This is a genomic window from Streptomyces sp. NPDC029836 (genome assembly GCF_055574495.1).
The window spans coordinates 287,339-395,774 of record NZ_JBVHZI010000001.1 but is presented as its reverse complement, the minus strand read 5'-3'; the positions used below and the strand labels follow the sequence as shown (position 1 = coordinate 395,774).

The following is a 108,436-nucleotide window of genomic DNA, read 5'->3' as shown; positions in this document are numbered from 1 at the left end:
GGGGATCCTCGGCGAGCGCCAGCCGCTCGGGGGTGTCCTGCGACAGCCATGCCGCGCAGTCCGCGACGGACAGCCCGGGACGGGTGAGCAGTCGACCCGCGGCGATCCGCAGCGCCAGCGGGAAGTACCCGCAGACGGAAGCCAGTTCGCGGGCGCCGTGTTCCTCGGCGGCGATCCGTTCGGGCCCGACCAGGCCGGCGAGCAGTCCGTGCGCCTCGGACGGGCCGAGGACGTCGAGCCGGTGGACGGCGCCGCCGTGCGTGGCGACGACCGCCGCGAGCCCGCGCCTGCTGGTCACGAGCACGGACGCGTCACCGGAAGCGGGCAACAGGGGCAACACCTGCCCCGCGCCGGTGGCGTTGTCGAGGATCAGCAGCCGGCGCCCGTCACCGGGCTCGGGCAGCAGCCCCCGGGCCTCCTCCGCCGAGACGCCGTTTCCCTCGGGCCCGCCCAGGTCGACGCTGAACACCCCGCCGGGGAAGGCGTCCTGGACCTGGTGCGCGCACTGGTGGGCCAGCGCCGACTTGCCGATCCCGGGAGCGCCGGAGACCACGAGCAGCCGGGGTCCGTCGGCGTCGGTCAGACGCAGCGCCATCGTCCGCAGGTCCGTCGCCCGTCCGGCGAAGCCGGGGACCGGCGGGAGGCCGCCGTGCCCGGGGCTGCGTACGGGGGGCGGCGCGGGCGGCGTCGCCGCCGGCGCCTGCTCCTCGGGGCGCGGTGGCCCCAGTTCCTCGGAGCGCAGGATCGCCAGCTCCAGGCGCCGCAGGCCGGGCCCGGGGTCGACCCCGAGCTCGTCGCGGAGCCGGTCGCGCACCGCGCGGTACTCGGCCAGCGCCTCCGCCTGCCGGCCGGTGCGGTACAGGGCCTCGATGAGCTGCTCGGTGAACCGTTCCCGTACGGGGTGCCGGCGACCGCTCTCGTAGAGGTCGACCAGGACCTGGTGGCAGTTCCCGGCGGCCAGTTCGAGGTCACCTATCCGCTCCAGGACGCGCAAGCGTTCCTGTTCCAGCGCGGGCACCGCGTCCCGCTGGAGCATGCGCGAGGCCACGTTGGCCAAGGGCTGACCCTGCCAGAGCGAGAGGGATTCCCTGAGCCGGTACAGCTCCTCGTCGGTGCCGGCGGCGGCCCGGGCCTTCGCGGCCAGTAAGCGGAAGAGCACGAGGTCGAGGGTCCCGGTGTCGTTGTGCATGCGGTAACCACCGGGCACGGCCTCGATGGTGGTCGCGGATATGCCGTATTTCGCGAATAGCCTCCGCAACCGCAGCACACAGGTCTGCAGGGCAGCTCGCGCCGTGGCGGGCGGTTCCTCGTCCCATACCGCGCGGAGCAGATAGTCGGTGGAAACGACCGTACCGGGATGAAGGAGGAGCGCGGCCAGCAAACTGGTCGGCTTGGACGGTTTGAGGACTACAGTCTCGGGGCCGTGCGCGATGCTCAGGGGCCCCAATAGCTGGAACCGCATGATGGTCCCCCGTGTCGGGTCACGTAAGTGTCTGTGGAGCGTGGCGGGGGGTGGTGGTCGCCGAGCCCCGCCCCCGACACGCTCCGGAAATAGTCCGGACCAGCGCATGGGACTGCCCGCCGCCCCCCGTTGGACGGTGAATGACTGGAACACTACATAACGGATCTTGTGAAAGTCGAGTCGGGGGCCGGCTCAATTCGGACGCCGTATACGGACTTCCCCCCTCGGTAACCTCGACGCCTCACCGGGTTACTGTCGATGCACCAAGACTGTTCATGCATAAACGAGTTCCGATGGCCGGATCGCTTGAGTTCCAATGGAGCGAATTTGCCCCGGCCATAGGTCCGGGCAACCGGATTGAGGTACTCCGGTCGGCGGATTCCGGTCCCGGAACCGGAATCCGCCCTGATGGGGACGGGAGGCGCCGGCTACTCGAATCGCGCCGTGTCGCCCGCGCCGTGGCGCACGATCTCGGCCTCGCCGCTCGAAAAGTCGATCACGGTGGTGGGGCGGGTACCGCAGTCGCCCGAGTCGAGGACCGCGTCCACTTCGTGGTCGAGCCGCTCCTTGATCTCCCATCCCTGCGTCATCGGCTCCTCCTCGTCCGGCAGCAGCAGCGTGCTGGAAACCAGCGGCTCGTCGAGTTCCGCGAGCAGCGTCTGCGTCACGAGGTGATCGGGGATGCGGACCCCGACGGTCTTCTTCTTCGGGTGCAGCAGCTGGCGCGGCACCTCGGAGGTCGCCCGGAGGATGAAGGTGTAGGGGCCGGGCGTGGCCGCCTTGATGGCGCGGAAGACGTCGTTGTCCATCTGCGCGAACTGACCCAACTGCGCGAAGTTCTGGCACATGAGGGTGAAGTGGTGTCGGTCGTCGAGATCACGGATGGACCGGATCCGGCCGAGGGCCTCCCGGTTGCCCAGCCGGCATCCGAGAGCGAAACAGGAGTCGGTCGGGTACGCGATGAGCGCCCCGGAACGGATGCTGTCGGCCACGCTGCTGATGGTGCGCCGCTGAGGATTCTCGGGGTGCACGTCGAAGTACTTCGCCATCCGCCGAGCCTACGGGACCGGAACCTTGCGTTCGGCCGCCTGCGTTCGGGGGCCGGAGGGCGCTCCCGGCGGGCGGGTAACGGAACTCCGCCGGGCCTCGAAACGGACCTCTGCCGGGCCCTGTCGGCAACCCCCGGCAGGGCCCTGCCGGCGACCCCGATGGGGCCCGACCCGTGCCCCCGGCCGACCGGACGCCGCCCCGGCCGCTCCCGGGAGGGGGCCGCGCCGGCACGCATCCGCCGCTCCGCAAGCGGAAGTGCTCCGTCCGGGTTCACTTCGGGAACCCGTTCGGCCCCAGGACCGAGTTTGTGATCATCGTTTTGGCTCCCGATCGTTTTGATGCTGCCATCCGGCGTACGAGATCTGGGAGGCCTGCGTGGCGATGCCGCGGACGAAGCGGACGAGGGCCTGGAGCGTCGTGGCCGCCGTGACGGGCGCCGTGCTGGTCGTGGCGGCGGCACCCGACCGGGGCCCCGGGGCGGGCAGCCCGCAACGGGGGGCCGGCGCGCCCCCGGAGGCGGCCGTGACCCTGTTGGTCTCCCGCGCGCTCGACGTGGGCCGCCGGACCGGGACCGGCGGGCCGCGGTGCGCCGCCGGGACGTTCCGGGCGGGCCTGTGCGGTGCCTGGCGAGAACAGCGGGTGCTGGCGACCGCCCGGGGCGCGGGGGCCGTCCTGCGCGGCCCGTACGCGGTCGCGGGGGACGTCCTGCCGACCGACGCCGACGGCCCGCTGGAGATCGCCGCCGAGTCCTCGGGGCGCCTCACCGACGTCACCGTCCACGACGCCCACGGCCGCCACCTGGCCGGCGCACTGGAACCCGGCGCCGGACGCTGGCGCAACACCGAACCGCTGCGGGCGGGCGAGCGCTACACCGTGCGCGTCGGCGCCCAGGACGGATCCGGCGCACCGGTCGCCGCGACCATGGCGTTCCGGACCGCGCCGCCCGCCCCCGCCGCCGACGGCCCCCTGACCGCGGACCTCGGACCCCGGGCCGGCACGTACGGCGCGGGCGAGATCGTCACGGCCGAACTCAGCCGACCGGTGCCCGCCGAGGACGCCCGGGCGCGCACCCGGGTGGAGCAGTCCCTCCAGGTGACGTCGAGGCCGCACGTCGAGGGCGCCTGGCACTGGGTCGACGACTCGACGCTCCACTTCCGCCCCCGCGCCTACTGGCCCGCCCACACCGTGGTCCGCGTCCGCAGCGGACTCGACGGGGTCGAACTCGGCGACCAGGGGTACGGCGGACCGTCGGACCCCGTCGAGTTCACCGTCGGCGACCGCATCGAGGCGGTCACCGACTCCGCCGCACACGAGATGACCGTACGCCGCAACGGACGGGTCATCAGGACGATCCCCGTCACCACCGGCAAGGCCGGCTTCCTGACGCGCAGCGGCATCAAGGTCGTCCTGGGCAAGGAACGCAAGGTCCGCATGCGCGGGGACTCCGTCGGGATCGGACGCGGCACCAAGGAGTTCTACGACCTGCCCGTCCACTACGCGACCCGGGTGACCTGGAGCGGCGAGTACGTCCACGCCGCGCCCTGGTCCGTCGAGGCGCAGGGGGAGGAGAACGTCAGCCACGGCTGTACGGGCATGAGCACCGAGGACGCCGCCTGGTTCTTCGACACCGTGCGCGAGGGCGACATCGTCGAGGTCGTCAACAGCGGCGGTGACGCCATGCCCCCCTTCAGCAACGGCGTCGGCGACTGGAACCTGGACTGGCGCACGTGGCTGTCGGGCAGCGCCCTCGCCGCCGGCCCGGCCGGGTCACCCGCCGAGGCCGGTGATCCGCTCGGCGCCTCCCGGCTCCACCCGATGACGTAGGCCGTTCCCCTTCGCCGGCCGGGGGCCGATGTGCTGAACCGGACGGCGCCGGCCGGGGCCGATGTGCTGAACCGGACGGCGCCGGCCGGGGCCGATGTGCTGAACCACACGGCCCCCAGGCATCCCCGCCCCGCACACCGGGCACCCACCACCGATGACCCCCCTCCACCTGCGCGGCCCCGCGCCGCTGGCCGTCACCCACCCGCGCCGCGCCCTGCTCGCGGGCTCGGCGGGCAACTTCGTCGAGTGGTACGAGTTCGGCGTCTACGGCTGCTTCGCCACGGTCATCGCCGCCCGGTTCTTCACCCCGGACACCGCGACGGGTCCGGCCGGGGCCGGACCCCTGCTGGCCACCTACGCCTCCTTCGCGGTGGCCTTCTTCTTCCGGCCCGTCGGAGCCCTGCTGTTCGGCCGGCTCGGGGACCGCGTCGGCCGCCGCCCGACCCTCATCCTCGTCGTCTGCCTCATGACCGCCGCCACCACCCTGATCGGCCTGCTGCCCACCCGGGCCACCGCCGGCGAACTGGCGCCCTGGCTGCTCACGCTGCTGCGCGCCCTGCAAGGCCTCTCCGCCGGCGGGGAGTTCGGCGGCGCGGTCGCCCTGATGACCGAGAGCGCACCCCCAGGACGACGCGGCCGCCACGGCGCGTGGCAGTCCTTCACGGTCGCCCTCGGCCTGCTCGCCGGCGCCGGCACGGCCGCCGCGATCGCCGGCGTGCTGACCCAACAGGCCCTCTACGACTGGGGCTGGCGGATCCCGTTCCTGCTGGCCCTGCCGCTCGGCGCGGTCGCGCTGTGGCTGCGCACCGGCCTGACGGAACCCGCCGGCGCGCACCGGCTCGAAGGACTCCCCGGCACAACCCCCGAAACCCCGCCGGCCCGGCCGGCGCCGGACCCCGGGACGGTCGGCGCGGGCCCGGTCGCACCGACCCCGCCCGCCACGGCCCGTACCGTCGTGCTCGGCATCGGGCGGATCATGGGGTGGTCGGCGGCCGGGTACACCTTCCTCGTGGTGCTCCCCTCCTACCTCCAGGCCACCCTCGGCGCGTCCTTCCAGGAGGCCCTGATCGCCACCACCGTCGCCAACCTCGGCTTCGCCGCCGCCATCCTCCCCGCCGGCATCCTGAGCGACCGCGTCGGCCGCCGGCCCGTCATGCTCTGCGGCGCCCTGTGCGTCACGCTGCTCGCCCTGCCGCTCCTGCACCTGCTCCAGGACCCCGCCGCCTCGGCCCCGGCCAAGGCGGCGGGGCTGCTCGGGGCGGGCGCCGCGGTAGGACTGCTCGCCGGACCCGGGCCGGCGATGCTCGCGGAGATGTTCCCCGCCTCGGTGCGCTGCACGGGGCTCGGACTCGCCTACGCCCTCGCCAACGCCGTGTTCTCCGGCTGCGCCGGCCTCGTCGTCACGGCCCTGATCGCGGCGACGGGCAACACCGACGTCCCCGCCCACTACGCCGCCGGTGCCTGCGCCCTCAGCGCCGTCGCCCTGGCGAGCCTGCGCCCCGACGACCACCTGCGACCCCTGCGATGAGGGTCGTCGGCCTGATGTCGGGCACCTCCCACGACGCGATCGACGCCGCGGCCGCGGACCTCACGTTCGCCGACGGCGGCGAGACCCTGAGCCTGGTGCCGCTCGGCATGATCAGCGCGCCGTACGAGGACTCCCTGCGCGCCGCGCTCACCGCGGCCCTGCCGCCCGCGCCCACCACCCTCGCCGACGTGTGCGTGCTCGACACCCGCATCGGACAGGCCTTCGCGGAGCTCGCCGTCCGGGCCGACCGTGAACTGTGCGCAGATCGGGCTGAGTTGATTGCCTCGCACGGGCAGACCGTCTACCACTGGGCATCCGGCGGCGTCGTCCACGGCACGCTCCAGCTCGGCCGGCCCGCCTGGATCGCCGAGGCCACCGGCTGCCCCGTCGTCGCCGACTTCCGCCCCGGCGACGTCGCGGCGGGCGGCCAGGGCGCGCCCCTGGTCAGCCTCGTCGACCTGATGCTGTTGCGCGGCCGTCCCGGCGTGCCGGCGGCCCTGAACGTCGGCGGGATCGCCAACGTCACCGCCCTGCCGACCGCCGGCCCGCCCCTGGCCTTCGACATCGGCCCGGGCAACGCGCTGTTGGACGCCGCCGTACGCCGACTCCGGCCGGACGGACCGGGATACGACGAGGGCGGCGCCCTGGCCGCCGCCGGACGGGTCCACGAACCGCTCCTGAGCCGGCTGCTGGCGGAGCCGTACTACGGGCTGCCCGCGCCCCGGACGACCGGCAAGGAGCTGTTCCACCCCGGGTACCTGGACGCGGCCCTGGCCGGGTTCGACGGACTCGCCCCGCAGGACGTCCTCGCCACCCTCACCCGGCTCACCGCGCGGACCGTCGCGGACGCGTTGGGCCCCCTCGGCGTCACCGAGGTCTTCGCCTCCGGCGGCGGTACGTGCAACCCGACCCTGATGTCCGCACTGCGGGAGGAACTGCCGTCCCGTACCGCCCTGTTGGATTCGGAGCTGCTGGGTCTGCCCGCCGGGGCCAAGGAGGCGTACGCGTTCGCCGTCCTCGGCTTCATGGCCTTCCACGGGCTGCCCGGCAACGCCCCCGCCTGCACCGGCGCCCGTGGCCCGCGGATCCTCGGCTCGCTCACCCCGGGCAGGCGCCCGCTGCACCTGCCGGCGCGGCCGTCCCGTGCGCCGCTCTCCCTCGTGGTCGCCCCGACGACCGGCCCCGCAGGGCGGGCCGACCGCGGGTGATGCTCCGTCATGTCACACGATTGGCATGATCCTTGGGGGGAGCGCGACATGCCGGTGGACGACGATCCACCCGTGGGCCCGGGGCCCGTCAGTGCGCCGGCGTCGCCGTCCCCCTCCCCGACGGCCCGACCGGGACGCAGGTGAACCAGGTCCCCTGCCGGTCGTCAACGGCAACAGCGGCCGGCGCCCGGCGGTCCGGGAGGCGAGCACCGGGGCCGCGGCCGCCACCCTCCGGCTCCCGTGCGACGGTCGCGCGGATCGGGAGCGGCGCGTCGCCCGCTGCACGATGCCGCGCCGCTTTCGAACGTACGTGCGTATCTCCGGGCGGCCCCGCCTCGCCGGAACCGGCGGCCGTCCGCATAGTGAGTGGAGGAACCGGCAGGTGGAAGGGGACGTCTCGTGCCAGCGGTACGGCCGGAGGGCGAGCAGGCGCAGGGCCCCTTCCCGTCCGAGCCCGGAACCCTGCTCGAACACGTGTCCGTCGCCGTCTTCGGCATCGACGAGGACGGACACGTCTGCCACTGGGGACCCGGGGCCCGCGACCTCTTCGGCCACGAGGCCGCCGAGGTCCTCACCCGCCCCGCCGGCCTGCTCCTGGCCGCGGGCCCCGAGGAGGCCGCCCGCCTGACCGAGCGGGCCAGGCACGAGGGCTACTGGCGGGGACGGCTCACCGCCCGGCACCGCGACGGTACGGACTTCGCGTGCGGCTTCCGGGTGTTCCCGCTCACCGGCGCCACCGGCCGCTCGGAGGTCCTCGCCCTCGCGAGCCGCAGCGAGGAGCTCGACCGGGTCAAAACGAACCTGGCCTTCCTCGACGCCCTCTTCATGACCTGCCCCGTCGGCCTGGTCATGCTCGACGAGAACCTCCGCTACGCCCACCTGAACCAGGCGCTCGCCGACATGGACGGCCTGCCCGTCGCGGAACACCTCGGGCGCGGCATCGAGGAGGTCATGCTCGTGTCCGACGCCGCCGAGTTCCGGCGGATGCTCCACGGGGTGGCCGACGACGGCGTGCCCGTCATCGGGGCGCTCACGGCCCTGCGGCCCCTGGGCCGACCGGACCAGGACCAGGTCCGGTCGGTGAGCTTCTTCCCCCTGACCGGGGCGGTCGGCACCCGCCCCGGCCTCGGCGGCCTGATCATGGACGTCACCGACCGGGAGCGGGCCATCCTGGAAGCCGCCGCCGGCCGCCGCAGACTCGCCCTGCTGGACCGCGCCTCCACCCGCATCGGCACCACCCTGGACGTCGGGCGCACCGCCGCGGAACTGGTCGAGGTGGCGATGCCCGAATTCTGCGACGGCGCCGTCGTCGAGATCGTGGAATGGATGGACGACAACGAACTCTTCGATCCCGCCCTTCCGCTGCTCACCCGGCGCATCGCCTTCGGCACGGTCCTGCCACCGCCCGCCGACGAACTCGTGGGCGGCGTGGAGCGGGTGCGGTACCCGCCCGGCTCCGCCGTCCACGACATGCTGCGCACCGGCCGACCCGTCTCCTCCGTCGTGGACGAGGCGTTCCTGGCCCGCACCGTCGTCATCGAGGAACGCGCCCGCCTCATCGCCGACAGCGGCATCGCCTGCGTCCTCGTCGCCCCCCTCATCGCCCGGGGCACCGTCCAGGGCATCGCCCTGTTCGGGCGCTCCGCCCACCGGCCCGCCTTCACCGAGGACGACCTCGCTCTGGCCGGGGAACTCGCGTCGCGCGCCGCGATCTGCCTGGACAACGCCCGCCTCTACAGCAGGGTCCAGGACATCTCCCTCACCCTCCAGCGCGCCCTGCTGCCCAGCGCGCAGGCCACCAGCCCCTACGCGGACGTCGCGCACCGTTACCTGCCCGGGGGCCGCATGACGGAGGTCGGCGGCGACTGGTACGACGTGATCGAGCTGCCCGACCACCGGATCGCCCTCGTGGTCGGCGACGTGATGGGCCACGGGATCCCGGCGGCCGCGGCCATGGGTCGGCTCCGGATCACCACGAAGGCCCTCGCCCGGCACGAGGTCGAACCGGCGGCGATGCTCGGCGAACTCGACGCGCTCGCGCGGGAGGCGGGCATCGAGTTGGCGACCTGCCTCTACCTCGTCTACGACGCCACGACCGGCCGGGCCCGGATCGCCGGGGCCGGCCACCCGCCGCTCCTGATCCGCCACCCCGACGGCACGGTGCGCACCTTCGGGGAGGGGCTCGGCGTGCCGCTCGGCGTCGGTGGGTTCCCGTTCCGCACGGCGGAGATCGAACTGCCCGAGCACGCCGTCCTCGCCCTGTACACCGACGGGCTCATCGAGTCGCGCGGACGCGACATCGAGGCCGGGCTCGACGCGCTGCGCGCCGAACTGGGCCGCCCGGCCGGTCCGGCGGACCCGCTGGAGGCGATGGCCGACCGCGTCCTGGCGAGCCTCCTGCCGGACCCGCCCGCCGACGACACGGTCCTCGTCCTGGCCCGCGTCCACCGCGTCCCCCGAACGTCCCCGCAAGCCTTCCCGTGACGTGCGCTCGCGCGGCGCCTCCAGCGGGTCCAGGGTGGAAGGGGGACGTATCGCACGCACGACCCAGGTGAGCGAGGGAAGACCCATGACGGCGACCACGCGCGAGAGCACACCGGTGGAGATCGAGGGCGGCGGCGTCGAGCTGCGGACCCGGGAGATCGGGGGCGGTCTGTCCGTCGCCTTCGTCCGGTTCCCCGAGGGAACCGACATGACTCCCGCCCTCAAGGGCATGCCGGACGGGATGTGCCCCTGCCCGCACTGGGGATACCTGCTCAAGGGCCGGCTGAAGATGGTGACGCGGGACGGCGACGAGGTCTACGAGGCGGGGCAGGCCTTCTACTGGCCCGCCGGTCACGTCCCCGTCGCCCTCGAGGACTGCGAGTACGTCGACTTCTCCCCGACGCGGGAGTTCACCGAGGTCGTGGACCACATCAAGGGCCAGGGCTGACAGGACCCCGGACGCCGACAGCACGAGGCCCCGGGGCTTCGCGGCCCCGGGGCCTCGTACGGTCACTTCGCTTGACCGCTCCTTCAACGATCCGCAGGCCGGGACGTCACGGCCCGGAGCGCGGCGCCGCACGCTTTAGGGTGGGCGCGTGACGATCGAACCGAACGCGCGAACGAGTGAGTACCGGGTGCTGTACGGGTGCATGGGGCTGGGCGGGAGCTGGGGCCCGGAGCCGTACGGTCCGTCGGACATCTACACCGCCGAGGCGGCGATATCGGCGGCGCTCGACAGCGGTATCACCGTCTTCGACCACGCCGACATCTACCGGCACGGCAAGGCCGAGGCCGTGTTCGGCGAGGTCCTCGCCCGGACCCCGGGGCTCCGCGAGCGCGTCACCCTGCAGACCAAGTGCGGGATCCGTCTCGCGGACGACAACGGCCCGGGCCGCTACGACCTGCGCGCCGCGAGCATCACCCGCCGGGTGGAGGAGAGCCTTACCCGGCTGCGGACCGACGTCATCGACGTCCTGCTCCTGCACCGCCCCGACCCGCTCGCCGACCCCGACGAGATCGCCGGGGCGCTGACGTCCCTGCACCGGCAGGGCCTCGTACGGGCCTTCGGCGTGTCCAACATGGCGGCGCCGCAGATCGCACGGCTCCAGGCCCGGCTCGACGTACCGCTCGTGGCCAACCAGTTGGAGATGAGCCTGCACCGGCGCGACTGGGTCGAGGCCGGCGTCCTGCTCAACACCGACGGGGCCACCGCCAACGGCTTCCCGTTCGGCACCCTGGAACACTGCCTCGAGCACGGCATCCGCCTCCAGGCCTGGGGCGCCCTCGCCCAGGGCCGCTACACCGGCCGCCAGGAGACCCCCGCCGACCGGGCCACCGCCGACCTCCTGGCCGACCTCGCCCGGCGCAAGGGCACCACCCCCGAAACCGTCCTGCTGTGGTGGCTGGCGCGCCACCCCGCCGGCATCGCACCCGTCGTCGGCAGCGCCCGCCCCGAGCGCATCCGCGCCTGCCGCGACGCGGCCCTGCGCGCACCCGACCTCACCCACGAGGAGTGGTACGCGCTGTGGACCACCGCCCGCGGCGTACCGCTGCCGTAGGGGCCACCGCCCGTGTCGTAACACCCCCGCGCGGTCGCTCCGGGCCGATAGTGGGCCTGTGAGCGAGAGCGCGGAGGGACCCGGCCCGGCCGGTGAAACGGGCGGCGCGGCCTGGTCCGGGAGCGAGGGCGCGCAGGCCTACGCGGCGATGGAGGCGGCCACGAACCGGCTGCTCGGCTACCCGTTCGTCTTCGGGACGCTGTCCCGCCGGATCGGCGCCGGCTCCGTCCTCGTGGACTACGGCTGCGGCCCCGGCAAGGTCGCCGACAGCGCCGCCCGCAGGCTCGGCGCCTACGTCATCGGCGTGGACATCTCCCCGCAGATGCTGGAACTGGCCCGCGACGGCGCCCGCGCCGTCGCGGAGTTCCACCTCGTCGAGGACGGACGGGTCACCACGCTGGCGGACGGCTGCGCCGACGCCGTCATGTGCAACCACGTCCTGGCCTCACTGCCCACCCGGGAGGCGGTGCTCGACGTCCTCACGGAGATCCGCCGCCTCCTGCGCCCCGGCGGCCTCTTCGTCCTGCTGAGCACCGACCCCGCGCACAGCGGTACCCCGTACGCCTCCCTGCGCATCGGCGAACCGGGGGAGGAGTACGGGCCCGGGGACCGGCTCACCGTACGGCTGCTGCGCACCGACGGCTCCTGGGAGGAGCGCGACAACCACGCGTGGCCCGTGGACCTGCTCCCCGGCCTGCTGGAGCGCGCCGGGTTCGGTGACATCGCCCAACTCCGGCCCACCGTCGCCGAAGCCCTGACCGTCGCGGACCCCGACCTCGTCCGCAGCCGCCCCTGGCAGGCCGAACGCGTCTCACCCCCGCTCGTCATCACCACCGGCCGCGCCGTCTGACCCCCCGGCCGCCGGGGCGTCCCGGCTCGGTGGGGGCGCCGGGTGGCCGGCGTCGTCCGTCAGGTCGAGTTGCGTGGAGAACCTGCTCAGGAAGACGTCGTACCACCCGTCCGGGCGACGGGTGAGGGTGGCGCCGTCCTGCCAGGTGCCGTTGTCGTCCCACCACCGGCTGCCGTACGGATCGCCCTGGTTCTGGTGGATGTTGTGCATGCCCGGGCCGTGGTGGGTGAAGGGTTCGCCGAAGACGAGGATCGGCCTTCCGGGCACCAGCATGGGTTCCAGCGCGTCGGCGGCATCGAGGTTGGAGCCCGAGACCCACGGCCGCGGCGGGCTCCACCGGTCCGCGAGCGCCCGCAGCCAACCCGCGCGCGGCAGCAGACGGCCGCGCCGGTCGGCGAGCGCCGGATGCCGCAGGTAGTCCAGGGCGCCCGAACCGGAACTCATGGAGAGGTCGTGGTACCCGGGAGCCAACGAGGGCACCGGGTCGAGCACGGACGGCGCCAGGACGAGCGTCCGCCACCGCACACCGGTGGCGGACCGTTCGCTGTCCACGTCGACGGCGCACCGGTGGCGCCCGCCGGGCGCGTCGACCTCCAGGTTGACGTGGAACCAGGCGCCCCGGTCGTCGGGCCGGTCGCGGAAGTGCCGGTGCAGGGTCCCTGACAGCACGCCGTAGGCGTCGAATGGCATGCCGACCAGTCAACCACCGGCCCCGCCCGCCCCCGCGCCCGGACGCGCGGTCCGCCCGGGCGCGCGGGGACGACCACCGCCGTCAGGACGGGCGGCGGCGCAGACGCGTCGTCAGGTGGTGCTGGAGCGGCAGGCCCACGGCCGCCATGTCGTGGAGCACGGTCAGCTCCCCGTCGCCGAGGGTGTAGCGGCGTCGGGTGGCGGTGACCTCCTTGGCCTTCGGGGTCAGCGCCACCTCGTCCGTGCGGATCTCGAACTCGGACCCGTTCACCTGCCCGACGTACGTCTCGACGATCCCCGTGGGGTGGGCCAGGACGACCTCCAGGGACGCGTCGGGCAACACCCGCCACCACCCGGCCTCACGGCCGGCCGGCCGCACCGGGGCGCCGGACCCGTCGATGAGCCAGGCGCGCGCCTCGTACCGCAGGAAGGGGCGCCCGTCGTGGCTGAAGGTGACCTCCTGCTCGTAGCGGAAGTCCGCGTCGAGGGTCGGGTACTGGCCTTCGCCCCGGCCGTGCCAGCGTCCCAACAGGCCAAGAACCGGGTCCAGTTGCGGATGCGGGGTGGGCCCCTCGCCGAGGACGTGGCTGTCGGGGTACGGATTGTCCTGCACCGGCTCGAACATGTTCACCTTCGTCTTTATGGAGGTCGCGCGCGCCGCAGCCTAGCGCGGCGTACGCCCGGACCCGCCCGCACCCCGGGCGGTGGAGCCGCGTCCCGTCCAGCGGGCGAGCTCCCCGTCCAGCGCGCCCGGGGGAAGATACTCCGCCGGGCCGGCCCACGCGTCGCGGCCCTCGTACACGGGGAAGTCGGGGAAACCCGGCTGCTGCGCCGGCTCGCCCAGGCGGACGCCGAGGCGCACCGCGACGTCCTTGCGCAGGCGGGGGAGGAGCGCGTACAGGCGATCGCCGGGGCAGGCGGTGTCGTTGAAGTCCCGGTGGCCGTGGATCTCCGTCGGCGCGATCCCGTACCGGTCGCAGATGTGCGTGCACAAGGAGACGAGGGCCTCGAACTGCTGGGCGGGGGGCTCCTCGCTGGTGTAGGTGCCCTCGTTCTCGATGCCGACGGACACGTCGTTGCGTCCGACGCAGTGCGCCGAACGCACCTGCCGCCGGCCCGACTCCAGCTCGGCGAGACTGTGGTGGCGGCCCTCGGTGACGAAGGCGCCGCGACTGATGGTGAAGTGCTGGCCGGTGTCGATCCAGCCCTGGATGTCCATGTGGTAGTTCTGGATCGCCCGCGCGAGGGCGAACGCCCGTTGCTGCGAGTAGTCCTCGACGTTCCGGGTCGCCGTGTGGTGCACCACGATCTGTTTCGGCGGCGCGGCCAGGATCACCACGGACTCGGACGGCGGCCGGGCTCCCCACGCCGCGCAGCCGAAGACCGCCGGCCCCGCGGCGGCCGCCGCGTGGGCACGTCCGGCCGCGGGCCACCCGGCCGCCGCTCCCAGCCCGAGCGCACCGGCCAGGACCATCCGACGGCTGGGGCCGGGCGAAGCGAGGGCGCGAGCGCGCATGGGGAGCTCCTTGAGACGAGGACGAGGACGGCGCCACGGGCCGTGGCGCCGACCGCCCAACGACCGGGTGATCACCCGGCAACGACCTGACGACCGGACGGGGGAGGCACTGCCCCCGTTCGGACGTGCGCGCGAACGTATGATCGTTCCCGTCGGACCCGGCCCGGGCCGCCCGCCCGGAATCCGCCCAGGAGAACCGCACATGATCCCCGCCGCAGACCCGCCCGCCCAGCCGGACCGCTCGGCGGGTTCCACCGGGCGCCCGCCCTCCCCGGCGGGGCCGTCGGCGGCGCCGTCACCCGAGGTCGGTTCCGCCGGGCACGCGCCCTCCCCGGTCGAGCCGTCCCCGTCCGACCGGATGCGCAGCCGGCTCGCCGGGTACGAACGGCATTTCGCGCGGCTCTTCGCCGACTGGTTCGACGGCCTCGAACGCACCCTGGACGCACCCCCGCACAGCGCGTTCGCCCCCGAATGCCTGACCCTGCTGCGGGAGCTGTCCCTGCGCGGCGGCAAGCGCCTGCGCGTCGCCCTGATCCACGAGGCGGCCCGCCTGGTGACGACCGAGCCCGTCCCGGGACTGGACGACGCCGCCCTGAGCATCGAACTCCTGCAAACCCACGGTCTGATCCACGACGACATCATCGACAACAGCCCCACCCGCCGCTCCGGCCCCTCCACCCACCACGCCTACCGCGCCCGCTTCCCCGAACACCCCCAGGTGGCCCTCGGCCTGGCCGTCCTCGCCGGCGACCTCGCCGCGTTCCTCTCCCAGCAGGTCCTCCTCGACTCCACCGCGCCCCTCCCGCTGCGCCACGCCATGCTGGAGGTCCAGACCCGGGCGGCCACGGCCACCCTCCTCGGCCAGATCGCCGATCTGGAAAGGGACTTCACCGCGCTCCCCGACGAGGAGACCCTGCACGAGGTCGCCGAATACAAGTCGGCCCGCTACTCGATCCTCGCCCCGCTCCAACTGGGCCTGCTGGCCGCCGGCGCCGACCCCCGGCCGTTCGACGCGGAGCTGCGCCGCTACGCACGTCTGGTCGGGATCTGCGGACAGATGCGCGACGACCACCTGGACCTGTTCGGCGACGCCCCCACCCTGGGCAAGCCCCCGGGCAACGACCTGCGCGAGGGTCGGCGCAGCTACGCCGTCACCGCCGTCCTCGCCGCCGCCGGCGGCCGGGACCTGGCCGTGGTCGAGGCGGCGCTCGGCGACCCGCACTGCTCCGCCGACACCGTGGCTGCGGTGCGCGACATCGGGCGCCGTTGCGGCGCCGAGGAGCGCCTGCGCGCGGGCGTCGAGCGGCACGCCGTACGGGCCGCCGCCGAGGCGGCGCGCTGGCGGCCCCGCTGGCGCGAGGAGGCGGTGGCCTTCTTCGAGGCGCTGCCGCTCCAGGTGCTGGCCGGGGTGGGGTGACCCGCAGGGCTCGGCGCACCAGCGCCGAGCCCCCTCGCGTCGCTTCCGCGCCGGCTCAGGGCGCCAGGTTGCGGGCCAACAGCTCGGTGGAGCGGGCCACACCGATGGAGTCGGGGGTCGGCTCCGGCAACAGGCCGTCGCGGGACATCAGTTCACCGAGGGCCGCGTCCATCGCCCGGTGCGCGGCGAACAGGCAGGGAGTGCTGTAGACGGCGGCGGCCACACCGAGTCCGGCCAGCTCGGTGAGGGAGAGCCGGGGGGAGCGGCCGCCCTCGATCTGGTTGAAGAGCAGCGGCGTGTCCCCGACCGCCTCGTGGATCAACTTCAGCTGTGCGGTGCTCCGTACGCCGTCCACGAGCACCATGTCGGCGCCGGCGGCGGCCAGTTGGCGGGCCCGAAGCAGCATCTCGGCCTCCTCCGTGGCGTCGGTGCGGGCCACCACGAACAGGTCACCGCGCGCGTCCAGGACCCGGCGGAGCTTGGCCAGGTACTGCGGCAGGGGCAGGATCTGCTTGCCGTCCGCGTGCCCGCAGCGGCGCGGGCGCTGTTGGTCCTCCAGCACGACGCCCGAGGCGCCCGCCCGCTCCAGGCGCCGTACGACGTGGGCGGCGACCTCCGGGTCGCCGTACCCGTCGTCGATGTCCACCAACAGGTGGTGGCGGGGGAAGGCGGACCGCAGCCGTTCCGTGAACGCCACCATGTCCGGCCAGGCGATGAAGCCCACGTCCGGCAGCCCGTAGTGGGACGCCGCGAAGCCGAAGCCGGAAACGAACAGGGCGTCGTGGTGGCCGGCCGCCACGGAGGCCGAGTACATGTCGTACACCCCCAGGAGCGGGGTCGTACCCGGCCCCGCGAGGGACTCCCTCAGCGCGCTTGCGTAGTGCCGGACCACTGTGCCTCCTCGGTGTGCGGGACCGCGAACCGGACCCGGTCCGGGGATCCTCGCGGGGCGGCCCCGCGCAGGAACGATCCGGCCGCGCGTGTCCGCGCGCCGTTCACCCCTACGGGAGCGCGCCGACCGCCGGCGCCGGGTCCCGGAACTCCGCCGACGCGCCGTCGAGGCGGGCCGGCAGCGCCTGACCGCCCCGCTCAGCCCGCGCCCGCCGCGCCTGATGAACCGAGCCGGGAGCGCCCGACGATCACGGGGCGATGTTCTGGTTCAGGTGGAAGAGGTTCCCCGGGTCGTACCGGCGCTTGACCTCGACCAACCTGTCGTAGTTGCCCTTGTAGTTGACCCGGATCCGGTCCTGGTCGTCGTCCGCCATGAAGTTGATGTAACCGCCCTCCTGCGAATGCGGGGCCGTGGCCGCGTAGTAGTCGCGCACCCACGCGGTGTTCGCCTCGTTGTCGGCGGCGTCGGGCCACATCCCCGCGATGACCGTCGCGAAGGAGGCGTCCCGGTAGGCGAAGGCGGTGGCATCGGGCGCCACCCGGTGACAGGCACCGTTGATGGGATAGATGTGCACGGTCGAGTTCACCGCCGGCACGAGCGGCCCGTACCGCAGGTGGGCCTCGATCGCCTCGTCGGTCAGCTCGGTGACGAAGTTCGCCTTCCAGTAGTGCTGGAGCCCGGGCGGCACGAGCGCGTCGAAGGCGGAGTTGAGCGCCGGGTACGGCATCGGGCCGACGTGCTCGGCGACCACCGGGGCCATCTCGTGGAAGGGGCGCAGGGCCGCCTCGCCCGCCTCGATGGGCCCCGCCCAGCAGGCCACGATCAGCAGGAACGGATCACCGTGGCGGTCCTGCGGGATGAACGGCAACGGCGGGGCGATCTGGAAGGCCGGGAACGCCCCCAACTGCTCCGGCGCGTCGGCGATCAGCTCGCGGAACCCCCGCAGGACGGCGCCTGCGTCCTTCAGCTCGAACAGCATCGGCCCGCCGTAGACGTCCCGGACGGGAGCGAGCCGGAACTCGAAGGACGTCACCGCCCCGAAGTTCCCGCTGCCGCCGCGCAGCGCCCAGAACAGGTCCGGGTGCTGCTCCTCGTCGGCGACGAGGAGCTCGCCGTCCGCGGTCACCACGTCCGCCGACACCAGGTTGTCGCAGCTCAGACCGAGTCCGCGGGCGAGGTGGCCGATTCCGCCGCCCAGGGTCAGCCCGCCGACGCCGGTGGTGGAGATGATCCCGCCGGTCGTGGCCAGGCCGAAGGCGTGCGTCGCCGCGTTGAAGTCGCCCCAGGTCGCGCCGCCCTCCGCCCGAGCGGTACCGCGTACGGGGTCCACCCGGACCCCGCGCATCCCGGACAGGTCGGCGACCACGCCGTCGTCGCAGGTGCCGAAGCCGGGCACGCTGTGCGCGCCGCCGCGGACCGCCAGGTCCAGGTCGTTCTCGCGGGCGAATCCGACCGCGGCCATGACGTCACCGGCGTTGACGCAGCGCGCGACGGCGGCCGGTCGCCGGTCGATCATGGCGTTGTGGACCTTGCGCGCCTCGTCGTAGGCCTCGTCCTGCGGCGTGAGCACCCCACCGCGGACCCGTTCACGCAGGTGGTCGATCGAGAGCTTGCCCATGGCTGCTGCTCCTCGTGGCCTGCCCCCGCGCGGTGCGCGGGGGGAAACCGCCCCGGTGGCAGCGCGGCGGCACAGTGGGACCGCCCCCTGGAGGACACCGCTGCCGCCTGCCACCGCAGCGGGGCCCTATTTCACGCTACGCCGATGGGCCGCAGCATCAACCGGAACCCTCGGGGGCCGGGCCCTCCGGCGCGGCGCGGGCTCAGTGGCGCAGCAGGGCGCACACGAAGTCCTCCTGGACCTCCCGGACGCGCTCGATCAGCTCGGGCTTGTGGGTGAGCGAGGCCTGCGTGGTCATCGAGAAGGTGAGCGAGCGACGGCCGTCCGCCGTGGCCGCCGCGAGCTGTGTGTAGCCCGGGGTGTTCCCGGTGTGGCCGTACACCGCCCCGCAGCGGGTCGTGTACCGGTAGATCGCCAGCCCCGCGTCGGTGCGTCCGGGGCCGGGCGGCTGGGAGAGGCCGGCGGGCAGGAACGTGAACTGCCGGCGCCGGGTCCGCTCCGACACCAGCTCACCGCCCGCGTACGCCCGGATGAACTCCGTCAGGTCCCGCGGGGTCGAGACGATGCCGCCCGAAGCCCAGGCCCCGGAGGCGCCGACCGCCTCGCTGACGTCCTCGGGCTCCTCCGGCGGCTCGACCGCGTAGCCGTGCAGGAACGGTACGGGCAGCCGGTAGCCGCCGGGCAGGCTCGTCCGCTCCAGGCCGAGCGGCTCGTACACCAGGTCCCGCAGCAGGTCCTCGTAGCGGCGCCCGGTCACGGCCTCGGCCATGAGGGCGACGGCGATGTTGTCCGAGTTCGAGTACTGGTAGCGGCTCCCGGGACGGAAGGCGAGGTCCTCCCCGGCGACGAACCCCAGCAACCGGCGCGACTCGAACCGGTGCCGGGGGTCCGCGGTGACGATCTCGCGGAACTCCGGGGAGGCCGAGTAATCGGGAAGTCCGCTGGTGTGCTGCAGGAGCTGAGCCAGCGTCACCGCGTGCCAGGCCCTCGGCTGCCGGGGCAGCACCTCGCCGATCGTGTCGTCCAGCCGAAGCCGGCCGCGGTCGACGAGCCGGAGGGCCACCGCCCCGCTGAAGGCCTTGGCGACGCTGGCGATCCGCATGTGGTCCGACGGCGCGGGCCGCCGCCCGGTCTCCAGGTCGGCCACCCCCGCCCGGTACACCTCGCTACGGTCACCGTCCTTGAGGACGGCGATGACCCCGGGCGGCCCACCGGGGGCGTTCACCAGCTCCTGGAGCCCCTCGCGCAGGGCCGCCGACCCCCGGCCCCCGGGATCGCGGTCGGTGCCGGCGTACGCGGGCGGTACGAGGAGGCCGGCGGCGGCCGCGCACAGCAGGGCGGTCGCGAGCAGCCGCCGCCCGGGGCGGACCCGGTTGCCGTCGGGGTTCGACCGTGGGGACATGGAGGTACCTCCGGATTGGGGACGGGTGCCCGGTCACGATGGCAGGGACCCGCCGCGGGCGGGCGGTGACACGGCCGCGCGCCCGGGCCCGCTGCTCCATCCGGACCCGTGACCGCCGGCGGGCCCGGATGGCGGATCCGCGCCCCGATCCGGGGGAGACGGCGCCCGGAGGGATACGCATGTCCGGCACGGCTTCGTGATCGGCACTCACCCGGAGGTTCCCCATGACCTGCATCAACCGACGAGACCTGGCCCTGCTGGCGCTGCGGACGGGCACCGGCGCGGTACTGATGGCGCACGGGACGCAGAAGCTGTTCGGCTGGTTCGGCGGCGCCGGACTGGACGGCACGGCCGCCGGCATGGAACGCATGGGCTTCACGCCCGGCCGACGCAGTGCCGTCGCCGCCGCCTTGGGCGAGGCCGGCGGCGGCGCCCTGCTGGTGCTGGGCCTGGCCACCCCGGCGGCGGGAGCGGCCGCCGCGGGCGCCATGGCGGGCGCGGTGGCCGTGCACGCGCCCGCCGGGTTCTTCGCCCAGGAGGGCGGCTACGAGTACCCCGCCTTCCTGGGGTTCACGGCGGCCGCCGTGGGCCTCGCGGGAGCGGGCCGCTACTCCGTCGACCACGCCACCGGCCACACCTTCGACCGGCCCTGGACGTTGGCCCTCGCCTTCGGGGGCAGCGCCCTCGCGGCCGCCGCGGTGCTCACGAAGCGGGCCCGGGAACGGCAGGACGCCGCGTAGCGGGACCCGCGGACGGGGCGCGGTGCGGAGCGCCGCGGGTCGGCCGGGAGCACGGGCACCGGACGGCGCGACCGTGGCCGCGGGGCACATCGGAGCCCCCGGGCTCTTCGACGGTCCGAGCCGAGCCCGGACGTGGGAGGCGGCTTAGGTCGTCGTCCTCGGAGGGTGATCCGCCGGAAAGGGCCCGGGCCTGCCTCCAACTTGGACTCATGTGATCGTGTGACAGGATCGCGGGATGCTACGACTCACCGACTTCATCATCGACTGTCCGGACACGATGAAGCTGGCAGCCTTCTACTCCGACGTGACGGGGCTCCCGGTCAAGGACGGCAGTAACGAGAACTGGGCCGGTATCGCGTTCGGCGAGATCGAACTGGCCTTCGTCCAGGTGGAGGACTACCGCGCCCCGCGGTGGCCCGACAGCGAACACCCCAAGCAGTTCCACCTCGACTTCGAGGTCGATGACATCGAGACCGAACAACGCCGCGTCCTGGCCCTCGGCGCGACCCTGCGGCGGGACTGCGTCGAACCCGACGGCTACGGCTTCCGCATCTACGCCGACCCCGTCGGCCACCCCTTCTGCCTCTGCCGCAACAAGGGTGTCATCTGGACCGATCAGGGCCTCACCTGGCCCACGCGCGACCAATAGGTCGGCCGGCGCAGCACGCGCCCGGTGCACCGGAAGGTGCGCCGGGCGCGTGCCGCGGGTCGGGGCGGGCTACTTGCAGACCGTTCCGTCCGCCGGAGCGGTGCCGTCCACCAGGAAGGTGTCGATCGCCTTGGTGGCGCAGGTGTTGGTGCCGTACGTGCCGTGGCCCTCGCCCTCCACCGTCACGTTCACGCCGACGCCCTTGCCGAGCGCGTCGGCCATCCGCTTCGCGCCCTCGACCGGGGTGGCCGGGTCACCGGCGTTGCCGATGACCAGGATCGGCGCCGCGCCGGCCGCGTCGACCACCGGCTTGTCCGTCGTACCGCGCACCGGCCACTGGGAGCAGGCGAGCAGGCCCTCGACCATGTCCGGCCCGAAGACGGGCGACGCCGCGAGGAAGGTCGGCTCCTGGGCCTTCGCCTCCTCGGCCGTGTGCCGGCGGTTCGTGTCGACGCAGTTGATGGCCATGTTCGCGGCGTGCATGTTGCTGTAACGGCCGTCGTCGCCGCGCCCGTTGTAGCCGTCCGCGATGGCCAGCAGGAGGTTGCCCGTACCGTTCTGCATGGCTTCGCCGAGACCCTGGACGAGGTAGTCCCAGCCCTCCTTGTCGTAGAGGGTGGCGACGATGCCGGTCAGGGCGTGTTCCGAAGTCAGCTTGCGGCCGCCCTCGGTCGGGGCGGGCTTCGTCTTCAGCTTCTCCAGCAGGGCGATGATCCGCTTGTTGCCCTCGGCGTCGCTCGGCCCGGTCGGGCAGTTGGCCGTGTACTTGTCCCGGCAGTACTTCATGGCGTGGTTCAGCGCCAACTGGAAGCCCTTGGCCTGACCCAGGGCCCCCTGCACCTCGTCGGCGGTGGGGTCGACCACGGCGTCCAGCACCGTGCGACCGACGTTGCCCGGGAACAGGTGGGCGTAGACGCCGCCCAACTGGGTGCCGTAGGAGATCCCGAAGTAGTTGAGCTTCTGGTCGCCGAGCACCTGCCGCAGCAGGTCCATGTCGCGGGCCGCGTTGACCGTGCCCACGTGGGGGAGGACCTTCGCGGAGTTCTGCTTGCAGGCTTCCGTGAACTTCCGGACGTCCTCCAGCGGGTCCGCGCTCTCCACCGCCTGGTCCAGCGTCCTGTCGTCCAGGCAGGTGACTCCGGCGCTGTTGCCCACCCCGCGCGGGTCGAAGCTGACGAGGTCGTACACCGCGTTGAGCTTCTTGTAATCGGTGGCGGCGTCCGGCAGCGTTTGCACGCCCGAACCTCCTGGCCCGCCGAAGTTGTAGACCAGCGAACCGACGCGCTTGCCCGTGTCCGTGGCCTTCTTGCGGATCAGCGCGACATCGAGGGTCTCGCCGTCCGGCTTGGCGTAGTCGAGGGGTGCCTTCATCGTGGCGCACTCCCAGCCGCTGCCGGGGGCCTTGCCGCCACCCTGGGCGGCGGACGGCGCCGGGCACTTCTGCCAGTCGGGCTTCTGCCCGGTCAGTGACGCGGGCAGAACGGCCGGCTTGGCCTCGGCGCCGGCCGAGGGCGAGGCCGACGCCTTCGGGTCGGCCTTGTCCTTCGCCTCCCCACCGCAACCCGCTAGCGCGGGCACGGCCAGCAGGGCGGCGGCGGCGAGGGCCGCCACCCGGGCGGGGCGACGTATGAGGTGGGCCATGGTGGTGCTCCTGCGCGAAAGGTCCTGGTGAGGTATCCAGACGATAAACGCTGCGAGCCGGCCCCCGGACCACCGAACGGCCCAGTCCGTTGCGCGGGGGACCGAGCGGCCGGTCGAAGGGAGTGATGACGTACGCGGTGACGTCCCGTTGACAGTGCGCCCGGCCGCGTGCGACAAAGACATTCAGGCCGTGTTCGGCCGAAGTGCCCCCCATCGCCCTGACCGTCTTCGCCCTGATGTGACGTTCACCTCGCGACCCACCCGCCCCGCGCTGCGCTCCGTAGCGAGGCCGCTCGGCGCGAACCCGCCGTCCCCGGTCGCGAAGACGTCAAAAACCCGGCACACCACCGCATACGTGAACGGACGGCCCTCCCTTGACGATGATTCCCGGATCCCGTGTACCCGGTCGGACCTGGACTGTCCGGCTGATCGGCCACGGCGACCACAGCGTCTCCGTCACCTGCAGCGTCGACGCCTGCCGGATGCCGCCCCGGTCGAAGGACACCGTGGCCATGCGCCGCTTCGCCGCCGAACACGCCCGCGCGCACGCCCGCCTGGCGACGGTGCGTCCCAACGCCGCGTGTGCCTGCGGCGCCGCCGAATGCGCCTTCCACGAGGGCAGCCGGGCCTCCTGCGCGGGCATGCCGCTGCTCGTCCTCGTCCACAACCCGGCCGTGGGGCAGGTCTGGACGCTCGCGGAGGTCTGCCAGTCCTGCGCGCCCCTGATCGGCAACCTCTCCGTCCTCGGCCGCGCCCAACGCCCTGCCGCCGCAGGGGCTCCCGCCGCCGTCCCCGCCGTCGCACAGCAGACCCGTACGGCGGTTCCCGGCGGCTTCTCCTCGCCGCAGGCCGCCCCCGAAGCCTCGCCCGCCCGTCGGCGCCCCCAACGCGGCGGCCCCCGACGCGCCCGCTGACGACCCCGCAGCACCCGCAGGCGCCCGTACCGCACCCGAGGGCCGCCGCGACCGGCCAGGATGACCGGCTGTTATCGTGCGGGACATGCCCGAACTGATCGCACCCACGGCCGGGCTGCACTCCTCCTGGCTCGCCGCACGCGCCGAATGGGGCGCCGACGCCCCCATGGACGGAGCCGGCCTCGGCTCCGACGACGACGTCGAGACCCCCGAGGGATTCGCCGCCTGGGTGGAGCGGTTGCGCGGCTACTCGGACCGCACGCTTCCGGTCGAACAGGGCCGCGTCCACGCCACGTACTGGTGGATCGTCGAGGACGACACCTACCTCGGTGCCATCGACCTGCGGCACTACCTGAACGCCTTCCTCCTCGACGCGGGCGGCCACATCGGCTACAGCGTGCGCCCCTCGGCGCGCGGCCGCGGCGTGGCCGGCCGGGCACTGACCGCCGTACTGCACGAGGCTCGGGTGCTCGGCATGGACCGCGTCCTGCTCACCTGCGACCCCGACAACACCGCCTCGATCCGGACCATCGAGCGGGCGGGCGGCGAACTGGAGGACGTGCGCGAGACCCTCATCGGGCCCAAACGGCGATACTGGATCGACCTTTAGGGCGCTCAGGGCTCCCCTCCGCATCCTCGCCCGACCAACGTGATGAGGCTGTGATCTGCGGCGGTTCTGTTCGGCCGTGGAGATCGCTACGGTGCGACCGTGGCGCACAACGATGAGATACCGCCGGGCCCGAAGGCGCCGGACGAGGACAAGTGGAACGCGTTGCTCGCGGAGTACGAGCGGAGCGGCGCGGGCCCCGAACCCGAAGCTCCCGCACCCCGACGGGCATGGGTGCGCAACGCCGCGATGGCCCTGACGGCGGCGGCGGTCGCCTTCGCCGTCCTGAAGCTCACGGGCTACGCGTCCGAGGAGGACGCCGGGAAGCCGGCGGCCGCGCCTGCCGCACCGGCCGCGTCGGGCACGTCCGCCGGCGCCGCGGACCGGCCCCCGATACCGCAGGCGGACGCCTTCCCGGCGTCCGTACCGGACGGAGCCGGCGGCACCTACACCAGGGTCGGCGCCGCCACACCGAACCCGTGCGCCGAACCCGGTACGGTCGGCCCGCGCTTGGCCGATCTGATCGCCGGGAGCAAGGGCTGCGTCGGGCAGCACGTCGCGCTGTACAAGGACGCCCGGAACAACCAGTTCAACCTGGTCCTGTTCACCATGAAGGACCCCCGGGACACCCTGATGCTGGTGAACGAGCTGGCCATGGCCTTCGACGACTACCAGGTCGCGGCGCAGGCGCCGCCGCCCGCCTCGGGGCTGCCGACCCTGCCGCCGGACAGCGGGATGGTGCAGTCCTTCACCGGCCACGGCCGCGTCATGGTCGTGGGGCTGGGCCAGTGGTCCGACGGCCGCACGGCGGACTTCCAGAAACTGGTCGACCGACTGCAGCCGTTGCAGCAAGCCGTCGCCATGAACGTCGGCCGTTACGAGACCGAGTAGACCCGCGCGTCGGTCCGCCCCGGGGGCCGGCCGGCCGCGACCGGCGCGCTGCTGGCCGCAGCGTGCAGTTGCATGCGCATCGCAGCTGGTGAGAGGGGGTAGGACGGCTGTAGCCGCAATGGGTTCCGTATGCGACGGTGAGCTTCATGGAGGCGAATCAGCGCCCGCGAAAGGCCACCCACCCGCACCCGCACGAGCACCCGCATCACGCGCACGAGCACCCGCATCACCCGCACCCGCATCACGCGCACGCGCATGACGCGCACGATCCCGACGCGGGCCACGGTTCCGGCGGATCGTTGTGGGCCCGGCTCGGGCACCGGCTCGGCCATCTGCTCACGCCGCACCGCCACGAGGCCGCCGACAAGGTCGACACGGCGATGACGGCATCCCGCGAGGGCATGCGCACGCTGTGGATCTCGCTGGCCATCCTGGGGGCGACGACGCTGGTCCAGGCCCTGGTGGTCGCCCTGTCGGGGTCGGTGGCCCTGCTCGGCGACACCGTCCACAACGCCGCCGACGCGCTGACCTCCGTACCGCTGGGCATCGCCTTCCTGCTCGGCAGGCGGGCCGCCAACCGGCGCTACACGTACGGCTACGGCCGGGCGGAGGACCTCGCGGGGATCGTCATCGTGGCCACCATCGCCGCCTCCGCGGCGCTCGCCGCCTACGTGGCCGTCGACCGACTCGTCAACCCGCGCGACATCACCCACCTGTGGGCGGTGTCCGCGGCCGCCCTGGTGGGCTTCGCGGGCAACGAGTGGGTCGCCCGCTACCGCATCCGGACCGGTCGCCGCATCGGCTCGGCCGCGCTGGTGGCCGACGGACTGCACGCCCGCACCGACGGGTTCGGCTCCCTCGCGGTACTCCTCGGCGCCGCCGGCGCGGCCCTCGGCGTGCCCGTGGCGGACCCCGTCGTCGGCCTCCTGATCACCCTCGCCATCCTGTTCGTCCTGGCCACGGCCGCCCGCGAGGTCTGCCGACGGCTGATGGACGCGGTCGACCCGGCCCTCGTGGACGCCGCCGAGCACGCGCTGGGACAGGTGGACGGAGTCCTCGGCCCCGGCCGGATCCGGCTGCGTTGGATCGGACACACCCTGCGCGCCGAGGCCGACATCGTCGTGAATCCGCACCTCACCGTCGTCCGCGCCCACGCCCTCGCGGTGGCGGCGGAGCACGCGCTGATCCACGCCATCCCCCGCCTGACGGCCGCCACGGTCCACACCGACCACACCCGCCCCGACCCCTGCTCCCCGGACCCCCACGCGACCCTGACCCACCACCCCCACCCCCACTGACCGGCGGCCCTCCGCCCCGTGACGCAGGCCGCCCGCCGCCCGCGGCGCGGCCGCGCCTACGGCTGGACGTCGGCCGCCTCGATGGCGTCCAGCCTCGTGCGGCCCGTCGGGCGGCGCTTCGTGAGGGGACCCGGCCGATGCAATCAGACGAATGAGCGAAGGTCGGGCATAGATTCTACTTTCACCTGATTGTGCTGAAATTCAGACAATCCTGTGATCCCTATGGGAATCTGCTGCGCACGGCCGGACGCGCACGCTGACGGCCGCACAGGGGAGGTTTCATGCGTGGATCGCTGCTCCGGAAGAGTCGCTCGGTCCTGGTCGGTTCGTTGATGGCGATGGGTGTCGTCGGTCTCACCGCCGCTCCGGCCAGTGCGTGGACAGGGGGGAACGTCTGGGTCAACTTCGGCAGTTGGAACTGTCCCGGCGGAGGGTCCGTCGTCGGCGTGTACTGGGGCGTGGACGCCTATTCGAGTGGGCCGGCCGGGGGTGACTGGGGCGACAACGTCATCTACCCGCGCGTTCGGGTCGGGTCGGGTGCCTACAACACCTTGAGCTACCAGGTGATGTGCAAGAAGTGGGGCTGGTACACCTACCGCGGTGTCGTCAGTCAGCGCACCCTGACGCCGTACAAGTCGGGCGTGAGCTACACCTACTGACCGGCCGGCGGCCGGCGGCATCTCCTCCAGCGATGCCGCCGGCCCGCTCACAACGGTGTCTTCGACCCCGCACCACCGGGTTGCGCCGGAATCCAGGGGAGCGGTTGCGCCGAGGCCTCCCTCGGGTCGGGCTCGTCCATGATCACGCACCAGCCGCCCACCTCGGCGTTCCCCCAGATCGTGACCATGACCGCTTTGACCTGCTGGGTCTTGTGGAAGTACAGCACGACCAACTGGCGCTTGGACCCCTCGTCGTAGAAGTCCGCAGTGACCTGCCCGCGGGCTCCGTCGCCGAACGCGCCGACCCAGTTCCCGGCCGTCGCCTTCGCCGCCCGGGTGCCCGCCTTGTCCCCGGCCAGCGACGCCAGTCTCTCCGGGTCCGCCTCGGCGATCCCCCAGACCAGCTCCTGGGCGATGCCGAGCGTCCCCGTGCTGGGGTAGCCGACCACGGCCAGCGGCGGGTGGTACCCGTACGCGCTCGCGTAGCGGATGTCCGCCTCGTCCGTCGACGAGCAGCCGGTGAGCAGGAGCAGCCCGACCCCCACGGCGACACCCAGGCGCGACGCGGCCACACTTCTGCCGGCCCTCATCGGAGCCCCACTGTTCGCCGGCATCCACCGGAACGCGTTCTCATGGCCGTGACCGTAGCCGCGTCCTCCGTCGGCCCCCGCGGCGGGGCCCGGGCCCCGGCGGGTGTGACGGTGAGGCATGATCGGGGGATGTCTGAACGCATCATTGCCGCCTGCGACGGGGCGTCCAAGGGAAACCCGGGACCTGCCGGATGGGGCTGGGTCATCGCGGACGCCGAGGGGCGCCCCGAGCGCTGGGAATCCGGCGCGCTGGGGCGCGCCACCAACAACGTCGGTGAACTGACCGCACTCCAGCGGCTCTTGGAGGCGCTGGTGCCGGGAACACAGGTAGAGATCCGCATGGACTCCCAGTACGCCATGAAGGCCGTGACCCAGTGGCTGCCCGGATGGAAGCGCAACGGGTGGAAGACCTCCGGGGGCAAGGCGGTCGCCAACCGCGAACTGGTCGAGGAGATCGATCGGCTGCTGACCGAGCACGACGTGACCTTCCTCTACGTTCCTGCCCACCGGGAGGACGGAGACCACCTGAACGCGATCGCCGACCGGGCCGCCGGCGACGCGGCGATCAGCCAGCAGGCCGCGGGAACCGCTCTCGGCGCGACGGACTTCCCCGTCCCGGCGCCGGTGACCGGAGCCCCGGCCCGCAGCAGCCGGACCGCCAAGGCGTCCGGCGCCAACTCCGGCTCCGGCTCCAGCTCCGGCTCCGGCTCCGCGAACAAGGCGAGGAGCGGTGCCTCCCGGCCCATCAAGGCCAAGTTCCCGGGAACCTGCCCGTGCGGACAGCCGTACGCGGCGGGGGAGATGATCGCCAAGCACGGCAAGCGCTGGGGCCACGAGGCGTGCGCCGCCTCCGCGCCGAGCGACAACTCGGCCTGAACGTCAGCCCCTTCGGCAGCCGGTCCGCACGGGCCGAACCGAGCCGGCACAGGGCATCCTGTCCGGATGCGGACTCCGCCGCGCCCGCAGGCGCGCCGCCGAAGCCGGCGACGTGTACGGGGTACAGGTGACGCTCGTGGTCCCGCCGGCCACCGAACGCCCGACGGGGCCGCCGTGACCGTGCCCGGCACGGTCACGGCGGCCCGGCAATCAGCGGGCGTTGCGCTCCGGCAGGTCCACCTCGGCCGGCGCGACCGTCACGGCCGAGCGGCCCGGCGCGGACGCGTCGTTCGTGGCGGAGGAGAAGCCGCGCGCGGTGGCCTTGACCGGCTTCTTGCCGCAGAACGCCGCTTCGAGCGTGCCGCCGAGCGCCGTGTTCGCCACGCCGCGGTTCGAGGTGTTGGCCATCGCGGTGAGGCTGCGCTTGCCGTCACGGGTGGCGAAGGCGTAGGTGTAGAAGCCCTGCACGGTGCCGGTGTGCCCGTACACCGAGGTGCCGCAGGACAGGTCGTAGCGGCGCAGACCGAGCCCGTAGAAACGGGTGTTGGTCGCGTCGGTGGGGGTCATCGTCAGCATCGCGTCCAGCGACCGGGACGACAGCAGCTTGCCGGTCACCAGCGCGGACATGAAGGTGCTGAGGTCGGCGGGGTTCGAGATCATCGCGCCGGCCGACTGCGCCCAGGACACGGTCTGTTCCGTCGAGTCGACCAGCGGCGCGCCGGCCTCGTCCGGGGTGAGGTAACCGCGGGTGTGCAACCCCTTGATCTCCGTGCCCGGGTGCACGTACGACGTGTCGCGCAGCTTCAGGGGCTTGATGATCCGGCGCTCGTACTCCTTCGCGACCGGACGTCCCGTGGCCTTCTCGATCAGCATGCCGACGACCACGAAGTTGGCGTTCGAGTACTTGTACGACACGCCGGGCTCGGTGGTGCGCGGCTCGCTCAGCGACAGGGTCACCAGGTCCTGGTAGCTGAACTGCTTGTTCCGCACGGCTTCGAAGCCGGGGACGGTCTCGTTGAACATGGCGTTCGTGTAGTCCGCCAGCCCGCTGCGGTGCGTCAGCAGGTGGCGCACGGTGATCCGGTCGTCCGGCAGCAGCCCGGGGAGGTAGTGGTTGACCGCAGTGTCCAGCTCGATCTTCTTCTCGTCGACCAGCTGGAGCAGCACGACGCTGGAGAAGGTCTTGGTGACGCTGCCGATCCGGAACCGGGCGCGGGTGTCCATCGCCGCGCCGGTGGTCTGGTCGCGCACGCCGACCGTCCTGCTCTGCACGCCGTCGACCCCACCGATGCGGGCCATCGCGCCCGGGGCACCCTCGGCGGTCGTGTTCCGCAGCGCCTGGAGGAGAGCCTCCAGATCGGGCGCGGGCAGCCCGGACTTGGAGGTCTGCGCGGCCTCGGCGGCCGGGGCCTGAGCGGTGGCCGGGGCGGCCTGGGCGGCGGTCGCCGGAGCGACACCGGCCACCACGGCCAGCAGGGCGGCGCCGGCGGCCAGGCGTCGGTTCATGGGCAGGGGCACGTTGGTCCTCGACTCTGTCGATATCTGTGGGAGGTCCCGGGGCCGCCGGACCGCATGCCGGAAGGCTCGGTCGGCGGACGGGCCGATCACGAGCTTACGAAAGATCAACGGCGAGCGGGAACCGCGGCCCCGAGGGACCCGGTGGAGCGAGTCGCGCGATGCCGGCCCTACTTGGGGTTGGTCACCTCCACCCAGGACTCCCACTTCCCGCTGACGGTGTGGTGCACCACGTAGGGGCCGCCGGACACGGCCGTGGCCTTGCTCAGCTCGGAGAGCACGTGCACGTCGAAGGACACGCCGTTGATGTGGTCGATGTCGGCCGCGAGCACCTTGCGCACGTACCCCTCGGGGTCGGCGCGCATCTCCGCCAGCCCCTTCTCGTCCGTGGTGAGTTCGAAGACTTCGAGCTCACGCGTCTCGACGTCGACGATGCGCCGCACGTTCGCCATGGGACAGGTCCTTTCGTGGGTTGCCCCCAGCTTGGGGCGGGCGGACCCCGGGACGGCCCAACCCGGTCGGCCGCCCGGCCGAGGAGCCCTCGTTCGGCTCACATCCGACCGCCGCGCACCCGGTTGCTCGAAGCGACGGCCCGGCAAACCGTTCGACGCCGGCGCGGACCGCTGCCCGGCCTCGGTCCGTGCGCCAACTCACCTCCATCACGATCGCCTTGACCGTCCCTGCCGAGGGCGTGGCGGGCGGTACGTCCGCGGCCGTCCCGGACCGAGAGGCTCCGTACGCAGTGCCGTTCGTCGGCGCACCCGGAGCTCGTCGCGCTGGACGAGCGGCGCACCGAACTCCTCGACCGCGGCCTCGCGGACCGGGGCCACGTCGACCCCGAGGACGTCACCCGGATCGTCCAGTGGCCCGTGGCGTACTGAGCCCCCGGCCGAACTCCCGAGGAACCGGGGCCGACCGGTACCCTGACGCGATGGTGAACGACGAGGACCGGATACTCGCGGACGCGCTGGGCGCGGCGGGTGCCATCGGCGGCGGATCCGGCGGGCGGTTCGGGGCCAGGTTGGCGGCGCGGTACCTGCGCAAGGACGTCCACGAAACCGCGCTGACCCTGGAACTCCCCCTGGACCGGGCGGCGACGCACGTGGGTGTGACGCTGGCCCGCGTGGGCCGCCTCCTGGACACCACCCCCGATCGGGGCGGCCCGGAGGTCGGGTCCGTGCTGCGGGCGCTCGTCGGCGGCGGCTTCGCGGGCATGAACCCGGTGGTGGTCACCGTGACCCTGACCCCCGCCGGCCCCGGCACCACCACGGTGGCCGTCCGCGGCGCGGCGAAGGAAGGCCTGATCAAACAACACGCGGGCCGCAAGACCACCTGTCTGGTCAGCGACCTGCTGGCCGCTCCCGGCACCCCCTGACCCGGGTCCCGGAGCGGCCGGGCGGTGGTCCTCGGACGTGGGCGACCGGGCCCTGCGTGGCCTTGAGGTGCTGCATCGCGGTCAGCTTGTGGACGAAGAGCAGGGCCGGCACGGCGGCCACCACGGTCGTCAGGTCGCTCACCCCGCCGACGGCGGAAACGGTGCGGATCTCCTCGGGCGTCTGCGCCGCGAGGCGGCCCGAGTCGCCGAAGATATGTCATGCTCCTGCCCACCGTCCCGGCCACCGTGCACCGGGTTCGGCACCGGACGGGACCGGGGTCCGCCCGGAAAGCGGAGGGGATCGTCCGCCACCGGGCCGCTGTTACCGTACGGGCATGCGCGCTCCGATCGGCCCCTTCACCCATGCCCGGCCCGCCCCCGACTGCCTCGACGAGCTGACGCTCCCCGTCGCGGAGGCCGTGCGCGGCCTCGCCGGGGACCTGCCCGTCGAGGAGATCGTGTACGTCGACACCGACCCGGCCATCGCCGACACCGCGGCCTTCGTCGCCCACTTCGGGCAGGAGCTGCTCGACAAGTCGGCGAACTGCGTCGTCGTCGCGGCCAAGCGGGGCGGTGGGACGACCCTGGCGGCCTGCCTGGTGCTCTCCGGCGCCCGCGTCGACGTCAACGGCACCGTCCGGCGCCACCTGGGCGCCCGCAAGGTGTCCTTCGCCCCATGGCGACCGCCGTGGAGCTGACCGGCATGGAGTACGGCGGGATCACTCCGCTGGGCCTGCCCGCCGACTGGGCGCTCCTGGTGGATCCTGCCGTCGCCGAACTGCCCCACGTGCTCGTCGGCAGCGGCAGCCGTCGCGGCAAGCTCATCGTCCCGGGACGGTTCTTCGCGCGGCTCCCCGGCGCCGAACCGGTCGCCGGCCTCGCCGTGGGATCGGGTCCCGACGTCCGCTGAGTGTCATCCGGGTGTCATCACCCCGCCGACCGGACGGGGCACCACGGCCGCGCGCTAGGACGTCCGCCAGGTGGGCATGCCCGCCGGGGCTCGGCGGGCCATCACCTGGGCGAGGGCCCGGTGGATCTCCTCGGCCTCCCGCCGGACCTGGCCCGGTACATCGCCCCGCTCCCGTATGAGCTGGTCGTAGATCGGCGCGTCGCTGCTGATGCTGCTCACTTCGGACTTCGCTCCCCTGAAGCCGGCGCCTTCGGCCGGGCGGGCACAAGTGTAGGGGTGCGCCCTCCCGGCGGCGGAACGAAGACCGCCCCCGGCCGGCCCGGAAGGGTGTCCGACCGGCCGCCCCGCCGCACAACCACCGTGGCGGGAAGGCCTATCCGTCGAGGCCGAGCGGGTCCGGCGCCACCGGCGAATCGATCCGCCCCGGGTCCCGCCAGGGGCCTAGGGTCGTCCCCATGAACACGCGCAGTCTCGTACGGACCTGGGACATCCTCCCCGACCGCGGCCAGGCGACGGCCTGGGTCCGGCTCACCGAAGGCGGCCTCACGGCCCGGGGGCGGGCCGTGGGCCTGGACCCCGAGCCGTACTGGGTGACGTACGCCCTGGAGACGGCCGACGACTACGTGACCTCGCGCCTGTTCGTCACCGTCGAGACGGAGGACGCCACCCGGACCCTCGACCTGCGCCACGCCGGCGGTCGCTGGAGCGCCGACGGTTCGCACCGCCCCGACCTCGACGGCGCGCTCGACTGCGACCTGGGCCTGTGCCCGTTGACGAACACGATGCCGGTCCTGCGGCACGGGCTGCACCTCCACCCCGCCCGCCCGGCGCACCGATTCCTGATGGCCTGGGTGTCCGTCCCCGGCCTGGAGGTCTCGGCGAGCCACCAGACGTACACCCCGCTGGAGACGCAGGGGCCCGCCGCGGTCGTCCGCTACGAGTCCGACGGCTTCCGCAGCGACATCACCTTCGACGACAACGGCCTGGTCCTCGACTACCCGGACCTGGCCACGACACTGACCCGCTGACCCGCGGGCTCAGGCACGCCCGGCGCGACCGTCGGAGCGCGCCAAACGCTCCACCATCACCCGGGGTCCCACACGCGGCCGCGCCGCAGCCGGTCTCAGGGCCGCAGGGCGCGACGCAGGGACATGCCGTGGTAGCGGCGCAGCCGGTACGCCTCCCAGACGGACAGGGCCGTCACCGTGACCGGCGCGCCCAGGACGAAGGCCAGGCGGGCGGTCGGCGGTACCTGGTCGTACGTGCCGTTGATCAGGTCCAGGACCGCCATCTCCCACACGAGCAGCGTGGCCAGGATCGGAGGCACCAACTCGTGGATGTCCGCGGTGCGGAAAACGTGGACGAGCGAGAGCCCGATGCCGTACAGGGAGAATCCGAGCGCCCACACGAACACCACCCCCATGGCGATCTTGCCCGGGAGGCCCACCGCGTCCCGCAGCCCCTGCCCCTCCGGCGCCACCACGATCACGGCGCTGAACATGGCGGTCATCAGCGCCGTTACGGTTCCGAGCGAGCGCAGGGCGCGCCGCAGGTAGAGGCGGCGTACGGGGCCCCGGGTGGCGGCCACGAAGGCGCCGACCACGACCGGGAAGGTGCAGGCCAGCACGAGCACGCTGTCCCAGCTCTGCGCGAAGCGGTCACTCGCGACTGCGCCGACGTCCGCGGCACTGGCGATCGCCGAGTAGGTGAACGTCAACGCGAGCCACGCGGCGGCGCCGAGCAGGGTCCGCCACAGCTGGAGCTTGTGCACCAGGGGATCCGAGATCAGGTCGGGGCGGGAGGGGCGGAAGACGCGCCGGGCGGCGTACACCGGGTTGATGACGAACCGCACCAGTTGTTGGCGCCGCGTCAGGAGCACCGGGGTGGGCGGGACGGGAGCGTACGGGTACCCCGGATACGGGCCTGCGGGCGGGTACGGGTACCCCGGCGGGTACGGGTACCCCTGCGGCGGCACCGGTGGCGCGGCGGGCGCCGGCGTCCAACCGGGTCGCGGGGGCGGTCCGCCGCCCTGACCCTCCGGAGGACCGTGGTATCCGCCGCCCGTGTACATGCTCATGTTCTCCACCCCTGCCGAGCCGTCCTGTTGAGCAACCGCATGCTACAAGCGGCCCGTACCGCCCAACGGTCCCGAGCGGGCGGAGCGCGGTGCGCGTCGGGGCCGTGACCCGTACGGGGCCCGGGCGCCGGACCGGTCGGGCGAGGAGGTCGGCCGACCGGGGCATCCGGAAAGGGTGGAATGCCGTGACGGGCCGGGATCATGAGCCGTTGTCTCTCCATGGACGATTTCATGGTGAAGATCCCGGCCGACTGGCTCTCCCGGGTGTTCCTCTCGCTGCGCCGCGGAACCTCGGAGGACGCCCAGGCGTCGGCCGCCGAGCTCCAGCCGTTCACCGAGAAGCCCGGGCAACGGGTGCCGGTGCCGCGGAGCACGGTGCTGCGTACCGAGCTGGCGCTCCAGGGGGAGTTGCGGCTCGTGGCGGAGGACGCACGGCGGAAGGAGCTGTCCGAGCAGGCCCGGTACCTGGTCAACACCCGCCTCAACCCGTAGCGGGAGCCCGTCGGAAGCGGAGGCCCGTCGAACGGCGGAGGGGGCCGGCCCCGGCCGGTCCCCTCCGGTCTCCGCCCGGTCTCAGGCCAGGCGGATCATCAGGCGGGAGCGCATCTCTCCCGCCGCTCTGCGGACCTCCTCGGTTCGCCCGTCGTCCTCCAGGGCGCACAGGAGCACCATCAGGGCCCTGGCCTCGTCCCCGCTGATCAGTTTCAGGCGCGGCTCGGTCACACCGTCCAGCAGCACGTCCAGCAATTCGTCCATGTCCCGGACAACGGAGAGCGGCCCCCGCACGTCACACCGGAGGGCTCCGCGGCGCTGCGGCTAACGCGCCCGGGTGCGCAGGGAGACCGCCAGCCGTGCGGGGTTGCCCGGGGCGCTGACCAGGGGGCGGGCGAGGCGGGCCGTCTCCACGCAGACGAACTGCCGGTAGCCGTCGTCGGTGAGGTCCGTCATCGTGTGCGAGAGCTCGGGGCCGGGATTCCAGACCACGACGTCGCTCTGGTGTCGGTGGCGCACCTCGATCGTGCGGCGCAGTCCCTCGTCATGGACCAGAGAGAGGGCGACGGGCTCGGTGTAGACCCGTTCGACGCGGCCGACGGGCCGCAGTTCCCGTTCCGCCGTGCCCCGCTCGTGGCGGAGGTTGTCGGTGTACCGCTCGCCCAGGTCGGTGAGTCCCACCGCGTCGATGTCACCGATCCGGATGTAGGTGTGCAGCGCGGCGGTGGTTTCGTAGTCGCCGTGCGCCTCCAGTTCGACGTCACAGGTCGCGCCGAGCACGATCCGGGCGACCAGCGCGAACGCGTGCGGCCACACGGCGCGGGTCTCTTCGGAATCGCCGAGGGTGAGGGTCAGCCGCACGCCCTCGGCGGACTCCTCGTACGCGTCGAGCTCCCACCGGGCGGTCCGCGCGAACCCGTGGGAGGGGCTGCCGGCCGGTCCGAACCACGGCCAGCAGAGCGGAACCCCGCCCCGCACGGCCTTCCCCTCGGTCCACTCCGTCCTCTCGCTGAGCCACAGACCCGGCTCACCGCCGGCGGGCTGCCAGCCGACGACCTGCGCACCCTGGAGGGTGACGGCGCCCCGCACCTCGGGGTGGTCGACGACGACCAGGGGGAGCTCTCCGATCCGGCGCAGGCTGACGGAGGGCGTCAGCCGTTCGGCGACGGGGAGGGCGAGGAGGTTCTCGTTCATACGGTGACTCTTCAGAACGGACGCCCGCCCCGTCAAACCGGCACCCCGGGCAGGCGGTCCTGGCACGCGGGGCCAGGACCGCCCACCGGATTCACGAGACGCCGCGCGGGCGCCTCAAGGCGTCCAGGACCGCCCGCGGATCGCACCCGAGGGACCTGATCTCCGCGTACGTGCCTTCGGCTTCCTCCCCCCGGCCCATCAGGGCCAACTGCTCCCCGTACCCGGCGAGCGCCGCCGCGATCAGTTCCTCCCACCCCTGTTCCAGCGCTCCCATCCGGCGGGCGGCGGACAGGGCCTCGGTCCGCAGGGCGAGGGCTATGTCGGGCCGGTCCCAATACTCCTGGGCGCTGTACGCGTACAGCGCCTCCACCAGCCGGGGCAGGTACGCGAGCGGACTCACCTGGACGAGTACGCGGTAGGCGGCGACCTGTCGGCGTACCGGCAGGGTCCCCGATGCGAGGAGGGACACCCGGGCCCGGAGGACTGCGTCGTGATTGATGTGCGCCGTGTGATCCATGAAGGTGATTCTGAAAGCCGCACAGGTGCCCAAACAAGGGCAATCGCCTGTGCCGTTCGTCCTACGAAAATGCCGCCTGACCTGTCATGATGGAAACGTCTTCACCCCTGTGCCCCCTCGACGGCCCGTCAGGACCCCTCGTGCGGAGGCCGAACCGCGATGTGACGAGATGCCATTGGGGGCGTTCGGGTGGAAAGGAACCCCCTGTGCAACCGCGCGCGGAGAGTGATGAGTCCTGACGTTCAGTGACGATCTCGGGAGGTTCGATGACCACCACACCGACGTACGCACTCTCGTCCCGAACGCCGAAGTGGGCGCTCGATCCCTACCGTTTCCCCGGCCTGCAGGACCTGGACGCGGACGATGACACCGACCGCCCCGACGAACGGCCGGTCCCACCCCACGCCGACGAGCCGCCGAAGTACGCACGCTGAGACGAGCCCGGGTGTACCGGCAAGCCCCATGAACGACCGACCGCCCGCCCGTGCGGCCGTGGGAACGGCGAGCACGGTGCGGGCGGTGTGGGTGGCGCGGTGTGAGTCGTGCGGTGTGGCGGGCGGCGGGCGCCGACCGGTCAGGCCCCGGACGGTGCCGTCGCGTCGGCGCTCTTCTCCGCCTTCGGCACCTCGGGCGCCGGACGGTCCGTACCGGGCCGGGGAGCGGTGTACATCACCGAACCCTGCTTGTTGTCCTTCTCGATGAGCCCCTTCTTGGCGAGGCCCTCCAGGGTGTTGCGCACCACCTGCGTGGAGGTGGACCGGCTGGGGTGGGCGGCCGTCAGCTCGGTGGACACCTCACTGACCATCCGGGGCTCCGCCGCACCGGTCAGCAGGGCCAGGACGAGCTCGCGCAGCGGCGGCTCGGCGACCTTGACGGCCTTCGGGGCCGCCTGCTTCTCCGTGGCCGGGGCGGCCTTCTCCGCCTTGACGGGGGCCGCCTTCGAGGCCTTGACCGGGGCGGCCTTCGAGGTGGCCGGGGCGCTCTTCACGGCGCTCGCGGGCGCCGCCGCCTCCGGGGCGGTCTTCGCCGGGGTCGCCTTCGCGGGGGCCGCCGCGGCCTCCGTCGTCTTCGCCGGGGCGGCCGCGACCGCCGCGGTCTTCGGCGCCGTTGCCGGCGCCGGCTTTGCCTTCGTCGCCGTGGCGGTCCTGGTCTTCGTCGCGGTGGCGCCGCCGGAGGGCTTCTTGGCCGGGGCCGCCTTCTTGGCGCGGGGCGCGGTGGCCGACGCCTTCTTCGCCTGCCGGGGCTTGGGGACGGCCCGGGTGGCCGGCGCCTCCTCGGTGGCGGGGAGCGGGACCGCGGTCACGGCCGCCGAGGACCCTCCCGCGAGGAACCCCGCCGGAGGAACCGCGCCCTGCGCGCCGCAGAGCCAGTCCTCGTCCGCCTTCAGTTGCTTCAACCGCGCTTCGAGCTCGGTGATCCGCGAGGAGAGGTCCTCCTGCTCCTTGCGGTTGGTCTCCAGATCGGCGGCGAAACGCTCCGCGTACAGGCTTTGGATGGGCGTGGTGTCCAGCTCGTCTGCCATGTCGGCTCGCTCTCCTGTGAGACCTGGTGTGTTGCTGCCGGATGGTACTCACCTGCGAGCGGCTGTAGTTGCCTCACGGCGAGATCCGCCCCGATCGGGGTCCAGGAAAGCGACATCCCGGCAATGAGCAGCGCTGAAACGCTCCTTCCGCACCGGCCGGAACGCGCGCGAAGGCCATGGGAGAGATGGTGCTCCCATGGCCTTCGTCCTGTCGCGCACGCCGCGGGGGGTTTGCGGGGCATGCACCTGGCGCGACATGAAGAGAAACGATCCGCCAGGGTCGAGGTCACGGGGGAGCGGCAACCGGTTTCCGGCAGGGCGTGCGTCGGGTGGGGCCCGGGCCCACCGGCCACGGCGCGACGTACCGGTATCGCGGGGTCCGGTGGCACTCACCTCGGCGCGTGGCTGAGACGTTCGACCACACCCCGCGGCCACACCTCTGCCCGGTATCTCCGGAGCACCCGCACACCGACCTGATCAGGCGAGCCGCGTGCCGCACCGGTGACAACTCCCGTGCCTCCGCACACCGCTGCGGGCCCGCCCCTTCGGTTCGCTGCGCTCCACCCGGTCGGGCAGGATGGGGCGGGTGGACACGACGGAGTCGCACGAGACGACGGAACGGGCGGGGTCGACGGAACGGGCCGGGTCGACGGAACGGGTCGACCTGTCGGAACGAGCCGACCTCACGGAGCGGGCCCGGGCGCTGGCCGCTCGGGGCGGGCGGCGGATCCTCGGGATCGCGGGGCCGCCCGGCGCCGGCAAATCGACCTTGGCCGGGCGGTTGGCCGCGGACCTCGGGCCCGCCCTCGCGGTGGTCGTGCCGATGGACGGATTCCACCTCGCCGCCGCCGAACTGGCCCGGTTGGGCCGGGCCGACCGCAAGGGGGCGCCGGACACCTTCGACGCGGCCGGCTACGCCGCCCTGTTGCGCCGCCTGCGCGACCCCGACGGCAGCACGGTGTACGCGCCGACCTTCGACCGTACGATCGAGGAACCCGTCGCCGGGAGCATCCCCGTGGCGCCGGGCGTGCCGTTGGTGATCACCGAAGGGAACTACCTGTTGCACGACGCGGGGGAGTGGGCGCGGGTGCGGCCCCTCCTCGACGAGGCGTGGTACCTCGCGCCCGACGACGCCCTGCGCGTCGCCCGCCTGGTCGACCGGCACGTGCGCCACGGCAAGGACCCCGCTCACGCCCGGGCCTGGGTCGACCGCTCGGACGAGGCCAACGCGCGGCTCGTCGCTCGCGGCCGCGAGCGCGCCGACCTGGTCCTCGACATCGGCTGAGCCCGGTGCGCCCGTGGATGCGATCATGAACGTGATCCCCTCGGACGACGAAGGAACGGGACGGCCGCCACCGTGAACGACAACACCGAAACCGGTGAGGACGACAGGGCGTCCTCCTTGCCCGGCAGCGCCCCGCGGGTCGCGCCGAGGGTCGCCCTGGCCACCGACGCGTCGGGCATCGCGCACGACACCGAACTGCCGCTGCTGGTCGCGGCCCTGCGCGCACGGGGCATCGACGCGACGGCCGCACGCTGGGACGACGCCGGCTTCGACTGGGCCGCCCAGGCCGCCGTGATCATCCGTTCCACCTGGCAGTACACGGGCCGGCTGGCGGAGTTCCTTGCCTGGGCCGACCGGGTCGACGCGGTGACCGCGCTGCACAGCCCCGCCCGCGTGGTGCGCTGGAACAGCGACAAGCGCTACCTCGCGCAACTGGCGGCCCTCTCGGTGCCGACCGTGCCGACCCGCTTCATCGCACCCGGCGAGGACGTCGTCCTGCCGGAGCGCGGGGACATCGTCGTCAAACCCTCGGTGTCCGCGGGCGCCCGCAACAGCGCCCGCTACACCCCGACGCAACGCGCCGCCGCCGCGGCCCACGTACGCATGCTCCAGGCGGACGGCGAGACGGCGATGGTCCAGCCGTACATGGACCGCGTGGCCGACGGCGAACGGGCCCTGGTGTTCCTGGGCGGTCGGTTCAGCCACGCCCTGCGCAAGGGACCGGTGCTCACGGACACCGGCCGCATCGACAACGAGCGCGCGCCCCACCCCGACCTGACCCCGCACGTGCCCGACGAGGCCGAACGGGACCTCGCCGCGGCGGCGCTGGCCGCCGCGGCGACGGCGGCCGGCGCCGTCGGGGTGTACGCCCGGGTCGACCTCGTGCGGGGCCCCGACGGCGCCCCGGTGGTCATGGAACTGGAGCTGATCGAGCCCAACCTCTTCCTGACGGCCGCCCCGGGCGGAGTCGACCGCTTCGTGGAAGCGGTCGCCGACCTGGTGGGGGCCGGTTGAACCGTTCCGTTCGACCTAACGCCGGTACACCCTGAGCTGGGACACCTCGTAGGACATCTCGGTGGCCGAGGGATCCGGGGCGGGGTGGTACCTGCCGGCGCATACCGACAGGTTGACGATGAGGTAGGCGCGCCAGGTGCGGCCCACCCCCCTGCCGTCGCTGAAGACGCGGGCTCCGTTGACCCACCAGACGACCGAGTTGCGACCGAACTCGACCTTCAGGTCCACCCAACCGCCGGGTCGCACCGAGGGGTCGCGGTGGTAGCGGTGGGCCTCCCGTACGTGGTTGGACAGCTCCAGCAGGTCCGGGTTGTCGGGGTGGTACTCGAAGACGTCGATCTCCTGACCGCCGTCGCGCCAGGTCCAGATCGCGGGCCACGCTCCCCGCTCGACCGGCAGTTTCACGCGGGCTTCCAGTACGTCGCCGGTGCGCACCATGAAGCCCTCGTCGCTGCCCTCGGTGGTGAGCAGGCCGCTGTCCCACTTCCCGTCGGGGCGCAGGGTCGCGCGGAAGACGCCGCCGCGGCTGTAGGCGGGGTTGGCCGTGAGGTGGTCGAGCTTGTTGTCGCGCGGGTTGACCGGGCCGCCGCCGGGATACGCCCACGAGCGGCCGGCGATCCACTGGGTGGGGGAGGTGAAGTCGGCGGTGAAGACGGGAGCGCTGCGCGGCGTGATGACCGCCGATCCACCGCCCCCCTTGGGAGTGAGACGGCGCGTGAGGCGCCGCAGCCATCCGGGTGAGTCCGTGTCCATGAAACAGTTCTGCCCACGGCGAGTGGAATCCATCCTCCGTTTCTCACGGTACGTGATGGAATGAACGCGGTGCGCTACTTCTGCGGCGGGATCGTTGCCGGGGCGCGAGGGGGTGCGCGAGGATGGGCGCGTGTCCGACGTGAAGCGCGAACTCGACCAACTGATGAGGACGTTCCTCGGCGCGTTCGACAACACCGGAGGTGGTGGGCCGCGGTTGGAAGCGGTGCGGGAGGTGTTCATTCCGCAGGGCATGATCATCAAGAACGTGGGGGGCGAGACCGTCGTCCACGACCTCGACGGGTTCATCGCACCCCGGGAGAGGATCCTCACCGACGGCACCCTGACGGAGTTCCGGGAGTGGGAGGTCGACGAGCGGACCGAGATCTTCCAGTCGATCGCACACCGGTTCAGCGAGTACCGCAAGGCGGGTTGCCTCGACGGGACGTGGTTCGAGGGTCGGGGTCGCAAGACCACCCAGTTCGTCCGGACGCCCGCCGGTTGGCGGATGAGCTCGATGGCCTGGGACGACGCCCCGGCCGACCCCGCGTGCATCGGGCCGCTCGCGCCGACCGGAGAGTGAGCGGAGCCGGGAGCAACGCAACGCCCGGGTGAACGCCGTTCCCGGTGCGCGGGCCGCGATGGCCGTGGAGTGGTGGCCGCGGCGGCGGGTGGACGGGCGCGGACAGGACTGGACGGTCACCGCCGCCGCCGGGCATGGAATGTGGACACCGCCCGACCCGAGGCTGTGCGTCATGAACCAAGGACGCACGAAGGGCGAGCCCGCCGCCCCACCCCGTGGCCGCCACCGCGCTCCTCGCTCTGCCGCCGACCGCCCCGCCCGCCGACCCGCCCCGCCCGCCGTGCCGGCGGCGCCCGACGGGGGACCGCAGCCGCCTCCGATCCCTCGTCCGGAGTGCCGTCCGCTACTGGATGCTCGCCGTCGCGGGCGGCGGCGCCTACGTCCTCGCCGCGGCCCTCGAACACCGGCGCCTGCGCACCCCCGCGTGGCTCCCGCGCTCCGAGGGTCAGGGCCGCAGGCCGGCCCGCCTGAGGGCGACCCCGGCCAGTTCGCCGATGACCTCCCGGTCCCCGCGCCGCCAGGCGTCGGCGAAACCACCTTCCGGGGTCGGGAGCGCGGCGAGGTCGCCCAAGGGGCCGGTGAGGGCGCGCAGGGCGAGCAGGTCGGCGCCTGCGGGGGTGTCGCGCAGGCGCCCCACGGCGTTTCCGCGACGGATCCAGCGCAGGCGGGCGGGAAGCCACAGCAGCAGGACGACGGCCACCGGGACGATGATCAGGGCCGCCGTGGTCAGGCCGGCGACCTCGGCGACGGCGTCCTGGAGTGACTGCCCTGCTGCGGCGAACCCGTTACCGGCGTCGGCCGCGGACCGGAGCGGCTTGCGCAGCAGTCCGCCCACGAGCGGCACGTTCGCGGCCGCGTCGCCGGCGTTGCCGAGTTCGGTGGCGAGGCCCGTGCCCGAACTCTCGACCCGCCGCCCCGGCTCGGCCAGCATCATGATCGCGTCGTGGACGGTCAGGGCGAACCACACCGCGGCGGTGATCAGTGCCACGGCGATCACGTCCGCGAGGACCTGGCGGCTCCGACGGGCGGGGGTCTGTGCGTAGAGGCGCATCGGCGTGCTCCGAGTCAGGACGTCGAGGAGGACCGGCCCCGCCGGGCGGGACCCGGCCGGTCGCTCGACCGTACGCCGGACTCCGCCCTTCCGGTGCGCTCCGTCGACGAACGTCCCCGACGAGGCGCCACCGCGCGTCCACCGGAACCGGCCGCGCGCTCGCCCGCCCCCCGTGAGCGTGCGACCGCGCGGCCGGGGTCTCAGTACCAGCCGGTACAGCGCACGGTGCCGGTGGTGTCGTTCCAGGCGCAGGCCCGCATCACCCAGCCCGCGTCGTCGTAGGGCGGGGTGTGCGTGTCACTGCCGGAGGTGACCGTGGTCATGCCCATGGGGCCGGTCCAGGTCGCGCCTCCGTTGGCGGACCGGTCCACCCACACCTTGTCGCCGGGGTCGGCGTTGAGGATCCGGCCCCAGGCGCAGCGGCTGGAGGTGCTGTACCGCAGCTCGATCCGGATGGAGTCGACGCTGCCCGTCTTCTTCGTGACCGCGTTCGACGTCGAGCAGGCCAGGGCCGAGGCCGCGCCAGTCGTCGCGGCGGGCGCCGCCTGCGCCGCCGTACCGGTGAGCCCGAGTCCCGCCAACACGGCGACGCCCGCCGTCAGGACGCCCATCCTCTTGTTGATCCGCACGTGATCCCCCTGTGGTGACCGGTGAAGTGATCCGCACGCCGGGCGGCGTGCGTTCGGACCTCCGTACGGTCTCCCGGATGCCGCCGTCCGGGCGTCCACCGCACAGTGGACTCCGTGGGTAAACCCTCGCGTCAGGACCGCGCCCCGGACCCCTCCACCCCTGGTATGACGACCCTCTTCGGGGGCCGCCGCGTACAGTGCGCCGATGCGCTTCAGGGTCTGGCCGGCGGACCGGCCCCGCTCCGTCGATCCGCGGTGGGCCGACGCCGCGTTGGCCTTGGGGGTGACCGCCGCCGCGGCCGTCGCCGGCCGGCAGTACACGCCGCCGGGCCGGCCCCCCTTCGACACCACCGCCTACCTGCTGACCGCGTGCGTCGCGCTGCCGCTCGCCGCGCGCCGGTCCGCGCCGGTGTTCGCGTTGGTGGCCTCCAGTCTCGGCTACGCCTGCTACCTCGCGGCCGGTTACCAACCCTCGCTGAACTTCTGGGCCCCCGCCGCGGCCCTGTACGGGGTCGCCGCCCGGCGTCCGCCCCGGACGGCCGCGGCCTGCGCCGCGCTGTGCGGGGCCGTCGTCCTGTGCAGCGGGCTGGCCGCCCCCGAGATCGGCCTGACCACCACGGTCGTGCAAGCCCTGGGCGTGCCGGCCGTGGTGTGGTTCTTCGGCAACGGGGCCCGCGTCCTGGACGAACGCAACGGGCAACTGGCGTCCCTGACCGCGCGGTTGCGTCGGGAGCAGGAGTGGCGCGAGCGGCAGGCGGTCGCCGAGGAGCAGCGGCGCATCGCCCGCGAACTGCACGACGTCGTCGCGCACCACATGGCCGTGATCAACGTACAGGCGGGCATGGCCGGTTACGTCTTCCCCACGGCTCCGGAGCAGGCCCGCGCGGCCCTGGGGACGATATCCGACACCAGTCAGGAGGCGCTGCGCGAACTGCGCCGCATCCTCACCCTGTTGCGCTCCGCCGCGGACATCGAGGACGGCGAGGCCGGCCGCGTCCCCTACGCCCCGATCCCCGGGCTGGCCGGTCTGGCGGACGTGGCCGAGCGCGTGCGGGCCGCGGGGGTCGCCGTCGACCTACGGACGGACGGCACGCCCCGGCCGCTGCCGCCCGGCGTCGAGCTGTGCGCGTACCGGGTGGTGCAGGAGGCCCTCACCAATGTGATCAAGCACGCGCGGCACGCGGCCGTCACCGTCCTCGTCAGCCACCGCCCCCACGCGCTGCTGGTGACGATCACCGACGACGGCGCGGAGGGTGCCGACGACCGTCCGGAACCGGCCAACGTTGCGTCGGGACCCGGGCACGGGTTGATCGGCATGCGCGAACGGGCGAAGCTCTACGGCGGAACGGTCGAAGCCGGTCCACGGACCGAGGGGGGATTTCGCGTGTGCCTCACTCTCCCGATCGCGGCCGGGTCTGCGGCCGGACCGCGGCGGAACGGACCGCCGGCATGATCCGGACCCTCGTGGTCGACGACCAGGTCCTGATCCGCGCGGGCCTCGTGGCGCTGCTGCGGGCGGCGCCCGGCATCGAGGTGGTCGGCGAGGCCGAGGACGGGGAGAGCGCGGTCGAAGCCGCCGTCCGCACCCGGCCGGACGTGGTCCTCATGGACATCCGCATGCCCGGCCTGGACGGCACCGCCGCGACCGAACGCATCCTCGCCCGGGCCGTGGACCCCCTGCCCCGGGTGCTGATCCTGACCACCTTCGACCTCGACGCGTACGTGTACGCCGCCCTGCGCGCCGGCGCCGCCGGGTTCCTCCTCAAGGACACCGGACCCGAGCGGTTGATCGAGGCGGTCACGGCCGTCGCCGAGGGCGACGTGCTCTTCGCCCCGAGCGTCACCCGCCGGCTGATCGAGGCCTACGTCAACCGCGCCGACCCGGTGCCGGACACCCCCGCGGGCCTGGACGTCCTCACGACCCGCGAGCGGGAAGTGCTGCGCCTGGCCGCGAAGGGGCTGTCCAACACCGAGATCGCCGAGCGGCTGTACATCGGCGAGGCCACCGTCAAGACCCACCTCAACCGGACCATGACCAAACTCGACCTCGACAGCCGCGCCCAGGCCGTGGTCGTCGCGTACGAGACGGGCCTGGTGGTTCCGGGCGCCCCGTAGCCGACCCGCGGGGTCAGGCGCCGGAGGCCCGGGAGCGGCCGCCGTCGGTGCACAGGGCCCAGATGATGAAACAGCTGATGGCGATGGAGATGACGGCCCAGATCGGCGTGTAGGGCAGCCACATGAAGTTGAGGACGATGCTGATGGCCGCCAGCACCACACCCACCGCTCGGGCCCACAGCGCGCCCTTGAGCAGTCCGGCGCCGACGACGACGAGCACGAGGCCGAGGATCAGGTGGATCCATCCCCAGGCCGTCACGTCGAACTTGAAGGTGTAGTCGCCCACCCGCGAGTAGACGTCGTCCCGGGCGATGCCGGAGATGCCCTTGATCACGCCGAGGACGCCCTCGATCAGGAGGAGGACCCCGGCGAACATGGTTCCGCTCGTGGCCCACGCGCTCCGGGCGTCGAACTCGTCACGTTCGCGGCCGCGCGGTGCGCCGGTGGGGGAGGTGGAAGGCGTTTGCTGTGCCACGGGAAGCTCCTTCGTGGGGCCGAGCGCCCGAAGGGGACGCCCGTCCAGCCTCCAAGGAGCGCCGTGCCCCTGACACCCGGACGCGTCCGTTCGGGTGACGGGCCGTCGTCCTCGCCGGAGGCCCGTCTCACTCCCTGATTACGGGATGGCACGCATTGGCGTTTTGTTTAAGCTGAGCGCCGCTCGTCCTCACGTCCCCAGGAGTCCCGCATGTCCACGCCCCCGCAGCCGGGTTACGGCTATCCCCAGCAGCCCTACGGTCAGCAGCCGCCGCCCGCGCCGAAGCAGGGCATGAGCACCGGCGTGAAGGTCGCCCTCGGCTGCGGCATCCCCACCGTCCTCGGCCTGCTCCTGCTCGGCGGGTGCGCCCTGCTGGTCGGCGAGGCGGCCAACGAGGTGGGCAAGGAGCTGGACAAGAACTACGACAGCGCCTCGGTCGCCCCCGACGCCCAGGGCAAGCCAGGTGACGCGCCGAAGGCCGGCAAGGACGCGGACATCACCCAGGACGCGAAGGTCACCACCTGCGCGGTGGAGAAGGGCGAGTTCGACATCAAGGAACTCGTCGTCGCCGTCGACTACGTCAACAGCGGTGACCGCCGGTTCACCTACCTGGTCGAGGGCGAGATCCTCGTCAACGGCCAGAAGAAGGCCGACCTGACCTCGCTAGGCCAGAACCTCGCCCCGGGCCAGAAGTACACCGACGACAAGGCCGGCGTGCTCGGCTACGAGATCGCCCAGTCCGCGAAGGCGGGCGACAGGATCGAGTGCAAGATCCTCAAGGTGTCCCGCAACTCCTACTGAGTTTCTCCGCCTAGCCCCTTCGAGGCCCCCGCCGGTACGCCGGCGGGGGCCTCGTCGTCGTGAGCCGTGTCTCACCGGGGCGCCGGCGCTTGTATGTGCAACGAGTTGCATAGAAGGATTCGGGCATGGCCCTTGAGCACGCGATCCTCGTCTCCCTGCTGGAGCAGCCGGGCTCCGGTTACGAGCTGGCCCGCCGCTTCGACCGGTCCATCGGGTACTTCTGGACCGCGACGCACCAGCAGATCTACCGCGTGCTCAAGCGCATGGAGGGCGACGGCTGGATCGACGTCCGAGAAGTGCCCCAGCAGGGTCGACCGGACAAGAAGGAGTACTCCGTCGCCGAGGCCGGCCGGACCGTCCTGTCCGCCTGGCTCGGCGAACCGATCCAGCCCGACAGCGTCCGGCACGAACTCGCCGTGAAGATCCGGGGGGCGGCCTTCGACGACGACCCCGCCGCCCTGATCCGCGAGGTCGAGCGGCACCACCTCGCGCACGCCGACCGGCTCACGCACTACCTGGCCGGCGAGCGACGCGATTTCACCGGCCCGGACGCCCCCGCCGCAACCGACGCGGGCCGCGAGCTCCAGCACGTGGTGCTCCGCGGCGGCATCGCCTACGAGCGGATGCAGCTCGCCTGGCTGGAGGACGTACTGGCCACCCTCCACCGGCTCGCCGAGCACTGACCCGCCCGGCTCCGGAGGCCGCCGGGAGCGGCCGCCGGCCCCGCCCCGTCACCATCCCCCGACCCGAAAGGCGCACACCGATGACCGACCCGCTGCTGTTCAACCCGCGCACCTACGACCCCGCGCACTTCGACCCCGAAACCCGCCGCCTGCTGCGCGCCACCGTCGACTGGTTCGAGGACCGCGGCAAGCGCCGGCTGATCGAGGACTACCGCACCCGTGCCTGGCTGGGCGACTTCCTGGCCTTCTCCGCGAAGGAGGGCCTCTTCGCGACCTTCCTGACCCCGGCGTCCGCCGCCGGCCCGCAGGAGACCGACAAGCGCTGGGACACCGCGCGGATCGCCGCCCTCAACGAGATCTTCGGCTTCTACGGCCTCGACTACTGGTACGCGTGGCAGGTGACCATCCTCGGTCTCGGCCCGGTCTGGCAGAGCGAGAACGCCGCGGCCCACCAGCGCGCCGCCGAACTCCTCTCCGAGGGGGAGGTGTTCGCCTTCGGCCTGTCCGAGAAGACCCACGGCGCCGACATCTACTCCACCGACATGCTGCTGACCCCGCAGGACGACGGGGGCTTCCTGGCCACCGGATCCAAGTACTACATCGGCAACGGCAACGCCGCCGGTCTGGTCTCCGTCTTCGGCCGCCGCACCGACGTGGAGGGACCCGACGGCTACGTGTTCTTCGCCGCCGACAGCCGCCACCCGGCGTACGGGCTCGTGCAGAACGTCGTCGACTCCTCGAAGTACGTCAGCGAGTTCCGCCTGGAGGACTACCCGGTCACCGCCGCCGACGTCCTGCACACCGGCCGCGCCGCCTTCGACGCCGCGCTCAACACCGTCAACGTCGGCAAGTTCAACCTCTGCACGGCGTCCATCGGCATCTGCGAGCATGCGATGTACGAGGCTGTCACCCACGCGCAGAACCGCGTCCTGTACGGCCGTCCCGTCACCGCCTTCCCGCACGTGCGCCGGGAGTTGGCCGACGCCTACGTCCGCCTCGTCGGCATGAAGCTGTTCAGCGACCGCGCCGTCGACTACTTCCGCTCCGCCGGCCCCGACGACCGCCGCTACCTCCTCTTCAACCCGATGACGAAGATGAAGGTGACCACGGAGGGCGAGAAGGTCATCGACCTGATGTGGGACGTCATCGCGGCCAAGGGCTTCGAGAAGGACACCTACTTCGCCCAGGCCGCCGTCGAGATCCGAGGGCTGCCGAAGCTGGAGGGCACGGTCCACGTCAACCTCGCCCTGATCCTGAAGTTCATGCGCAACCACCTGCTGGAACCCGCCGAGTACGCGCCCGTCCCGACCCGCCTCGACGCGGCCGACGACGCGTTCCTCTTCCGGCAGGGCCCGGCCCGCGGCCTGGGTTCCGTACGCTTCCACGACTGGCGTCCCGCCTTCGATGGGTACGCGGCCCTGCCGAACGTCGCCCGCTTCCGCGAGCAGGCCGACGCGCTGTGCGCGTTCGTCACCACCGCCGCACCCGACGAGGCGCAGAGCCGTGACCTCGACCTCCTCCTGGCCGTGGGCCAGCTGTTCGCCCTCGTCGTCCACGGCCAGCTGATCCTGGAGCAGGCCCGCCTGACGGACCTGGATCAGGACGTGCTCGACGAGCTGTTCGCCGTCCTCGTACGGGACTTCTCCGCGCACGCCGTCGAGCTGCACGGCAAGGACTCCGCCACCGCGCAGCAGCAGGCATGGGCGCTCGACGCGGTGCGCCGACCCGTCGTGGACGCCGACCGCTCGGCCCGCGTCTGGGCGCGGGTCGAGGCGCTGTCCGGGGCGTACGAGATGAAGCCGTAGCGGGCCGGGTCCGGACCGGGACCCGAACCCGGCCCCGTCGCGCGTGGCGACGGGGCCGGGGCGGCCGTCAGGCCTGGTCGCCCTCCAGCCCCTCCAGGCTGTCCATGAACGAGCTGACGGAGAACACCGCACGGCCGGGACCGGCCGGGCCGTAGCCGGGAGGGGAGCTCAGGCCGAACTCCTCCAGCGTCGCCCGGTAGGTCTCCAGCAACCGGATGTGGTATTCGAGCGGCGCGCCCAGCGGGTTGGCCTTGCCGAGCGGCGTCGTCGGCTCCGGGCACCAGGTGGTGAAGCGCGGCACGACGCCGTGCGACATGAAGTACCGCAGGCCCTCACGGGTCGACTCGATCGCCTCGCCGACCTTGGTGAAGCCGAAGGGCTCGGCCATCTCGATGCCCGCGACGAAGTTGGGGATCACGTTGCGCGGGCCGAACACCTCCGTGGACTCCAGGATCCGGCGGTGCCATTCGTCGCGGCCGACGTAGCGCTCCTTGCCCGGGCAGTGCAGTTCGAACAGGCGTCGGTCCCACACCTCGAAGTTGGGGTGGTAGATCCGGATGCCGTAGTCGTGGAAGCGCTGCACGTCGTCGCGGGGGAGGGCCTGGGCGACGACCTTCCCGGTCCAGCGGCCGGGGAAGCGCTCCTCGATGGCCTTCGCGTAGTGGCCGTAGAAATCGGCCTCGTCACGGCCGGCGACCTTGGAGGTGATCGAGCCTCCCGTGAGGGTGTAGGCCTTGGACGCGCCGGTCGTGTCGTACCGGTCGATGATCTCCAGGGCCTCCAGCACCTCCTCGACCGGCTTCACGCCGGTGTAGGGGCGACCCGCCGCCTTGTGCTGGCGCCAGTTGTGGTTGATGTCGCAGAACTGGCACTCCTCCTTGGCGCCGAAGTACTGGCACACCCGGAACACGGTCAGGTAGATCAGGTAGCCCCACTGGATCGTCGGCGCGACCTCCATCACGGACTTGCCGTTCGACAGCTTGTGCCGGTAGTACTCCGGCATCGGGGGCAGGCCGACGTCCGCGATCCGTGCGCCGTCCAGGTACAGGCCGAGCGTGCCGTCGTCGCCGCCGCGCACCACGTACGGGGAGTCCGGGTTGACCCGTACGGAGACGACGGTGCGGCGCAGGTCGTACGGGCCGCCGGTGAGGACGATCTCCTCGGGCGGCCGGTTGAGGGCGGCCGCGCCCAGCTCCGGCAGCGTGCGGTGGTCGAAGGAGAAGATGAAGTACGACTTCGGTTTGACGTCGCCGCTGCCGCCGTCGGCGGTGCCGCTGAGCGCGGACTCGTCGAAGGCCATGCCACCGCGCAGCAGGTCCTCCTTGATCACGGCTTCCCGGGGCACGTGGGGGAAACGGCCCATCAGGTCCTCGACCAGTGCGGTGCGGCTGACGCCGTCCGTGCCTTCTGCGTGCTGCTTCATTTCCGACTCCTCCAAGGTCGCGCGCCGGGGCGCGCGGGCGTGACGGCGGGCGCGGTGCCGTCGGCACGGTTCAGTTCGTCCGGACGTCCAGTGCCGGGGCCATCATCGCGAAGGCCCGCCCGGCCACCGCGGCCGGGTCCTGCCGGGCCTCGGCCCCGCATTCGCCGGCGCTCCACCGGCGCGGGGCCGCGTCGAAGGCGGTCAGCGCCGTGCCGCCGGGCCCGCTGCCCCGTCGGCCGGGAACTGGACGACCACGTCCTCCTCGGACGGGGTGGGCGGTCACCGGCCCATCGTAACCTCATGCCTCGGACGGCATTCGGGCGCGTTGTGGCATCGAGTCCCGGCGACGTCGGAGCGTGCCGGCAACGCCGGATCCGGGCCGGACCACCGGCGGCGCGGCGGTCCGGGGCGGGCGGGAGCCGTCGGAGGGAGATGACCTACGGACGTGCGGTGCGCGTTCCCGGCTCCCGCTTGAGCCACCGGTCGACCAGGCTCCGCGCACCGGTGCGGGTGTCCGCCGGCGGGCAGGTGTCGGTGCGGGGGAGCGTCTTGGTGTCGACGTCGACCTCCGGCGCCGGCCGGGTCGCCCCGTCCGGGGTCGGCCGCTCCTCGACCGGGCGCGGCCGGCGCTGCCACCAGTGGTGCCGGCGCGGGTGTACGGCGCGGCCCATGCGGCGGCCGAGGAAGAGGTACCCGAGCAGGGCCCCCGAGGTGTTGAGGATGACGTCGTCCACGTCGAAGGCGCGCCCCGTGACCAGCGCCCCCTGGATCAGCTCCACGAGCATCATCACCACGGCCGTCGTGAGCGCCACCCGCAGCAGCCCGCGGGCCTGCGGCAACAGCACGGGCAGCAGCACCCCGAACGGCACGCCCAGCAGGATGTTCCCGCCGAGCTGCTTCACCGCGTCCTTGACGGACGCCCCTTCCACGTAGGCCTCGATCGACGCGCCCGGGTGGACGTTGCTGTGCACCAGGGCGGCCGAGGCCGCCGACGGCTCCAGGGTGACGCGGGCCAGGGCGATGCTGAAGAGGACCGTCCCCACGAAGGCGCCCAACATCGCGAGGACGCGCAGCGCCGGATGGGTGGGCGGCCGGCGCGGTTCCGGCGGGACGGACGGCTGCCTGCGCCGCCAGGCCCTGCGGCGGGGCTCGGCGGCGTTCTTCGGCTCGTGCATGGTCACTCCCTCGGGAACCGTACGGTTGCTGGCGGCCGTGTACCCCGCCGCGCGACGTCCACGCCCGCCCGCCGCGACCGGCATGGACATGGCATGGATGACCATGAATTGACGGGGCATCCGGTCCGCATGGAGACCACAGCGAACGACACCGCGCCGTCCGCCGGACCCGACGCGCGGCGCAGACGCCGACGCCGGGCGGTACGGGCCGCCGTAGCCCTGGCGGCCGTCGCCGTCCTGCTCCTGGTCGCCGGCCGGCTCCTCCAACTGCCCGGCCTCGGTGACCTCTTCGGGACCAGGACCCACGACCGGACCGGTCCCGCCGTCCTCACCTCCCTGCGCGACATGAGCCGGTTGGAGGGAGCGGCGGGTGACTACCAGGTCGTGGTGGACCTGGAACACGACGCCCCCTTCCTCCCGGACGCGGTCCGCGGGACCCGCACCCTGTACGTCGGAGCCGGCTCCGTCTCGGCCTACGTGGAACTGGGCGGACTCGACGAAAAGGCCGTCGCCGTCGACGCGGACCGGACCGCCGTGACGTTGAAACTGCCCCACGCCGCCCTCGGAACCCCCGCGCTGGACGCGAAGCGCTCGTACGCGGTGTCCAAGCAGCGGGGCCTGCTGGACCGGCTCGGCGACCTGTTCTCGGACAATCCCTCGGGCGAACAGGCCGTGCAGAAGGTCGCGGTCCAGCGGATCGACGAGGCGGCCCGCGCCTCCGGCCTGACCGGGCGGGCCGAACGGAACACCACGGCGATCCTGGAGGGCCTGTTGCGCTCGCTCGGCTTCGAGAAGGTCTCCATCTCCTACGCGTGAGCGCCGCCGACCGGGGCCCCGGCCGAGCTCACCGGCCCCGACCGGCGCCGTGCGGGTCGACCCGGTCGACCGGGTCGATCGGCGTGAGGACCCCGAGGCGGTCCTCGACCGCCTGGGCCGCCTCCAGGCACAGGTCCTCCCGGAAGGCCCGCCCGACGATCTGCACGCCGCACGGCAGCCCGTCGAAGACGCCGGTCGGCACGGCCACGGCGGGGACGCCCACGAAGCTGGTCACGGTGCACAGCCGCATCCCCGCGGCGACCCGGTCCCGGCCGGCCCGGTCGCGGGACTCCAGGCCCGGCTCGACGGGCGGCTCCGTGAACGAGGGCCCCACCAGCAACGGGTAGGAGTCGAGGAACTCCGCCCAGGAGCGCCGGATGTTCATCCAGGTACCCATCAGCCGGACGAGTTCCGCCGCGCTCGCGGGCGGGGTCCGTTCCATCGCCATCGCGATGTAGCGGTCTCCGCCCGCGCCGAGCAGCGTGCGCACCGCCGGCCAGGAGGGGGCGAACTCCGTCATGGTGATCCGGCCGTAGGCGTCGAGGGCCTCCTCCATGCGCGGAACGTCCGCCGGCTCGCACACCTCGTACCCGGCGTCCCGCAGCGCCCCGGCGGCGGCCTCGACAGCCGACCGGACCGCCGGGTGCACGCCGAGCCGGCCGGGGTCCGTCACCACGGCCACCCGCACCGGCTCCGGCAGGGCGCCGCCGTAGAGCGGTACCGGAACGGCCCGGGGGTCGCGCGGATCGGTGCCCGCCAGGACCTCGTACGCCAACCGCAGGTCGGCCACCCTCCGGGCCAGGGGGCCGTCGGTGACCAGCATCTGGGAGGCCGGTCCGGGGTCGTCGGGGCCCAGGACGCGGTGGTCCGCCGGGAACCGCCCCGTGGTCGGCTTCAGCCCCGCGACGCCGCAGAACTGGGCGGGGACGCGGATCGAGCCGCCGGAGTCGTTGCCCAGGCCGAGGGCGGCCATGCCCGTGGCGACGGCCACGGCGTCGCCCCCGCTGCTACCGCCCGGGGTCACGGCGGCGTCCCACGGGTTGACGGTGTCGCCGAAGAGCTCGCTGCGGGTGTGCATCCCGGCCAGGATCAGGGTGGGCACGTTGGAATGCCCGAGGGGGATGGCGCCGGCGGCGCGCAGCCGGGCCACCGGCGGTGCGTCGGCGGCCGCCACCAGGCCGCGGAAGCGGGGGACGCCGAAGGTGGTGGGCACGCCCTCGACCGGAGTGCTCTCCTTGACCGTGAAGGGCACCCCCGCGAGCGGCCCGAGCACCTCGCCGGCGGCCCGGGCGCGGTCGGTGCGGGCCGCGGCGGCGCGCGCCCGGTCGGCGATGACCCGCGTCACCGCGTTCACCGCGGGGTTGACCGCGGCGATGCGCTCCAGGTGGCTGTCGACCAGTTCCGCCGCCGACACCTCCCCACTGCGCACGGCCGCCGCCTGCCGGCCCGCCGACATCTTCCACAGGGCGTCACGCATGACCGTACCCGTCTTCCGTACTCGTTCCGATGCGCTTGTATCGGTACTGTATCCCGCCAACCGATACGAGCGCATCGAAAAAATGGCGGCCGGAGCCCCGCCTCCCACCCGCACCGCCCCGGGGCGGCACCTCACCCGGAGGGCCCACCCTGATGGACCGCCCGGTGGGCACCCACCAGGGTGGAGGTGGGCCACCTCCCGCCCCTGCCGGGCCGGGCGGCTCCCACAGCCGAGGAGACTGCCGATGCGCCGCTACCCACCGATCGCCGAACACGGCCTGATCGGAGACCTCCAGACCTGCGCGCTCGTGTCCTCCGACGGCGTACTGGACTGGTTCTGCTCCCCGCGCTTCGACTCGCCCAGCGTCTTCGCCGGCCTCCTCGACCACGACCGGGGCGGCCACTTCGCGATCACCGCCGACGCCGCCGACGTCACCACCCGCCAGCTCTACCTCGCCGACACCGCGGTCCTCATCACCCGCTTCCTCACCGCCGAAGGCGTCGGCGAGGTCATCGACTTCATGCCCGTCAGCGCAGAGCACACCGCCACCGACCGCCACCAGGTGGTCCGCGTGATGCGGGTGGTGCGCGGGGTCGTGCGCTTCGCCCTGGAGTGCCGCCCCCGCTTCGACTACGGCCGGTCCCCCCACACCCTGACCCTGGACGCCGCCGGCGCCCGGTTCGACAGCCCGGACGCCACCGCCCACCTCCAGGCCGTCGGCCCGGTGCCGCTGGAGGCCGAGGGGAGCGACGTGCGCGCGTACGTCACCCTGGCCGCGGGCGAACGCGCCGCCGTCGTCCTGACCGTCCGCGACGCCGGCGGCGAGGCCCCAGAACCTCCGACCGTGGCGGGCACGACCGACGCGTTCACCGCCGTGCACTCCTTCTGGCACGCCTGGATCGGCCGGTGCACCTACCGCGGCCGGTGGCAGCAGATCGTCAACCGCTCCGCCATCACCCTCAAACTGCTCACCTACGCGCCCACCGGCGCCCCCATCGCCGCCGCCACCATGGGCCTGCCCGAGCAGGAGGGCGGCGAGCGCAACTGGGACTACCGCTACACCTGGGTCCGTGACGCCTCCCTGTCGGTGCGCGCCATGCGCGACCTCGGCTTCACGCAGGAGGCCGACGCCTTCCGCGACTGGCTCGGGCAACGGCTCTACGACGGGGGCGCGCCCAACGGCGAACCGCTCCAGATCATGTACCGCGTCGACGGCGACCCCCACCTCACCGAGGAGATCCTCGGCCACCTGGAGGGTTGGCGCGGCTCGGCCCCGGTACGCGTGGGCAACGGCGCGGCCGACCAACTGCAACTGGACATCTACGGCGAGGCCGTCCACGCCCTCGCCCAGGTCGACCACATCACCCACGTGATCGGCTACGACGGCTGGAAGCGCTTCGCGGGCCTGCTGGACTGGCTGTGCGAGAACTGGGACCGGGCCGACGAGGGCATCTGGGAGACCCGGGGCGGCCGGCAACACTTCACCTACAGCCGCCTCATGTGCTGGGTGGCCTTCGACCGGGGCATCCGCCAGGCCGGGGCCAGCGCCCGCCCGGCCGACCTGCCCCGCTGGACCGCCGCGCGCGACGCCATCCTGGAGCAGATCATGACCCGCGGCTGGAGCGAGGAACGCGGAGCGTTCGTCCAGCACTACGACACGACCGTCCTGGACGCATCCCTGCTGCTGATGCCCCTGGTCGGCTTCATCGCGCCGCAGGACCCGCGCTGGCTCGCCACCCTGGAGGCCATGGACGCCGAACTCGTCGTCGACAGCCTCGTCTACCGCTACGACCCAGCCGCCTCCCCGGACGGGCTGCGCGGCGCCGAGGGCACCTTCTCCCTGTGCAGCTTCCTGTACGTGTACGCCCTCGCCCGCTCGGGCCGCCCGGGGCAGGCGCGGTACGCCTTCGACAAGATGCTCACCTACGCCAACCACGTCGGGCTCTTCGCCGAGGAGATCGGACCCACGGGCGAGCAACTGGGCAACTTCCCCCAGGCCTTCACCCACATCGCCCTCATCACCGCCGCGCTCACCCTCGACACCGAGCTCGACGAGGCGGCCGGAAAGGGCTGAACCCCACCGGGCGCCGGTACCTCCCGGTGGGGGCCGCCGGAAGGACAGGCGATTTCCTGCCACCGCGACGTCGGGTTGGCCGGACAATCGTGGATCTCCCGCCCCGTATGTGGCAGTCTCGGGAAACCGCAGGGTGCGAACCGTGCTCCGCCGTCCCGTCGCGCCGGGGCGCCGACTTCGCCGAGCACCACCGACCGGAAGGCCGGTGACCGGAGTCCCTCCGCGGCAGCCGGGGCGACCGTACGGACAGCTGTACCCCGCCCCGCGACGAGGAACGCGGGAGGTTGTCCACCGGCGCCGGCCGGGAGCGTCACAGGTTCGTGGAACAGCGTCACAGGGGGAACTGGTGTTCAAGCAGCGGGAGATGCGGCGGTCGATCGCAGCCATGGCGCAAGCGATCGCCCATCTGGAAGCCCCCGTGGAGGGCGCGACGATCTGCCGCGCGCTCTGCGAGGCCATGGGCGATCGGCGCGACCGCGAGATCGAGTTCCGGACGACGTCCTTCCCGCCCGGCATGGCCAGCGGACTGGCGCTCGACCTCGGGTCGAGGGACCTCATCGTCGTGGAGGAGCGGACCGTACCCGAGCACCAACTCATCATCACCGGACACGAACTCCGACACCTGGAACTCGGCCACTGCCACCAGCACGTCACCGAGGGAACCGCGACCGCCCGCCTGCTGCGCCACGACTCGGACCTCCAGGACGTCGTCGCCTCCGCCCTGGCGATCGCCGGCCGCCAGATCCCCGCCCTCCTGCGGTCGGGCGGCACCGCGGCACGCCAACACGAACGCGAGGAACAGGCCGCTGAGCGGTACGGGCTCGAACTGGCCCACGCCGTACGGCACCTGCTGCGCGCACCCCTGCCCCACTTCCTCGACCGGGGCACCACCTCCGGCAGGATCGAGGTCGTCCTCGGCGGCCACGCCAGGCGGAGCTGACGCGACGGGCCCGGACCCCCGTCCGGCCGCGGCGCCGGGCGTCCCGGGCCGTTCCGTGCCGTAGCGGACGGGAGCGTCGATCACCCCTCCTGGAGGTAGGCGGCGATCATCGCGATGTCGTTCGCGACGCTCAGGATCCCGCTCGGGTCGGGCGTCGGCGTGGCGGCCCCGGTGACGCCCGCGTAGAACACGTCGAACCGGCCGTCGCCCCGGTCCAGGTACCCGGCGATGGTCATCGCCCCCACCCCCAACCGGTCGTTGAGCGCGTCGTACCCGACGGCGGCCCCCGTCTTGGCGAACACCTTGCCGCGGGCCGGGCAGTCCCGGCAGTTGGTCGCGAGCAGCCCGTCGACGCCGAGGATCGGCAGCGCCTCCCGGAACCGCCGCGCGTCCGGGGTGCCCATCCAGTACGTCAGCATCTGGATCTCGGCCCGGGGCGTCGCCCGGTCCACGGGGTTCCCGCCCCGGCCGTCGAGCAACCGCACCTGCTCGCGGTCCACGCCCGCCCCGTCGAGGAACCTCGCCAGGACCGGGAAACCGTCCATGCAGGCGTGGCTTCCGGCCTCCACCGCCATCAGGCAGATCCCGAGGTTGGCGCCCAGGTTGTGGCTGACCTTCAGGATGAGCTCGGCGTAGTCCGCGTAGGGCGGCGACGTGTACACCGCCACCCGCGGGCTCCCCTCGTACGTCCGGGGCAGCGCGGCCACCGGGTTGGGCCCGGCCGCGTCCGCCGTGACCCGCACCCCGACCCGCCCGAGCGCCTCGATCAGCGCGCGGCGCCCGAAGGCCGCCGGGTCGGCGACGGGGGACACCCGCAGCACCGGCGCGGCGCCCACCGCGATCGTGCCGGACAACCGGATCCGGGTGCCGTTCTCCGAGGCCGTCACGTCGATGGCGCCCGCTTCGCCCGCCGCGACCGTCCGCACCGTCGACGTCACCCGGTACGGGGCGACCCGTGGCCGCCAGTCCAGCCGGGCGGGGGCGTCCGGGCGGTCCCCGGGGGTGGTCAACAGGTCGATCAGGTTGTCGTTGATGATCAGCGGGGTGGGCGTCGGGTCGAGCGTCGGGTCCGGTGCGAAGAGCCGGCTGTCGACGACCACGTCCCCCTCGACCCGGGCGATCCCCGCATCCCGCACCTGCCGGGCCAGCCGGTCGATGCCCGCCAGCGGGTCCTCCGGGGTGAGCGTCGCGCCGGGGACGTCGTTGGCGTAGGTGTGGTCGAGGTCGGTGAACGCCACCGTGCCGTCGGGGCGGGTCCTGCCGCCCATGGTCAGGTCGCCCTGCGCGACCAGGGCCAGGTTCCCGTTCAACGTGGCGCCGTCCCGCTCGCCCACCGCGTGGACGGGCGTCTCGAAGCGGTGCCCGGCGCCCAGGGTCTTCCACGGCCCGGACACGCTGAACAACTTCGCCGTGGAGCCCGGGATGAAGACCTGGTCCGCGAACATGTCGTGCACCACCCGACCGCTGCCCGCCTCGACCTGGAGGAGGCCCCACTGCGCGTTGCGGTACTCGGGCTTGCGCATGATCTCCGTGATGCGGGGGTCGAGCGGGTCCGAGGCGGGCTCGGCCGACACCGAAGGGGTCGGGGCGGCCGGTGGGGTCGGTGTGATCGGCCCCGACGCCGCACCCGAGGTCAGCGCGGCCAGCAGGAGGGCCGAGCAACCGGCGACCACCCGCCGTCGCGGGGACCACCTGGAGCCCTGCTGCCATGTCCGCGGGCCCTGTCCTGGGGCCCGGGAGTCTGTTTCCGCCATGCGGCACGCCCCGTTCGTCTCGACGGACTCCGGCCGCACCGGCGGGCCGGGCCCCACCCCCGGGATCAGACCAGCCTGGCACGCCCGCCCGGGGCGCGCACTCCGCCCGGGCGGTGCGGCGAGGTCAGGACCGCCACGGTGGGCCGCGCCCGCCCTACTCGGCGGGCGTACGGCGGCCTCGGGGGTCCCGGTGCTCCCCGTGACCGGTCAGGCGGTCACCGAGCGGGCTGCGCCGGTAGAGGACGTGCCGCCCGTCACGGGCCCTGGTGACGAGGCCGGTCGCGTGCAGCACGCGCAGGTGCTGGGACACGGCGCTCGGGGTGACACGGAGACGGCGGGCGATCTCCACGGTCGGCAACGGCTCTTCGAGCAGGACGAGCAGCCGCGCCCGCGGCGCCCCCAACAGGGAGGCGAGGGCGGGCGCGGTGACCACCGGCGCGGATTCCCACAGCGTCGCCACCCCGCGGCTGGGGTAGGCGAGCGTCGGCGCTTCGTCCTGATCGACCGGCGGCGCCGGCTTGTGGGCGAACACGGACGGTACGAGCAACAGCCCCCGGCCCGAGGCCTTGACGTGGTGCCGGCTGACCATCCGGTCCACGTACAGGACGCCCCCCTCCCAGCGCAGGTTCGGATGCATGTCGGCGAACAACAACCGGGCCCCACCCAGGGCCAGTTGTCGGGCCCGGTAGGTCATGTCCGCCTCCAGGACCAACCGCATGCGCGGCCACACCGGTTCGACGGCGACCGTGAAGTACCGGAGCAGCAACGCGCAGAGCGCGTCCCGCAGTCGAGCCACCGGGGCGTCGTCGGCGGCGAGGGCGTCGCGCAGTGCTCCGGGCAACGGATCCGGCGCGTGCGCGGCCAGCAGGTCGCGGCGGACCACGGCCGGGGGAGTACGGAGTACGACGGCCAGTTCGTCCGCGAACGACGCGTCGAAGCGGGTGGGCCGCGGCGTGAGGAAATCGGGCAGGGTGCGCCGTACCGGCATCAGCGACATCAACGTCTCGACGTCGGTCGCGTCCAACCCGCCGAGGACGGACCGGCGCCAGGGCAGGTGCAGCGCGGACAGCCCCGGCTCGCGCAGGACCCGAAGGCTCAGCACGGTCTCGTACAGCGGAGAGAGCGCGAACCGGGTGTCCGCGAGATCCTCCACGCCGAGTTCAAAGGTGATCATTAAGCGCCACGCTACATTCATTGGCGCTCGTGCGGGGGTGCCGTGAACTCGTCCCCATGACACCCACACCACCCGCGCGGCGCCCCGCCGGCGCGCTGCGGCCCCACCCCGCCGGCCCCGGGGCGGTGCGCTGACATGGACCGCCGGACGCTCCTGTTGCTCTCCCTCGCCTGCGCCGTCGGCGTCGGCAACGTGTACTTCCCCCAGGCGATCGGCCCCCTCGTCGCCACCGGACTGGGCGCGTCCCCCGATTCCGCGTCCCTGATCGTGACGGCCACCCAGATCGGCTACACCGCCGGCATCTTCCTCCTGGTGCCGCTGGGCGACCGGCTCCCGTACCGGCCCCTGTTGGTCACCCTGTTCGCCCTCACCGGAGCGGGCCTGCTCGCCGCGGGCTGCGCGCCGGCGCTGCCGCCGCTCGTCGCCGCGAGCGCACTCGTCGGCGTCACCACGGTGGCCGCCCAACTCATCGCCCCGCTGGCCGCCGGGCTGGTGGGCGAGGAGCGCCGTGGCGCGGTCATGGGCACGCTGCTCAGCGGCTCGCTGGCCGGGATGCTGCTCGCCCGCACCTTCGGCGGCACGCTCGGCGAACGGCTGGGCTGGCGGGCCCCCTATCTGGTCGCCGCCGCGGTGGTGCTGCTCCTGGCGGTCGTCCTCGCCCGCACCCTGCCGGCCACCGCCCCGCCCCTCCGTCGCCCGTACCCGGCGCTCCTGGCCGAACCCCTCCGACTGCTCCGTACCGAGCCGGAACTGCGCCGCTCCTGCCTCTACCAGGCCACCGTCTTCGCCGGATTCTCGGCCGTCTGGACCTGCGCGGCGCTCCTGCTGACCGGTCCCGCGTACGACCTGGACGTACGGGCCGTGGGACTGCTGGCCCTGGTCAACGCGGTGACGGTCGTCTGCACCCCGTACGCCGGACGGCAGGTCGACCGCAGGGGAGCCGACGCGGTCAACCTCGTCTGCCTGTCGGCGGTCCTCGGTTCGGCCGCGCTCCTGGCGGCGGGTTCGGGCGGCGGACCCGCGGGCCTGACCGCTCTGGTGGCCGGAACCCTGCTGCTCGACGTCGCCATGCAGTCCGGCATGATCGCGAATCAGGCCCGCGTCCTGGCCCTGCGCCCCGACGCCCGCGCCCGCCTCAACACCGCCTACATGACCTGCGCCTACCTGGGCGGCAGTGCGGGCTCCTGGCTCGGCGTACGGGCCTACGGCCTGGCCGGCTGGGGCGGGGTGTGCGCGCTGCTCGCGGCCCTCGCCGGGATCGGGCTCACCCGCCACCTGACGGCGACCCGCCCCGGCAGCCGACCCCGGCCGGACCCGTCGGGGCACGGCCCGGACCCCCCACAACGACGGCGCCCGCCGGTGGTGAGCGCCAGGGAACGCCGTGCGCGGCGTCAGTCGCCGCCGCCGCCACCGCCTCCGCAGCCGCCCCCGCCACCGCAGGACGAGCCGCCACCGCAGCCGCCACCGCCGCCGCCGTCCCCCCACGACCCGGACCGCCGCCTGCGCGACGACCCTCCGCGCCGACGGTTCCCCCGGGTCACCGAGAAGAGGACCACGACGAACCCGAACACGAAGATCATCAAGATCTCCATCATGCCACCCCCCGTACTCATTCCAACCGGATTGTATGAGCGGTATCCCCGCCCCGGCCGAGCGCTACGACGGACTTGAGCAACTCCAGAGCTTCGTCTGCGGAGGCCGCCCGGGCGGCGCCCGCACGGGTGGTGGGGAGGCGCCCGCACGGGTGCCGGGGCGGCGCACAAGGGGGTGCCCGGGCAGGTGCCCACGCAGGTGCCCACGCGGGTCCTGAGTAGGCGTACTCACGACAGCGGGCCGGGCCGCTCCCGATGATGGGCAACGACCCATCCGCACCGCCGCACCAGCGAGGTCCCGTGCTCACCCGTATCGCCGACGCCCTCTTCCCCGCCTTCGGCAGCCTCTCCGTGACGGCCGACCCCGCGGACCCCGCCGACTCGCTGCCGCGGGGCGCCTGCGTGCTCGTCGCGAACCACACCTCCCTCTGCGACCCCGTCGTCGTCGCGGCCGCGCTGCGCAGGCTCGGCACGGAACCCGTGATCATGGCCGCCGCCGGGCTCTGGCGGATCCCCGTCCTCGGTGCGGCCCTGGCCCGCGACGGGCACATCCCCGTCCACCGCGGCACCGCCCGCGCCGCCGAGGCGCTCGACCGGGCGGCGCGGGTCATCGCCGACGGACGTTCCGTCCTGCTGTACGGCGAGGGACGGCTGCCGACCCGCCGTGACCCGGGAGAAGAGGCCCCGGGTCCGTTCCGCAGCGGCGCGGCACGCCTCGCGCTGGCCGCCGGCGTGCCCCTCGTACCGGTGGGTCAGGCGGGCGCCCGACGGCTGTGCTCCGGAGGCACCGTCAAGCAGCTCGCCGGCGCCCTCACGGCGCCCGCCCGCCGCCCCCGTCTCCATGTGCACGTCGGTGCGGCCCTGAACCTGCCCGCTGCGGTTCCCGAGGCGAGCGCCCACGCCCATCGGGCCGTCACGGCGGCCTGGCGGACCGCGGTCGACGCCCTGGCCGCGTCCGGCGTTCGCTGACGTCGGTCCGCGTCGCCCGCCTTCACGGCCGGGCGCCCGCCTCCGGGCCGTCGGCCGGGCGGCGGGCGCGTCGAGTCATGGGGGAGAGGGGGTGAGGGGTGGTGGGGTCGTGCGGACCCTGGTTCAGGTGATGTCGGCGGAGACGGACCGGTCGGTGTGACCCTGGACGGCCGTCCGGAAGGCCTCCATGCAGGGGGTGCAGTAGCGTTCGGCGGCCGCCTCCCCGGCGGTGCTCCGGGCGGTGGCCGAGGGGGGCGCGTGCCGGCCGCAGAGGGTTCCCGAGGGGCCCTCCTTGGCGAGGACGTGCCACAGGAGTTCGCCACGGCCGTCGGGTGAGTCCGCGCGCATTTCGTACATGAGAATGCCCTTCGCGCTGGCTGGGCGGGCGAAAGGTCGCCCGTCGTCCATGAGAGCCCGGTTCGGCCGCAAGGGCCACTCGGCCTCGGCCGCCCGAGGGAAACGGTGGCGCGGGAGGTTTGAATCCCGCTCCGGCCGTACGTGAAACCGGCCGTTCGGGCGGGCCCGGCCGCGCGGGCGAGCGCGGGCGCCCCGGGCGGCGCCCGCGCCCCGGGCGGCGCCCGCGCCGTGGGGGCCGCCGGGGTCGCTCCCGCATTCGGATGAAACGCGCGCGGCGGGGTGGTCGCGGGTCACGGCGCCGGGGGTGGGGGTGGGCGAGGATGAGGGGCGGGCTGCCGAACGGGACCGTTGTCCGGTCCGCCCCGAGGACGGGCAGCGCTCCGTGACGGCAGCCCGCTCGGTCGCGGCCACCCCCCCCGTCGTCGCCACCGCACCACCGGTGGCGATGGGTCCGACCTCCAACGTTCCACACCCGCAGCACACATGACGATGCGTCATCCCAATCACCTCGTTCCCCTGCGGCGAAAGCTTGACCTCAAGCCTGGTTGAGGTCGCAAGGTTGCCCCAACGGCGGGCGCCGGAAGGTCCGGAGGCCCGAGCGGAGGGGGAACGTCATGCGCGTGACGGAGGTACGGGAGTTCGGTGGCCCGGAGGTACTGGTCGCGGGGGAGGCGCCCGAGCCGGTTGCGGGACCGGGGCAGGTGCTGGTCGCCGTAGCCGCCGTGGACACCATCTTCGTGGAGACGCAGGTGCGCGGCGGCTGGGGCCGGGAGTACTTCCCGCTCACCCTGCCGTACGTCCCGGGCGGCGGTATCACCGGCGTGGTCCGCGCGACCGGGGAGGGCGTTGACCCCGCGTGGACCGGACGCAGGGTGGCGGTGTCCCTCGGGCACACCGGCGGGTACGCGGAGTTCGCCGTGGCGAGCGCCGACGCGCTGGTCTCCGTACCCGACCAGGTCTCCCTCACCGACGCGGCGGCCCTCGTGCACGACGGCGTGACGGCGGCCAAGTTGCTGGAGGTCACCGGGCTCCGGGCCGGCGAACAGGTGCTGGTCGTGGGGGCCTCGGGCGGCATGGGCACCGTACTCGTCCAGCTGGCGAAAGCGGCGGGCGCGCGCGTGGTCGGGGTGGCGCGCGGCGACCGGAAGACCGATTTGGTACGGGAGTTGGGGGCGGACGCCGTCATCGACGCCGCCCGACCGGACTGGGTGGAGGCGGCCCGGACCGCTCTCGGCGACGCGGGCGCTGACGTCGTCCTCGACGGGGTGGGCGGTCACGTCGGCGTCGCGGCATTCGCGTTGACGGCGGCCGGCGGCCGGTTCTCCGCCCACGGCGCCCCCACGGGCGGCTTCGCCCCCGTGGACCCGGACGAGGCCGCCGCCCGAGGCGTTCGACTGCTCGGCATCCAGGACGTGCAGATGTCGGCCGAGGAGCACACCGACCTGGTGGCGCGAGCCCTGCGGGCCGCGGCGGACCGGACGCTGCGCCCGGTCATCGGCGCCACCTTCCCCCTGGAGCGCGCGGCGGCGGCGCACGAGGCGATCGAGTCCCGCACACTCCTCGGCAAGGTCGTGATCACCGTGTGACGAGGGCCGGCCAGGTATGGACCTCGGCGCCGCCGGCCCGCGTCGAGGGGTGCTGCCGTGGTGCTGTTGACGTGGATCGCCGAGGTGGCGGACGAACCCCTGGTCCTGGAAAGCGCCGACCGGGGCCGGAAGTCGGCGACGAACACGTGGTGGCCGAGCGCGGACGAGGAGGACAGGGCGTCCCTGTCGGTCGCCGCGGTGGTGTCGGCGTTCGTGCGCGTGCCGCGCCTCACCCCGGGTGCGGGGCCCCGGAAGGCTTCCGGTCCGGTGGTGGTCCGGCGGCGGCGATGCGCTCCAGGTCCGTCATGAGGGAGTCCAACCACGAGGTGGTCGCGTAGTACAGGCGGGGCGCGCCGGGAGGTTCAGCGGCGAAGCCGTCGTAGGTCGGATCGCGCAGCGGGATCGCGGCGTACGGGGTGTCGCCGCCCGGGTCGAGTCGGGCCGACACGAGCAGCATCCGTCCCGCGACCCGGTCGCCGAGCGCGGTGACCGAATGCGCCGGCTCCCGCCCCATGGGCGGGGCGACGATCCGCTCGGGCGGTACGAGCAACCTGTCGGCGCCCCACAGCGTGTGGTGGCCGACCATCAGCGTGGCCTGCCAGTCCCGCCCCGACGCCGTCCGCCCCGCGGGTTCGCTCTGGTACTGCGCGTACGCGGACTCCGCCAGGATCAGCGCGGTGCGCAGCGAACGGTGGCCCGGGGCGCCGGCGACCGGCACCCGTACCCCGCCGGCGGCGATCTGGGTGGTGGTGGCCACGACGATCTCCGCCGCACCCCGCAGCAGCACCGCCACCGACCGTCGCAGTTCGGCCTGTGCGCCGCGCGGCCAGGCCAACAGGCCGAACACGGCGCCGATGGCGCTGCCTGTCAGTACGTCCAACAGCCGGAACTCGGCGAGCTGCCAGGTCGCGGGAGCCAACTGCGCGAACACCAGGGCGACCACCAGGGTGAACATCGCCTGGGCCCAGCCGACGCCCTTGACCGGCCCCAGCGTGAACGCGACCAGCATCAGCGGGGGCAGCGCCGCCGCGTACACGGCGATGTGCGTGCCCACGACGGCCAGCAGCACCGCCGCGACGAGGGCGCCGGCCAGGGTTCCGATGAGGGCCACCCGGACCGTGGAGCGGGTCTCCTCCACCGTCGTACGGGTCAACGTCAAGGTCGCCAGCAGCACCCAGAACCCGTGCGGCAACGTGTCCTCCCCGGCGATCACCCGCGCGGCCGCCAGCGCCAGGCTGAGCCGCACCGCGTTCTGGAAGAGCACCGACCGCCGCGCCGCGTGCCCCGACAACCGGAACCACCACAACCGGGGAGCGCGCATCGTGGCGTACCAGAACCGGCCCGGCGCCGCCTGCGCCGCGCCCGCCCGGCCCGCCACCGCGATGCCGGCCGCCGTCGACATCGCCAGCGCGGCGTCGGCGGCCTCCAGGACCGCCGCGTGCCGGCGCAGCAGCGCCGGGGACGGATCCACCGCCGGGCCCCCCGCCAAGGCCGTACGGGCGCGCAGCAGCTCGGTGTGCGCCGCCACGGAGGTCGTCCGGCCGCGGAGCCGGTCGGACGTCTCCGCGGCGGCGTCCCGTACCGCCCGCAGTACTTCCAGGTCGGCCTGTCCCGGCTCCGCGCCGGCGACCGGCGGCAGCAGGGTGAGCCGGTTCAGCAGGGTCCGGGTGGTGAGGCCCGTGTGGGACAGGGCCCGCTCCCGTACGCCCGGCCCGGCCGGCCGCTCGGCCTCCGGCACCTGCGAGGGCCGCAGACGGGTCCCCGCCTCCTCGGCCACGCGCGCCAGCGGCTCCGGCACCGCGTACGGGGCTTCGGCCAGCGCCTGGGCGCAGCCGCGCGCGGTGTCGGCGGCCCGCGCGGCCAGCGCCACGTACGACACCGTCGGGGGATCGGGGAACAGGAACATCTCCGCCAGGAACAGCAGGGCGATGCCGACGGTCGTGCCCAGCAGTCGCTCGTCCAGGGTGTCCGGAGCGTAGGGCGGGAACGACGGCAGGATGTACATCAACTGCAACCCGGGCGCGGCGCCCGCGGGCCGCGGGCCGCCCACGGCGCTGAACGCCAGGGCGAAGCCCACGACCAGCATGCCCAGGACCGCGCTCCAGGTCCGTACGGACAGATAGGTGCCGATGGTGATCAGCACGCAGCAGACGGGCAGGAGCGGGAGCACCACCGCGGCGCGCTGGCGGCCCGTGCCGGGGATGTGCGACAGCCCGGCGAGGGCCACCGCCGCGAACAGCGCGTACGTCGCGCCGGTGGCCGAGCCGAACCCGTAGAGGAGCAGGTAGAAACCGGCGCCGGCGGCCACGGTCACCCGGATCGACCGCCGGGCCGCCGCCGCGTAGGCGACGGGCAGTCGGCCCTTGCGGACGCCGCCCGTGTCCTGCGGATCACCACCCATGTCCCCAGGATCACCCCGCACCGGCCGACCGGCACGCGGCGGAGCGGGCGGCCCGCGCGGAGCGGCCGGCCCGCGACAACGCCGGGAAAGCGGGCGCGCCGTCGTACGGCAGCCCGTCGGGGGTGACGGCGCGCCGTTGTGCGGGAGCCCGCCCCGTGCGCTACAGTGATCTTGTTCCTGCGGCCGCGAACAGCGGCGGCGGGACCTGCGTTGGTGGTCCAAGGAAAGACGCCCCGCTTCCCGCGGGGAAATGTAGGTGCAAGGCCTGCCCAGCGCTCCATGCGGAAAGCCCCGTTCTCCTCACGGAGACCGGGGCTTTCCGCCGTCCCGCCCCGACGCCTACGGCCGGGTGGCGGTGACCAGGTAGTAGTCCAGGACCCGTTCCTCCCAGGCGGCCAGGAAGTTCCTGGGCCAGGTGCCGGGGCCCCACAGCCGCGACAGCCAACGGTCCCAGCCGGGCCAGACGTGCGGGCCGATCGAGCGGCTGCGGACGTCGACGAGCCCCGCGCCGGTCAGGGCGTCGGCGAGTCGGGACACGGGCCGGGCGATGTCCAGGCCGCTGGCGTACGAGTCGAGCAGGCCGGCGAGCCGCTCGGCCTGGGCGGCGGTGCCGTCGACGGTGAAGAAGCCGGCGAGTGCCAGCCGGCCCCCGGGGCGCAGCACGCGGGCCGCTTCCCGGGCGAACGCGTCGAGGTCCGGGAAGTGCTGGACGGCCTCGACGCTGTAGAGGCAGTCGAACTCCCCGGCCCCGAAGGGCAGGTTCTCGGCGGCGCCCAGGGCGAACCGCAGCCGGTCCGGTTCGGCGGCCAGCAGCGGGGCGTTGGCCTCCCGGGCCCGCCGGAGCTGCTGGGGGTGGATGTCGACGCCGGTGATGGCAGCCGGCCGGTACTCCTCCAGGGCCAGCGCGCAGCCGACGCCGAGGCCGCAACCGACCTCCACGACCCGCCCGCCGCCCGGGGCGGCGGCGTCCAGGACGTGTCGGTAGAGGTCCTGCTCGCTGCGGATCCGGTCACCGTCCGACAGGGGCCCGTCGATGTCGACGGCCTTCCAGTAGCCGAAGTTGATGAACCCTCCGGTGAACACGGGCACGGAACTGAGGTCGGCCGGTCCGTACGTCTCCCACACCGCGGGCCGGACGGCCGGATCGGACTGCTGTCGGGACTCGCCTGTCAACGCCCCACCACCTCCGCGGACTCGGGGGCCGGTGCGGTCCCCGTACGGCCCAGTGTGGCCCGCGCGGCCCCGCTCCGACAGACCGCCCCACCGGCGTCGCCAGGACTCCCGCGACCGGTCGGGTCGAGGCGGCCGGTGGACTCGTGCGAATCCACCGGCCGGGCATCCGGCCGCTCCGGAATCTCGTGGAATCACCCAGTGGGTCTCCCGCCGCCCGCGCGGATACGTTCGTGCGATGCGTGATCCACGGAGTGGCGGTATGGCGGGTGCGGTGGTGTCCGTACTGGTGGCGGCGGTGCTCTGGGGCACCGTGGGGCCCGCTCAGATCTGGGCGGACACCGGCGCCCACCCGGTGTCCCTGGGGGCGGCCCGCATGCTGCTCGGTGGGCTCGTGCTCAGCCTGCTGACGGTACGCCCGGCCGGGCTGCGGACCCTGCGCCGGCCCGGCGCGGGCCGGTGGCTCGTGCTGAGCGTGCTGGTGACGGCCGCCTTCCAGGTCTGCTTCCTCCAAGCGGTGGAACGGACCGGCGCCGCCCTCGCGACCGCCGTCGCCTTCGGGACCGTGCCCGTGGTCAGCGGCCTGTGCGCGCGTCTGCTCTCCGCCGAACGGCCGACCAGACGGTGGCTGTGGGGGACGGGCTGCGCGGTGCTCGGGATCGGCCTGTTGCTGCTGCCGGGCAGCGGGGCGCGCGCCGACGGGGTGGGCGTGGTCTGCGGCGTCGTGGCCGGAGCGAGCTTCGGCGTGTACATCGCCGCGACGAAGGCACTGGGCTCCCTGGGCGTCGACCTCGGGGCCGCGGCGCCGGTGAGCGTGCTGTGCGCGGGGCTGCTGGTCTCCCCGTACCTGCTGGTGGCCCCGGAGGGCCTGACCGCCCCGCGGGCGGTCGCGCTGATCGGCTGGCTGGGCCTCGGGACGACGGCCCTCGGCTACCTGCTGTTCACCCGCGGTGTGGGGCGCCTCGGCGCGGCCACGACGGGCACGCTGAGCCTGACCGAACCGCTCGTCGCCACCGTGCTCGGCGTGGCGTTCCTCGGCGAACGCCCGGGACCGCCCGCCGCGGCGGGCGGCGCCCTGCTGCTGGCCGGGCTCGTCCTCGTCTCCCTGCCCGAGCGGCGACGGGCGGTCGAACCGGACCCGGCGGACGCCCCGCAAGGAGCGGCCACCGGGTCCGGCGCACCCTAACGGTCCTGGTAGGACGTCATGTTGTCGCGCACCCGGGACGAGAAGAACATCGGTCCGATCGCATCGGCCCAGGCCATGCCCTCCAAGGTCAGCCCGAACGTCCCGTCCGTCTCCCGCACCCACCTCTTCTCCACCAGCGCGCCGAGCTGCGGCGCGAAGTCGTCCTCGAAGCGCGTCGCGAACTGCTGCTCGTAGCCGGCGGCGTGCAGACCGGTCGACTCCAGGAGCTGCTGGAGGACGTACATGCGGCGCCGCTCACCCTCGTCCATCCGAAACGCCCACTGCGCGCGCCGGAACTGCTCGGTCGGGGTGGCGATGTAGTCGTCGATGATGCGCCGCACCTCGGGCACGGCCACCGCGTAGTCGGTGGTGTAGTGCAGATCGGTGGTGAACGAGCGGGCGCCGACGCCGAGTCCGACCATGCCGGCCTGCTGGTTGTACTCGCTGATGCTGCTGCCGTCGACGTCCTCCACGGCCGCCGTCCCGATCCGCCGGAAGACCCGCATCGACGTCTGCTCGTACCCCGCCGACAGCAGGTGGTCGCGGCCGAAGCGGTAGAGCCGCAGCCGCTGGTCGTTCCAGTCCTGCAGGGTCTTGGCGTGCCTGCTGCTGAGCCCGGTCAACGGGCGCACGTACAGCGGGTACAGGTAGATCTCCTCCGGCTCCCACGCGAGCGCGGCTTCCAGGGACACCTTGAAGGTGCGCTCGGTCTGGCCGTCGATGCCGTAGATGAGGTCGATGTTGAGGATCGGGAACCGGGCCTCCTTCAGCAGGGCGAGCGCGCTCTCCACCTCCTCGCGCTTCTGCGGACGGACCGCGGCCCGCGCCTCCTCGTCGATGAAGGACTGCACGCCGATGCTCAGCCGGGTCGCGCCCCGCTCGGACAGGACGGCGATCCGGTCGGCGGTCGCCGTCGCCGGCGAGGTCTCCACCGACCACGAGGCGGCCTTCAAGTCGGCGCCCATGACGTTCTCGCTGATGTCGCAGAGCCGCGTCAGCTCCTGCGCCGTCAGGTACGTGGGCGTCCCGCCGCCGAACGCGGCGAGCGTGAACCGGATCGGAGCGCCCTGCGCCTCCAACGCCTCCCGGGTCACCCGGGCCTGGCGCTCCAAGGTGCGCAGGAAGTCGCTCGTGACCTCCTCCGGGGCTCCGGTGCGGGTGAACAGGTTGCAGAACCCGCAGCGCATCTCGCAGAACGGTATGTGCGCGTAGAGCGACAGCGTGTCGAGCCGCTCCTTGCTCCACAGCTCGCTCAGCAACGGACCGTCCTCCAGCAGGCGGTAGGCCTTCTGGTGCGGATAGGCGTACACGTACTGCTCGTAGGGGGTTTCGGGCTCGGTGAGCGGGAGGGAACCCCGGAGGGCCGGCATCGGCAGCGGAACGGTCTTCGACATAGCGGGAACTGACTCGCTTTCGGATCGAACGGGCTCACTGTTCGTGACAGGGCGTCACTTTAGGTCGCCCCCCGCGCCGATCTCTGTAGTGGAATTCCCATGGAATGGCTTTCGCCGTATGGAGGTTCATATGTTCTTTCCGGAAGTAGGTCGCCTTCCTCCGGGAATGTCACCACCTGCGGGGTTCGGGAGGGTGGCGGTGCGCCGCTCGCCGGGATATTCGTGTCCGCCATGACCATCAAGCGACGCCACACGACCACCAGGAAGCTCCTCATCGCGGCGGGCGGCGGCGGCGACGCCATCACGGCGGCGGTGGTGCACTCCGCCCTGCACGGGGCCGCCGCCCCCGCCCTCGTCCTGACCTACGCCTGGGAGCGCCTCGTCGTCGACCCGGTCCCCGGGCCGCGCCGGACCACGGACTTCACCGGTACGCAGCCGGCCGGGCCCGATCTCGCCCTGGTCACCCCCGCCACCAGGCCCGTCGCTCCCGCCGGTTCGCTCCTGCCGCCGCTGGCCGCCGCGTTGCGCCCCCGGCTCGGGCTGCTGGACCCGTACGCCGGCGCGACCGGCCTCGCCCGGCAGATCGCGGCGGCCGCCCACTGGTGCGGAGCCGACCGGATCGACCTCGTCGACGTCGGCGGCGACATCGTGGCCCACGGCGACGAGCCCACCCTGCGCAGCCCCCTCGGCGACGCCCTCGCCGTCGCCGCGTGCGCGGCCACCGGCATCCCGACCACCGTGTACGTCGCCGGGCCCGGCCTCGACAACGAGGTGCCGCCGGCCGCCCTCATGCCCCGATTGGGCGCGCCCGCCTTCGCCCTCACCGCCGAGCACACCGAGGGCGTGCTCGGGGTGTTCGACTGGCACCCCTCCGAGGCGAGCGCCGTGCTCGTCGCCGCCGCCCGCGGGATACGCGGAGTCTGCGGCACCCGCGACGCCCCCGCGCCCCTCGTCCTGGACGAAGCCTCCCGAGGCGTCCACCGCCTCACCCTGCGGCGCACACTCGAACTCAGCCCACTGGCGCGCGCCTTGGCCGGCTCCACGTCCCTTGACGCCGCCGAGGAGGCCTCCCGTACGGTGTGCGGATTCTCCGAGATCGAACGCGAACGGCAACGCGCGGCCCATCCTGACGGGGTGCGGGCGCCGCAGGCTCCTGCCACGCCCCGGAGCGCCGAGACCGTCCGGGCCGGTTTCGCCGCCTGGGAACGCGCCGCGCTGGCCGAGGGCATCGCGTACGTCACCACCCGCCGGATCGTCGAGGAACTCGAACTCGGTCCCGCCGAAGCCGGGTTGTTGCTCGACGAGCTGCGCACCGGATCCCCCGAACGACGGGCCGCACCCCTGTGGAAACTGGCGGCCGAGCGAGTCCGGGCGCCGGCGCCGGGAGCCGTTCGGCCGCCGGACGCGGCCCGATGACGGCCGTACCCCGCCGACCCCCGCGCCGCCGCGGAGCAACCCGTAGGGTGCACAGGTGAGCATTTACGTGGTTGTCGGATTCGGGGCCGCCGGGGCGGCCACCGCCCGCCTGCTCGTACGACAGGGGCATGCGGTAAGGGTCGTGACCCGATCCGGCCGCGCGCCGGAGCCCGGCATCGAGCACGTCGCCCTGGACGCGGCGGACGCCGCCGGATTGGCCGGGGTGGCGGCGGACGCCGACGCGATCATCCACTGCGCCGCGCCGCCGTACGACCGTTGGGCGAGCGACCTGCCGCCGCTGACCGCTTCGGCGTGCGCGGCCGCGGAGACGACCGGCGCGGTCCTCGTCCTGCTCGGCAACCTCTACGGATACGGGCCGGTGGACGGCCCGATGACCGAGGCGCTGCCGCTGTCGGCGACCGGCCCCAAGGGGCGGGTCCGGGCCGCCGCCTGGGAGCAGGCCCGTACGCTGCACGAGCAGGGCCGGATCCGGGCCGCCGAGGTCCGGGCGTCCGACTTCTTCGGACCCGGCGTGGTCGACGGCGGCCACCTGGCCGCACGCATCCTACCGCCGCTGCTGCGGGGCCGGCCCGTCTCCACGCTCGGCGACCCGGACGTGCCGCACAGCTGGACCTACCTGCCCGACGTGGCCGGGGCCCTGGCCGAGGCCGCCGGTACGGAGCGGGCCTGGGGACGGGCCTGGCACGTTCCCACCGAACCCGCCCTGTCGGTGCGGCAGATGGTCGACCGGCTGGCCGCCGAAGCGGGCACCGGGCCCATCGCGGTACGCGGACTGCCCGCGGCGGCGCTGGCCGTGGGCGGGCTCTTCTCGCCGCTGCTGCGCGAACTGAAGGAGGTCCGCTACCAGTTCACGCGGCCGTTCGTCATCGACGCGAGCGCCTGGGAGGCCGCCTTCGAGGTCCGGGCCACGCCGTTCGACCAGCAGGCCGAGGCGACGGTCGACTGGTGGCGGGAGAGAATGGCCGACACGGGCCCACGACCCTGACGGCGAGCAGGACCCCGCCTCGCGGGCCGGTCGTACGACCCGGGGGCGTACGGCCCGCCGCCGGGCGGCGGTGAGCGGCCGGGTCAGAACAGGGTGCGTTCGATCCGGCTGAGCATGTCCGTCCTGCGGGACGGCTCGCCCGTCGCGGCCGGGGCGCACTGCGCGGGGGCGCGACCCACGCGCTGGGAGAGGAGGTAGGCGATGACCTCGGCCTCCTGCTCCTGGACGTCGTCGTAGGTCGCGCGCAGGAGCATGTCGCGCACGAGGTCGGGATCGAGGTGGGGGAAGAGGAAGCGGGAGCTCGTCTCGTCCAGCCAACCGGCGCCGCGGTGGCGGCAGATGATGTGACCCAGCTCGTGCAGGACGATGTGCTCCTGGTGCGCGCCGGTCGTGTGGGCGTCGTAGAAGATCAGGTCCTCGTCGCGCGCGGCGACCCACATCCCGCACGGCTGGGACGCGGGCATCGGCATCGGGATCAGTGTGATGGGGCGTTCGCGGAAGCCGCCGACGTAGCGGCAGAGTTCGGCCACGTCGGCCCCCTCGGGCAGGCCGAGCGCGGCGATCCGCCGTGCGCCGTCCTTGCGGAGCTGTTTGAGGCGGCTGCGACGGTCGTGGTCGGCGGGCCGGCCCTTTCCCGGGACCCTCACTCCGGGTCCGCGGGGTCCGCGGGGTCCGAAGGATCGGTGACGGGCGGCAGGCCCTGCATCTGGCGGTACTGATCCATGATGGCCGTGATGGCTTGGAGGTTCTCCTTCTTCATCCCGGCCGCGCGCATCGCCACGGAACGCACGCCGGCCTGGCGCAGCGCCTCGATCGCGGCGACCTCGCTGAGCACGGACTCGGCGACCTCGTCGTCGAAGAAGTAGGCGACGGACACCCCGAAGAACTTCGCGAGGGCGGCCAGCAGGTCGGGGGAGGGGTTGGCGCGCTTGCCCGTACGGAGCTGGGACAGGTACACGCCGCCGGCCTTGAGATCGGGGTTGGCCCGCTTCAGCTCGTCGGCGACCTCCGCGTTGGTCCAGTGCCTGCCCTTGGGGCGAACCGTCTTGAAGAGGTTGTCCAGGCGCACCGCCAGCACGGGCCGGTCATCAGTCTCGGGCACGGTGCATCTCCCTTCCCTCCACCTCCTCGGCATTGCTCTCAGCTATCCGTCAGTTTTGCAGATTAGCGGTCAGTTGACAATCTGCCCGCAGTCCGTCACCGTGGACCTCGCCGATAGCTGTCAGCTAACTTTGCCCACGGGGGTGGCCGAGTTGGCGAACAGCGGCGTTCGGCGCGTTCAGGGCCGGCCCTCGGGGGATGGGGGCCGGCCCTGAACCGTTCCGTCCGTGCGCCGGCCCGCTCGGTGACGCACTGGTAGGGGGCTCACCCACCGGGGGCTCACCTGCCGAAGGCGGCCCGCCGAGGCCTCACTTGCCGAGCGCGCGCTTGAGGGCTGCCTTGTCCATCGAGGAGCGGCCCTTGATGTTGCGCTGCTTGGCCTCGTTGTAGAGCTGATCCTTGGTGGGTCCCTGCGCGCCGCTGTGCGAGTGCAGTCCGCCGCGCCGGGACGAGGACATGTCCTGGAGCGAGGACCGGCTGGCGGTCTGGGACTCGCCCGCACGGGCCCGCTCCTTGTTGACGGTGCGCGCGGCGATCTCCTTGGCCCGCCCGGGGCTCTCCCCGCGCTCCTCGGCGCTCTCCTTGATGTGCTCGTACTGCCGTTCACGCTTGGGGCTGGAACCGCGCGGCATGGTGACTCCTCGGTTCGGCTGCGGGTCTCTGCGTGCTGCGCCTACCCGCGGCGTACGGCCGCATTCGCGCGTCGGCGCCGGGCGGGGAGGGCTGGGTCAGGCCCCCTCGTCGTAGGTGCCCGCCTGGACTTCGAGGGCGAGTTGTTGCAGCACCTCGATCGAGGAGACGTCGGTGCGGCCCGCGTCGTGCGCGATGGCGAGGCTGGTGAAGGCGAGGCTGAACCCGGACACCATCGTGTGCAGGGCCGGACCGAGCGCCACCGCGACCACCCGGGCCACCTCCTGGGGGGAGGCGTCGGCGGGCACCTTGATCGACGGGAGCATCTCGTTCAACAGCTGCGTGGCGACCCCGGCGGTCGGCCCGAAGTCGTCCTCGTCCTCCTCGCCGGCCTCGACCGTCCGCCGGATGTCCTGGGCCTCGGTCAGGATGCCGATCACTCGCTTGAGGACTTCAGCGCGTTCCATTCCCGCAGGGTAGCCCCGGGACGGCCGCCGGGGCAGGCCGTGTTCGGATGTTGGCGGGCCCCGCCCCGGCGGTCGGGGACGGCCGTTGTCAGTGCCGTCCCGCATGATCGGCGCGTCGATTCTTCCAAGGGGACGGTGGCGCCATGCCGATCACGAACGAACAGGTCTCGAAGCACGCGTTCCTGCGGCTGCTCTACGCGGACTCGTACTACCCCGATCAGGTCGTCGACAAGGCCAGGGCGATCCTGCTGCGGCTGTGCGAACGGATCGAGGCCGAGCGGCCCGCGGACCTGCCGGCCCTGTACGCGCTCACCCACGCCGCGACGGAGGAGTTCAACCTGCTGGAGGCGGATTTCGACGCCGCCGGGAGCTGCATCGAAACGGTGGCGCGGGAGGAGATCGCCGAGGACTTCTGGCGTATTGCCGCTGCCTACGGGTTCCAGGACGCGGACATCGAGGAGCTGATCGCCCCTCGCGAATGGTGAGGCCCCCCGTGCCCGCGCCGTCGTGTCCGCCGGCGCCGTCACGTCGGGCGCGGTGTCAGCTGTGGGCCTGGCCGTAGTGGCGGGCGAACTCCTCCCGCTGACCGGGATCACCGACGTACTTCGCGCGGTCGTACTCCGGCGCGCCCTTGATCTGCCCCTTGGTGCGGTCGACGTGGACCACCCGCTCGGCGGTGTCGATCCGCCGGATCGTGCCCGCCGGCAGCAGGACGTGCCTGCCGAAGATCCAGACCCCGGTGTCCACGACGAGGTAGGAGGCCCCGACGTCCTCGGAGTGCTTGTCGATCTTCCCGATCGTGCCGTCCGTCGCTTCGACCTTGTAGCCGATCAGGTCGAGGCCGGGCTCGTGGCCCGCGTCGCGGTGGTAGCCCCAGATGTCTTCCGCCGTCATGGTTCCCGCCTCACTTCGACCGCGTTCCCGGTCCGTCGTCCTTGCCCTTGCGCGGACCCGCCCAGCGCTTGCGTCCCGAGCCCGCGTCCTGCGTCGGCTCCGGCCGGTCGAGGCGGGCCGCCTCGTCCGTGTCGGCGGCGCGGGTGCGCTCGTCATCGGGACGGCCCGTGCGCGGTGGGCGCGGGGCGTGGTGGCCGTCGTGCGGTGGGACGCCTCCGGCGCCGCCCTGCTCTTCCATGGCTGCCTCCTACGGTGCCGCCCGGGCCGTGTCCCCCGGTGCTCCCGGTCTGCGAGTCCGCCCCAGGGGCGGCTGCCCGCCCGACCCCGGGCGAAACCCCGCGGCGACGCGCGGCTGCATCGAGGGCCAGGGCGTTACGGAACGCGACCGGCGGGTATGGGTGGCGTACGGGGTGCGGCTCGGCCACCCAGGCTGCGACGGGGTCGCACCCCGGCCCCGCCGCGAGACCCGCGCGGCGCCCGCGTACGGGCTACGCGCGCGCCGGGTAGTCCGTGTAGCCGCGGGCGTCGCCGCCGAAGAAGGTGGCCGGGTCCGGCGTGTTGTACGGGCCCTCGGTGCGCAGCCGGTCCGGCAGGTCCGGATTGGCGAGGAAGAGGGCGCCGAAGGCCAGCAGGTCCGCGGTGCCGTCCTCGATCAGGCCGAGCGCGCGGTGGTCGGTGGGTCCCTCGGTGGCCGGGTTCAGGACGAGCGGCCCGCTGAACTGCTTGCGCAGTGCGAGGGTCGCCTCCCGGGCGTCGGGCCCGGACTCCAACACGTGCAGGTAGGCGAGGCCCAGCCCGTCGATCTCCTTCACCAGCGCCTCGTAGACGGGCTGCGGGTCGGGCTCGGAGATGTCGTTGTACGGGTTGCCGGGGGAGACGCGCAGCGCGGTGCGTTCGGCGCCGATCGCCGCGGCGACGGCCTTGACCACCTCGACGGCGAAGCGGATGCGGTTCTCGGTCGGGCCGCCCCACTCGTCCGTCCGCAGGTTCGTGCCCGGCGCCAGGAACTGGTGGATCAGGTAGCCGTTGGCCCCGTGCAGCTCGACGCCGTCGAAACCGGCCTCCACGGCGTTGCGGGCCGCCTCGGCGTAATCGGAGATCGTCGCCCGTACCTCGGCGTCGGTCAGCTCGCGCGGCGTGACGAAGTCCTTGAGGCCCTCACCGGTGAACACCTGGCCCCGGGGCGCGATCGCGGAGGGGGCGACCGGTACCAGGCCGTCGGGCAGCAGGGACGGGTGGCCGATCCGGCCCGAGTGCATCAGCTGGGCGAAGATCCGGCCGCCGGCCGCGTGCACGGAGTCGGTGACCCGGCGCCAGGCGGCGATCTGCTCCGCGTTGTGCAGGCCCGGGGTGAAGGGGTAACCCTGTCCGACGGCGGAGGGCTGGATCCCCTCCGAGATGAGCAGTCCGGCCGAGGCCCGCTGGGTGTAGTACTCGGCGAGGAGGTCGGTCGCGAGGCCGCCCTGCGCCGCGCGGCTGCGGGTCATGGGGGCCAGGGCGATGCGGTTGGGAAGGGTGTCGCCCGCGATGCGTACCGGGTCGAAAGCGCTGGTCATGTTCGCCTCACAGATTATTGGTCGGCCAATGATTGGCTGTGCAAGCAGCGTACCTCATTACTTGGCCGGCCAAGGTAAATCTTTCCGGGCGGGTAAAGTTCATGGCGAAGGCCATGGACCGGACCCGCCGGTCCCGACCGAGGGAGGAGCGCCGCCATGACCGCGGAAGCCGCTCAGGAACCGCGCGCCACCCCCGAGTGTTCGGCGCCCAGCGCCGTGCTTGAGGGGCCGGTGAGCCACGCGATCAGCCGGGTGGCCCGCCTCCACCGGATCGCGGCGGGCCGGGCCCTGCGCGACCTGGGGCTGCACCCGGGGCAGGAGTTCCTGATGATGCACCTGTGGGACAACGGCGCCGTCCGCCAGTCCGAGCTCATCAAGACGGTCGGCCTGGACCCCTCCACCGTGACCAAGATGCTCCAACGCCTGGAACACGCCGGTCACGTGCGCCGCCGCCCCGACCCCTCGGACCGGCGGGCCTCGCTGGTGGAGGCGACGGACAGCAGCTGTGGCCTGCTCGTCGAGGTCCGCCGGGCCTGGGGCGAGCTGGAACGTCAGACGCTGGACGGCCTCGACGGAGCCGAACGCACCGAACTGGCCCGCCTGCTCGGCAAGGTGGAGGCGACCCTGTGGTCGGAGGTCGCCCGCGGCGGGGGCGCCGAATGCGGTGCGGCGGCGGGCGGCGAACCGGGCCTGTGCTGAGGTCCGTCCAGGCCGACGGGCGGGCAGCGCGCGGCCGTTCGGCCTGCGTTCGCGCCGTGGCCGCAACACCGCCTCGGGCTCCCTGGGTCCGTCACACGCAGGGGAAGGCTACCTCGGCCGCTTCTCGGTCGACGGCGGAACCGCGACCGACGACCGCGAGGACACCGAAGGCATCGACGCCACCGCAGCCCACCTCGGACCGGCCTTCCCGCAGGGCGTCTTCATCCGCCAGGGCGGTTGCCACGGCGCCCCCGGCCAAAGCGGCAACCAGAACTTCAACTTCGTCCCGCTCCAGCGCATCACCGCGCTCTTCGGCTGACGGCCGCCGGCCTTCGCGCCCGGGAGCGCCGGCGCCGGCCGGCGCCGCCGTCACGGGCCGGTACGTCCGGCCTCGTACGCGGCGATCGCCGCCTCCACCCGGTTTCCGGGCGCCGAGCTTGCCCGGGGGGCCTCCACCGCGCCCCCGACCAGCGCCGGCCCGGCCGCGATCTCGGCGTGGGAGAGCCGGTCCCGACCAGGGCCAGGACGTCGTGTCCCGCCCGTGAGCCGTTCCCCCGGCCGCCGGGGCGGCGGCCGGGGGAACGGCCGCTGCTCCGGCGGCCGGCGCCCGGTGCCGCCCGGTGGTTTCCGGAGGTGGGGGCGGGTAGGCGCCCCTGCGGAGACCGCTGACCTCCCTGCTCCGGCCGAGACGCGGGTCCCACAGCACCCGCGACGGCGCCCGGGGCGGTCCTCACCCCGATCGGAGGCCCCGCCATGGCCCGTACGCAGACCTCGCCGGAATCCCGATGTACGGGACGCCGCCCCGGCCGCCGCACCGGATCCGGCGCCGTGCTCGTCCGCGACTCCCGTCACGCCACCCCGTACGGCAGCACGCCCCTGCGCCCACGGCACGCGACCCCGACGGCGTCCTGCGTTCCCTCCGTCGCCCGCACCCGGTGAGGCCGCCATGTCACCGCGCCTGCTCCTCGTCGCCGGAGCCGCCTGTACCGTCCTGCTCGCCCCCGCCGCGGTTCCGGTGGCCGCCGCCGGCGACCCGGCCGAGGCCCGGGCCCGCAGTACCGGGACGGCCGTGATGTCCATCCCCGCCATCGGCCTGGAGGACCTGCCCGTCGTCCCGTACCAGGGCAGCCCCGACGACGCACCGGGCACTCGCATCCAGGACCGGGGCCTCGCCGCCAGCCCGCACGGCCCCGAGGGCGGGGTCGGCCCCGGCGAGGTCGGCAACTACATCGTCACCGGCCACCGCGTCGCCGCCGGCGGACCGCTGCGGGACCTGCCGGCGCTGCCGGCCGGCTCCTCGGTGTTCATCACCGCCGACGGCGTGACGTACCAGTACACGATCAGCACCACCCGGACCACTTCCTTCCGGCAGCCGGATTCCATGGCGGCGCAGCGCGCCGCGGTGCCCGGTTCGCCCGGCGCCGTGCCCGTCCGGGCGATGATCACCGTCACCACCTGCCTCACGCCCGAGGACGACGCGGCGGGGAACTTCTGGCGCGACGCCCAGAACAACCCCGAACACCGGCTCGACAAGATCGGCGTCCTCACCTCAACCAAGTCCTGACCGGCCCCCCCGCGGCCCTTTCGTACCCGACGCGGTGACGTCACGCAGGCGCGCCCGCGCGGCCCCGGGCTCAGCCGTCCCAGGCGGGTAGGTAGGCGCCGAGGAGGGCGAGCACCAGCACCCACGCGGCGAGCGTCACTGCGGCCGCGCCCACGCGGGGCAACAGGTGGTCGTCGTCCTCGGCCGCCGCGGCGGCTCGGCGCGGGGTCGGCACCCGGGCGCCGGACACGGCCACGACGCACGCCGCTCCGGTGGCCGCCTCCGGTCGCCCCGGCTCGGCGAAAGCCGCCTCCGCCGGGCGCGAGGCCTCCGCGCAGTCCTGCTCCGGCGCACCGGGGTGCGCGGCGGGCGGGCGGGGCCGTCGGGCGGGGCCGGCCGTCGGCGTGCTGGGCGAGGCCCTGGAGGAAGCGCCGGTAGGCCTCGCGGCGTTTGCCCGTGGGGGTGGTGCGTCCCGACTCCCAGGAGCGGACGGTGGCCGGCCGGACGCCGAAGACGAGGGCCACCTGGTGGGGCGTCAGGCCCCACGCCTCCCGCAGCCTGCGGCGTTCGTGGGGCTCGGGGAGGAGGGGGCGGCGGGTCGCGGGGCGGGCGGACGGCCGGGACAGCGTGTGCGAAGTCTTCATACCCGTAGGACAATCCGCCCGGTAGTCCGTGACGAGGACGGGCGCGGATTCACCCGTACGCCGAAACGCCCCTCGTACGAGGCCTGCGGTGCTCCGAGGCACCCGCAAGGTCCGGGCGCAAGGTGGTCGAGCACCTGCCCGTTCCCGTGCCGCACGACTCCACGGACGGACCGGTTCCCGGCCGACCTGCGCTCCGACGCCGGACACGGTCGACTGACGGGGGTCCCGACGGCGTCCCCCGGCTCAGGCGGAGGGGGGCGTCGCGGGCGGCGGGTCGTGCTCGGGCAGCAGCCCCAGGATGTCGAGGAGCGTCTGGAGGTCGGCGCGGTCGGTGGCGTGGGCGGCGACGGCCCTCCGGGCCGCCGCGCGGTCGCCCTTCCCGAACGGGGCGAGCAGGGACGGGTCGTCACAGGCGAAGGGGTCTTTCATGCCGCTGATGCGACCAGGCTCCCGGCCGATCCGCAGCCGGGCTTGCTCCACTTGGCCGCCGGTACCGCGCCGCGCACCCGGGTCGGGTCGTGCCGTCGGCAGGGGCGCCGGCGGTGAAGATCCGATCCAGGTGGTGGTGCAGGACGGCGACGGCCGATTCCGGGCCGCGTTGGCAGAGGAGGACGCTGGTGCCCATCGTCGCGGTCATGGCGAGCAGGTTGACCGCCTCCGTCCGCGCGTTCGCGTCGGGATCGGCCGGCGCAGCCTGCTCGTGCGCCCGCAGCGTCAGTTGGAGCGGGTGGCGCGGCTGATCCCCGGGGCCAGGGCCGAGATCATCGCCGCGACCGGACACCGGCCCCAGATCGACCACCCCGACGTGGTCAACGCCCGGATGCGGGCCTTCAGGGAGGACGTCGACTCCCTCGACCCGCACCCCGGCGGCGTCGACGGGTGAACCGCGGGACGCGTCGCCCGTCGACGGGCGGGCCCCGGGCGGCCCTCGAAGCACCCTCAGATGATGTGGATGCGCTCCAGGGCCCCTGCCGTGTCCCGGATCATCAGCTCGTTGCCCTTGGCCCGCTCGCCCTCGATGAAACCGAGGAGCAGGACCGCCCGGTTGATGACGTCGGACTTGCTGACGCCGCTCGCCGCCGTGAGCTCCGAGACGATGGTGACCGCGGGCGGGCAGAGGGTCACCGAGTAGCGCTCGCTGTCGGGGTGGGAGGGGAGCTGGTCCATGGGACTGCCTTCCGGTCAGTGGGCTTGTGCACCAAGGATGCACCGCAAGTGCGCGGATTCGCACCGGATTTAGGGGCGACCGCGAGGGCGCATCCGTGGCAAAGGAAAGAGGACAGATCCTGACCGCTTCCCGGGGCAGTATGGACCTCATGCAGAAGACCTCGGCGCGGTTGCTGGCCCTGCTCTCCCTCCTCCAGGCACGCCGTGACTGGCCGGGGGCCCTCCTAGCGCGACGGCTGGACATCAGCCCGCGCACCGTGCGCCGCGACGTCGACCGGCTGCGCGAACTCGGCTATCCAGTGATCGCCTTCAAGGGCCCCGACGGCGGCTACCGGCTCGACGCCGGCGCCGAACTGCCGCCGTTGTTGTTCGACGACGAGCAGGCCGTCGCGCTCGCGGTCGCCCTGCAGAGCGCCGCCGGTAGCGGCGCGGGCACCGAGGAGGCCGCGGCACGTGCGCTGACCACCGTCCGGCAGGTCATGCCCGCCCACCTGCGCCACCGCATCGACGCGCTCCGGATCACCGCCATCGAACAGCCGGACACAGCTACCGACGCCGTCGCCGGGGGCGTGCTCGTGACGCTCGGCGCAGCCGTCCACGCCCAGGAGGTCCTGCGCTTCGACTACGCGACCCCGGGCCTGACGGAGGCCGAACCCGGGGACGGACCCGGGGAGGGACCCGGTGGGCGCCGGGCCGCGACCCCACCGCGCCGAGCGGAGCCGCACCACCTCGTGACCCGCGCGGGCCGCTGGTACCTCGTCGCCTGGGACCTCGACCGCGACGACTGGCGCACCTTCCGCGTGGACCGGATCACCCCGCGCATCCCCACGGGGCCCCGCTTCGCCCGACGGGAACTACCCTGCGGCGCCGATGTGGCCGCCTTCGTCGCGGGCCGCTTCCGGGGCACCGACGGCTCGGGGGAGTGGCCCTGCCGGGGCGAGGTGATCCTCGACCTGCCCGCCGGCGTGGTCTCCCGCCACATCCGCGACGGCCTCGTCGAGGCACTCGGCACCGACCGCTGCCGGCTCGCCCTCGGGTCCTGGTCGTGGTCCGGCCTGGCATCCGTCATCGGCAGGTTCGACGCCGACATCGAAGTGGTCGGCCCGCCGGAACTGCGGGAGGCCTTCGCCCACCTGGCCCGCCGCTACGCCGCCGCCGCGCAACCCGCACCGGCCGCCCACGAGGCACGCGGCGGAGGAGGGGAGTCAGCTCCCTGATCGGCGGGTAGTCGTCCTTCGAACGGACGGAACGGCGGCGGTCAGGGGGTCGCGCACATGTCCCGGAGCAAGGTTCCCGATTACGTGACCGGCCGCCACGGGCCGCACTGGACGCATTCCCTGCGCGCGGCCCAGCGGGCGGGCGCCGTGATCGTCGCCGACGACTCCGGCGAGTCCGTCCGTTACGAGCGCGCGGACGGCGGACCCGGCCGGTTCCGTCCCTGGATCGACGCCCACGGCACCCGCTACGACAGCCACGACGTCCACCCCGAGTGGTGACGCGGTGGTGGCGCCGGGGTGACGCCCTCCGCGCGGCCACCCGCCGTCGGCGATCGAGGTCGAGCCCGGCTCCTCAGCCGCGCGGGCGGCGCCGGCGCAGCGTGGTGTGCGCGAGGCAACCGGCCGCCGCGCCGACCACGTACCAGAACAGGTCGGGGGCGTTGAAGGTGGAACCGAGTACGAGGCGGGCGATGACGCTCCGCCGGGACAACTCCGCCGGCACCGGACCGAGCTGCAGGAACTCGACCGCCCAACTCGCGGCCAGGGCCACGGCGGCCGCCCGCAGGGGCGTCACCCGCGGGGCGATCAGGACGACCAGCGTCAGCAGGAGCACGGTGTACAGGGCGTCCCCGCCGTACTTCGCGACGTCTCCGCCGACCGCGGCCCTGAGCCCCAGACCCGCACCGACGGTCACCGCCGCGGCCAGGGCCGCCGCCGCACGGGTGCGCGCCGGATCGGCGACGGCGGGGAGGTCCGGGCTCGTGGCGGGGGAGATCACCGGGCCATCCTGCCCGACGCCGCCGCGTTCTCCCCGCCCCGGGCCCGGGCCGCCCCGTCTCAGTGGCGGCCCCGCCAGCGGGCGATGAGCTCGGCGGGAGTCCGCGGCGAGGGGTTGCGTTCGGCGGGCCAGTCCTCCTCCGGCGTGAGCGGAACGTTCGGCATGAGGTAGCGCATGCCGTCCCTCTCCAACACGCACAGGGGTTCGCCGCCCGGGACGTCGGGGCGTTCGAGACGGATCAGGAACGGCTGCGGGCCGGCGCCCGCGATCTCACCCCGCAGCAGGGTGGCCTTCGAGCGGCTCGTCCGCGCCGAACACACGGTCTTCCCGTCGACGAGGACCTCGACGTACCGGTGCCGGAGGTCCCGGACGACGGTGATCGAGTGTCCGTCCTGGTCCAGGTGGAAACGGTGACGGTCCACCACAACGACCTCCCGGGGGATGTGCCTGTCACCAGCCTAGAACGCCCCGCGTCGCCGTACCCGCCGGTCATTCCGCCGGCCTCATGGAGTACGGGTACGCAGGCCCGGCCTCCTGCCGGCGGAGTCGACCGTGGGCCGCGGCCGGCGCCGCCCGGCCGTCGGCGAGGGCCTGTCCGTCCGCCACTGAGCGGGCCGGAACGGCGCCGACGGTCCGGGTGGCCTCCGGATCAGTAGCGCAGGGCCCTGGCGGTCTCGGCCTTCGCCGTGCCCGCCAACTTGTGCGTGCTCTTGGCGACGCCCTGCCCGGTGCCGTTGCCCGCGACATCGGAGACGGTCAGCACGACCGTGTCGAGCTGGTTGCCGCTCTCGTCCTTGTAGTCCACCTGCACCGCGAACGACTTCGTCGAGGCGTCGGTGTTCTTCACCGAGACCGGGACGACGGTGTACCCCTCGCCGTCGGTCGACACGGCGCCCAACGTCACCTCGTCCTTGGCGTCGACACCGTTCTTGATCTCGGCGAACTTGTCCTGGGCCACCGCCGCCGCCGACGACGCCGCGTCCGCGGCGGCGGACGCCGCGGAGGACACCTTGGCCCCGGCCGACTGCACGGCCGACGCCGCCTTCGACGCGGCGTCCGACGCCGAGCCCGACCCCTCGGAACACCCCGCCGTACCGCAGATCGCCATCACGATCACCGCACCCGCCGCCAGACCACGCCTCACCACGACCACCAGCCTCTCCACGACACTCTGTTTGCCGTCCATCCAACGTCGCCCCGCGCCCACACCCGGGCCGACCCGGCAACGCAACCGGGTGAACGCCCGACGCCTGACCGGTCGCCGGCGCCGGTCGCCGTCGTACGGACGGTCTCAGCCGCCGTACGGACGGTCTCAGCCGCCGTACGGGGGCGGGGCGCCGGCGGCGGAACCGGTGGCGGAACCTGTGGCCGGGTCCGCCTCGCGCCACATGGGCCAGAGGGTCGGCCCGTCGCCCGGCAGCCGGATCTCACCCGTGACGCGGAATCCGAGCCCCTCGTAGAAGGGAACGTTGGTCGCCTTGCTCGACTCCAGGTAGGCGGGCTGCCCGAGCCGGTCGCAGGCGGCGAGTTGCTGGCGGACCAGGGCGGAACCGACACCCGCCCCCTGGACCACGGGGTCGCAACCCAACGTCGGCAGGTACCAGTGCGGGACGTCGGGGTGCGCCTCGTGCATCGTGTTCTGGACCTCTGCGGCGCGCCCCAGCCCGCCCGGGCCGAAGACGCGTACGTACGAGGGCACGGCGGCCAGTTCCCGCACCGCGGAGGTCCGCCACCGGCCCGGCGCCGACCACAGCGCGGCCCCCAACAACCGGCCGTCCCCGGTCGCGGCCACCCGCACCCCGCCGGTACGCGGCCGCTGCTGCCGCTGTGCGCACCTGAACCAGCGGGCCATCCGCTGCTCCCGGTCGGCCGGGCCGGGGACCAGCCACGCCATGACGGGGTCGTCGGCGAAGGCGCCGGCGAGCAGCGCGGCGACCGCGCCCGCCTCGGCCCGGCCCGCGCAACGGATCCCGTACCCGGCGGACAACAGCGCTGTACGTGCGTTCATGGGGCCACGGTAGGGAGCGCGCCCGCTCGACCCCGCCGCGCGCGGGGGGACACGCCGGACCGCCACCCGAGGTGGTGCGCGGCCGGCGCGTGCGCCCGGAGCAGCGGCCCGTGCCCGTAAGGGAGATCTGTGCGGGCGTACCCGTCGACCGCGCGGCCGGGGCAGAATCCACGGTGTGATCATCACTGCGCGCGAACTGAACCGGGCGACCCTCAGTCGCCAACTGCTGCTCGGACGTGAGCCGTTGTCCGTCTCCGACGGGGTGCGGCGGGTGGTCGCGCTCCAGGCGCAGGAACCGGCCTCGCCGTACCTGGCCCTGTGGAACCGGCTCACCGACTTCGCGCCGACCGCGCTCGACGACGCGTTCACCGGACGGTCGGTGGTCAAGGCCACCCTGATGCGGATCACCCTGCACGCCGTGCACGCCGAGGACTATCCGGTCCTCCGCGCGGCGATGCAGCCCACCTTGTACGCGTCCCGGCTCGGCTCCCGCTTCGCCGGCGCGGGCCTGACCCCGGCGGACGCCGACGAACTGCTTCCGGAATTGCTGGACTTCGCCCGTCGACCGCGTACCTCGGCGGAGATGCGGGCCTGGGCGGAGGAGAGGGTCGGCGCGGCGCGGCGGGACGGGGCGTGGTGGGGGTTGAAGGGGTACGCGCCGCTGCACCACGCCCCGACGGGAGCCACCTGGTCGTTCGGCCCCCGCCCGTCCTTCGTCGCGGCCGGCCCCACATCGCGACCGGCGGCCGTACCCGTACCCGTACCGGCGAGCCGGGAGGTGGAGCCCGGGGCGCTGCGCGCCCTGATCCTGCGCTACCTGGCGGGGTTCGGGCCCGCCTCGGTCGCGGACGTCGCGCAGTTCGCCATGGTGGGGCGGACGGCCGTCCGCGCGGCCCTCCGAGCCCTGGACGGCTCGGTCGAGCCGCTCCAAGGGCCCGACGGGGAAGCGCTGTTCGACCTCCCGGGCGCCTCCAGGCCGGCCGCCGACACGCCTGCACCGCCCCGGCTCATGGCCATGTGGGACAGCGTCCTGCTGGCCTACGCCGATCGCGGCCGGGTGATACCGCCGGCCTACCGTCCGCTGGTGATCCGGCGCAACGGCGACGTGCTGCCGACCCTGCTGGTGGACGGCCACGTCGCCGGGGTGTGGCGCCCGGTGGACGGCGGCGTCGAGGCCACGGCCTTCCACCCCCTGTCGTCCGCCGACTGGGACGGCCTCGCCGAGGAGGCCCGCTCCCTGACGGCCCTCCTCGCCGACCGCGGGACGACCGTCTACGGCCGCTACCACCACTGGTGGTCGAAGCTGCCCGACGCGGAGACGCGCCTCCTCCGGCCGTAGCCCGCGCCCGCCGGGTGAAGCTCCTGCGTGCCCGGGAGGAGGCCCGCTCCCTGTGGGTCGACGAGTGGATGCCGGCGGTTGGGGCCGGGCCCGCCGGCCGGCGCCGGGCGTGGCGGCGGCGGATCGCGGCCGGCGGTGGGGGACCTCCCACGTCGCTGGGGCGGTCGACGGGGTGGTCGACCGCTCCTGCCCGATGTCGCGCACGACCGCTGCGAGCGGCCGGCCTCGCGCTGCCGGCGCTCCGTCAGTGGGCGGCGAGGCGAGCGAACTCGGCCCCCTCCGACGCGCCGGGAGCGGTGCCCGCGTCGGCCGACGTAACCTCACGGAAAAGTCACGGGAGACGGCGGGTCACTCCAATGGCCCGCAACGCTCCCGACCGCGCCCGCGCCGTCCGCCTCCCCTGGTCCCCGGCCGGACTGTCGGATCAGTCCCGCAGGAGCAGCACCAGAGCCGCCAGTACGACGGCCAGCGCGAGCGCGAGGACGCCGTACGACACCCGGTGGTGACGGAGCACCGGCAGGAACCGGTCCAGGGCGAAGCGGCCCGGTCCGGTGAGGGCGAGGGTGACGCCGGCGGCGAGGATCAGGGACTCGAACTCGACCCCCTCCATGCCGACCACGTCGCCGGTCCACTTGGTGCTGATGGCGTTGATCATGATGCCGACGACGGCGGCGGCCGACAGGGGGGTCAGGAGACCGAAGACGAGTCCCAGACCGCCCAGGGTCTCGGTCAGGCCCGCGATCACGGCCATGGTTTCGCCGGCCGGATAACCGGCCTTGCCGAAGAACATGCCGGTGCTCTTGACGCCGGGACCGTCGAACCACCGGAACAGCTTCTGGGTTCCGTGCACGAACATGATCGCGCCGAGTACGAGGCGCAGGACGGGCAGGCCGATGTCGTACGGCGTGGTGGTGTTGCCGGTTCCGGAGAGGGGGGCGGCGGGGTAGGCGCTCGCGGCCATGGTGGCCCTTTCTGTCGGGGGAGTGATGCCAGCCGTGCCCACACTGACGAAAGATCGACCGAAATGCCCGGTATCCGGGTGTGCGAGTCGCCGTCCGGCCGGCGGGGGGCGGCGCTTTCCGTCCGCCCCCCCACGGGCCGCCCCCCGACCCTGCCCGACCGCCTCAGCCCCGAGGCGTCACACCGAGGGCCTCGAACCGCCCCGGCGGCGTCGGACGCGCACCGTGGCCGCCGCCGGTAGCATCCCGAGCGCGACGGGCAGGAGCAGGGCGTTCGGGGTCCCGGTGAGGGGGACCAGGGCGACGCGGGGCAGCCCCGCGACCAGGACCGCGGGCGCCGTACGCAGTCGGGGGAACGCCGCGCCGCCGGCGCCCGTCGACGACCTTCTCGGTCGGCGCGCCGGCGACCGAGGTCCGCCGGTCACCACCTTCGGTGCGGGTTCGCGACGCCGCTCCCGGCTGCGGGCGCCTCGCACGCGCCCCGGCGCGGTTGCCCCTGTGCGAACCCGCCTTCGCAAACCGGAGCGAAGCGTTCGGGCGGATTCCGCGTCCCCACGGTTCCCGGCACGGGGACTCGTACGCGGTGCGTCCCGGACCCGGGCCGTTCCGCGCCGGCCCCGGCCGTGGAACCCTGAACCCATGCGGTTACGACCGGTGTTCGGGGAAGAGTTGCGGGCCGAGCTGGGAACTCCCCGGCGCTGGCGCAGACTGGGCAGCAGCCCCCGCTCGCGCGTGTGGCGCGTCGAGCTGCCGGGGACGACGGCGGTGGTCAAGCAGCTCGTCGACGGCCCGGAGGCCGACGACCGCTACGCCCGCGAGGTCACCGCCCTGCGGCTCGCCGCCCGGGCGGCGAGCCCCGTGGCGCCCGCGCTCCTGGCCGCCGATCCCGCCGCCCGCGTCCTCGTACTCGAACACCTGGCGCACCGGCCGCCGGCCGGGGACTGGACGGTCGACTACGCGGCGGCGCTCGCCCGCCTGCACGCCACCGCCGGCCCGGCGGACGCCGGTGCCCTGCCCCGGTGGAAGGGCCCGGGCCGCGCCGACATCCACTCCTTGCTCGCCCTGGCCGCCACCCTTCGCGTCCCGGTCGCCACCGGCGTCGCGGACGAGCTCGACGCACTGGTGGAGCGGCTCGGGCGGGCGCCCGGACACGCGCTGCTGCACGGCGACCCCTGTCCCGGGAACGACCTCCACACGCCCACCGGCACCCGGTTCGTCGACTTCGAACAGGCCTCCCTGGGCAGCGGGTTGATGGAGCTGGCCTACCTCCGCATCGGATTCCCCACCTGCTGGTGCGTCACCGCGGCGCCGGCCCCGATGCTCGAACGCGCGGAGAACGCCTACCTCACCGCGTGGCACGCCGAGACCGGTACGCGGATCCGGGACGCCGAGCTGCGCGACGGACTCGCCGACGCCTGCGCCGGATGGCTGCTGCGTGGCGACGCGCTCGTGGAGCGGGCCCGCCGCGAGGCCGCCGACCACCTGGCCCGGGTACCGCGGCGGGACTGGAAGTGGGGCACGGCGACGGCCCGCCAACGGCTCGTCCACCGGCTCGGGGTGGTCGCCCGGACGACCGCCGGCCACCCCGAGCTCGCCGGTGCCGGCGGCTTGAGCCGCGCCATGCGGCACCAGGCCCTCGCCCGGTGGCCCGCGCTGCGGCCCGTGCCGACAAAACGGCCGTAGCGGTCTGCCGCCACCGCGTCCCATGATCCGCCGTCCGAAATTCCGTGCTCGTTGCTCTCTGGTGATGGGCGGTTCCGGCGTGTAGCTTCAGCTCAGCTGTCGTGGTTCGCAGTTCCTGCCCGCGCCCTGGCGTGGGCGTTTTGCTGTGCAGTGCCGGACCAGGGCGATCACCTCCGGGTCCGCGCGGTGCGGATCCGACATCGACTGAGAGGCATGACCATGGCCAGCGGAACCGTGAAGTGGTTCAACTCCGAAAAGGGCTTCGGCTTCATCGCGCAGGACGGCGGCGGCCCCGACGTCTTCGCGCACTACTCGAACATCAACTCCACCGGCTACCGCGAGCTCCAGGAAGGTCAGGCCGTGACCTTCGAGATCACCCAGGGCCAGAAGGGCCCGCAGGCGGAGAACATCACCGCCGCCTGATCTCAGGCGCAGCTGTGTCCACCCGCCCCGGAGCCCACGGCTCCGGGGCGGTCCCGGATCCGCGGGCGGAGTGGTCAAGAGCCGGTAGGCGGCGTCAAGAGCCGCCGAGTGCGGTCGGGTGGCGTCAACGGCCGCCGGGACCGCCGGCCGACCCGGAGGACATCTGATCGAAGCCCGCTCGAAGCCCGCTCGAAGCCCGCTCGAACATCGCTCGCGATCCGTCTCCGGGCGAACGCGCTGCGCCGGGCGCGCGCGGGATGGCACCATCCGTGGCATGGCAGATGACAGCGGCGCCCTCTTCGAGGCGGGCCAGACGGGACTCATCATCCTGACCCCGGAGGCCGAGCCGACCCTCCAGGGATGGCGCGAGCGGCTCGATCCGTCGGCCCGGGTCGGAGTGCCGGCGCACGTCACCGTCCTCTTCCCGTTCCTCGACGCGAGCCGGCTCGACGCGGGCGTCGACGCCGCCCTCGCGGACCTCGTGGGACGCCACCAGCCGTTCGACCTGCGGTTCGCGAGCAGCGGACGGTTCCCGGACGTGCTGTACCTGGTACCCGAGCCCGACGCGCCGCTGCGCGGGCTGACCCGGTCGATCGTCGAGCGGTGGCCGGAAGCTCCGCCGTACGGGGGTCGGTTCGTCGACATCGTGCCGCACCTGACCGTCGTCCAGGGGCAGGAGGACCCCGTCCTGGACGCCATCGAGGCCGACCTCGCCGACACGCTCCCGTTCACGTGCCACGTGTCGTCGGTCGAGCTGATGGTGTACGACGGGTCGCGATGGCGGGAACGGTCGTCGTACGCACTGGGCGGCTGAGTGACGCGCACGCGCACGCGCCCCGGTCCGCCGTACCCGGTCCCGTCCACCGCGCCGGCGTGCTCAGTCGGGGAAACGGCCGCAGAGCCAATTGCCCGGTTCGGCGGGGTCGTCGCTGGTCCAGAACTGGAGCCAGAGTCGCGCGAACTCCTCCCGGCTGAGGTGGCCGTCACCGTTCAGGTCGAGGAGCTCGAAGACGCCCGTGAGGTCAGCGGGTTGCCCGTTCCACGTCTCGACGAGACCACGGTGCTCCTCCGGGGAGATGCGGCCGTCGCCGTCGGCGTCCACGGCGTCGAAGACGGTGTCGGCCGTCGCGGTGACGTCCGAGACCATCGCGGGGAGTTGGTCGACGAGGGACAGCAGTTCGCCCATGTCGACCGCACCGTCACCGTTGGCGTCCCCCGCGTCCAGCAGCGCCGCCCACCAGCCCATCAACAGGGCCTCCACCCGCCTGCGCAGATCCGTCCCCGGCCCCACCGCCGGCAGCCGGCTCCAACGGGCGACCAGTGCGGTGAAGTCCTCTTCCCGTAGGTAGCCGTCACCGTCCGCGTCGAACGCGGCGAACATCCCCCTGAGCTTGCGCTCCTGAAACGCACTGGCCACGAGCGACCTCCCTCGACGCCGAACCGATCCGCGAACGCCGCCCGGGGCGAAGCGGGTTGGGGGCGGCGCGCGTAACTATAGGTGGGGACGCGCCGCCGCCCCCACGGGCACATGTGGACGAACGTTCACCCCGTCGATCGGGAGCCGTCGACACGGAACGGTGCGGCGGGTCGGGCAAGGGCCACCTCGCGGCGGACTGCTTCGCGGGCCCGGGGCCGTGCATCGGTGGGGTACCGGTGAGCGCTCGGTCGTGCATCGGCCCCGTGCGGTCGGCGGCGCCGTAGGGGCCCACCGCGTCGGATTCCCGCGGCGCCCCGGACCGGCGCCGGTCGGCGGTTCGGGTGCGTCGTCAGCCGCCGGCCGGGCCGGTTCGGTGGGCCGTGAGCAGCAGGTACTCCCACTCCATGACCCCGTCGTGGGTGTTCTCCTCGGCCAGCGCGTCCAGCGCGCCGTCCAGCTCCGCGGCCCGGTCGGCGTCCTCCCCGAGGGCGCGGTAGACCGCGATGGTGGGGCCGTAGCAGGCTTTGAAGAAGGTACGGAAGGCTCCTGCCTCGGGGAAGGCGTCGACCCGGACGGTCCGCCGTTGGGCGTCGACGTCCGTGACGCGGTCGCCGAGGAGCCCGTACACGTGCTCCTCCTCCCCCCAGAGGGGCGGCGGCTGGGCTCCCGGCGGCGGGGGCGGCGCGTACGGCTTCATCGTGGCGAACATCCGGCCGACGAAGCCCTGCGGGGTCCAGTTCGCCAGGCCCACCGTCCCCCCGGGGCGGCAGACGCGCACCAGCTCGTCGGCGGCGAGCCGGTGGTGCGGGGCGAACATGATCCCGAACGAGGACATCACGACGTCGAACTCACCATCGGCGAAGGGCAACTGCTCCGCGTCCGCCTCGCGCCACTCCAAACGGGCGCCGCGCACCCCTGCCAGGTTCCGGCCGACTTCGAGCAGCTCGGGGGTGAGGTCGCTCGCCACGACATCGGCCCCCGCCAGGGCGGCGGGGATGGCCGCGTTGCCCGCGCCGGCCGCCACGTCCAGCACCCGGTCGCCCGGCCGCACACCACACGCCCCGACGAGCTCGGCGCCCACCTCCGGGATGACGTGGGACGCCACGGACGGATAGTCGCCCCAGGACCACATGGCCCGGTGCCGGGCCTTCAGCGCGCGATCGGCACCGACCGCGTCGATCCCCTCGGACATGACCCACCTCCAGGGCTCGGACCGACCCTTCATCCGAGCGTATGCGTCAGCGGCCGCACGCGCAGGCCGGGCGCCGTGGTGGGGCCGCTGACGCGCGGCGACGGTGACGGGGCCGCCCTCCGCCCGGGGCCGGTGCGGCCGGGCCCTGTCGGCACCGTCGCGCGAGGCAGCCCGCGGCTTCGAGTTTCGGTCAATCACGGGCCGATTTGGCTGACTTGGTGCGACTGATGCCCTTTCAGGCAAATCTGACCGAGGATCATCCCACTTCCATCGCTCCGTCCCTCCATGATTCTCGGGGATGACCGGTGGGCCGCCTCGGGGACGCGGCACGCAGCGGTGGGCAGCGGCGTGGGAGGGCGGAAGTGACACACGTACTGGTCGAACGCGAGGGCGTGCTGCGAGCCGCGACCGGCGCCCTGGCACGGGCGCGCACCGGCAGGGGAAGCTGGCTGATGCTGACCGCGCCGCCCGGCCGGGGTCGTACCGCCGTCCTCGACGCGGTCGCCCGCGTCGCGAGCGCTGACGACGGCGTGTGCGTACGGTCGGCGCGGTGCGCACCCGAGGAGACGGCCTTCCCCTTCGCTCTGGTGCGCCAAGTCTTCCCCACCACCGACGGAATCCCCTTCGCAGACCCCGCCGACGGGCAGGAGCAGCAAATCTTCCACCGGCTGCTGGACCTGCTCGCCCGAGCCGCCGACGACCGGCCCGTCCTGCTCACCGTCGACGACCTGCACTGCGCGGACCCGGTGTCCCGCCGCTGGACCGGGTACCTGGCCCGCAGGATCGCCGCGCTGCCGGTGCTGCTGCTGGCCACCGCCGAATGCCGTGAACACATGGACGCCGGTTTGCTGCCCCGGGCCACGGGCGTGTGCCACCCCCTGCCCCCACTGGGGCCGCGAGCCGCCGCGAGGCTGGCGCACGAGCACGGGCTACCGCCCGAACGGCACGCGATGTGCTGGGACGCGACCGGAGGCAACCCGGCCCTCCTGCAGGCGCTCCTGACCGACTTGGCGCGTCCCCCGGACCCCGTCCACCCGGCCGTTGGCCCGGACACCGTCGACGGACCCCGGCTCGTCCGGTACCGGGAAGCGGTCGCCCGCTGGATCCGCCACCGTGCCGACGACGAAACCCGACGCACGGTCCTCGCGCTCGCCGTGACCGCCCAGTGCTCCGCCGCGACCGGCCCGGCCCTGCTCCGGGAGGCCCTGCCCTTGCTGGCGACCCGGCGGGCGGCGGCCGGCGCGCCGAGCGCGTCGCCGTTGGTCCGGATGCTCTCCCACCCGCTCGCCCTGGACGCCGTACTGGACGCGGCCGACCCCGCCGAGCTGGCGGCCCTGCACACCCGCGCCGCCCGGCTGCTCCACGACGGCGGAGCCCCCGCCCCGCAGGTCGCCGCCCGGCTGCTGCACCTGGACCACCCCCACGAGGCGTGGATGGCGCGGTGCCTGGAGGACGCCGCCGACGACGCCGTCCGCGCCGGGCACACCGAAGAGGCCGCCGCCCTGCTGCGCCACGCCCTACGGGCCCGGCCGGCGCTCGCCCGGGAACGGTACGCCGACCTCACGCTGCGCCTGGGATCGCTGGAATTCCCGTACAGCGCCGAGGCGGGCATCCGCAGGCTCCGCGCGGGCATCGCCCTGCACCCCGACCGTCAGGAACGCGCCACCGCCGCGCCCGCCCTCGGCGCGGCCCTCGCCGCCGGCGGCCGCACGGACAGTGCGCTGAGCGTGCTGCACCGGGCGTGCGACGGCGCCGGCGACGACGAACTGGCGCACGTCCTGCGCACCGTCACCGCCCTCATCTCCTCGCACGACGCGGTCGCCTGGCGCCACGCCGTGGCGGGCCTGCGCGCCCTCGCGCCCACGGCCCCGATCACCGTCGAACCGTTGGTCTGCTCACTGATCACCGAGTACGAGACCGGCGCCGGTCTCCTCTCGGCAGCCGAGGTACTGGCACGGATCCGGCCCCGGCTCGCCGCGGCGCCCGTCCACCCGCTGCTGCGCACGGCCTGGCTGGGCAGCGCCGCCACCCTGCTCCAATGGGCGGACCGCTTGGCGGACGCCCGAGGACTGGCCGCGCGAGGACTTCCCGTACCGCCCGCCCCGCCGGACCTCACCGACGCCGGCCTGCAGTGCCTGCTGAGCGTCCGGGCGGAAGCCGCGCTCTGGGCCGGGGACTTCCGGCGCGTAGTGGCCGAGAACACCCAGCTGGCCCACACCTGCACCGGTCGCGGCATCCGCGCGCCCCACCTGGTCTCCATGGTGGCGCTCGCCCGGTACGAACTCGGGCAGCGCGACCAGGCCTGGCAGCTCCTCTCCACCCCCGACACGACCACCGCCGACAGCTCCTGGGAATGGAACGAACTGCGCTACGCCCGCGCCCTGCTCCACGGCATCGAAGGACGCTGCGAAGCCGCCCTCGCCGCATACCTCGCCTGCGGCACGGGCCAGAGCGCCCGCGACTTCGTCAGCCCCGTGGCCACGCCGTGGCGATCCGGTGCCGCCCTCGTCCTGGCGCGCCTCGGGCGCCCCGCCGAGGCCCGGGAGCTGGCGGAGGAGGAACTGCACCACGCGCGCCGCTGGGGAACCGCCCGTACGGTCGGCCGGGCGCTCCGGGCCCACGCCGCGGCCGTCGGCGGCCGACGGGGCCTGGACTCGCTCGTCGAAGCGTCCGCCCTGCTGGTGGGGGCACCCGCGCCCGTGGAACGCATCGAGACGCTGATCGACCTGGGACGGGCCCGCATCGCGGCCGGGTTCGGCCGCCGGGGCCGCGACGACCTGCGCGCCGCCGACGCCGAGGCGGTGCGCCTGCTGTCCCCCGCGCGGGACGCCGGTGGCGCCCCGGACGACGTGCTCGGTGCGGAACGCGACCCTCGGGTCGGGTACGGACAACTCGGTGTCGGTCCGGATCCCGCGCCGACCGGCCGACTGCTGGGGGCGACGCGCGCCGCGCTGCGCGCCGCGAACGCCCGTACCACCACTCGTGCCACGACCGGTCCGAGCGCACTCACCGGCGCGGAACGCCGGGTCGTGGACCTCGCCGCCCTCGGGCACACGAACGCGCAGATCGGCGAGGCGCTGCACCTGACGCGCCGCACGGTGGAGTCCCATCTCACCAGCGCGTTCCGCAAGCTCAAGGTGACCCGCCGGACCCAGCTCGCGGTCGGCCTGGCCGGGGACCCCGCCGGGGGACCCTGAGGGGCGGGGGCGCCGACCACGACGGCGGGTCGGGCGCCGTGTTCGTGGTCTTCCACGATGTGTGCGGAGGGTGCCGGCGGACAGAGTGAGCACCGCGCCGGCCCGCCCCCACGGCCCGGCGCCACCTACGCCATCACCGGCGCCGGCGCTTTCGCGGCGGGGCCTCGTACGAAAGGTACTCGGCATGAACTTCACGAAGCGCACGTCCACCCGCTCGGCGCTGATCGCCCTGATCGCGGTCGCCGGGACGTCCCTGCTCCCCGCGACCGCCGCCGAGGCGCGCCCCGTCACGACTCCTGCGGCGCAGACCGCGTCGGACATGGGCGCGAGCCTGGCCCCCAACCAGCTGTGGCAGCTGCGCAAGCGGGGCAGCCGGTTCGAGATCGTCAACCACCACAGCGGCATGTGTCTGAAGGTCAAGAGCGGCTCGAACGACAACGGCGCCGCGGTGGTCCAGGCCGAATGCGGCACGCCGAGCGAGGGGTTGTGGAAGTCGGAGGTCACGGACGGAGGCAACTTCATCCAGCTGCGCAACGCCAACTCCGGCAAGTGCCTGGACATTTCCGGCGGCAGGGCGACGAGGGGTGCCAAGATCGTCCAGTGGGACTGCAACGGCGGCTTGAACCAGAAGTGGTGGGACACGGACAACATCGACGCCAACAACGGCTACTGGATCAGCGGCGCCACCCCCAGTGGCGCCCCCACCTGGATGTGCCTGGACATGCCCGGCCTGAGCACCAGCTCCGGCACTCAGGCCGCCATGTGGGAGTGCTCCTAGCGCGTGTTGTGAGAGTCTCGCCCGGCCCGCGGCGTCCGGCGCCACTTTCAAAACGCGCCCTGGCCGACGGGTGCCCCACCTGCCCGGCAGGGGAGGGCAGGACCGTGGGCGGGCTCCGATGAGGGCGCCGGGCGACGGGGAGAAGGGCGGCGGATGTCGGCCGACGCCCCCTCCGCCGGCCGGGGTTCGCCGCGTCGGTCACGAGGTGTCCCGCGTTCCGGTCCGCCGATCGGTGCGCCGACCGTGCCGGGAGCGCTTCCTCGCGGCCGCCCGCTCAGCTCCCGGGCCGGTGCGGGGCCCGGGCGTAGCGGCGTAGGAGCGGGTCCAGGTAGTCCACGTGAGGTCCGGCCAGGTCGGCCAACTCGTCCGGGGAGCGCACGAAATCGATCGCGTCGAGTTCCGCGTCGCGGCCCGCCGCGCCCTCCGCCGCCACCACGGCGGTGAACCGCTCGCGCAACTCCGCCTCCGGTCGGCTCGGGGCGAGGTGGGTCAGCCCGACGCTGCCGCGCGCGCCGCGGGTGGCCGCCCACAACCGCAGCCGCTTCGGCTCGACGTCGACCCCGATCTCCTCGACCAGTTCGCGCGCCGCCTGCCCGCACAGCGAGGCCTCGTCCAGCACTTCATCGGCTCCGGGCGGCTCGACGGCCCCGCCGGGGAACTGCCACCGTCCTGGAGTGGCCGTCCAGGACGACATCCGCCCCACGAGCACCCGCCCTTCGTGTGTCGGTTGGACCACGTTCACGAACAGGGACGGCAACGCCTCCGCCCCGGGAACGCGACGCAGCACCCGGTGCCGGTACGTCACCGCGGCCCAACGCAGGAACAGCGTGTCGGGATCGACCCGTTGGAGTTCCACGCACGCGACCACCGGCCCGTCGAACATGGCCGGATTGCCCCGCACCGTGCTCTCCCACTCCCGGTCCCGCGCGGCTTCGACGTCGGGGGACAGCGCGGGCGCCGCGCCCTCGGCGAGCCGAAGGCAGCTGACCTCGTAGAGTTCCGGACCCGGACGCGGAGTGTCGCTCACTCACTCATCGTAGCGGCGCCGACCGGCAACCCACGGGCCTGGCAAACGGGTTCACAAGGACCTCGGACCCCGGGGGCAGGGCGGTTGCGAGTTGCCGGATCACACGGATCGCCCGCGTCCGGGGGAGTGGGCGCGGCGGGGGTGGGGGCGCGAGACCCGTGACCGTCAGGTGCCTGCGTCGGCTGATCACATCGAGGTTCGGTGTCCGCCTCGTCCTCCCGGCTCTTCGATGCCCCGCGGGAGCGCATGGGCCGGGTTGTCGGGGCGCCCCCAGTGCGCCCGGGGACGGGCGGTCCCTCTGCCCGGGGGCCGACCCCTCCCGGCGTGCGACTGACCGTGCAGTCATGGCGGCACCCGCAGGCGGCGGTGTGGTGACCCCGCCGTTCCGACGCGTTGCGGGAGCCGGGGCGCGGGCGCAACCCCCAACTTCCCTGATTGTGACCCCCCTTGACCACGACGCCCCTACGATCAAGCGCATGAGACCAGTGATCGCCCCGCTGCCGGGCGGCACGCCCGCACAGCTCGGGGGGTACCGGATCCTGGGGGTGCTCGGGTCCGGTGGCATGGGGACGGTCTATCTCGCCCGGCGTCGCGGCCGGCCCGTGGCCCTCAAGACCATTCGCCCCGAACTCTTCCGGGACACGGACCTCCGCGCGCGGTTCGGGCGCGAGGCCGCAGCGGCGGCGGCGGTGCGCAGCCCCTTCGTCGCCGCGGTCCTCGGATCCTCGGCCACTGAACAAGTGCCCTGGCTCGCAGCGGAGTTCGTACCCGGAGCTACCCTCGCCGAAGGGGTGCGGCGGCACGGGCCACTGCCGACGCCCGCCGTGTGCGTGCTCGCCGGCGCCCTCGGCAGGGCGCTGACGGCCCTCGGTGGAGCCGGTGTCGTACACCGCGACCTCAAGCCGTCGAACGTGATCCTCGGCGCCGACCGGCCCCGCGTGGTCGACTTCGGGATCGCCCGGGTGGTCGGCGACGCGACCTTGACCGCCACCGGGCAACGTCCCGGAACCCCCGGTTACATGTCGCCGGAACAGGTCGTGAAAGGGCCCCTCGGGCCGCCGAGCGACGTCTTCTGCCTCGGCGCGCTGCTCGTGTTCGCGATCACCGGCCGGCACGCCTTCTTCGACGGCGACCCGGTCCGCTCGGACTTCCGAATCGCCTACGAGGACCCCGACCTCGCCGCGGTGCCGTCCGAACTGCTCCCCGTGGTCCGCGGCTGTCTGGAGAAACGACCGGCCGACCGGCCCACCGCCGCCGAGGTGACCGAGGACCTCGACCCGCGGGGCGCTGCCCTGCGTCCCGCGAGCCGCTGGCTCCCCCCTGCCGTGGCCGCCGACGCCGCCGCGATGCGACGGGCCGCCGCCGCGCTGGGCGCCGGACCCCGGCTGCCCGCCCGGCGCCGACTCCTCGCAGGCGCCGGCGCGGCCGTACTCCTCACCTCGACCGGAGCCGGCGCCCTCCTGCGACACCAGGCCCGCGACGACTCCGCGGGGCCGCCCGCCCCCGCCTGGAGCGGCCCGCCCGGCACGGTTCCGCAACCGCTGTGGACGTACGACGGCGCCGCGGCCGCACCGGCCTTCGGGCCGATCGGCGCCGGCGGGACGGTGTGGTTCGCGGACGGCGACGGCGCGACGGCCCCGCACGATCCGGTCTCCGGCGCACGCCGCGGCCGCGGCCCGACGGCCGGCGCCCTCGTCGGCGGCCCCCGGCCGGTCGCCCAGGCCCCGGACGGCGCCCTGCTCTTCCTGGACGCCGCCAGCGGCGCGGTCCGCCATCGCGTGCCCGGCGGACCGGGCGCGCTGCTCGCCGCCGACGCGGACCAGGCGTACGTCCTGGACGACGCCGGACGCGTCGCCGCCGTCGGACCCGCGGACCGGGGCGCGCGCTGGCGGGTGGCGACTCCGGTGCCCGGCCCCACCCTCGTCGCGGCCACGGGACAAGGGCTGCTGCTCCTGGCCTCCGCCACCGGCGGAGTGGCGGCCCTGTCGGTCTCCGACGGTCGCCTCGCGTGGCGCCGACCCGCCGGCAGCGACGGCCGGTGGACGGCCCTGTCCGCGCGTGCCCTGGTCGTGGGCGGCGGCGGCCACCGGGCCCTGAACTGCCTGGGCAGGTCCGACGGCCAACAGCTGTGGACCCTCCCCGCCGACGACACCGGCGGCTTCGGCGCGCCCGCCCTGGCCGGCGACACCGTGTACGTGGCGGACGGCCGGCAACTCCGCAGCGTCGACGCGAGGACCGGAGCACCCGCCTGGACCCTGCTCGCGCCCGACGAACTGGCCCAGGACCACGCCCCGTTGGTTTGCGGATCCGCCGTCTTCGTACCGTTGCGCAAGCCCGAACTCGGCATCCTCGTGGTGGACACCGCGCGGGCGGCCGAACAGTACGTCTTCGCACCGGCCCCGGCAGCCGACCTCCGCGCCGGGACGCCCTGGCGGGGAGCGGTCGTCCGGGGCGCCGCCGTGTGGCAACGCGGCAGCACCGTCCGCGCCCTGCCGGGCATGTGACCGGTCCCGGACCGGGACCACGAGGGGGAGGGGAACGCATGGCACGCGGACATCTGGGGGCGGGGCTCTCGCCCGAGGATCCGAGGACCGCCGGGCCGTACCGGCTGCCGGCCCGCTGGCCCGGCCCCAGGCCGGCCCCGCCGCACCACGGCATGTACGTCGGCCGCGACGGTGCCCACGGGCACGCGGTGGTCTGCCTCCTACCACCGGCCGCGTACGCGGCGGCCGAGGAGTTGCACCGCGTTCCCGCGCCGGGAGTGCCGGGAGTGCCGGCCGTGCTGGGGCTGCGGACGGGGACCCTCCCTTCGTGGGTGGCCCTCGCCTACACCCCCGCCGTGTCCCTGGCCGACATCGCGGGCGGGCCCGGGCCGGGAGGCGGCGTCCTGTCCCCGGAGCGGGCGGTGGGGGTCGCCGGGGAGGTGGCCGCCACCCTGGCCGCCCTGCACGCGCGGGGCATCGGGTACGGCGCCGTGGCACCCGAGGGGGTGTGGCTGACCACGGGACGCCCGCTGCTGATGGCCCTGCACGCCTGCCGCACGCTCCCCGTACCCGGACCGGTACCCGAGGACGGGGACGGGGACGGGGACGAGGACGGGGACGGGGCGGACGGTGCGCGGCGACGGCGGGCCGCCGGGCCCGCGCGGGAGGAACCGCAGAGCCGGGTGTCGACCGTGCCCGCCGCCTTCATGGCCCCGGAAGTGGCCGCGGGCCGACCCTCCTCCGCGGCTGCCGACGTGTACGCCCTCGCCGTCCTGCTCATCCACACGGCCACCGGCCGGCTGCCCTTCGGGGACGGCCCGCCTCCCGTCCTCGCCTACCGGGCCGCCCACGACCGGCCCGAACTCCCCGCGCTCCCCGCCGAGCTGGGCGGGGTCGTGGCCGCGGCGCTGGCCCCCGCCCCGGCCGACCGCCCCACGGCCGCCGAACTGCACCGTGCGATGACGCTCCAGGGGAGGGAGGCGGCAGGACCGGCCACCGACGGCCGGGCACCGACGGGACAGGACGACCCGCCGCAGCCGGGCTCGCCGCACCCGGGCCCGCCGCCCGGCCGGGTCGTGGCGGCACTGGCCGTACGCGCCCAGGCCATCGCCGACCTGGAGACGGAAACCCCGGACGCCGACACCCCGCGATCGGACGCCGCCGCCACGGACGCCCCCGACTCGGACGACCTGCGCCCGGCGAACAGCCCCGCCTCCACGGACGAGGCCGCGCCACGGGGCGACGTACGGCGTCCCACTCGTGCCCCGCACGCGGATCCGGCCGCGAAACCGCGCGAGGAACCGGAAGCGGATCCGGACGGCCATCCGGGCACCGCCCCGCAGGGACGCGCGCAGGGTGATCCCCGAAGCCGTTCCACCCCGCCGAGGACCGCGCCGCCCCGTACTCCCACCACGCGGGTTCCCGCCCCCACCCGCCGCCGACTCCTCACTCACCTCCTCGCCGGGGCCGCCCTCGGAGCGTCCGGCACGCTCGCCTGGTCGGCGCTCACCGCGGGCGACGGCCGCCCCGGACCGTCCTCCGGAGCCGGCGCCGCCCCGGGGACGACGCCCCGGGTGCCCGGGATGCCGCCGCCCGCGCTGTGGCGCTTCGACGACAACACGGCCCGTACGCAGCTCCTCCCGGTCAGCGGCGCCGACCGGTTCCTGATGCTGCGCGGCGACGTCCTGTACGGGCACGACCTGCGCACCGGCAAGGAGGCGTGGCAGCTGCCCGGCGTGAGCGGCAACGCCCCACCCGTCCGGGCGCCCGGCGACCGCGTCCTGGTGACCACGCGCGAGGGCCTGTCGCTCTGCGCGCTGGGGGACGGGCGGACCCAGTGGCTGCAACGCATCGAGAACCTCTCGACGGTGCTCGCCGTCGAAGGCGCCACCGCGTGGTTGGTGGTGGGGGACGGCAATCCGACCGGTGGACACCTGCTGGCCGCCTTCGACCTGGACCGGCGCGAGGAACTGTGGCGCACGCCGATGCCGAGCGGGTTCGACTTCCGGTTGGGCGCCTTCGTCGGCCCGCGGATCGTCGTCGTGGAGGTGCAGGTGCCCCAGCAGCGGTTCCGTGACGTCACGGCCGTCCGGACGCTGGCGATCGCCGGATTCGACCGGAGCAGCGGGAGGATGCTCTGGAACCGCACCTTCGGCGACGTGCACGGCGGGCCCGCCTCCACGGTCGACCCGGCGGGCGGCGGGCGACTGTTCCTCCTCTCCAAAGGCCACGCGCAGGCCTACGACCTGGAGTCCGGCACCCGGGTGTGGGAGTCGCCGGCCGTGGTCGCCGGCACCAACGCCCCGCCGCTGCTCGCCGGCGGCACCCTGTACCTGACGGACGACGGCCGGGGTCCCCTCGTCGCCGTCGCGACGGACTCCGGACGGACGCTGTGGGAGCAGAGCCTCGACGAGAACCTGGAGTGGTTCATGCTCGGCCGGATGGCGGCGAGTTCGTCCGGCCGGACCCTGTACCTGTCGACCCTGAACCAGATCACCGCGACCTCCCTCCCCTCGGGCAAACGCCTGTGGCAGACGGGACTTGCCGGGGTGGAGGCCCGCGAGCCGTTCCAACTCGTCACGACCGCGACTGCGTTGCTCATCGGGCGCCCGTCGGTGGTCGTGGCCCTCCCGACGGACTGACACGGGCCCCCGCGCCCCTCGCACACACCCGCCCCCGCCCCCGCAGGCCCGTCGCGAAGGATCCCACCGGTCATGTCCACGCTCCTGCCCCTGCTGCCCGACGACCCCGAGCGGCTCGGGACGCACACCCTCCTCGGCCGGTTGGGTGGCGGCGGCATGGGAACCGTCTTCCTGGCCCGGACCACCGGCGGCCGACTGGCCGCCGTCAAGACCGTACGGGCCGACCTGCGCGACCGGCCCGGCTACCGGGAGCGGTTGGCCCTGGAGGCCGAGGCCGCGCGGTCCCTGGGAGCGGAGCACACCGCCGCGTTCCTCGGCGCCGACCCGGACACGGCGACGCCGTGGCTGGCCACGGCCTACCTCATCGGCCCCTCGCTGACCGAGGCGGTGGCGGCCGGGGGACCACTGCCCGAGCGGGCCGTCCGTGGACTCGGCTCCGCCCTCGCCGCCGCCCTCGGGGCCCTGCACCGTGCCGGACTCGTCCACCGGGACCTCAAGCCGTCCAACGTACTGATCACCGCGCAGGGTCCCCGGCTCATCGACTTCGGGATCGCCCAAGCACCCGGCAGCCCCCGCCTCGCCGAGGCGGGCGGCGTCGCCGGCACCCCGGCCTACATGTCCCCCGAACAGGCGCGCGGCGGGCCACCGGGCCCGGAGGGCGACGTGTTCGCCCTCGCCGCGGTCCTGGTGTTCGCAGCCACCGGGCACGGCCCCTACGACGCCCGCGGCCGGCAGAGCACCCTGCAACTGCTGCGCGACGGAGCCGCCCCCGACCTGGCCGGCGCCCCCGATGGGCTGCGCGACACGCTCGCCGCCTGCCTGTCGGCGGAGCCCGGGGAGCGGCCGCGACCGGACCAACTACGTGCGCAGTGGGGGCCGTTCGACGCCGGTGAGTTCGCCGACCTGCTGCCGCAGCGGCTCCTCACCGACCTGTCGCGGCGGATCGAGGAGGTCGCCGCCGTCGCGACCGTCCCCCTACGAGCTCCCGCCCCGCGGCCCGGCCCCGCCCGCCGCACCGTGATCGCGGGTACGGCGGCTGCCGCGCTCACCGCCGTCGGCGGCGTCTCGGCGCTCTGGTTCACCGGCACCCTCCCCGGCACCGGCGCGGGCCCCGGAGCCGCTTCCGACGGCCCGAGAACGAGCCCCGCACCGGGGCGGACCAGCCGCCCGCCCGGCACTCCGCCGGCCCCGCTGTGGTCGGTCGCCACCCCGTTCACCGCCACCCCGGCCGTGGCGGTCGACAAGGCGCTGATCCACGTGGGCGACGTCCTGCGCGGGATCTCCACCACCGACGGCCGGATCCTGTGGGAGGCGCAGACCGCCAAGGCCGACACGGCCGTGTTCGGCGACCACCTCGTGGGCCTCGTCTTCGACGAGGACGACAACGCGAGCGCGGGCCGGCTGGATCCGCTGACCGGTCGGCTCGCCCCCGACGCGGCCGGCCCGGCCGTCCTCGGCGAACTCGCCTTCACCACGGGGCTGCTGGCCGCCGACGCCGCATGCCTCTACCTGAAGGCGTACTACCGCTCCGGTGAGCCGGAGGACCAACCCTGGCTGGTCGCCTACGACGTGGACGCCCGGAAGGTGCGCTGGCGCCAACGCATCGAAGGCGCGGTCCTGGACCGGGACGATTCCCTCATGATGTCCGCGATCGTCTCCGGCGGTCGGCTGATCGCCTCCGACCCCGGGCGCGTCATGGCCTTCGACCTGCGCGACGGCCGGCTGCTCTGGGCGACCCGGGTACGGACCGACCAGCAGGCGAAGTCACCCGACGGATCGGGCGGCTTCAACCGCCCGGTCGCCTCCGACCGCCACGTCCTCGACTTCGAGGAGAGGATCACGGCGGTGGACCTGGCGACGGGAGCCCCGGCCTGGACGCTGGAGCCGGAAGGCACGAAGCTGCTGAGTGCGCCCGTCTGCGTGAACGGCGCGGTGTACGTCGCGGACGGCTCCTTCCAGGCCTTCGACGAGGCGACCGGCAAGAAGCTGTGGACCCACGACCCGGGCGGGTACGTCTCCATGCTGGCGCCGCCCGCCCCCTTCGGCGGCGAGCTCTACGCGGCGGTCGGGAGCGGCGATCAAGCCGTCGTCGCCGTGGACGTCGAAAAGCGCCGGACCGCCTGGACCGTGTCCGCGGGAGCCGTCAACATGCCGGACGGACCCACCATGATCGTCCAGCACGGCAACCGGCTCTACCCCCAGAACACCGACCGCATCGCGGCGATCCCCCTGGACTGACCTCTGCGCTGCCCGGCCCCGGCACCCCGGGCCACGTCACCACCCCGCGACGGCCGCACGACGGCTGATCGAACCGCCGCGCCGTCACGAGCCGCGGGCCGCGGCCCGCCCGGTTGAGGCGCGTGGGGCAGGGCAGGCGCAGGGGAGTACGGACGTGCCCGCACGCCCTACGGAAGGGACTCCCAGGTGAACGCGATGGACAGGACCGTGGCACGCCGATCCGAAGACCCCGGCCGACCCGGTGAACCCGAACGCCCGGGACCCACACCGAGCGGTCCCGACCCGACCCCTCGGGACCCCGGGACCTCGGGCCCCGGTGACACACCCCCCGGCCACGGAGAGCCGCCCGCCGGGCCCCCGCCGGCGCCCGACGAGCAACCGGCGGTTCCGGAACCGCCCGACTGAGCCGTGGTTCGAGCCCGATCGAGCCCGTCAGGAAAGCCCGCCCGACGCGCGGCGTGTGCGAAGGCCGTCGCAGGAACAGAAGCCCGTTGAAAGTACGGAAGCCCGGAAGTACGACAGAAGGAGGTGGACCTGGTGCGCATCGCTTTTCTGACCGCGCTCGAAGGCGTCGAGGAGATCGAACTCACCGAACCGTGGAAGGCGGTCGAGAAGGCCGACTGGAACCCGCAACTGGTTTCGACGGGCCCCGGCAGGGTCCAGGCGTTCCGTCATCTCGACAAGGCCGGCACCTATCCCGTCGACCACGTCCTCGCCGGCGACAGTTCGGACGGCTACGACGCCCTGGTGCTGCCCGGCGGCGTCGCCAACCCCGACGCCCTGCGCACGGACGAGAAGGCCGTCGGCTTCGTCCGGGACTTCTTCACGGCCGGCAAACCGGTGGCGGCGATCTGCCACGCCCCCTGGACACTCGTGGAAGCGGACGTCCTGCGCGGCCGCACCCTGACCTCCTGGCCGAGCCTCGCCACCGACATCCGCAACGCCGGCGGCACCTGGGTCGACGAGCAGGTGAAGGTCTGTCGGGCCACGCCCGCGACGCTGGTCACCAGCCGGAACCCGGACGACCTGGAGGCCTTCTGCGCGGCGTTCGTCCAGGAGTTCCGCGACCACGCCTCCTGACGCCGGCCCGCCCCCTCCCGTCCCCGCACCGCAACGGAGAAACCATGGGCACCCCTCCCAACGACCCCGTCCCCCCGTCTCCCACCCCCACACCGGGCCCCGGCCCCGGTCCCGGACCGGGGCCGCTCCCGGGGCCGGTGCCCGGCCCCGGCGGCCCGGACCCGGTGCCGCCGGCCCCGCCCCGGCCCGGGCCCGACCCGCAGCCCCCGCCCGCACCGGGACCCGACCCCTTCCCGCAGCCGGGCCCGCTCCCCGGACCCGGACCCGCTCCCGAGCCGGCCACCTGAGCGGGGCGCCGCGCCGCGCGTGGCCGACGTCCCGCCGGGTAGGCGCCCCTTGACCGGAGCCCCGTCCAGGCGCCCCGGCCCGACGAAACGGAGTGATCGGTATGCGCACCGCAGCGGCAAGGGCGATGGGCGTGGCCACCCTCGGGTACGGAGTGGCGGTCGCCTGCAGCCCCCGCGTGTTGGCCCGCCCCTGCGGCCTGTCGGACAAGGGATCCACCGGCCTGCTCATCCGGGCCCTGGGAGTGCGTGACGCGGTGATCGGCGCCGCCATGGTCGCGCTGCCCGAAGGCCCCGCCCTGCGGACAGCCGTCCTGGGCCGGGTCACGGTCGACGCCGGGGACGCCCTGCTGTTCGGTACGTTCCTGGCCGGCCGGCGGGAACGCTCCGTCGCGGCCGCCGCCGCCCTCGGGTGGGCGGCCCTGTGCGGATGGACGCTGACCGGCGACGGCCGGTCAGCGGCGCCGCTCGTCGAGGACGCGGCCAACGTCGCGGTGCGCGCCGCCCAGTCGGTGGCCCGCGCGGAACTCTGACCGTACGGACGCGCCGCGCGCGGTGGGTTTGTACGACTACAAGGCGGGCAGCCGCGCGTCATCGAACGGTGGGCCCCGGGACGGAGGCCGGAGATGTCAACAAGCATGCTGATCGTCATCATCGTCGTCGCTGTGATCGTGGTGGCGGCCATCGCCACCCTGGTATCGATGCAGGCCCGACGACGCCACTTGCAAAGTCGGTTCGGACCCGAGTACGAGCGCGCGGTCGAGGAGCAGGGCGGCCGGATGGCCGCCGAACGCGACCTCCGCGCCCGTGAGGAACGGCACGACAAGCTCGACATCAAGGAACTGCCCGCCGAGCGGCGGCAGCAGTACGCGCAGGAGTGGAGCGGCGTCCAGGAGCACTTCGTGGACCGCCCCGAAGGCTCCCTGTCCGAGGCCGACGAACTCGTTTCGCGACTGATGAAGGAGCGCGGCTACCCCACCGAGGGGTACGGCGGCGCCGTACGCGACCTGTCGGTCGAACACGGCCGCACGCTGGAGCACTACCGGGCCGCGCACGCCGTCAAGGAGCGCAGCGGGAACGGACAGGCGACGACCGAGGAGCTCCGAGGGGCGATGGTTCACTACCGCGCCCTGTTCGAGGAACTGCTCACCGACCAGAGGAGCGGGTGACATGCGGATACAGGACGAGAACGCAGGCGAAGGACGGGGCGGCGACCCCGGCCTGACCACCGAGGACCTCGCTCATCCGGGCGGCGCCGAACGCGGCCAGGCCCCGGTGTATCCGGGCGAGGCCACCACGGCCTTCGGCGACGGGGGAACCCGCGGCGACGAGTACGACCGGGCGGACCCGGACGACCGCGCGGCCGAACCCGTCACCCCCGTGACCGCGGACGCGGACGTCGACGCGACCGCGGACGTGGACGCGACCACGGACGACCTGAACACGACCCGGAACCGCGACGCGGCCACGACCACGGCGCACGACACGGACGCCGCCGACGACACCGACCCGCTGCTCCCGAGCAGCGAGGCGGAGGGGTTCCGCAAGAACTGGAGCGACATCCAGAGCCGCTTCGTCGACGACCCGCAGGAGGCCGTGAGGTCGGCGGACAGCCTCGTCGCCGAGGTCATGCAGACGCTGGCCGGTTCCTTCGCGGCACACAAGCAGGGCCTGGAAGGCCGCTGGGACCGCGGCGAACAGGTGGCGACCGAGGACCTGCGGCTGGCGCTCCAGCACTACCGCTCGTTCTTCAACCGGCTGCTCAAGACCTGAGCCGGCGCACTGCCCGGGCAGAACCCCACACAGCCTCGCGGGGGCGGCCCCCGCCCGCCCCCCCCGGGGGGGGGGGGGGGGGGCCGCGGGCGGCGGCCGCGGCCGCCGATATGCGCCGGGGGGTAGAAGGTGGGGGGGGGGGGGGCGGC

Annotated in this window: 108 protein-coding genes and 2 pseudogenes (1 of these 110 only partly in view); 59 read left to right on the top strand and 51 right to left on the bottom strand. The window is 73.9% G+C overall.

Annotated features, from left to right (window positions below; translation table 11 throughout):
* Together ACZ4XJ_RS01920 and ACZ4XJ_RS01915 are read right to left on the bottom strand one after the other, a co-directional pair.
* Positions 1-1,462: the 5' portion of an AfsR/SARP family transcriptional regulator gene (locus ACZ4XJ_RS01920; protein WP_468494937.1), read on the bottom strand. Its footprint begins 269 nt before the window's first position; 1,462 of the gene's 1,731 nt are visible here — the first part of the coding sequence; it begins with the start codon at positions 1,460-1,462; its stop codon lies off the left edge, out of view.
* Between the two features lie 428 nt (positions 1,463-1,890).
* Positions 1,891-2,511 (bottom strand): L-threonylcarbamoyladenylate synthase, encoded by a 621-nt coding sequence (locus tag ACZ4XJ_RS01915; protein WP_362880016.1) that lies wholly within the window; start codon positions 2,509-2,511, stop codon positions 1,891-1,893.
* A gap of 376 nt (positions 2,512-2,887) precedes the next feature.
* Here ACZ4XJ_RS01915 and ACZ4XJ_RS01910 point away from each other — a divergent pair, with 376 nt between their 5' ends.
* From ACZ4XJ_RS01910 to ACZ4XJ_RS01880, 7 genes are all read left to right on the top strand, one after another.
* Positions 2,888-4,336, top strand: coding sequence for a L,D-transpeptidase (locus tag ACZ4XJ_RS01910; protein WP_468494936.1), 1,449 nt, complete (start codon positions 2,888-2,890; stop codon positions 4,334-4,336).
* Between the two features lie 154 nt (positions 4,337-4,490).
* A complete protein-coding gene (locus ACZ4XJ_RS01905) occupies positions 4,491-5,864 on the top strand; it encodes an MFS transporter (RefSeq protein ID WP_468494935.1) in 1,374 nt (457 codons plus the stop codon).
* Positions 5,861-7,072, top strand: coding sequence for an anhydro-N-acetylmuramic acid kinase (locus tag ACZ4XJ_RS01900; protein ID WP_468494934.1), 1,212 nt, complete (start codon positions 5,861-5,863; stop codon positions 7,070-7,072). Before ACZ4XJ_RS01905 ends, ACZ4XJ_RS01900 begins: the two co-directional genes overlap by 4 nt.
* A 399-nt stretch (positions 7,073-7,471) precedes the next feature.
* A complete protein-coding gene (locus ACZ4XJ_RS01895; RefSeq protein WP_468494933.1) occupies positions 7,472-9,556 on the top strand; it encodes a SpoIIE family protein phosphatase in 2,085 nt (694 codons plus the stop codon).
* Positions 9,557-9,641: 85 nt separating this feature from the next.
* On the top strand, positions 9,642-10,004 hold the full coding sequence (locus tag ACZ4XJ_RS01890; RefSeq protein ID WP_468494932.1) for a cupin domain-containing protein: 363 nt from the start codon (positions 9,642-9,644) through the stop codon (positions 10,002-10,004).
* A gap of 148 nt (positions 10,005-10,152) precedes the next feature.
* Positions 10,153-11,115: an aldo/keto reductase gene (locus tag ACZ4XJ_RS01885; protein WP_468494931.1), complete on the top strand. Its 963-nt coding sequence runs from the start codon at positions 10,153-10,155 to the stop codon at positions 11,113-11,115.
* A gap of 58 nt (positions 11,116-11,173) precedes the next feature.
* A complete protein-coding gene (locus ACZ4XJ_RS01880) occupies positions 11,174-11,965 on the top strand; it encodes a class I SAM-dependent methyltransferase (RefSeq protein WP_362880005.1) in 792 nt (263 codons plus the stop codon).
* Here the strand turns inward: ACZ4XJ_RS01880 and ACZ4XJ_RS01875 are convergent.
* The 3 genes from ACZ4XJ_RS01875 to ACZ4XJ_RS01865 form a co-directional block, all read right to left on the bottom strand.
* Positions 11,927-12,655 carry a DUF2278 family protein gene (locus ACZ4XJ_RS01875; RefSeq protein WP_362880004.1) on the bottom strand — a complete coding sequence of 243 codons (729 nt, stop codon included), beginning with the start codon at positions 12,653-12,655 and terminating at the stop codon, positions 11,927-11,929. The genes ACZ4XJ_RS01880 and ACZ4XJ_RS01875 overlap by 39 nt on opposite strands.
* A gap of 82 nt (positions 12,656-12,737) precedes the next feature.
* Positions 12,738-13,280 carry a heme-binding beta-barrel domain-containing protein gene (locus ACZ4XJ_RS01870; protein WP_468495434.1) on the bottom strand — a complete coding sequence of 181 codons (543 nt, stop codon included), beginning with the start codon at positions 13,278-13,280 and terminating at the stop codon, positions 12,738-12,740.
* 39 nt (positions 13,281-13,319) lie between these two features.
* The gene (locus tag ACZ4XJ_RS01865) at positions 13,320-14,171 is read right to left on the bottom strand and encodes a peptidoglycan recognition protein family protein (RefSeq protein WP_362880000.1); all 852 of its coding nucleotides are present in this window, start codon (positions 14,169-14,171) and stop codon (positions 13,320-13,322) included.
* Between the two features lie 358 nt (positions 14,172-14,529).
* Between ACZ4XJ_RS01865 and ACZ4XJ_RS01860 the strand changes: the two genes are divergently transcribed.
* A complete protein-coding gene (locus ACZ4XJ_RS01860) occupies positions 14,530-15,588 on the top strand; it encodes a polyprenyl synthetase family protein (protein ID WP_362880089.1) in 1,059 nt (352 codons plus the stop codon).
* A gap of 55 nt (positions 15,589-15,643) precedes the next feature.
* Here ACZ4XJ_RS01860 and ACZ4XJ_RS01855 read toward each other — a convergent pair whose 3' ends face one another.
* The 3 genes from ACZ4XJ_RS01855 to ACZ4XJ_RS01845 all read right to left on the bottom strand — a co-directional run bounded on the left by ACZ4XJ_RS01855 (position 15,644) and on the right by ACZ4XJ_RS01845 (position 19,500).
* Entirely contained in the window at positions 15,644-16,480 is an 837-nt protein-coding gene (locus ACZ4XJ_RS01855; protein ID WP_362879999.1) for an isocitrate lyase/PEP mutase family protein, read from the bottom strand.
* Positions 16,481-16,727: 247 nt separating this feature from the next.
* Complete coding sequence (locus ACZ4XJ_RS01850; RefSeq protein WP_468494930.1) at positions 16,728-18,098, bottom strand: FAD-binding oxidoreductase; 1,371 nt, start codon at positions 18,096-18,098, stop codon at positions 16,728-16,730.
* Positions 18,099-18,300: 202 nt separating this feature from the next.
* Positions 18,301-19,500, bottom strand: a complete 1,200-nt coding sequence (locus tag ACZ4XJ_RS01845) for a serine hydrolase domain-containing protein (RefSeq protein ID WP_468494929.1) — start codon at positions 19,498-19,500, stop codon at positions 18,301-18,303.
* Between the two features lie 224 nt (positions 19,501-19,724).
* Here ACZ4XJ_RS01845 and ACZ4XJ_RS01840 point away from each other — a divergent pair, with 224 nt between their 5' ends.
* Both ACZ4XJ_RS01840 and ACZ4XJ_RS01835 read left to right on the top strand, forming a co-directional pair.
* Positions 19,725-20,240, top strand: coding sequence for a DoxX family protein (locus ACZ4XJ_RS01840; protein WP_362879995.1), 516 nt, complete (start codon positions 19,725-19,727; stop codon positions 20,238-20,240).
* Positions 20,241-20,475: 235 nt separating this feature from the next.
* Positions 20,476-20,889, top strand: a complete 414-nt coding sequence (locus ACZ4XJ_RS01835) for a VOC family protein (RefSeq protein ID WP_468494928.1) — start codon at positions 20,476-20,478, stop codon at positions 20,887-20,889.
* A gap of 69 nt (positions 20,890-20,958) precedes the next feature.
* On the opposite strand, the gene ACZ4XJ_RS01830 is transcribed toward ACZ4XJ_RS01835, so the two are convergent.
* On the bottom strand, positions 20,959-22,530 hold the full coding sequence (locus ACZ4XJ_RS01830; RefSeq protein WP_362879991.1) for an alpha/beta hydrolase: 1,572 nt from the start codon (positions 22,528-22,530) through the stop codon (positions 20,959-20,961).
* A gap of 380 nt (positions 22,531-22,910) precedes the next feature.
* On the opposite strand from ACZ4XJ_RS01830, the gene ACZ4XJ_RS01825 reads away from it, so the two are divergent.
* The 5 genes from ACZ4XJ_RS01825 to ACZ4XJ_RS01805 all read left to right on the top strand — a co-directional run bounded on the left by ACZ4XJ_RS01825 (position 22,911) and on the right by ACZ4XJ_RS01805 (position 26,899).
* Positions 22,911-23,444 carry a hypothetical protein gene (locus ACZ4XJ_RS01825; RefSeq protein WP_362880088.1) on the top strand — a complete coding sequence of 178 codons (534 nt, stop codon included), beginning with the start codon at positions 22,911-22,913 and terminating at the stop codon, positions 23,442-23,444.
* Between the two features lie 85 nt (positions 23,445-23,529).
* Positions 23,530-24,054 (top strand): GNAT family N-acetyltransferase, encoded by a 525-nt coding sequence (locus tag ACZ4XJ_RS01820; protein WP_362879989.1) that lies wholly within the window; start codon positions 23,530-23,532, stop codon positions 24,052-24,054.
* Between the two features lie 99 nt (positions 24,055-24,153).
* Positions 24,154-24,942, top strand: coding sequence for a hypothetical protein (locus tag ACZ4XJ_RS01815; RefSeq protein WP_468494927.1), 789 nt, complete (start codon positions 24,154-24,156; stop codon positions 24,940-24,942).
* A 146-nt stretch (positions 24,943-25,088) separates the two neighbouring features.
* Entirely contained in the window at positions 25,089-26,240 is a 1,152-nt protein-coding gene (locus ACZ4XJ_RS01810) for a cation diffusion facilitator family transporter (RefSeq protein WP_468494926.1), read from the top strand.
* Between the two features lie 281 nt (positions 26,241-26,521).
* Positions 26,522-26,899: a hypothetical protein gene (locus ACZ4XJ_RS01805; protein WP_362879984.1), complete on the top strand. Its 378-nt coding sequence runs from the start codon at positions 26,522-26,524 to the stop codon at positions 26,897-26,899.
* Positions 26,900-26,946: 47 nt separating this feature from the next.
* On the opposite strand, the gene ACZ4XJ_RS01800 is transcribed toward ACZ4XJ_RS01805, so the two are convergent.
* Positions 26,947-27,444 carry a hypothetical protein gene (locus ACZ4XJ_RS01800; protein WP_468494925.1) on the bottom strand — a complete coding sequence of 166 codons (498 nt, stop codon included), beginning with the start codon at positions 27,442-27,444 and terminating at the stop codon, positions 26,947-26,949.
* 174 nt (positions 27,445-27,618) lie between these two features.
* Between ACZ4XJ_RS01800 and ACZ4XJ_RS01795 the strand changes: the two genes are divergently transcribed.
* The gene (locus ACZ4XJ_RS01795; protein WP_468494924.1) at positions 27,619-28,365 is read left to right on the top strand and encodes a ribonuclease H family protein; all 747 of its coding nucleotides are present in this window, start codon (positions 27,619-27,621) and stop codon (positions 28,363-28,365) included.
* Positions 28,366-28,575: 210 nt separating this feature from the next.
* Here the strand turns inward: ACZ4XJ_RS01795 and ACZ4XJ_RS01790 are convergent, their stop codons facing one another.
* Together ACZ4XJ_RS01790 and ACZ4XJ_RS01785 are read right to left on the bottom strand one after the other, a co-directional pair.
* Positions 28,576-29,871 carry a serine hydrolase domain-containing protein gene (locus ACZ4XJ_RS01790; protein ID WP_362884494.1) on the bottom strand — a complete coding sequence of 432 codons (1,296 nt, stop codon included), beginning with the start codon at positions 29,869-29,871 and terminating at the stop codon, positions 28,576-28,578.
* Positions 29,872-30,050: 179 nt separating this feature from the next.
* The gene (locus ACZ4XJ_RS01785) at positions 30,051-30,332 is read right to left on the bottom strand and encodes a hypothetical protein (RefSeq protein ID WP_362884492.1); all 282 of its coding nucleotides are present in this window, start codon (positions 30,330-30,332) and stop codon (positions 30,051-30,053) included.
* A 479-nt stretch (positions 30,333-30,811) separates the two neighbouring features.
* Here ACZ4XJ_RS01785 and ACZ4XJ_RS01780 point away from each other — a divergent pair, with 479 nt between their 5' ends.
* Together ACZ4XJ_RS01780 and ACZ4XJ_RS01775 are read left to right on the top strand one after the other, a co-directional pair.
* On the top strand, positions 30,812-31,255 hold the full coding sequence (locus ACZ4XJ_RS01780) for a hypothetical protein (RefSeq protein ID WP_468494923.1): 444 nt from the start codon (positions 30,812-30,814) through the stop codon (positions 31,253-31,255).
* Between the two features lie 335 nt (positions 31,256-31,590).
* Positions 31,591-32,165, top strand: a pseudogene (locus ACZ4XJ_RS01775) (YbaK/EbsC family protein).
* 54 nt (positions 32,166-32,219) lie between these two features.
* Here ACZ4XJ_RS01775 and ACZ4XJ_RS01770 read toward each other — a convergent pair.
* Positions 32,220-32,384, bottom strand: coding sequence for a hypothetical protein (locus tag ACZ4XJ_RS01770; RefSeq protein ID WP_362884498.1), 165 nt, complete (start codon positions 32,382-32,384; stop codon positions 32,220-32,222).
* A 236-nt stretch (positions 32,385-32,620) separates the two neighbouring features.
* Between ACZ4XJ_RS01770 and ACZ4XJ_RS01765 the strand changes: the two genes are divergently transcribed.
* Positions 32,621-33,193: a putative glycolipid-binding domain-containing protein gene (locus ACZ4XJ_RS01765; protein ID WP_468494922.1), complete on the top strand. Its 573-nt coding sequence runs from the start codon at positions 32,621-32,623 to the stop codon at positions 33,191-33,193.
* Between the two features lie 95 nt (positions 33,194-33,288).
* On the opposite strand, the gene ACZ4XJ_RS01760 is transcribed toward ACZ4XJ_RS01765, so the two are convergent.
* The gene (locus ACZ4XJ_RS01760) at positions 33,289-34,242 is read right to left on the bottom strand and encodes a hypothetical protein (protein ID WP_468494921.1); all 954 of its coding nucleotides are present in this window, start codon (positions 34,240-34,242) and stop codon (positions 33,289-33,291) included.
* 231 nt (positions 34,243-34,473) lie between these two features.
* Between ACZ4XJ_RS01760 and ACZ4XJ_RS01755 the strand changes: the two genes are divergently transcribed.
* Positions 34,474-34,734 (top strand): hypothetical protein, encoded by a 261-nt coding sequence (locus ACZ4XJ_RS01755; RefSeq protein ID WP_362884481.1) that lies wholly within the window; start codon positions 34,474-34,476, stop codon positions 34,732-34,734.
* An 81-nt stretch (positions 34,735-34,815) separates the two neighbouring features.
* Here ACZ4XJ_RS01755 and ACZ4XJ_RS01750 read toward each other — a convergent pair whose 3' ends face one another.
* From ACZ4XJ_RS01750 to ACZ4XJ_RS01740, 3 genes are all read right to left on the bottom strand, one after another.
* Positions 34,816-34,998: a hypothetical protein gene (locus ACZ4XJ_RS01750; RefSeq protein WP_362884480.1), complete on the bottom strand. Its 183-nt coding sequence runs from the start codon at positions 34,996-34,998 to the stop codon at positions 34,816-34,818.
* Between the two features lie 60 nt (positions 34,999-35,058).
* Positions 35,059-35,928, bottom strand: a complete 870-nt coding sequence (locus ACZ4XJ_RS01745; protein ID WP_468494920.1) for a D-hexose-6-phosphate mutarotase — start codon at positions 35,926-35,928, stop codon at positions 35,059-35,061.
* 91 nt (positions 35,929-36,019) lie between these two features.
* A complete protein-coding gene (locus tag ACZ4XJ_RS01740) occupies positions 36,020-36,445 on the bottom strand; it encodes a hypothetical protein (RefSeq protein WP_468494919.1) in 426 nt (141 codons plus the stop codon).
* A gap of 266 nt (positions 36,446-36,711) precedes the next feature.
* Here ACZ4XJ_RS01740 and ACZ4XJ_RS01735 point away from each other — a divergent pair, with 266 nt between their 5' ends.
* Complete coding sequence (locus ACZ4XJ_RS01735; RefSeq protein ID WP_362884475.1) at positions 36,712-36,879, top strand: hypothetical protein; 168 nt, start codon at positions 36,712-36,714, stop codon at positions 36,877-36,879.
* A gap of 140 nt (positions 36,880-37,019) precedes the next feature.
* Here ACZ4XJ_RS01735 and ACZ4XJ_RS01730 read toward each other — a convergent pair whose 3' ends face one another.
* Positions 37,020-37,967, bottom strand: a complete 948-nt coding sequence (locus ACZ4XJ_RS01730; protein WP_468494918.1) for a hypothetical protein — start codon at positions 37,965-37,967, stop codon at positions 37,020-37,022.
* A gap of 664 nt (positions 37,968-38,631) precedes the next feature.
* Here ACZ4XJ_RS01730 and ACZ4XJ_RS01725 point away from each other — a divergent pair.
* On the top strand, positions 38,632-39,252 hold the full coding sequence (locus ACZ4XJ_RS01725) for a nucleoside/nucleotide kinase family protein (protein ID WP_362884496.1): 621 nt from the start codon (positions 38,632-38,634) through the stop codon (positions 39,250-39,252).
* A gap of 72 nt (positions 39,253-39,324) precedes the next feature.
* The gene (locus ACZ4XJ_RS01720) at positions 39,325-40,266 is read left to right on the top strand and encodes an ATP-grasp domain-containing protein (protein ID WP_468494917.1); all 942 of its coding nucleotides are present in this window, start codon (positions 39,325-39,327) and stop codon (positions 40,264-40,266) included.
* 15 nt (positions 40,267-40,281) lie between these two features.
* Here ACZ4XJ_RS01720 and ACZ4XJ_RS01715 read toward each other — a convergent pair whose 3' ends face one another.
* Complete coding sequence (locus tag ACZ4XJ_RS01715; protein ID WP_362875669.1) at positions 40,282-41,019, bottom strand: LamG domain-containing protein; 738 nt, start codon at positions 41,017-41,019, stop codon at positions 40,282-40,284.
* Between the two features lie 130 nt (positions 41,020-41,149).
* On the opposite strand from ACZ4XJ_RS01715, the gene ACZ4XJ_RS01710 reads away from it, so the two are divergent.
* Positions 41,150-41,599 (top strand): DUF4440 domain-containing protein, encoded by a 450-nt coding sequence (locus ACZ4XJ_RS01710; protein WP_468494916.1) that lies wholly within the window; start codon positions 41,150-41,152, stop codon positions 41,597-41,599.
* Between the two features lie 445 nt (positions 41,600-42,044).
* Here ACZ4XJ_RS01710 and ACZ4XJ_RS01705 read toward each other — a convergent pair whose 3' ends face one another.
* Together ACZ4XJ_RS01705 and ACZ4XJ_RS01700 are read right to left on the bottom strand one after the other, a co-directional pair.
* The gene (locus tag ACZ4XJ_RS01705; protein WP_362875667.1) at positions 42,045-42,650 is read right to left on the bottom strand and encodes a hypothetical protein; all 606 of its coding nucleotides are present in this window, start codon (positions 42,648-42,650) and stop codon (positions 42,045-42,047) included.
* A gap of 200 nt (positions 42,651-42,850) precedes the next feature.
* Entirely contained in the window at positions 42,851-43,279 is a 429-nt protein-coding gene (locus ACZ4XJ_RS01700) for a DUF2690 domain-containing protein (protein ID WP_468494915.1), read from the bottom strand.
* A 205-nt stretch (positions 43,280-43,484) separates the two neighbouring features.
* Between ACZ4XJ_RS01700 and ACZ4XJ_RS01695 the strand changes: the two genes are divergently transcribed.
* Positions 43,485-44,732 carry a sensor histidine kinase gene (locus ACZ4XJ_RS01695; RefSeq protein WP_468494914.1) on the top strand — a complete coding sequence of 416 codons (1,248 nt, stop codon included), beginning with the start codon at positions 43,485-43,487 and terminating at the stop codon, positions 44,730-44,732.
* Positions 44,729-45,394, top strand: a complete 666-nt coding sequence (locus ACZ4XJ_RS01690) for a response regulator transcription factor (RefSeq protein WP_362875664.1) — start codon at positions 44,729-44,731, stop codon at positions 45,392-45,394. The genes ACZ4XJ_RS01695 and ACZ4XJ_RS01690 overlap by 4 nt, the downstream gene beginning before the upstream one ends.
* 13 nt (positions 45,395-45,407) lie before the next feature.
* Here ACZ4XJ_RS01690 and ACZ4XJ_RS01685 read toward each other — a convergent pair whose 3' ends face one another.
* Positions 45,408-45,869 carry a DUF7144 family membrane protein gene (locus ACZ4XJ_RS01685; RefSeq protein ID WP_468494913.1) on the bottom strand — a complete coding sequence of 154 codons (462 nt, stop codon included), beginning with the start codon at positions 45,867-45,869 and terminating at the stop codon, positions 45,408-45,410.
* Between the two features lie 210 nt (positions 45,870-46,079).
* Here ACZ4XJ_RS01685 and ACZ4XJ_RS01680 point away from each other — a divergent pair, with 210 nt between their 5' ends.
* The 3 genes from ACZ4XJ_RS01680 (at position 46,080) to ACZ4XJ_RS01670 (ending at position 49,158) form a co-directional block, all read left to right on the top strand.
* Entirely contained in the window at positions 46,080-46,670 is a 591-nt protein-coding gene (locus ACZ4XJ_RS01680; protein ID WP_468494912.1) for a hypothetical protein, read from the top strand.
* Positions 46,671-46,795: 125 nt separating this feature from the next.
* Positions 46,796-47,353 carry a PadR family transcriptional regulator gene (locus ACZ4XJ_RS01675; protein WP_362875661.1) on the top strand — a complete coding sequence of 186 codons (558 nt, stop codon included), beginning with the start codon at positions 46,796-46,798 and terminating at the stop codon, positions 47,351-47,353.
* An 80-nt stretch (positions 47,354-47,433) separates the two neighbouring features.
* A complete protein-coding gene (locus tag ACZ4XJ_RS01670) occupies positions 47,434-49,158 on the top strand; it encodes an acyl-CoA dehydrogenase family protein (protein WP_362875660.1) in 1,725 nt (574 codons plus the stop codon).
* Between the two features lie 67 nt (positions 49,159-49,225).
* On the opposite strand, the gene ACZ4XJ_RS01665 is transcribed toward ACZ4XJ_RS01670, so the two are convergent.
* The 3 genes from ACZ4XJ_RS01665 to ACZ4XJ_RS01655 form a co-directional block, all read right to left on the bottom strand.
* Complete coding sequence (locus tag ACZ4XJ_RS01665; protein ID WP_362875659.1) at positions 49,226-50,581, bottom strand: radical SAM protein; 1,356 nt, start codon at positions 50,579-50,581, stop codon at positions 49,226-49,228.
* 70 nt (positions 50,582-50,651) lie between these two features.
* Positions 50,652-50,864, bottom strand: a complete 213-nt coding sequence (locus tag ACZ4XJ_RS01660) for a hypothetical protein (RefSeq protein ID WP_468494911.1) — start codon at positions 50,862-50,864, stop codon at positions 50,652-50,654.
* 154 nt (positions 50,865-51,018) lie between these two features.
* Positions 51,019-51,756, bottom strand: a complete 738-nt coding sequence (locus tag ACZ4XJ_RS01655; RefSeq protein WP_468494910.1) for a VanZ family protein — start codon at positions 51,754-51,756, stop codon at positions 51,019-51,021.
* A 129-nt stretch (positions 51,757-51,885) separates the two neighbouring features.
* On the opposite strand from ACZ4XJ_RS01655, the gene ACZ4XJ_RS01650 reads away from it, so the two are divergent.
* Positions 51,886-52,572, top strand: coding sequence for a DUF4230 domain-containing protein (locus ACZ4XJ_RS01650; RefSeq protein WP_468495433.1), 687 nt, complete (start codon positions 51,886-51,888; stop codon positions 52,570-52,572).
* 28 nt (positions 52,573-52,600) lie between these two features.
* Here the strand turns inward: ACZ4XJ_RS01650 and ACZ4XJ_RS01645 are convergent, their stop codons facing one another.
* Positions 52,601-54,049, bottom strand: a complete 1,449-nt coding sequence (locus ACZ4XJ_RS01645) for an amidase (RefSeq protein WP_468494909.1) — start codon at positions 54,047-54,049, stop codon at positions 52,601-52,603.
* Between the two features lie 244 nt (positions 54,050-54,293).
* On the opposite strand from ACZ4XJ_RS01645, the gene ACZ4XJ_RS01640 reads away from it, so the two are divergent.
* The gene (locus ACZ4XJ_RS01640; RefSeq protein ID WP_468494908.1) at positions 54,294-56,123 is read left to right on the top strand and encodes a glycoside hydrolase family 15 protein; all 1,830 of its coding nucleotides are present in this window, start codon (positions 54,294-54,296) and stop codon (positions 56,121-56,123) included.
* Positions 56,124-56,508: 385 nt separating this feature from the next.
* Positions 56,509-57,063, top strand: a complete 555-nt coding sequence (locus tag ACZ4XJ_RS01635) for a toxin-antitoxin system, toxin component (protein WP_468494907.1) — start codon at positions 56,509-56,511, stop codon at positions 57,061-57,063.
* An 80-nt stretch (positions 57,064-57,143) separates the two neighbouring features.
* On the opposite strand, the gene ACZ4XJ_RS01630 is transcribed toward ACZ4XJ_RS01635, so the two are convergent.
* The gene (locus ACZ4XJ_RS01630; protein ID WP_468494906.1) at positions 57,144-58,817 is read right to left on the bottom strand and encodes a D-alanyl-D-alanine carboxypeptidase/D-alanyl-D-alanine-endopeptidase; all 1,674 of its coding nucleotides are present in this window, start codon (positions 58,815-58,817) and stop codon (positions 57,144-57,146) included.
* 154 nt (positions 58,818-58,971) lie between these two features.
* Complete coding sequence (locus tag ACZ4XJ_RS01625; protein WP_468494905.1) at positions 58,972-59,991, bottom strand: ArsR/SmtB family transcription factor; 1,020 nt, start codon at positions 59,989-59,991, stop codon at positions 58,972-58,974.
* A 135-nt stretch (positions 59,992-60,126) separates the two neighbouring features.
* Between ACZ4XJ_RS01625 and ACZ4XJ_RS01620 the strand changes: the two genes are divergently transcribed.
* On the top strand, positions 60,127-61,662 hold the full coding sequence (locus ACZ4XJ_RS01620; RefSeq protein ID WP_468494904.1) for an MFS transporter: 1,536 nt from the start codon (positions 60,127-60,129) through the stop codon (positions 61,660-61,662).
* 221 nt (positions 61,663-61,883) lie between these two features.
* Entirely contained in the window at positions 61,884-62,552 is a 669-nt protein-coding gene (locus ACZ4XJ_RS01615) for a lysophospholipid acyltransferase family protein (protein ID WP_362875649.1), read from the top strand.
* Between the two features lie 123 nt (positions 62,553-62,675).
* On the opposite strand, the gene ACZ4XJ_RS01610 is transcribed toward ACZ4XJ_RS01615, so the two are convergent.
* Positions 62,676-62,909, bottom strand: a complete 234-nt coding sequence (locus tag ACZ4XJ_RS01610) for a hypothetical protein (RefSeq protein WP_362875648.1) — start codon at positions 62,907-62,909, stop codon at positions 62,676-62,678.
* A 614-nt stretch (positions 62,910-63,523) separates the two neighbouring features.
* On the opposite strand from ACZ4XJ_RS01610, the gene ACZ4XJ_RS01605 reads away from it, so the two are divergent.
* On the top strand, positions 63,524-64,495 hold the full coding sequence (locus ACZ4XJ_RS01605) for a zinc-binding dehydrogenase (protein ID WP_468494903.1): 972 nt from the start codon (positions 63,524-63,526) through the stop codon (positions 64,493-64,495).
* 229 nt (positions 64,496-64,724) lie between these two features.
* Here the strand turns inward: ACZ4XJ_RS01605 and ACZ4XJ_RS01600 are convergent, their stop codons facing one another.
* Entirely contained in the window at positions 64,725-66,896 is a 2,172-nt protein-coding gene (locus tag ACZ4XJ_RS01600) for an FUSC family protein (protein WP_362875646.1), read from the bottom strand.
* Positions 66,897-67,235: 339 nt separating this feature from the next.
* Entirely contained in the window at positions 67,236-68,069 is an 834-nt protein-coding gene (locus ACZ4XJ_RS01595) for a class I SAM-dependent methyltransferase (protein ID WP_468494902.1), read from the bottom strand.
* Positions 68,070-68,304: 235 nt separating this feature from the next.
* Here ACZ4XJ_RS01595 and ACZ4XJ_RS01590 point away from each other — a divergent pair, with 235 nt between their 5' ends.
* Positions 68,305-69,252, top strand: coding sequence for a DMT family transporter (locus ACZ4XJ_RS01590; protein WP_468494901.1), 948 nt, complete (start codon positions 68,305-68,307; stop codon positions 69,250-69,252).
* On the opposite strand, the gene ACZ4XJ_RS01585 is transcribed toward ACZ4XJ_RS01590, so the two are convergent.
* Entirely contained in the window at positions 69,249-70,646 is a 1,398-nt protein-coding gene (locus ACZ4XJ_RS01585) for an STM4012 family radical SAM protein (RefSeq protein WP_468494900.1), read from the bottom strand. The two genes, ACZ4XJ_RS01590 and ACZ4XJ_RS01585, sit on opposite strands and share 4 nt — an antisense overlap.
* 231 nt (positions 70,647-70,877) lie before the next feature.
* Between ACZ4XJ_RS01585 and ACZ4XJ_RS01580 the strand changes: the two genes are divergently transcribed.
* Together ACZ4XJ_RS01580 and ACZ4XJ_RS01575 are read left to right on the top strand one after the other, a co-directional pair.
* On the top strand, positions 70,878-72,062 hold the full coding sequence (locus tag ACZ4XJ_RS01580; protein WP_468494899.1) for a DUF1152 domain-containing protein: 1,185 nt from the start codon (positions 70,878-70,880) through the stop codon (positions 72,060-72,062).
* 55 nt (positions 72,063-72,117) lie between these two features.
* Positions 72,118-73,068, top strand: coding sequence for an NAD-dependent epimerase/dehydratase family protein (locus ACZ4XJ_RS01575; RefSeq protein WP_468494898.1), 951 nt, complete (start codon positions 72,118-72,120; stop codon positions 73,066-73,068).
* 83 nt (positions 73,069-73,151) lie between these two features.
* Here ACZ4XJ_RS01575 and ACZ4XJ_RS01570 read toward each other — a convergent pair whose 3' ends face one another.
* The 4 genes from ACZ4XJ_RS01570 to ACZ4XJ_RS01555 all read right to left on the bottom strand — a co-directional run bounded on the left by ACZ4XJ_RS01570 (position 73,152) and on the right by ACZ4XJ_RS01555 (position 75,266).
* Positions 73,152-73,715 carry a toxin gene (locus ACZ4XJ_RS01570; protein WP_362875640.1) on the bottom strand — a complete coding sequence of 188 codons (564 nt, stop codon included), beginning with the start codon at positions 73,713-73,715 and terminating at the stop codon, positions 73,152-73,154.
* Positions 73,712-74,170, bottom strand: coding sequence for a helix-turn-helix domain-containing protein (locus tag ACZ4XJ_RS01565; protein WP_362875639.1), 459 nt, complete (start codon positions 74,168-74,170; stop codon positions 73,712-73,714). Before ACZ4XJ_RS01565 ends, ACZ4XJ_RS01570 begins: the two co-directional genes overlap by 4 nt.
* Positions 74,171-74,477: 307 nt before the next feature.
* Entirely contained in the window at positions 74,478-74,801 is a 324-nt protein-coding gene (locus ACZ4XJ_RS01560; protein WP_468494897.1) for a plasmid stabilization protein, read from the bottom strand.
* A gap of 96 nt (positions 74,802-74,897) precedes the next feature.
* Positions 74,898-75,266 carry a hypothetical protein gene (locus tag ACZ4XJ_RS01555; RefSeq protein WP_362875637.1) on the bottom strand — a complete coding sequence of 123 codons (369 nt, stop codon included), beginning with the start codon at positions 75,264-75,266 and terminating at the stop codon, positions 74,898-74,900.
* A 143-nt stretch (positions 75,267-75,409) separates the two neighbouring features.
* Here ACZ4XJ_RS01555 and ACZ4XJ_RS01550 point away from each other — a divergent pair, with 143 nt between their 5' ends.
* Complete coding sequence (locus ACZ4XJ_RS01550; protein WP_468494896.1) at positions 75,410-75,751, top strand: DUF5713 family protein; 342 nt, start codon at positions 75,410-75,412, stop codon at positions 75,749-75,751.
* Between the two features lie 55 nt (positions 75,752-75,806).
* Here ACZ4XJ_RS01550 and ACZ4XJ_RS01545 read toward each other — a convergent pair whose 3' ends face one another.
* The 3 genes from ACZ4XJ_RS01545 to ACZ4XJ_RS01535 all read right to left on the bottom strand — a co-directional run bounded on the left by ACZ4XJ_RS01545 (position 75,807) and on the right by ACZ4XJ_RS01535 (position 77,716).
* Positions 75,807-76,160: a PRC-barrel domain-containing protein gene (locus tag ACZ4XJ_RS01545; protein WP_468494895.1), complete on the bottom strand. Its 354-nt coding sequence runs from the start codon at positions 76,158-76,160 to the stop codon at positions 75,807-75,809.
* 10 nt (positions 76,161-76,170) lie between these two features.
* The gene (locus ACZ4XJ_RS01540) at positions 76,171-76,398 is read right to left on the bottom strand and encodes a hypothetical protein (protein WP_362875634.1); all 228 of its coding nucleotides are present in this window, start codon (positions 76,396-76,398) and stop codon (positions 76,171-76,173) included.
* A gap of 250 nt (positions 76,399-76,648) precedes the next feature.
* Positions 76,649-77,716 (bottom strand): alkene reductase, encoded by a 1,068-nt coding sequence (locus ACZ4XJ_RS01535; RefSeq protein WP_468494894.1) that lies wholly within the window; start codon positions 77,714-77,716, stop codon positions 76,649-76,651.
* A gap of 156 nt (positions 77,717-77,872) precedes the next feature.
* Between ACZ4XJ_RS01535 and ACZ4XJ_RS01530 the strand changes: the two genes are divergently transcribed.
* The 4 genes from ACZ4XJ_RS01530 (at position 77,873) to ACZ4XJ_RS01515 (ending at position 79,979) form a co-directional block, all read left to right on the top strand.
* Positions 77,873-78,415, top strand: coding sequence for a MarR family winged helix-turn-helix transcriptional regulator (locus tag ACZ4XJ_RS01530; protein ID WP_468494893.1), 543 nt, complete (start codon positions 77,873-77,875; stop codon positions 78,413-78,415).
* Positions 78,381-78,734: a phytase gene (locus tag ACZ4XJ_RS01525; RefSeq protein WP_468494892.1), complete on the top strand. Its 354-nt coding sequence runs from the start codon at positions 78,381-78,383 to the stop codon at positions 78,732-78,734. The genes ACZ4XJ_RS01530 and ACZ4XJ_RS01525 overlap by 35 nt, the downstream gene beginning before the upstream one ends.
* Positions 78,735-79,168: 434 nt before the next feature.
* Positions 79,169-79,354, top strand: coding sequence for a hypothetical protein (locus tag ACZ4XJ_RS01520; RefSeq protein WP_362875630.1), 186 nt, complete (start codon positions 79,169-79,171; stop codon positions 79,352-79,354).
* A 7-nt stretch (positions 79,355-79,361) separates the two neighbouring features.
* A complete protein-coding gene (locus ACZ4XJ_RS01515; RefSeq protein ID WP_362875629.1) occupies positions 79,362-79,979 on the top strand; it encodes a sortase domain-containing protein in 618 nt (205 codons plus the stop codon).
* A gap of 70 nt (positions 79,980-80,049) precedes the next feature.
* Here the strand turns inward: ACZ4XJ_RS01515 and ACZ4XJ_RS01510 are convergent, their stop codons facing one another.
* The 3 genes and pseudogenes from ACZ4XJ_RS01510 to ACZ4XJ_RS01500 all read right to left on the bottom strand — a co-directional run bounded on the left by ACZ4XJ_RS01510 (position 80,050) and on the right by ACZ4XJ_RS01500 (position 81,031).
* On the bottom strand, positions 80,050-80,214 hold the full coding sequence (locus ACZ4XJ_RS01510) for a hypothetical protein (RefSeq protein ID WP_468494891.1): 165 nt from the start codon (positions 80,212-80,214) through the stop codon (positions 80,050-80,052).
* A gap of 205 nt (positions 80,215-80,419) precedes the next feature.
* A pseudogene (locus ACZ4XJ_RS01505) lies at positions 80,420-80,602 on the bottom strand (helix-turn-helix domain-containing protein); the annotation flags it as partial.
* 243 nt (positions 80,603-80,845) lie between these two features.
* Positions 80,846-81,031: a hypothetical protein gene (locus ACZ4XJ_RS01500; protein ID WP_362875627.1), complete on the bottom strand. Its 186-nt coding sequence runs from the start codon at positions 81,029-81,031 to the stop codon at positions 80,846-80,848.
* A 271-nt stretch (positions 81,032-81,302) separates the two neighbouring features.
* Here ACZ4XJ_RS01500 and ACZ4XJ_RS01495 point away from each other — a divergent pair, with 271 nt between their 5' ends.
* Positions 81,303-81,485, top strand: a complete 183-nt coding sequence (locus tag ACZ4XJ_RS01495; RefSeq protein ID WP_362875675.1) for an alpha/beta fold hydrolase — start codon at positions 81,303-81,305, stop codon at positions 81,483-81,485.
* 56 nt (positions 81,486-81,541) lie between these two features.
* On the opposite strand, the gene ACZ4XJ_RS01490 is transcribed toward ACZ4XJ_RS01495, so the two are convergent.
* Positions 81,542-81,769: a hypothetical protein gene (locus tag ACZ4XJ_RS01490; RefSeq protein ID WP_362875626.1), complete on the bottom strand. Its 228-nt coding sequence runs from the start codon at positions 81,767-81,769 to the stop codon at positions 81,542-81,544.
* A gap of 149 nt (positions 81,770-81,918) precedes the next feature.
* Here ACZ4XJ_RS01490 and ACZ4XJ_RS01485 point away from each other — a divergent pair, with 149 nt between their 5' ends.
* Positions 81,919-82,986 carry a helix-turn-helix transcriptional regulator gene (locus ACZ4XJ_RS01485; RefSeq protein ID WP_468494890.1) on the top strand — a complete coding sequence of 356 codons (1,068 nt, stop codon included), beginning with the start codon at positions 81,919-81,921 and terminating at the stop codon, positions 82,984-82,986.
* A gap of 57 nt (positions 82,987-83,043) precedes the next feature.
* A complete protein-coding gene (locus tag ACZ4XJ_RS01480) occupies positions 83,044-83,265 on the top strand; it encodes a hypothetical protein (RefSeq protein WP_362875624.1) in 222 nt (73 codons plus the stop codon).
* Between the two features lie 73 nt (positions 83,266-83,338).
* On the opposite strand, the gene ACZ4XJ_RS01475 is transcribed toward ACZ4XJ_RS01480, so the two are convergent.
* From ACZ4XJ_RS01475 to ACZ4XJ_RS01460, 4 genes are all read right to left on the bottom strand, one after another.
* Entirely contained in the window at positions 83,339-83,761 is a 423-nt protein-coding gene (locus ACZ4XJ_RS01475; RefSeq protein WP_468495432.1) for a ribosomal maturation YjgA family protein, read from the bottom strand.
* Positions 83,762-83,823: 62 nt separating this feature from the next.
* Positions 83,824-84,186 carry a hypothetical protein gene (locus ACZ4XJ_RS01470; protein WP_362875623.1) on the bottom strand — a complete coding sequence of 121 codons (363 nt, stop codon included), beginning with the start codon at positions 84,184-84,186 and terminating at the stop codon, positions 83,824-83,826.
* A gap of 227 nt (positions 84,187-84,413) precedes the next feature.
* Complete coding sequence (locus ACZ4XJ_RS01465; RefSeq protein ID WP_468494889.1) at positions 84,414-84,950, bottom strand: hypothetical protein; 537 nt, start codon at positions 84,948-84,950, stop codon at positions 84,414-84,416.
* Between the two features lie 126 nt (positions 84,951-85,076).
* The gene (locus tag ACZ4XJ_RS01460) at positions 85,077-85,772 is read right to left on the bottom strand and encodes a GNAT family N-acetyltransferase (RefSeq protein ID WP_468494888.1); all 696 of its coding nucleotides are present in this window, start codon (positions 85,770-85,772) and stop codon (positions 85,077-85,079) included.
* Between the two features lie 175 nt (positions 85,773-85,947).
* Here ACZ4XJ_RS01460 and ACZ4XJ_RS01455 point away from each other — a divergent pair, with 175 nt between their 5' ends.
* Positions 85,948-87,111 carry a winged helix DNA-binding domain-containing protein gene (locus ACZ4XJ_RS01455; RefSeq protein WP_468494887.1) on the top strand — a complete coding sequence of 388 codons (1,164 nt, stop codon included), beginning with the start codon at positions 85,948-85,950 and terminating at the stop codon, positions 87,109-87,111.
* A 424-nt stretch (positions 87,112-87,535) separates the two neighbouring features.
* Here ACZ4XJ_RS01455 and ACZ4XJ_RS01450 read toward each other — a convergent pair whose 3' ends face one another.
* Positions 87,536-88,072: a DoxX family protein gene (locus ACZ4XJ_RS01450; RefSeq protein ID WP_362875619.1), complete on the bottom strand. Its 537-nt coding sequence runs from the start codon at positions 88,070-88,072 to the stop codon at positions 87,536-87,538.
* A gap of 637 nt (positions 88,073-88,709) precedes the next feature.
* Between ACZ4XJ_RS01450 and ACZ4XJ_RS01445 the strand changes: the two genes are divergently transcribed.
* The 3 genes from ACZ4XJ_RS01445 to ACZ4XJ_RS01435 all read left to right on the top strand — a co-directional run bounded on the left by ACZ4XJ_RS01445 (position 88,710) and on the right by ACZ4XJ_RS01435 (position 90,990).
* Positions 88,710-89,753, top strand: coding sequence for a phosphotransferase family protein (locus ACZ4XJ_RS01445; RefSeq protein WP_468494886.1), 1,044 nt, complete (start codon positions 88,710-88,712; stop codon positions 89,751-89,753).
* A gap of 219 nt (positions 89,754-89,972) precedes the next feature.
* Positions 89,973-90,176 carry a cold-shock protein gene (locus tag ACZ4XJ_RS01440; RefSeq protein ID WP_281208001.1) on the top strand — a complete coding sequence of 68 codons (204 nt, stop codon included), beginning with the start codon at positions 89,973-89,975 and terminating at the stop codon, positions 90,174-90,176.
* Positions 90,177-90,450: 274 nt separating this feature from the next.
* Positions 90,451-90,990 carry a 2'-5' RNA ligase family protein gene (locus tag ACZ4XJ_RS01435; protein ID WP_468494885.1) on the top strand — a complete coding sequence of 180 codons (540 nt, stop codon included), beginning with the start codon at positions 90,451-90,453 and terminating at the stop codon, positions 90,988-90,990.
* Between the two features lie 63 nt (positions 90,991-91,053).
* Here ACZ4XJ_RS01435 and ACZ4XJ_RS01430 read toward each other — a convergent pair whose 3' ends face one another.
* Entirely contained in the window at positions 91,054-91,593 is a 540-nt protein-coding gene (locus ACZ4XJ_RS01430) for an EF-hand domain-containing protein (protein ID WP_468494884.1), read from the bottom strand.
* 349 nt (positions 91,594-91,942) lie between these two features.
* Positions 91,943-92,785 carry a class I SAM-dependent methyltransferase gene (locus ACZ4XJ_RS01425; RefSeq protein WP_362875615.1) on the bottom strand — a complete coding sequence of 281 codons (843 nt, stop codon included), beginning with the start codon at positions 92,783-92,785 and terminating at the stop codon, positions 91,943-91,945.
* Positions 92,786-93,147: 362 nt separating this feature from the next.
* Between ACZ4XJ_RS01425 and ACZ4XJ_RS01420 the strand changes: the two genes are divergently transcribed.
* Positions 93,148-95,982 carry an AAA family ATPase gene (locus ACZ4XJ_RS01420; RefSeq protein ID WP_468494883.1) on the top strand — a complete coding sequence of 945 codons (2,835 nt, stop codon included), beginning with the start codon at positions 93,148-93,150 and terminating at the stop codon, positions 95,980-95,982.
* Between the two features lie 184 nt (positions 95,983-96,166).
* The gene (locus ACZ4XJ_RS01415; protein ID WP_468494882.1) at positions 96,167-96,760 is read left to right on the top strand and encodes an RICIN domain-containing protein; all 594 of its coding nucleotides are present in this window, start codon (positions 96,167-96,169) and stop codon (positions 96,758-96,760) included.
* 274 nt (positions 96,761-97,034) lie between these two features.
* Here ACZ4XJ_RS01415 and ACZ4XJ_RS01410 read toward each other — a convergent pair whose 3' ends face one another.
* Positions 97,035-97,787 (bottom strand): NUDIX hydrolase, encoded by a 753-nt coding sequence (locus ACZ4XJ_RS01410; protein WP_468494881.1) that lies wholly within the window; start codon positions 97,785-97,787, stop codon positions 97,035-97,037.
* 476 nt (positions 97,788-98,263) lie between these two features.
* Here ACZ4XJ_RS01410 and ACZ4XJ_RS01405 point away from each other — a divergent pair, with 476 nt between their 5' ends.
* The 7 genes from ACZ4XJ_RS01405 to ACZ4XJ_RS01375 all read left to right on the top strand — a co-directional run bounded on the left by ACZ4XJ_RS01405 (position 98,264) and on the right by ACZ4XJ_RS01375 (position 108,287).
* Positions 98,264-100,291 carry a protein kinase domain-containing protein gene (locus tag ACZ4XJ_RS01405; RefSeq protein ID WP_468494880.1) on the top strand — a complete coding sequence of 676 codons (2,028 nt, stop codon included), beginning with the start codon at positions 98,264-98,266 and terminating at the stop codon, positions 100,289-100,291.
* Positions 100,292-100,329: 38 nt separating this feature from the next.
* Positions 100,330-102,912: an outer membrane protein assembly factor BamB family protein gene (locus tag ACZ4XJ_RS01400; RefSeq protein ID WP_468494879.1), complete on the top strand. Its 2,583-nt coding sequence runs from the start codon at positions 100,330-100,332 to the stop codon at positions 102,910-102,912.
* A gap of 72 nt (positions 102,913-102,984) precedes the next feature.
* The gene (locus tag ACZ4XJ_RS01395; protein WP_468494878.1) at positions 102,985-105,150 is read left to right on the top strand and encodes a protein kinase domain-containing protein; all 2,166 of its coding nucleotides are present in this window, start codon (positions 102,985-102,987) and stop codon (positions 105,148-105,150) included.
* Positions 105,151-105,687: 537 nt separating this feature from the next.
* Positions 105,688-106,230 carry a type 1 glutamine amidotransferase domain-containing protein gene (locus ACZ4XJ_RS01390; protein ID WP_362875609.1) on the top strand — a complete coding sequence of 181 codons (543 nt, stop codon included), beginning with the start codon at positions 105,688-105,690 and terminating at the stop codon, positions 106,228-106,230.
* Between the two features lie 388 nt (positions 106,231-106,618).
* The gene (locus ACZ4XJ_RS01385) at positions 106,619-107,047 is read left to right on the top strand and encodes a hypothetical protein (RefSeq protein ID WP_362875608.1); all 429 of its coding nucleotides are present in this window, start codon (positions 106,619-106,621) and stop codon (positions 107,045-107,047) included.
* A gap of 93 nt (positions 107,048-107,140) precedes the next feature.
* Positions 107,141-107,683 (top strand): hypothetical protein, encoded by a 543-nt coding sequence (locus tag ACZ4XJ_RS01380; RefSeq protein WP_362875607.1) that lies wholly within the window; start codon positions 107,141-107,143, stop codon positions 107,681-107,683.
* A 1-nt stretch (position 107,684) separates the two neighbouring features.
* Entirely contained in the window at positions 107,685-108,287 is a 603-nt protein-coding gene (locus ACZ4XJ_RS01375; protein ID WP_362875606.1) for a hypothetical protein, read from the top strand.
* Positions 108,288-108,436: the final 149 nt, after the last annotated feature.

What these genes read in the sequence shown, in the direction of transcription:
- ACZ4XJ_RS01610 (WP_362875648.1), bottom strand. Translation starts at nt 62,909, where the DNA reads ATGTACGAAATGCGCGCGGACTCACCCGACGGCCGTGGCGAACTCCTG.
- ACZ4XJ_RS01490 (WP_362875626.1), bottom strand. Translation starts at nt 81,769, where the DNA reads ATGGACCAGCTCCCCTCCCACCCCGACAGCGAGCGCTACTCGGTGACC.
- ACZ4XJ_RS01425 (WP_362875615.1), bottom strand. Translation starts at nt 92,785, where the DNA reads ATGTCCGAGGGGATCGACGCGGTCGGTGCCGATCGCGCGCTGAAGGCC.
- ACZ4XJ_RS01735 (WP_362884475.1), top strand. Translation starts at nt 36,712, where the DNA reads ATGACCACCACACCGACGTACGCACTCTCGTCCCGAACGCCGAAGTGG.
- ACZ4XJ_RS01750 (WP_362884480.1), bottom strand. Translation starts at nt 34,998, where the DNA reads ATGGACGAATTGCTGGACGTGCTGCTGGACGGTGTGACCGAGCCGCGC.
- ACZ4XJ_RS01785 (WP_362884492.1), bottom strand. Translation starts at nt 30,332, where the DNA reads ATGGCGAACGTGCGGCGCATCGTCGACGTCGAGACGCGTGAGCTCGAA.
- ACZ4XJ_RS01585 (WP_468494900.1), bottom strand. Translation starts at nt 70,646, where the DNA reads ATGTCGAAGACCGTTCCGCTGCCGATGCCGGCCCTCCGGGGTTCCCTC.
- ACZ4XJ_RS01395 (WP_468494878.1), top strand. Translation starts at nt 102,985, where the DNA reads ATGTCCACGCTCCTGCCCCTGCTGCCCGACGACCCCGAGCGGCTCGGG.
- ACZ4XJ_RS01825 (WP_362880088.1), top strand. Translation starts at nt 22,911, where the DNA reads ATGATTCCCGGATCCCGTGTACCCGGTCGGACCTGGACTGTCCGGCTG.
- ACZ4XJ_RS01550 (WP_468494896.1), top strand. Translation starts at nt 75,410, where the DNA reads ATGCCGATCACGAACGAACAGGTCTCGAAGCACGCGTTCCTGCGGCTG.
- ACZ4XJ_RS01535 (WP_468494894.1), bottom strand. Translation starts at nt 77,716, where the DNA reads ATGACCAGCGCTTTCGACCCGGTACGCATCGCGGGCGACACCCTTCCC.
- ACZ4XJ_RS01645 (WP_468494909.1), bottom strand. Translation starts at nt 54,049, where the DNA reads ATGCGTGACGCCCTGTGGAAGATGTCGGCGGGCCGGCAGGCGGCGGCC.
- ACZ4XJ_RS01555 (WP_362875637.1), bottom strand. Translation starts at nt 75,266, where the DNA reads ATGGAACGCGCTGAAGTCCTCAAGCGAGTGATCGGCATCCTGACCGAG.
- ACZ4XJ_RS01520 (WP_362875630.1), top strand. Translation starts at nt 79,169, where the DNA reads ATGGCCCGTACGCAGACCTCGCCGGAATCCCGATGTACGGGACGCCGC.
- ACZ4XJ_RS01405 (WP_468494880.1), top strand. Translation starts at nt 98,264, where the DNA reads ATGAGACCAGTGATCGCCCCGCTGCCGGGCGGCACGCCCGCACAGCTC.
- ACZ4XJ_RS01730 (WP_468494918.1), bottom strand. Translation starts at nt 37,967, where the DNA reads ATGGCAGACGAGCTGGACACCACGCCCATCCAAAGCCTGTACGCGGAG.
- ACZ4XJ_RS01450 (WP_362875619.1), bottom strand. Translation starts at nt 88,072, where the DNA reads ATGGCCGCGAGCGCCTACCCCGCCGCCCCCCTCTCCGGAACCGGCAAC.
- ACZ4XJ_RS01850 (WP_468494930.1), bottom strand. Translation starts at nt 18,098, where the DNA reads ATGGGCAAGCTCTCGATCGACCACCTGCGTGAACGGGTCCGCGGTGGG.
- ACZ4XJ_RS01435 (WP_468494885.1), top strand. Translation starts at nt 90,451, where the DNA reads ATGGCAGATGACAGCGGCGCCCTCTTCGAGGCGGGCCAGACGGGACTC.
- ACZ4XJ_RS01485 (WP_468494890.1), top strand. Translation starts at nt 81,919, where the DNA reads ATGCAGAAGACCTCGGCGCGGTTGCTGGCCCTGCTCTCCCTCCTCCAG.
- ACZ4XJ_RS01515 (WP_362875629.1), top strand. Translation starts at nt 79,362, where the DNA reads ATGTCACCGCGCCTGCTCCTCGTCGCCGGAGCCGCCTGTACCGTCCTG.
- ACZ4XJ_RS01705 (WP_362875667.1), bottom strand. Translation starts at nt 42,650, where the DNA reads ATGCGCCTCTACGCACAGACCCCCGCCCGTCGGAGCCGCCAGGTCCTC.
- ACZ4XJ_RS01745 (WP_468494920.1), bottom strand. Translation starts at nt 35,928, where the DNA reads ATGAACGAGAACCTCCTCGCCCTCCCCGTCGCCGAACGGCTGACGCCC.
- ACZ4XJ_RS01625 (WP_468494905.1), bottom strand. Translation starts at nt 59,991, where the DNA reads ATGATCACCTTTGAACTCGGCGTGGAGGATCTCGCGGACACCCGGTTC.
- ACZ4XJ_RS01630 (WP_468494906.1), bottom strand. Translation starts at nt 58,817, where the DNA reads ATGGCGGAAACAGACTCCCGGGCCCCAGGACAGGGCCCGCGGACATGG.
- ACZ4XJ_RS01805 (WP_362879984.1), top strand. Translation starts at nt 26,522, where the DNA reads ATGCGTGGATCGCTGCTCCGGAAGAGTCGCTCGGTCCTGGTCGGTTCG.
- ACZ4XJ_RS01500 (WP_362875627.1), bottom strand. Translation starts at nt 81,031, where the DNA reads ATGAAAGACCCCTTCGCCTGTGACGACCCGTCCCTGCTCGCCCCGTTC.
- ACZ4XJ_RS01690 (WP_362875664.1), top strand. Translation starts at nt 44,729, where the DNA reads ATGATCCGGACCCTCGTGGTCGACGACCAGGTCCTGATCCGCGCGGGC.
- ACZ4XJ_RS01865 (WP_362880000.1), bottom strand. Translation starts at nt 14,171, where the DNA reads ATGCGCGCTCGCGCCCTCGCTTCGCCCGGCCCCAGCCGTCGGATGGTC.
- ACZ4XJ_RS01640 (WP_468494908.1), top strand. Translation starts at nt 54,294, where the DNA reads ATGCGCCGCTACCCACCGATCGCCGAACACGGCCTGATCGGAGACCTC.
- ACZ4XJ_RS01890 (WP_468494932.1), top strand. Translation starts at nt 9,642, where the DNA reads ATGACGGCGACCACGCGCGAGAGCACACCGGTGGAGATCGAGGGCGGC.
- ACZ4XJ_RS01680 (WP_468494912.1), top strand. Translation starts at nt 46,080, where the DNA reads ATGTCCACGCCCCCGCAGCCGGGTTACGGCTATCCCCAGCAGCCCTAC.
- ACZ4XJ_RS01780 (WP_468494923.1), top strand. Translation starts at nt 30,812, where the DNA reads ATGGTGAACGACGAGGACCGGATACTCGCGGACGCGCTGGGCGCGGCG.
- ACZ4XJ_RS01905 (WP_468494935.1), top strand. Translation starts at nt 4,491, where the DNA reads ATGACCCCCCTCCACCTGCGCGGCCCCGCGCCGCTGGCCGTCACCCAC.
- ACZ4XJ_RS01870 (WP_468495434.1), bottom strand. Translation starts at nt 13,280, where the DNA reads ATGTTCGAGCCGGTGCAGGACAATCCGTACCCCGACAGCCACGTCCTC.
- ACZ4XJ_RS01655 (WP_468494910.1), bottom strand. Translation starts at nt 51,756, where the DNA reads ATGCACGAGCCGAAGAACGCCGCCGAGCCCCGCCGCAGGGCCTGGCGG.
- ACZ4XJ_RS01840 (WP_362879995.1), top strand. Translation starts at nt 19,725, where the DNA reads ATGACCTGCATCAACCGACGAGACCTGGCCCTGCTGGCGCTGCGGACG.
- ACZ4XJ_RS01440 (WP_281208001.1), top strand. Translation starts at nt 89,973, where the DNA reads ATGGCCAGCGGAACCGTGAAGTGGTTCAACTCCGAAAAGGGCTTCGGC.
- ACZ4XJ_RS01665 (WP_362875659.1), bottom strand. Translation starts at nt 50,581, where the DNA reads ATGAAGCAGCACGCAGAAGGCACGGACGGCGTCAGCCGCACCGCACTG.
- ACZ4XJ_RS01620 (WP_468494904.1), top strand. Translation starts at nt 60,127, where the DNA reads ATGGACCGCCGGACGCTCCTGTTGCTCTCCCTCGCCTGCGCCGTCGGC.
- ACZ4XJ_RS01540 (WP_362875634.1), bottom strand. Translation starts at nt 76,398, where the DNA reads ATGGAAGAGCAGGGCGGCGCCGGAGGCGTCCCACCGCACGACGGCCAC.
- ACZ4XJ_RS01715 (WP_362875669.1), bottom strand. Translation starts at nt 41,019, where the DNA reads ATGGACACGGACTCACCCGGATGGCTGCGGCGCCTCACGCGCCGTCTC.
- ACZ4XJ_RS01380 (WP_362875607.1), top strand. Translation starts at nt 107,141, where the DNA reads ATGTCAACAAGCATGCTGATCGTCATCATCGTCGTCGCTGTGATCGTG.
- ACZ4XJ_RS01830 (WP_362879991.1), bottom strand. Translation starts at nt 22,530, where the DNA reads ATGGCCCACCTCATACGTCGCCCCGCCCGGGTGGCGGCCCTCGCCGCC.
- ACZ4XJ_RS01375 (WP_362875606.1), top strand. Translation starts at nt 107,685, where the DNA reads ATGCGGATACAGGACGAGAACGCAGGCGAAGGACGGGGCGGCGACCCC.
- ACZ4XJ_RS01480 (WP_362875624.1), top strand. Translation starts at nt 83,044, where the DNA reads ATGTCCCGGAGCAAGGTTCCCGATTACGTGACCGGCCGCCACGGGCCG.
- ACZ4XJ_RS01590 (WP_468494901.1), top strand. Translation starts at nt 68,305, where the DNA reads ATGCGTGATCCACGGAGTGGCGGTATGGCGGGTGCGGTGGTGTCCGTA.
- ACZ4XJ_RS01795 (WP_468494924.1), top strand. Translation starts at nt 27,619, where the DNA reads ATGTCTGAACGCATCATTGCCGCCTGCGACGGGGCGTCCAAGGGAAAC.
- ACZ4XJ_RS01875 (WP_362880004.1), bottom strand. Translation starts at nt 12,655, where the DNA reads ATGCCATTCGACGCCTACGGCGTGCTGTCAGGGACCCTGCACCGGCAC.
- ACZ4XJ_RS01820 (WP_362879989.1), top strand. Translation starts at nt 23,530, where the DNA reads ATGCCCGAACTGATCGCACCCACGGCCGGGCTGCACTCCTCCTGGCTC.
- ACZ4XJ_RS01460 (WP_468494888.1), bottom strand. Translation starts at nt 85,772, where the DNA reads ATGAACGCACGTACAGCGCTGTTGTCCGCCGGGTACGGGATCCGTTGC.
- ACZ4XJ_RS01650 (WP_468495433.1), top strand. Translation starts at nt 51,886, where the DNA reads ATGGAGACCACAGCGAACGACACCGCGCCGTCCGCCGGACCCGACGCG.
- ACZ4XJ_RS01835 (WP_468494928.1), top strand. Translation starts at nt 20,476, where the DNA reads ATGCTACGACTCACCGACTTCATCATCGACTGTCCGGACACGATGAAG.
- ACZ4XJ_RS01580 (WP_468494899.1), top strand. Translation starts at nt 70,878, where the DNA reads ATGACCATCAAGCGACGCCACACGACCACCAGGAAGCTCCTCATCGCG.
- ACZ4XJ_RS01900 (WP_468494934.1), top strand. Translation starts at nt 5,861, where the DNA reads ATGAGGGTCGTCGGCCTGATGTCGGGCACCTCCCACGACGCGATCGAC.
- ACZ4XJ_RS01845 (WP_468494929.1), bottom strand. Translation starts at nt 19,500, where the DNA reads ATGTCCCCACGGTCGAACCCCGACGGCAACCGGGTCCGCCCCGGGCGG.
- ACZ4XJ_RS01765 (WP_468494922.1), top strand. Translation starts at nt 32,621, where the DNA reads ATGAACACGCGCAGTCTCGTACGGACCTGGGACATCCTCCCCGACCGC.
- ACZ4XJ_RS01400 (WP_468494879.1), top strand. Translation starts at nt 100,330, where the DNA reads ATGGCACGCGGACATCTGGGGGCGGGGCTCTCGCCCGAGGATCCGAGG.
- ACZ4XJ_RS01605 (WP_468494903.1), top strand. Translation starts at nt 63,524, where the DNA reads ATGCGCGTGACGGAGGTACGGGAGTTCGGTGGCCCGGAGGTACTGGTC.
- ACZ4XJ_RS01790 (WP_362884494.1), bottom strand. Translation starts at nt 29,871, where the DNA reads ATGAACCGACGCCTGGCCGCCGGCGCCGCCCTGCTGGCCGTGGTGGCC.
- ACZ4XJ_RS01465 (WP_468494889.1), bottom strand. Translation starts at nt 84,950, where the DNA reads ATGGACGGCAAACAGAGTGTCGTGGAGAGGCTGGTGGTCGTGGTGAGG.
- ACZ4XJ_RS01860 (WP_362880089.1), top strand. Translation starts at nt 14,530, where the DNA reads ATGCGCAGCCGGCTCGCCGGGTACGAACGGCATTTCGCGCGGCTCTTC.
- ACZ4XJ_RS01530 (WP_468494893.1), top strand. Translation starts at nt 77,873, where the DNA reads ATGACCGCGGAAGCCGCTCAGGAACCGCGCGCCACCCCCGAGTGTTCG.
- ACZ4XJ_RS01760 (WP_468494921.1), bottom strand. Translation starts at nt 34,242, where the DNA reads ATGAGCATGTACACGGGCGGCGGATACCACGGTCCTCCGGAGGGTCAG.
- ACZ4XJ_RS01560 (WP_468494897.1), bottom strand. Translation starts at nt 74,801, where the DNA reads ATGCCGCGCGGTTCCAGCCCCAAGCGTGAACGGCAGTACGAGCACATC.
- ACZ4XJ_RS01600 (WP_362875646.1), bottom strand. Translation starts at nt 66,896, where the DNA reads ATGGGTGGTGATCCGCAGGACACGGGCGGCGTCCGCAAGGGCCGACTG.
- ACZ4XJ_RS01740 (WP_468494919.1), bottom strand. Translation starts at nt 36,445, where the DNA reads ATGGATCACACGGCGCACATCAATCACGACGCAGTCCTCCGGGCCCGG.
- ACZ4XJ_RS01695 (WP_468494914.1), top strand. Translation starts at nt 43,485, where the DNA reads ATGCGCTTCAGGGTCTGGCCGGCGGACCGGCCCCGCTCCGTCGATCCG.
- ACZ4XJ_RS01545 (WP_468494895.1), bottom strand. Translation starts at nt 76,160, where the DNA reads ATGACGGCGGAAGACATCTGGGGCTACCACCGCGACGCGGGCCACGAG.
- ACZ4XJ_RS01810 (WP_468494926.1), top strand. Translation starts at nt 25,089, where the DNA reads ATGGAGGCGAATCAGCGCCCGCGAAAGGCCACCCACCCGCACCCGCAC.
- ACZ4XJ_RS01670 (WP_362875660.1), top strand. Translation starts at nt 47,434, where the DNA reads ATGACCGACCCGCTGCTGTTCAACCCGCGCACCTACGACCCCGCGCAC.
- ACZ4XJ_RS01415 (WP_468494882.1), top strand. Translation starts at nt 96,167, where the DNA reads ATGAACTTCACGAAGCGCACGTCCACCCGCTCGGCGCTGATCGCCCTG.
- ACZ4XJ_RS01675 (WP_362875661.1), top strand. Translation starts at nt 46,796, where the DNA reads ATGGCCCTTGAGCACGCGATCCTCGTCTCCCTGCTGGAGCAGCCGGGC.
- ACZ4XJ_RS01635 (WP_468494907.1), top strand. Translation starts at nt 56,509, where the DNA reads ATGGCGCAAGCGATCGCCCATCTGGAAGCCCCCGTGGAGGGCGCGACG.
- ACZ4XJ_RS01915 (WP_362880016.1), bottom strand. Translation starts at nt 2,511, where the DNA reads ATGGCGAAGTACTTCGACGTGCACCCCGAGAATCCTCAGCGGCGCACC.
- ACZ4XJ_RS01755 (WP_362884481.1), top strand. Translation starts at nt 34,474, where the DNA reads ATGGTGAAGATCCCGGCCGACTGGCTCTCCCGGGTGTTCCTCTCGCTG.
- ACZ4XJ_RS01385 (WP_362875608.1), top strand. Translation starts at nt 106,619, where the DNA reads ATGCGCACCGCAGCGGCAAGGGCGATGGGCGTGGCCACCCTCGGGTAC.
- ACZ4XJ_RS01445 (WP_468494886.1), top strand. Translation starts at nt 88,710, where the DNA reads ATGCGGTTACGACCGGTGTTCGGGGAAGAGTTGCGGGCCGAGCTGGGA.